The sequence below is a fragment of the Halioglobus sp. D3-4 genome, assembly GCF_055809315.1.
Map to the genome: position 1 here is coordinate 3,460,291 of NZ_CM147907.1, position 115,343 is coordinate 3,575,633.

Consider the following 115,343-nt stretch of genomic DNA (forward strand, 5'->3'; position numbering starts at 1 on the left):
GTCCTGTATATGGACGGTGTCACCCTACTCGATGCCGGCGGGGTCGCGGCACTGAACAGGCTTGTTGAGTACTGCGCAACCGAGAAAAAGAAACTTGTCGTAGCAGATCTACAGTTCCAACCACTGAAAACGCTTGCCCGCGCAGAGGTCGCCCCGATAGCCGGTGTGACAGAGTTTTACTCGACTCTGAATGAGGCCATTCACCAGTTCAACTGAATCAACAAGGGTCGTATGAAATTATCAGAAGCGAAAAAAGTGCAGAATGACGACGGCTTTAATCTGGTGGAAATCAGGAAAAATCCATCGAATATCGATGAGTACATCGCCATACTCTACCGGCACAACGGCAAGTCATTCATGCTCGCCTATGAGAACGATACCGTACTCTCCTCGCCTGATCTGGAGCACATTACATTGATGCTGAAGGATATCGGCCTCAAGAAAGCGAAAATTTACTTCTGATGCGGCCCTGTAGTCACCCCACCCAACAGCGAAATACCCCCAATAAACCTGCTTTTTGTAGGGAAACAAAAATTCACTGACATTGGGCACGTTGTTAAGGATAATGTTTCGTTTACGCTATCCTGGACAAAATAATATGCAGCGCCCCATCTGGCTTTTATCTCTGGACTCGGACACATTTCCCGCCGCCCCCATGACCACGGGCGGCTTGAAAGCGTACTATCAGGAGCTGGGCAAGAATCCGGCACAGGTGGACATCGAGCTGGTGCATTTCGTCAATCACCCGGAGAAGATTCCACAGTGGTTGGAACAGTGGCAAAAAGACGAACTGCCACGCGCCAGAGAGGCCATTGCAGCGGGACTGGAACCGGTCATGGGCTTTTCGGTATACACCTGGAATGCGGCCGAATTTCTGGACCTTATGCGTCAGGTTAAAGCTCTGTGCCCGGAAATACTGATCGTCGCCGGCGGCCCCCACGTACAAAAGGCCCGCGACTACCTGTTCTCGGAAGCCGTCGATATCATCGTGCTGGGTGAAGGTGAGGCCACGTTCACCGATTTCCTGGATGCCGGCAGCCGCGATGCGTGGCATGACGTCGCCGGGCTCGCCTTTGTCGAGGACGGCGAACTGGTCACTACCGCCGAGCGCCCGCGCTTTCGCAACCTGAATGAATTGCCGTCGCCACTGAATGTAATCAGCCTGCTGGACAACGAGGGCGAGCCCTACGATTGCATCGCCTACGAAACCAGCCGTGGCTGCCCCTACAAATGCGCCTTCTGCGAATGGGGTACAGGCGCTATCGGTACCAAAATGCTGTCGTTCTCGGTGGAGCGAATTCGCCACGACTGGAATTACATCGTCGATGCCGGGATCAAAAATATCTGGCTGACTGATTCCAACTTCGGCGCACTGAAGGAGGATGTCGAAAAAGCGAGGGTCCTGTGCGAGATCAAGCAGCGCACCGGCCTGCCCAATACCTTTGCGACCTCCTGGTCGAAGAAACACGGCTCGCGCTCACAGGAAATCGTACTGCTGCTGCATCAGAACAACTTGCTGCCGCACTACCACCTCGCACTGCAGACCCTGACACCATTGGCACTGGAGCTGTGTCACCGCACCAATATGGATGCCAACAAGTACGAACCCATTGCCCGCGAGATGGCCAAGGCCAGGGTCCCCATCGCCTGTGAACTGATCTGGGGGCTGGTCGGCGACAACCTCGCCAGCTTTGAGAAAAACCTCGATCGCCTGTTCGCCGTGTTTCCCACGATCAATATTTTCGGTTACACCCTGCTGCCCGGCACCGAGTTCTACGACAAGCGCGAGGAGTACAGCATCGAAACCCTGCCAGTGGCCGGCTACGGCAAGGCCAAGGGCGAGTACGTTGTCGGCTGTATGAGCTTCCCGATCGAAGAGGGGCTGGAGGGCTATTTCCTGATTACCGCGCACCTGCTAATGAGCCGCGGCTATATGCTGCCGCTGACACTGCGCTATCTCGCGCTGAGCGAAACTGTACCGGTGGCCGGCATGATGCGCGCGATGCTGCAGGCGCTCTGCACTGAATTCAGCAGCGAAATTCCCGGGCTCGATGCCGATGACAAAATGGGCGTGTACGAATTCCGCGAGGAGCTGTTCATCACCTCCTACACCTACCCCGAGCGCACGTACGCCTGCGTGAGACAGGTCGCGATGCAATGGATCGATGATCACATGGGCAATCAGTTGGACGCTGCCGGGTTGAAACATCGCGTGATGCAGTTACTGGAACTCGATCAGGCGTTTGCACCCCACGTAGGTGCGACGCGAGAAGTCGTCGCCCGGTTCGATTTCGATGCGAATGCGGTGATCGATTCACTTGAGAGCATGGAAATTCCCACTGCCGAGCTATTTGCCGACAACCCCACAGAGCTGGGTATTCACATCCCCGGCGGGGTCGGCGATATTATCAAGGATCCCGACGGCGGCGTCTGGATTCACGCAGAGAGAACCAGCAGTAAGGAGGAGCACGCGGCGAAACTTCAACCGGTGACGGTGCAGGCTCTGGCGGTTTCGGCCTGATCGCAGCATACTGATGCGCAACACAGGACCACGGATTCCCACGGAGCAAGCGTTGCCAGCGCGATAATCTCTGCTGGCAGAGCCTCGAAACAGTATGGCGAGTCAATTCAGCGTGGGATTCTGGCGCCTCGCCGATCCCAAAATCAGCATTACCTCGGTTGCCTCAATGGCGATAGGTGCCGCGCTGGCAGCGCGTGACGGCAGCTTCTCATGGTATTGGCTTGTGATGATGGGGCTCGCCATGTTCTGCATGGAGGTTGCCAAGAATGCCTGGGGCGATGTATACGACTATGATTCGGGCACGGATTTGGCCGTCAAGCCCGAGGATCGCACGGATTTCTCCGGCGGCAAGCGCGTACTGGTCGACAATATTCTCACCCGCCGTCAGACCTGGGCCATTGCCCTGCTGTTCGGTGTAGCCGGGCTGGCACTGGGCGCAATAATGGTATTCCTGCGCGAGCCGTCCATTTTCTGGCTGGGTACTGTCGCCCTGGTGCTGGGCTGGTCCTACCATGGGCCACCCCTGCAACTGGCCTATCGCGGTCTGGGCGAGCTGGATGTGGTGCTGTGCTACGGCCCACTAATCGCGATGGCCACCTACGCACTGCTAACGCACAGCTACAACACCGATGTGATCTGGGCATCGCTACCGCTGGGCCTGTTTATCACCGCCTTCCTGTGGGTGAATGAGTTTCCCGACTATGACGCCGACCGGAGTGTCGGCAAGAACAACATGGTGGTGCGTCTTGGCAGGCAACGCGCCAGCCGTGTATTGCCACTGATCTACCTGCTGGCCTTGCTGCTGCTGTTGTGGGCCGTCTGGATCGGTGCCTTGCCCGCACTGGCGCTACTGGGTGCGGCAGGCGCCATTCCCGCTGTCATTGCCGCGCGCTGGACCTGGCAGAATCCGCAGACGTTCTACCGCCAGCAACCCGTGCAACCGCTCGCGCTACTGGCCTTTGTCCTGTTATCCGCAGGCATAACCGCCGGCATCTTGCTGGCGGGCAGTTAACACCATGGCGCCAGAGGCCGGCGGATGCTCGCGCCCGGTGAAACGCGCTATGGATATTGGCGCGGCACTCGTCGGCCTGCTGCTACTCGCGCCGGTCATGCTGGCCATCGCACTGCTGATTGCCTGGCGCAGCGGCAGGCCGGTGCTGTACCGGGAGCCACGTGTCGGCTTACACGGCCGCGTCTTCACGCTGCTGAAGTTTCGAACGCTGTATCCGGGCAGTACCACACTGGGCAGCATTGCACCGGAGGACGACCCGCGCATAACCGCTGTAGGCCTACCGCTACGGCGCTCACGCCTCGATGAACTGCCGCAACTCTACAACGTCCTGATTGGCGACATGAGTCTGGTGGGCCCGAGGCCTATGGTGCAGGCACATGCCGAAGCGCTGGACGATGCCACGCGCGCGGCGGTACTGTCCGTTCGGCCCGGCGTCACAGACCCGGCATCCGTACTGTTCTTCGCCGAGGATGCCGTGCTGGCCGGGCGGCCGAATGCGGAGGAAGAGTACTTTCAATGCCTGCTGCCGGCCAAGGCGAAAGTACAACTGGACTACCTGCAACACTGGCACCTGGTGTTGGATATCCGCATTATCCTGCGCACCGTGTCGCGGGTCTGGTCGCCGCGCGCGCGCGAGGACTCTATGCAGAAGGTGCGGTCGGTTCTGGCGCGCCGAGAATATCCAGCGCCACCGCCTCGGCAACCTTGATGCCGTCGATCGCCGCAGACAGTATGCCGCCGGCATACCCCGCCCCCTCGCCCGCCGGATACAAACCGGGCGTGTTCACACTCTGAAAATCGCCACCGCGACGTATGCAGATGGGCGACGAGCTGCGGGTTTCGATGCCGGTGAGTACCGCATCCGGCATCGCAAAGCCTCTGATCTGCTTGTCGAATGCGGGCAGCGCCTCGCGGATCGCGGCAACCGCATAGTCCGGCAGCGCCGCCGACAAATCAGTCAGGGTGACACCCGGCTTGTAGGAGGGCTCCACGGCACCCAGTGCAGTGGAGGATCTGCCCGCGAGAAAGTCGCCGACCAACTGTGCTGGCGCATTGTAGTTGCCGCCGCCCATACGGAAGGCCAGAGACTCAAGTTCGCGCTGCAGATCGATACCCGCCAGTACATGCCCGGAATAATCCTGTTCAGGGTCGATACCAACGACGATGGCAGAGTTGGCATTGCGCTCGTTACGCGAGTACTGTGACATGCCATTGGTAACCACACGTCCCTGCTCTGAGGTGGCGGCCACCACAGTGCCGCCCGGACACATGCAGAAGCTGTAGACGCTGCGGCCATTCTTGCAGTGGTGCACGAGTTTGTAATCCGCTGCGCCCAGAATCGGGTGCCCCGCGTGCTCACCGAAGCGGGCCCGATCGATTAACGACTGCGGGTGCTCGATACGAAAGCCGATGGAAAAGGGTTTCGGTTCAATGGTCACTCCGGCATCCAGCAACGCCTGGAAGGTATCGCGGGCACTGTGACCGATGGCCAGTACAATGTGCTCGCTCAATATTTCCTCACCGTCAGCCATGGTGACACCACGGACCTGTCCCGTCCCCTTATCATCGCGCAACAGGGATGCCACTTTCTCCCCGAAGCGTATCTCCCCGCCGAGGCGGATAATTTCGGCGCGCAGCTTCTCCACCATCGTCACCAGTTTGAAGGTGCCGATATGCGGCTTACTCACGTAGAGAATTTCTTCTGGCGCGCCGGCTGCAACAAATTCCTCCAACACCTTGCGGCCCAGATGTCGCTTGTCCTTCACCTGGCTGTACAGCTTGCCGTCCGAAAACGTACCCGCTCCGCCCTCGCCGTACTGCACATTGGATTCGGTGTCCAACTGGCGTTTGCGCCACAGCCCCCAGGTATCCGCGGTGCGCTGGCGCACGGCCTGTCCTCGCTCCAGTACCAGTGGTTTGAGCCCCATCTGCGCCAACAGCAGCGCCGCGAGAATACCGCAGGGGCCAAAACCGATCACGACCGGGCGCAACTGCCCGCCGGCGGGGAATTCATCAGTCGCCTGTGCCACATAATGATAGCGTGTATCGGGGCTGGGCTTCACACGCGAACTCTGCTCAAACTGTTGCAACAGGGGTGGCTCCAGACCGGCAGACACCTCAACATCAAGCTGGTATATCAGCAGAATGCGGGATTTGTGTCGCGCGTCGTAACTGCGCTTGAAAACCTGCACTCGTACAATCTCGCACTCATCGATACCCAGGCACTCGGCAACCGCAGCGGGCAGTGCCTCAGGCGGGTGATCCAGAGGCAGTTTGATTTCATTTAGTCGCAGCATAGAGGACGTGGTATCGGGTGCCCGATTCTGGCGGGCAGGCAATAAGAATGCCGTGATTCTCCCGCACATTGCCGGCGCAGGCCAGCAGATTAATGACCTTCTCAGTTTGCGTTGATCAACCGCTACCGCCAAGCCAGTCGTGGGCATGAACTATCTGATAGTTATCACTGCTACCGGGTTCAATACTGGCCAGAATATCGTAGCGTAATCTCAGTTCTGCCACATCCAGATCGCAGAGAGATTCCCTGGCACATTCAATCAGTTCCGATGCCTGCCGCAGAAAGAGTTTCCGAATATCCTGCTCTATCGGCAGCAACAACAGTCGTCCCATAACGGCGCAAAAGTGTAGCGCAGCATTGCGATCTGTCGCCGCGTACACGCGAACCCTGCTCAGGTTATTATTAATGAATAGATCCCGGGAAATGTATTTCGCGACCAGCCGTAACTGGCCCTCGCTGTCATAATGACGCCCTTCCACCGGCGGCTTTGTGGCTACCACGGCCAGCGAACTACCCAACCAATCGAGACAGTTCATCGCCGTAAAGGGGTCATTGACGCCGGATGACAGAGCGCGCGCGGCGATCTCAATCAGTTCCTGTGCCAGAAACATGACATCCTGCGCTGCGGTGCGTTTCATGCCGAACAGGAACGCGCTCTCAAAACGCGTCTCCTCCTCAGCCTCAAGTGAGTCCGTACACAGTACCCAACCAAGACAACTGCCTTTGCTCACATAGTCGCCGGGACGCACATCCAGTACAGCGGTGGTATCCAGCTCTTCTGCCAGCGCCATCAGGGTGGGGTGGTCGACAAACTGTACAAAGCCGTCAAAGCCTGCATGCAGGGCCTGTGAATTGCGCAAGTCGTAATGGACTTTAGAAACCCTCTCGCCTGCGGGTATTTCATGCCCCTGTTCAGCGCGGGAATAAAGGGCATCAAGGTTGTCCAGCAGCTGCCGCCCCACCTCGGCAATCACGTTGGAGGCGTGAATTGATGCCGGGACGTGATGGATAAAATAAATCAGCACACCGATACTTGCGACACCGAACAGCACGCTGCCGGCAACCGCAATCTGCGGTACAAAATCGGCGCTACCCGGGTCCGAGTCGGAGCCGGTCAGAGTCCTCAGCACCATAAGACAGTACAAAAATGTCGCGATGAAGGTGCCCAGTGTCCACTGGTTTCCCCGGTCTGACATAAAGTTTGTCAGGAGTCGTGGGCCGAACTGGGATGCCGCGTAGGCCACTGCCGCAATCGTTATTGAGAAGGTTACGCTGGCCACCGTGATCATGGAACCGGCGATGGTGGAGAGCACCTCCCGCGCAGCTTCGGGCGTGCTCCTGTAAAACCAGTGTGAATCCTTGAATAGCGAGAGCTCAAGCACCCAGCGGTTCTGAGTCAGGAACAGTGCGCACAGCACGGCGCTCAAAGCCATCACAGACGGAATAAACCAGTAACTGCCGCGCAGTTCGTTCCAAACTTGCATCAGTCTGCTGAGCATTCCGGCTGCCTCGGATAAGGTGTTTGACTATCGGAAACTGCGCCGCTGCCCGGAGCAGCGGTCGCGCCAGTGCTAAACCAAAGTAATGCGCCGAGTTGAAATGTGGGAACTGACGCTATTTACTTGTGGGCGATTTTCTTATCGGTAAACAGGTAGTCTTTCAGCTCTTTGTCCATAGTGGGATCTTGTCGCCTGATCCACTCCAACACCATCGCCGCATGTTCTTTCTCTTCATCGCGATTATGCTCAAGTATCGCCTTGAGTTCACTGTCCTTGCAGGCATCGACACGCTGGTTATACCAATCGACCGCCTCTAATTCCTCCATCAGCGATACAATGGCACGATGCATATCACGGGTCTCATCGGTGAGTTCATCGATGGGTTCATGGTAACCTTCACTCGCCATGGTTTTCTCCTTCTATAAGTTCGTTAACTATCTCAATCTGGCAGTAATGCCCAGACGACTACAGTGCCTATCTATTGAGTATATCCCGAGCGATAACCATAAAGCCAACCCTGACAACACGCTCTAGACAACCTGCCCCGCACTGAATCCCGAGCACCAGGCCCACTGAAAATTGTAGCCGCCGAGGTGCCCGCTCACATCCAGAACCTCACCGATGAAATAAAGGCCCTCGCAGGATTTCGCCATCATCGTCTTGGAACTGATCGCCGCGGTATCAACACCGCCCAGTGTCACTTCCGCGGTACGGTAGCCCTCTGTCCCCGCAGGCTTGAGTTGCCAATCACTGAGCCGACCAGCGAGTTCCCGCAGCCGATTGTCGCTGAAGTCTGCCAGCTTACACTCGGTATCACGCGGCCACCACAGTGCCTGTAACTCAGTTACTAGTGCTTTGGGCAGTTCACGCTGCAGTAGTGTGCGCAACAAAATATTGCCCTGCTCGCGCTTGCATTGAAGCAGCCATTGGGCACAGTCCAGCGCGGGTAATAAATTCACCGCCACCGCATCACCCGGATGCCAATAATTGGAGATTTGTAGAATCACCGGGCCGCTGAGCCCGCGGTGGGTGAACAACATATTCTCTGTAAAGGATTGTCCTGCGCAACTCACCTCGGCCTCCAGCGCCACCCCCGAGAGTCGCTCACACAGGGACTTCATAGCATCGCTGAACATGAAAGGCACCAGCCCGGCGCGGCGCTCGGTCAGCGGGAGCGCAAACTGCGCCGCTATCTCATAGCCGAGACCGCTGCCGCCAAGCGTGGGGATGGACAGCGCACCCGTGGCCACAACAAGCGATTCACTGTGAACATGACACAGGGCATTGTCTCCCGCCGCGCTGCGTGCGTAGGCAACGCGAAAGCGGCTGTCGGAATTGCTATCTGCGCTCGGCGACGCTTTATCGGTGGCGACAAAATCAACCTCGCGTACATCACAATGCGTCACAATAGTGACCGCGTGCTTTTCACATTCCTCCAGCAACATCGCCAGGATATCTGCGGCGGAATGCTTGCAGAACAGCTGCCCGTGCTTGCGCTCTTCATACGCGATGCCATAGGTCTCTACCAGCGCAATGAAATCCCACTGCGTGTACCTGCTCAGTGCTGCTTTGCTGAAATGGGGATTGCCGCAGATGAAGTTCTCGGAACTCACAAAGTAGTTGGTGAAGTTGCAGCGACCGCCACCAGACATCAGGATTTTCTTCCCCACCTTGTTGGCCTTTTCTAACACCAGCACACGGCGTCCGCGAGCACCGGCCACCGAGGCGCAGAATAAACCAGCCGCTCCCGCCCCCAAAATAACCACATCGTAATCTGTGCGATTACTGTCCAAACCGGCGACTCCAATCCAGGCGGTAAATATACAAAATTGTGGTAGCCTCAAATGTCATCAGTCATTACAAGCAGGGAACAGCACAATGGATACATGGATCATCGACACCATCGGTATGGCGGGTACGATGCTGGTTGTGCTGGCCTATTTTCTGCTGCAACTGGAGCGTACCGACCCCAAGGGGCTCGCCTACAATATGATCAACCTGGTGGGAGCGATCCTGCTGCTGTTCAGCCTCTGCTTCCATTTCAACCTGGCGAGTTTCGTGATCGAAATATTCTGGATAGCAGCTTCCCTGATTGGCCTGTGGAAGTACCTGCGTCGCCAAAACCCGGCCAATCAATCGGCCAGCTGATAACAAGGCTCGTAATCGTCCGCCTCGGCCACCAGCTTCATCCGCTTCTCCCGCACCAGCACCTTCAACAGCCTGTCCATGGCCGCCAGATAGGTTGGGTCACCTGACAGTTGATACGGTCCGTGCAGTTGGACCTGCTCAATTCCGAATGCTTTTACATTACCGGAAACCAAGCCAGAAAAAACACAACGCAGGTTACTCGCAAGCCGATGCTTGGGCATATCGGCATTCAGTTCCAGTGCCGCCATCGCCTCGTGTGTGGGCACAAAGGGCACTTGCAGATCAGGCGGAATATGTAACTCCCAGTTAAAATAATAGGCTTGTGACGCGCTGCGTCTGAGCGCATGTACACCCTCTGTGGCGGCTCTAACAACACGACCGACTTCATCCGGGGCACCAACGATAACCCGGTAGTGGTTTCTCACTCCTTCACCCAGGCAGTCCACCAAAAAGCGTTCCAGTTCCTGAAAATACGCCTGACAGCACTGCGGCCCGGCCAGTACCAGCGGGATGGCTTCACTATTATCCGGGTGCATCAGCAAGCTCAGCAGGTAAAGTATCTCCTCCACCGTACCGACCCCACCGGGAAACACGATGATCGTGTGGGCGAGCCGCACAAAGGCCTCCAGGCGCTGCTCAATATCGGGCATGATCACCAGTTCATTGACGATGGCATTGGGCGACTCCGAAGCGATTATGCCAGGTTCACTGATGCCGATATAACGGCCGGTCTTGATCTGCTGCTTGGCGTGCCCGACAGCGGCGCCTTTCATCGGCCCCTTCATAGCCCCTATGCCACAGCCGGTGACAATATCCAGCCCGCGCAGCCCCAACTGATAACCCACTTCCTTGGCGTAATCGTATTCCTCGCGGGGAATCGAATGCCCACCCCAGCAAACCACCATTTGCGGCGTCTGGTCGGGGCGAACCACACCGGCGTTGCGCAGAATACGGAATACCATATTGGTGGTCTGCGACGACGTTGGCGGTTGCGTCTGGCGGCCGGTGATCTTGAAATCGGTATACACGATATCGCGCAGCGCTGAAAACAGATGCTCCTGGATACCGCGAATCATCTTGCCGTCGACAAAGGACTGCGGCGGCGCGTTGAACAGCTCCAGCTTGAGTCCCCTTGGCTGCGGAATCAGGCGAATATCAAAATCGGAGTAATCCGCACAAATTTCTGCTGTGCTGTCCTTCTCGCTGTCCGTATTCAGGATAGCCAGCGCGCAGTGGCGGAATAATGCGAACAGATCGCCGCCACTGCGCGTCAAGCCTTCAATTTCTTCCCTGGACAGTAAGTTCAGGGACTTCAGTGGATTAACAATAGCGTGGGGGATTTTTTCCATAAGCGAGTTCAAGGCCCGTGCGCGCATTGGTTTCAAAGGCGAGAGCGCTTCGCAGCAACTCCGGCCAGCGTGACTGTGCTACTCGCAGCCCGGATAGCACCACTTGCAACAGCCGGGGCTGCAAGTGGCAGGCATAGCTGCGTCAGCTGATGCCGACATCAGTTCTCACAGAAGGCACGCATTTTTCTATAGGCTATATCTGTCGCCTGTTGGGTGGTCGCGTTCAACAGTTCGCGCTTGACCTCCTGGCACTCCTGGGATTCCTGCACGTTGGCTGCGTTCATCGAACTGTAAGCGGGGTGGGAAGCCGGCGTGGTACACATCACCGGGGACACCCGGCGGATATTCGCATGCTTGCCCTGCTCCAGTGCGACGCAGTCGCCGAGCCGGATATCCTGATTCTCCGTGATGATATCTACGGTATTATTGTTCACCAGCCGGACGGTGAACTTCTCACCCTTACCCGCAGTCTCCTTTGCCACCAGCGCGCCGAGGCCGGCACCCACCGCTGCACCGCCGACCTGCGAAGCGCCTGAGTGCCCCATGGTTGCCAGCAGTCCGAGCGCACCGCCGATCACAGAGCCGGCACCGTAGTCCGGTGACATCTCGACCTGCTGAATGTTCTCTACCCTACCGTACTGCACGGATATCATCTCATTGCGGGTTGAACCTGTCATCGGGTCGGTGCTTGCACAGCCGGCAAGGGATGCGACCAGCGTGGTGGCCAATATGGAAAGCATGCGAGTTGTCATAGTCTTTGCGTCCTGATCTAAAGGGTTGAACGAGCAGTGAATTCAGACTCCGGCAGTATCGCAAAACTTTACCGCCGGGTCACGCGGGCTGGAACGCGCCGCGTCAACTATGCTGCCTGTAGTGCCAGGAATTTGCTGGTATCCGCAGCGACAGTGATCCGGTGCAGAAGCCGGTCATAGCCGTCATACCCACCATAGGCCCGGTGCAGTACGCTGCGATTGTCCCACAGCACAAACATATCCTTCTCCCAGCAATGGGTGTATTGAAATTCCTCGCGCGTCTGCCACTCATACAGCTCCAGCAGCAGCTCAAAGGCGGCATCGTCGTCCATGCCTTCCACACCCATAATATATCCCAGGCTGCTGAGCAGGGTCTCCCGGCCGCTTTCAGGGTGACGCAGGATAAACGGGTGCTTCTGCACCTGCCGCGCATCCTCGGAAAAATGTATTGCCATACTGCGGCCGGCCTCCCGGTCTTTCTCCCCATACATGCCATCCGGTGCGTAGGCCGCGCCCGCTGAGTGCAGGGCGATGCGACCCTCAATTCTTGCGCGCAGAGCGGCTGGCATTTCCGCCAGCGCCTTTTGCTGGTTAGCAAACCCGGTATCGCCGCCAACCGGCGGTATCACCAGGCTGTACAGGCAGGTGCCTATGGGCGGCTCTTCGAGGAAGCTCCAGTCGGAGTGCCAGTTCTCGGCGAACAGCGGCGCTTTTTCATCCGCTTTACGCGTCAGCGCGACGACATGCTCGCTGCCTTCCATCGGCCGGAAGAAGGGCTCGCTACCAAATGCGCCCAAACCCAACACAATCCGTTCCAGATCAGCAGAGGTCAGTTGCTGGTCCGGAAACGCCAGCACATGGTGTTCCAGCCAGGCGGTTCGCACAGCCAGATGCGTCGCGGCATCCAGTGGCCCAGACAGATCCACCCCTTTGACGGTAGCACCACAGGCCTGGCCTGAGGGAACGACTTCAATCATATAAACCTCCTCTGCGCGCTCGAGCTATCAATGCAAGGCAGGCCTGAGTCTAAGGCGTGTTCGACGCGCCCGCAATCCTCCCGCCTTTTGCGCTCCCTTTCGGTTGCCTGCGTTGTCGTGCAATAATCAGCGCCGCGCTTAATCGATGAACTTATATAAGGAAACAGACAACATGATTGCCTGGACAGAACAACAGCAAATGATCAGGGGTATGGTGCGTGATTTCGTGGAGAAGGAGATCGTACCGAATATCGACGACCTCGAGTACAACGGCGTACCGCCCTACGATGTGTTGCGCAAATTGTTCAAAACCTTTGGCATGGATGAGTTGGCCCGCGCCAACTTCGAGAAACAGATCGCCCGCGAGGAGGCCATCGCCCGCGGTGAGCAGGTTGATGAGCCCAAGAAGAAAGCAGAAGTGACTGACGGACCGGTGTCCGCAGAGGCCCTGGATGCCGCTGCGATGGGCATACTGCCGATTATTGAAATCAGCCGTCACTGCCAGGGCCTGATTACCGCCATGGGCGTGTCTGTAGGACTCACCGCCGGTGCAATCATGTCCAAGGGCAGCCTCGCACAAAAGAAGAAGTATGCCGGCGAGCTGATGACACTGGAAAAGATCGGCGCCTGGGCAATCACTGAACCCAACTCTGGCTCAGATGCCTTCGGCGCTATGAAATCGACCGCCCGGCGCGACGGTGAAGGCGGCTATATCCTCAACGGCAATAAAACCTTCATCACCAACGGGCCGCACGCCGACACGATCGTATTTATCTGTCGCCTGGACGAACCTGGCGTTGATCCTGCCGACAGGAAAATCGTCTCCTTCATCCTCGATTCCGGCATGCCTGGGCTGGAACAGAGTCCGCCCTTCAAGAAAATGGGCATAGGGGCTTCGCCCACGGGCGAGCTTTTCCTCTCTGACGTGAAGGTCGGCCCGGATCGCTTAATGGGGGAATCGGAAGATGGCTACGGTCGCTCCGGCGCGAAATCCACCTTCAGCACCGAGCGCTCCGGCGTTGCCGCAATGGCTCTGGGCCTGGTGGAGCGCTCGCTGGAAATGTCGCTGGAATACGCGAAAACACGGGTGCAGTTCGGTCAGCCAATCGGCAACTACCAGCTGATCCAGCTGAAGCTGGCAAAGATGGAAGTGGCGCGGCTGAATCTGGAAAACATGGTGTTTCGTTTTATCGAAACGAAAGCGGCCGGCAAGGACTTCAGCTTTGCCGAGGGATCTGCGATGAAGCTGTACGCGGCACAGGCCGCGATGGAAGTCACCACGGAGGCAGTGCAGATTTTTGGCGGTGCCGGTTATATGCGCGAGACGCGTGTAGAACAGCTCATGCGCGATGCCAAAATCCTGCAAATTTACGCGGGCACCGATGAAATGCAGATAGTAGCCATTGCCCGTGATCTGATGGGACGAGCATAGACGGAGAGCGGCTTGAACAGAGTGAAACCAGGCGAGATCCGGCCGGCTCTACTCTCCCGCGGCGCGATAGTCGCTGCTGCGATAGTCATGGCGACAAGCGCCCACACCAGTGAACCCACCTTCGACTGCACTGCAGCCGAGGGGCAGGTCCAACAGCTGGTGTGCAGCGACGATAGACTTGCCGCACTGGATCGCCAACTGGCCTCCGCCTATCAGTCGGCGCTGGAAACGCTGCCACCGGATGAGTTAACGCTGACAAAAGCCCGGCAGCGCGGCTGGATAAAGGGCCGCGATGATTGCTGGAAAGCCGATGAGGTATCGGCGTGCGTGGTTGCAGCCTACCAGACGAGAATTGTCGAGCTACAGATTGCAGCAGGCCAGTTTAACCCATCAGTCACAGTCAGCCTTGACTGCGATAACAGCGCTCAAGTGCCCTTTTTTGCTGCGTTTTACAACGACACTTCACCGCCCTCGGTGGTACTCACCAGAGGGACAGACCAGACCATTGCATTTATTGCGCGCAGCGGCTCAGGTTCACGCTACACCAACACTGGTGTTGAGTACTGGGAGCACCAGGGACAGGCAAGCATCGATTGGTTTGGCACTAAACTGGTGTGCCAGGTGGAGAAATAGCGATACTATGCCCGCCAGCCTCGCCATTATGCCTGGGCGTGAGCCACAATCGTTAACCGGGAGTGTCAGGTGACTTACTGTTTAGGAATCAAGGTGGAACAGGGAATTGCGATGGTATCGGATTCCCGCACCAGCGCGGGTGTCGACAACATCAGCACCTACAGCAAGATGTGGAAATTTGGTGTGCCGGGCGAGCGACAGTTCGTGCTGTGCAGCGCAGGCAACCTGGCCACCACCCAGTCCGTCATCGCCACACTGGAGCGGGACGTGAAGGACAAGGTTCCACAAAGCCTGCTGACGGTGCGGGATATGAATGAGGCCTCAGAGTACATCGGGCGGATCAACGTAGAGTGCCAGCAGCAGAACACTGGCGGGGGCGCCATTTTCGAAACGACATTCCTGCTGGGAGGCGAAATCGCCGGTTCGGGCAACGGCCTCTACATGATTTATTCGCAGGGTAATTTCATCGCCAGCTCCGCCCAGGTGCCTTTTTTGCAGATCGGTGAAACCAAGTACGGCAAGCCCATTCTCGACCGGGTTATTCAACCGGACACCCCCATTGAGCGCGCCGCGCTGTGCGGGCTGGTATCCATGGAAGCCACCATCCGCAGCAATCTGGGAGTGGGGCCGCCAGTCGAAATCTATCTGCTCGATGTTGGTACTCTGCAACCGGGCCGCTACCTGATTTTTGGTGAGGACGACAACTACCTGAGTTCGCTGCGCCAGTCCTGGAACAAGCTGATGCAGGATTCATTTGACCAACTAAACCCGCTGGTCTTTCCTTCCTGACCACCGCTTACCGCAGCACGCAGCGATTCAGGCGACCGGCCCGCGCTGTAGAGCGCGGCAATAGCTCAGGCTTTACTCTCTCGGTACAGCGCTTCCGCCCGTTTCTTTAATCCGGCGGCGCAGTCGTTAAACCCCTTCTCGACGATCTTGCCCATTTGCTCGATCATCGGTGCGGCAAACTCTCCGCCAAATTCGTCGATCGTCACATAGCGACAACTACTGTCGTCGATCGGTGTAATACGCTGCAGCCGATCGGCGTGTACCGGATCACCGGGTTTATTCTCCATCGACCAGATAATGGTGTGGATGGGCTCGATTTTGGTGATGTACTCCACCTGCAGCTGCGGGCCGTCGCCCATATCTACCTGCATTTCCAGCGGCGAACCGACCACCGGCTCCCCTTTCATACCGGGGCAGAACGTATTCCACTGGCCGTAGTTATCGAAATCAAGAATGACATCCCAGACGATCTGCGCTGGTGCATTGATGACGATCTCCTCGCTGGAAACGCTGTTCTCTGTAATCATGTTGCTACTCCCGGTTGCCTTTCAATTGCCGTAACTCACGCCACCATTCACGCGCCACGCCTGACCATTCACCCACTCGCCATCATCCGATAGCAGAAACGCTACCGCGCTGGCGATATCCTGCGGTGCTCCGTGTCGAGGGCTGCGCGCACCTTTGAGCATCCAGTCTTTCATCGCCTGATCCATATTCGCATCCAACTGTTCCGTCAGCACGAACCCGGGAGATACCACATTGCAGCGAATGCCCTGTTGCCCCCACTTTGATGCGATGTGACGGCTCAGGGAATTGATTGCTGCCTTGGAGGCGGCATAAGCCGGCCGCTCCGGCTCGCCGGCTATCGCGGCATCCGAGGAAGTCAGCACAATGGCGCCGCTGCTCTGCTCAAGCATCGTCGGCAGCGCAGCGCGCACGAGTTGCACCGTTCCCAGCAGGTTCACCTGCAGCGTGCGCTCCCACACAGCGGCGTCATTGCTGAGAATGTCTCCGTCGATCAGTATGGTTTGCAGATCGGCCACATTGGCGAACAGTCCATCGAGGCGGCCGAAGTGCGCGCGGGCTGATTCAACCAGTGAATTAATGCTGGATTCGCTGGCCTGATCATACTCCCACGCGGTGACATTGCCGCCGGCTGCATTCAACTCTGCAGCGAGCGCTTCTGCCCCGGCAATATTGAAGTCTCCAATGCCGACGGTAGCACCCTCCGCGCTGAGCCGGCGCACGGTCGCCGCGCCAATACCAGTGGCGCCACCACAAACCAGAATGGCCTTACCCTGCAGATTCCTCACAGCTCACTCCCTTGCTCATTTCCTCGGTCCTTATGGTACACAAACGGTAATTTGAGTGGAGCGGACGAATGTGCAAGTATCCATACCGGCCACTGCAAAATACACAAATAACACCGGCTAACCTTTAAATGAGAACGCACTTGCCATGAAAATATTCGCCTTTATCTGGAACAGGATTACCGCAGCAATCAGTACAGCGCTGCTATTGCTGGTGCTAATCGCGCTCTTTTTCGGCTATAAGCTGGCCACCAAAGAGCAACTGGACAACGAGGCACGCATTGACAGCAAGCAGGACTACCTGACGCAACTGGGCGAGCACAAGGTCTCGCGGCAAGACGTTCCGAACATTGTATTCATCCTCTATGACGACATGGGATACGGCGATATTGGTGCCGGCGCGGCGGGTAGCGCGATGATCGCCACACCCCATATTAACCGGCTCGCCAGCGACGGTGTGGTGCTCACCGATTTCCACTCGCCCTCTCCGGTGTGCACACCCTCGCGCGCAGGATATCTCACCGGGCGGCTTGCACCTCGCGCCGGCCTGCCCCATGTGGTATTTCCAACAGGCAGTAGCAAAGCGCTTGTATTCGGCACACTGACACCCAAAGAAGGCAATGTACGCCTGCCCGCCGAGGAGATTACACTGGCCGATCTGCTCAAGGCAGCCGGATACGCCACCGGCATGGTGGGCAAGTGGCATATGGGCGATCGCAGCCCGTCACTGCCCAACGACATGGGTTTCGACAGCTATTACGGCGCGCTGTACAGCAACGATATGGAGCCCTTTGCGCTGTATGCCAACCGCGAGATCGCAATGGAGGCCCCGGTCGACCAGCGCTTTCTGACGGAGCGCTACACTGACGCTGCGACAACGTTTATCGAGCAACATGCGCAGGAGCCTTTCTTCCTCTATTTCGCGCACAATTTTCCCCACGACCCACTGTATGTGCGTGCAGAGCGCAGCGGCCGTTCCCGCGCGGGGCTTTACGGCGATGTGCTGGAAGAAATTGACGACAGTGTCGGCGCCATCGTCGACACACTGGCGCGCACCGGCAATCTGGACAATACGCTGATCATTATCACCTCGGACAATGGGCCGTGGTTTCTCGGCGATGCCGGCGACCAGCGCGGGCGCAAAGGCAATACCTTCGAGGGAGGAATGCGCGTGCCGTTTATCGCGCACTGGCCCGATGCGATCATACCGGGCAGGACCGAACAGGCGATGGCGATGGGTATCGACCTGCTGCCCACCGTGTTGGATATTTTACAGTTGCCAGCTCCGCCAGACCGCGAACTGGATGGCCGCAGCATTCTCAATCTGCTGACCCAGGGCGGCCCTTCTCCCCATGACTACCTGTACTACTACGACGGGGAAGCGCTTTTTGCCGTGCGCGACGAGCGCTTTAAATATCGCGCACCGGCAGGTGTCTTCTACGGCACCGACAATATGCCGGTGGCCGCGGGAATACCGCAAAAAGAATGGCTGTTCGATCTGGAGGGGGACCCGCGCGAGTCCTATGATACCTCGGATAGAAACCCCGACGATCTGACGCGCCTGCGCGCGGCCTTTGATGCCAAGACAAGCGAGATGTCGATAAACAAACGTGGGTGGAAATAATGTCAAAACGAATAATCCAGATAGTGCTGGCTTCACTGCTGATCGCCGGATGTCAAAACACACCAAAGCTCCAGACCGGCGAGAATGCAGAGGTGATCGATGGTCACCTCGTACGCGTCGATAACACCAATGCCAATTTGGTCTATGTAGACCCCGATGCACATTTTCAAAAGTACACGGCGATCATGCTGGCGCCTCTGGGGGTGGACAATGTCGAAATCGTACAGCCTGTAACCAGCTCGCGCCTGCCCGGCTACCGGAACTGGGAACTGACCGACAAAGACAAAGAGCGTCTGCAGAAAGCGTTTCAGCAATCGATGGTGGAACAGCTATCCGGCAAAGATGGCTTCCCGGTGGTAACGGCCATTGGCGACAATGTGTTGCTTATCACGGCCCGGCTTACGCGCATTAAACCCAACGCCGCCAAGGACGACAACCGCTCCCGTCCGGTGGGCCGCAACGTTGTGGTAACAGAAGGTGCGGGGAAATTGAGCGTTGAGGTGACCTTCAGGGATTCCGAAACCAGTGAGGTGCTGGCGCTGGCCAAGGACACCCGCTCGGGTTCCTCGCAGTGGGGCATCAATAACAGCGTGACCAATGCCGCCGAGGTAAAAAGGGTGTTTAACAGCTGGGCGCGACAGATAGCCGCTCAGCTGCAAAACGTGCACAACAGGGCCAACTCAGGGAAAGCAGGCGACTAGCGCGAAGCAAAGGCCTTTTTGCTGTTGTTGTAGATCGTGATGGCGCTATCCACGATCTGGGCGTCGTACGCGCGCAAGCCACTCAACAGCATGTGTTTTTTACCGCGCCCGACAACTTCACCACCGTCCTCAAGGTGAAAAGCCAGTTCGACACTACCGCGCTTACCATTGATTTCGAGCTCGTTGTAATCGCCCTGTAGCAGGGGATTGGCAATATCCAGTCGATCCAGGTCGATGGTCATGCTCTGGTAGATCACCATGGGACGGTCTGGGCTGATCATCACCTGCTGCTCGGCGAGCAGCGGCACCAGAATGTGCGGAAATGTCTGCCCGGAAAACTCGACATAGCTCTGGGTGAGGTTCTGTATCAGGGCCTCGCTGTGCACTGTTTCCCCCGCGCGCTTGACGCGCAGGTACTCGCGACCGTCGGTATCGTTGATATACAACTCCTGTGACGGCTCGGGCAGCACCAGCTCCACACCGGCCGTCACCATGCCGGAGAAAATGAACTCCATATGCTGACTGATGCCGTACTTGGCCAGAATAATGGCAAACAATAAATCCCCGGGAATACAGAAACGCTTGGCATCTGCATTGTGCAGGGGGTTGAAATCGTTCGCCATCTGCTTGGCGAAATTACTGCCCTGTTCACGCGTAAAACTGATACGCCCGCTGGGTTCACTGTAATACTGATCGATGATCATAGTGGGTCAATTTTGCCTTTCGTTGTGGTGATTATCAGTAGAGAAGTGAGCCGCAGCTCGCAGTCTAGCAGGAAAGCTGTGTCTTCACGCACCTTCAATTCAGCCAGCTGCAGGCCCGTAATGGTAGGTGGAGTGCGCTGACACGGCCCGCAACACTTCCGTCAAACACCTGCAGCTGCGGTTGCAGCGGCGTATCGGGCAGCCAGCAAATCGCCAACCGGTAGCCGGGCAGCAAATCCAGCAGCAAGTACTGAGCCAACGTCGAGTCACCCGCGGTCGTCACAGCAATACCTGTGCCGCTGTGCACCGGGCCACTGTGCTGTGCGAACGCAAAGCCCCGGGAGTCCAGACCGAACAGCAATTGTTCCCCCCTGGCTTTCACGGCAGATTCCTTGAGTGTCCACAGGTCGTAGAATTGGTCGCACTGATCTGCCGCGCCGCAACGTGCAAGCACCGCGACCTCTTCTTCCCGGAAAAATCGCCTGGCCAATGTCATCACATCACGCGTTGACACAGCCTGCTCTACATCTACACCGACCGGTACTCCCGCGGTGACCGCACACACCAGCCACTCACCGCTGTGGCTCACATTGAAATCGAGCGCGCGCGGTGCATCCACCAGATACGGTTTACCCTGCTCACCAACACCGAAATGCCAGTCTTCGGGCGCCACCTCGGCATAGTGGGAGAGCACGCGACGTTTAAATGTGTCAGACCCCGCATACCGATCACGCGGGCTGCACCAGACATGGATATCCCGTGCATTAAGGCACGGGGAGCCTGAAAGTGTACTTAACGGGTAGTGTTCAGAAGCGTTGAATGGTCTTGCCAATAATTCTGTCACGCACTTTCCAGAACAGGTTGTCGGGGTTGACCACAATGATAAATACACGCCGCAGCCGTTCCGGTGGACATTCGATGGGCCTGACCGCGTGCCAGCAATGATCACCGCGCTTAATCAAAGCGCTGTAGTTGCCGATAGACTTACACTCGGTAATACCTTTAAAGGCATCCAACGCGGGCGCGGAGTTGTAATCCAGCCGACCGCCGTCATCCAGTATCAGAGTCGCGCCGCCCCAGGCCGGATCCCAATCGTCTTCCGAGTTGAAGTAGAACAGGTGGGAACCGTGTTCACGCCGCGAATCGCAATGCGGTGAGACGTCGGCGCCGCTGGGCGTATAGTGCCAGTGAAAACGGAACTCCACTTTTTTCGCACCCAGCAATCGCTGAATTTCATTGCGATAGGCGTCGGAGCATAGTTCGTCGATAAATTCCTTCCACGGCGCCGGCACCGGCATATCTGGCGTGTACTCCAGCGAGTAGCGATCGTGCGGCGCCTGTCCGGCGCGACGCTCATCACCAAACTTTTCGTCAAACATCTCCAGAGGTGGCATATTAGCCAGCAGATCCTGAAAACCCTCGGGCGTCAACACGCCCTCATCGTTGTAGTACGGAAACGGGCTGGTCGCCTCAAACTCTTCCGTACGCAGATCGCGCAGTTTGTCGATATTCAGGTATTTCATGCAGCCCTCGCTTGTAAATCGGGCGTGCGATCCAGGACCTCAAGAGCATCGTGGCGCACATGATTCTTGCGCATTTCATCGCGCACCAGTTCCTCACTGATATGCCCGACCTTCAGGCACTCCTTCAACAACCCAAAGAATAGATCCTGCTGCGCTCGATCCGGGTGTTCGCGGTAGCGACCCAACAGACCGTAATCGCCAAATACCTTGGCTCGCAGGCGATTGGCCTTTGCCAACAGGGGTTTATCCTTAAACTTATCGGCGGGCGTGTAATCCACGGGCAGACCAGTTTTCCAGGGTTGTGTCTTGCGCTTGGTGTTGTGCAGCAGGCGCGTATTGCTGTCCAGGTGATCGAAATCATTCCAGCAGTCGGGCAGATAGCCGATATTGGCGGGATCTTCATAACCCAGCACCATCCACTCCTTGTAATCCTTTTCGCTGCGGAAAAGTTGATCAAACTCTTTCTCGGCATCCCAGTGACGCAGCCGTGCGCAATCCAGCAACAGTACACTGGTAGCGACCTGGTCGCGCTTACCTTCCTTGGAGGAGCGATGACGCCCCATCACAGCAGCGCCCTTCATATCCATTTCAAGCAATTCGACAATATCACCAACAGCAAAGACATCCGGGTCTGTGACGACAGCGCGCCCCTGCCAATTCATCAACTTGGGCGGCAGAAAACGCAGCGGTGTGAAGGATTGCAAATCATCCATGTGCCAGACCCGACTGGTACCACCGCGCAGAAAGCTTTGCCCTTCTTTAGCTCGCAGGTAGGGGTAATCACGCGTGTGAATAAACTTCACATCAAACTTGTCGGGGTTGGCCGAGTTGCGGCGAAAGGAGTATTCGGACACCAGTGCGCCCAGCCACTGCCGCTCGTTGGTGTGAATGAAAACGCAGTTATCGCTCAACGGAGTTCCCTTACTTTAGGAGAAACCACTAACCAGCTTTTACGTTGGTTTCTGCACTGGTATAGCCAAATACCGGCAGCAGATTTGAATCTATCATCGCATTCAACTCTGCGACTTGATCGTCGTCAAAATAGTCGCGATAGCCGCCCACCTTGGCCTTGCGGACCTTGAAGGTGTTCGGGTCATTGACGTCTTTTGCCTGCACCCGGCTGCCACTGCGCCAGAAATAGTTGTCCTGCTCTTTCTTTCGCAGATTTTCAACTGAGGCAAATTCCGCAGTATCGCGCAGGTAGTCGTCGTTAGGCTCCATACCCAGAAACTCGACAATGCGCGACATTTCCTGCTCCGGCTGCGCTCGCAGATCCTCGTACCGCACCACCAGTAAATTTTTGATCTTCGGCAGTTCCCGCGCCCAGTTGTTCAGAAATTCGATGATGTGCCCAAGGCCCTGATCCTCGCCCTTCACAAAATCATAGACCGAAATATCCGCTTCGTGCGGCGGGTATTTGTTCATGGCCTTTTTTTCCGGGCGCATGCGGTATTTCCACTGGAAAAACTGCGACACAGCCACATCGATGGGATGACGCACCAGCAGCACCGTTTTCTTATCGTAGAAATCCTTTTTGGAATCGACATTGCCCGTGTAACCACGCAGGTAGTTATCGTGGGTAAAGAAAATTTTCGGGATGTTCTTGTCGAGCCGGGTGAAGTTGTCAAAGCCCATCAGAATATTGTCGGGCAATTTGTACATCAGCTGGTAGTAGCGCGATATCATCACCCGCACCCAAGTGCGCCCACTCTTCCCATAAGAGGCGAAAATATACTCACAGTTGTTGTACTTCCAGAACTCCTCTTTCCCACGGCGCCAACGCTGCAGCTGGTGGGCTTTGGCCTCTGGTAAAAATACCGAAATCGCGCGTACCAACCATTTGATTAGTCGCTTGATAATCATATGCATGTAGAATTCCCCTGATCAGGGCAGATATAAGCGGCGAAGGGTATAGGATGCCAAGGCTATTCTCAAGATTGTCTGGTATTTTTAACGGCTTTCGCTCATCCAGCGCAAGCAATTGATTTGCAAGAAGAATACATTGCTCAGGCCACCGAGCGAATCAATCTCAAATGTGTATAATTATTCTTGTTCAGTTGCGCGATAAGAAGCCGGGAACTATTCTGGCCACGGCTGTTCTGACCTGAAATCACCCTGTTTCACCACTATGGTTGCCTCACCATGATCAAGCTATACAAATCTGTCGTAATTTTATTCTCTCTGGCAATGACAAGCCTCACCCACGCAGCTGAAAATGAGCTCCCTAGCCTCCCCAGCTGGCAAGTACTGGAATACGAACAGAAGGCATTCTGGGCCACGGCCAAATCGCGACTGGAGGTTCTGCCGGTGCCCGGAAAGCCAGATTTATGGGAACTCGATGTGCAGAGCTCTGTTGTCGACAATTCGGAAACGCTGGAAGTGAGCTTCGAGGCCGCCACCGGGCGTGTCCTCTCGCGAGCGCGCATCAGCAGTGGCAAAGAACAGCGCATGAAGTCATACCAGTACAATTCAGATCACATCTACCGTGAGCGCCGCAACGCCCCGGCAAACAGCGCCGTGCCGGCAAATGAATGGCCCGTCTCCAATACAAAGTATCTGAACTATCCGGCTTCCAAGGGCGATACCGTCGTCACCAGCCCCTATATGCTGGTGCTGCTGGCCGCACAGTTGCAGGCACAGGGACCAAATCACTCGATGGAAGTCATCGTGAATACGGATCTGAACTTTTATCGCGTAAAACTGACCAGCGGCAACGGTATTACCATAGACGCGGATTACAAAGTCGCCGGACAAGACCCTGTGAGCGGTAAAGTTGAAACTGTCGCGGTAGCGATACAGGCCAGCCCAGAAGGCACACTGACCGACGACGACGATTTCAGCCTGCTGGGCCTGGACGGCGAGATCATCCTGTTGTTCGACCCCGCAACCGGCCTACCACTGCAGATACGCGGTGATGCACCGCGCATCGGCGGCACCGAGATCAAGCTCAAGTCCGTCACAATGAGGGCCGCGCAGTAGTGAATCTACCGGCCTGTCCGGTAGGTTTGATCAGCAATCCCGGGAGCGGCCACAACCGCGACCAGTTCGACCGCATACGTGCACACATAGACGGACAGCCGGGCATCCACCATCGCATTACCCACAGCGCTGCTGATATCGCACCAGCGCTGGCAGAACTGGCCGCGCTGGATATTGGCGTGCTGGCGATCAATGGCGGCGACGGCACGGTGTCAGCTGTGCTTGGCGAGCTTCTGGAGACAAAACTGTTTGACCGCCCTCCGCTGATCGCCCTGCTGCCCGGCGGCACAGCCAATATGAATGCCGGCGATGTCGGCGTGCGCGGTTCACTGCGCAAGGCGGTAAACCGTTTCTGCCAGTGGTGTGAAGGCGCACGCGAAACTACCGGCAAACTGGAACAGCGTGCGCTGATGCGCGTAGTGACGGACGACAGCGAGCAACCCCGATACTGCATGTTCCTCGGTGGTGGTGCCGTGATTCACGGCACCGAATACGCGCACCGGGAAATCCACTCGCGCGGCCTGCGCGACGATTTCAGCCTCATCCTCGGCACCGTGCGCACCGTGTGGGGCGTGTTGCGGGACGACCCGGCGTTCAATCGCCACGTCGACATCACCCTAACCCTGGATGATGGGGAGCCGACGCAGTACGACACCCTTATTCTTGCAGTGAGCACGCTGCAACGCCTGTCCTTCGGCATGCGGCCGTTCTGGAGCCAGCAGCCGGGCATGATCCGCCTGACGCTTATGGAGCAGGGCTGCACGCGCTTTGCCCGCACGTTTTTCTCAATCATTCGCGGCCACCCCAACCGCAATGCCGTGCCACAAAGCGGCTACCGCAGCCACAATGCCGACCAGCTTCATCTGGCGATGACAGGTAAAATCAACCTCGACGGCGAACTGGTAGAGGTTGGCAAATCTGCACAGATCAGCGCCAGCGTACCACTGGAGTTCCTGCGCCTGTGAACGTCTACCCACCTGTCACCGGCCCCAATGCCGACAGCGACCCGACGCTGGCGGCGCTGCTGGAACAGCTGCAGGCGCGTTTTCACAACGCTGTGTGCGCCACGCTGGTATACGGCTCCTGCCTGCGCAGCGGTGATATCTACGACGGCCTGCTGGATCTCTACCTGATCTGCGACAACTATCGCGCCGCCTACCGGCGCACGCTACCGGCCGCGGCCAACTGGCTGCTACCACCCAATGTGTTCTACGCCGAGCAGCGGGCCGTAGGGGATGCGCCCGCCGACCGGATACTGCGCAGCAAAGTGACGGTGATCTCCCTGCGCGACTTCCAGCGGGGCTGCTCAATAGCGTGGTTTGAATCGTATATCTGGGGCCGTTTTGCTCAGCCGACGCTCATCCTGTACGCCCGCGATGCGCAGATGCGAACGCAGATTGAAACAGCGTTGACCACAGCTGCCCACACGCTGTTGCGCAATGCCCTGCCGGCACTGCCATCCGAGGGCAGCCTCACCTCGCTGTGGGAGCAGGCACTTGGGCTTAGCTATGCCACAGAGCTGCGCACGGAGCGCAGCGGGCGGGCACAGGAGCTGGCGCAATCCTCGCGTGAGTTCTACGCCGCCCTCACACAGCACAACGCAAGCAGCCTGGGCAATGGCTTTTCGCTACACCAACAGGCGGGGGAATGGTGCTATAGCAACCGGCCCGGCCACTTCCGCCGGCGCCGGACCCAGCTGGCATGGGCTGTACGACGCAGCCAGGGCAAGCTGCTCTCCATCATGCGGCTGGTCAAGGGACTGTTTACCTTTGATGGCGGGCTCGACTACATCGCCTGGAAACTGGAGCGCCATTCCGGCGAGGAAATCCGCATCCCCGACAAGGTCAGGCGCGCCCCGCTCATCCACATGTGGTCCTTCTTCTGGGGCTTATATCGGCGCGGTATCTTCAAGTAAACCGGCCCATACCACGTACTATTCACGCTGAAAGCACACCCCGGAAAATGGAAAAATGCGCCATTTTCCTTTATAGTCCCCGCCCAATCTAGCCATCTTTTGACAGCCCCGGCAACCCCATGAAAGCCTGCGTATTTATCCAGACAAACCACAAACAAATCACCGGTGCCATCGTTGCCGAGCACGCGCTGCGCCGCTATTCCACCAATAATGACAAGTTTGACGTGCAGATCATGGATACCCGTGACTACCCGTTCTTTGCTGCCCGGGAAGGCCAGGAATACCTGCGCGATGGCGTCAAGCGCACCTGGATGAACGACGATTTGCAGTCCTTCACCCCGACCCGCTTCATGCCGCCCAAACTGATGGGCTACGAGGGCCGGGCCGTAGTCATCGATCCCGATATTTTTGCCGTAACCGACATATGGGAGCTGCTCAGCCGCGACATGCACGGCAAAGCCATCATGTGCCGCATGCGCTCCGGGCCCAAGGGGCTGATCGACAAGTGCATGGCCAGCAGCGTAATGCTGCTCGACTGCGCCAAGCTGCCGCACTGGGATGCGCAGAAGAAATTTGAAGCCATGTTTGATTTCACCCAAGACTATCAACCGTGGATATGCCTGAAAGAAGAAGATCGCGACACACTGGACTTCTTTGAAGCCGAGTGGAACGACTTCGACAAATTCACCCTGCAGACCAAAATGCTGCACACCACCCGGCGCAAGACCCAGCCCTGGAAAACCGGGCTGCCTACAGACTGGCGTCCGGCGGAGCGTTTTCGCCTGTTCCCGCCGGCGGCGTGGGTGATGCGCGCGCGGCGCAAGCTATTTGGCGAGTATGCGTTTCTGGGCAATTACAAGCAGCACCCCGACCACAACCAGGAAGTATTTTTCTTCGGCCTGCTAAAGGAATGTGTGGAACAGGGGAAAATCAGCGAGGACTTTTTGCGCAACGAAATGGCGCAGAACCACGTGCGTCACGATGCGCTGGAAATCCTCGCAAAAACACCGGACCTGCCGCCGGCGCCCCTGCACCCCCTTACGGCGATTTCACAAGCTGCTTGATCGCCTCTGCAGCGCGCTGCAGGTCAGCGTGCGCGACCGACCCTCGCCCCCTGACGGCTGCCCGCTCCTGCAACGCCTGCGCCGCCGCGCCTATAGTCTGGGGCAACAGCCACCGCGCGCGGCCTGAATCCACCAAAGCATCCTGGATCTTGCCGATATCACGCCGCATTCGCTGTGGGCCAAAGCGCATAGCCAATCGGTGCGTGAGCGGCTTGTAGCGGTAATTGTGCGACAGGCACCACCAATGTCCTGCGTCGCCTACATCAAAAATATACAGCGGCTTACCGGTATCCACCGCTTCGCCCAGCATGGACATGGACTCGCCGGTGACGATGAAGGCATCCGCCAGCGCCAGCAGCCCCTGATAGGGGTTCTCGCCCGACGCGTGCCAGCGATGACAGAGACACGGCGCCTGCAACTGTGCCTGCATGGCATCGCCGGCAGCGCGCGGTGTGCGCGGGCTATCGGTGGCCAGCACCGCCCCCCCTGAGGCCGACGCCAGTGACTGGGCAAGCTGACCCAGGCGCGCGCCCTTCTCTGCAGTCATCACAAAGCGACCGCTGTCGCCTCCCATCAATACCGCCACCCAGGGTCGCGGCAAGTGTTCAAACTGCGGCCGAAATTGCTCCGCTCGATTAAAGTCCTCCGCGGTGAAGCGATGCAGGGGCAGACTGTTGTGCACGACATTGGCGTGTTCGGGCAGGAAGTATTGCGGTGTGGTAACGATCAAATCCCAGACGGACAGCGGCGCCCACGGGCGGCCGATATGCACCAGCCTGGACCTGCCGCCTGACTGCTGTTGAATCCACCGCGCCACCGGTTCATTGCGGCGGCCCGCGCTGATAACGATATCCGGCCAAGGCGCAGTGAGCTCGCTCGATTGAGCGCGATCTATACCGGCCAGCGTAGCGCGCCCGCCGATATGCACCATCAGCTCCCAGGGGCGGGCGTTGATAAGTTTTTCCTGATAGCCCCAGCCGAGTTCCTCGGCCAGCGCCCGTACCTGGGTGTTGTCTCCGGCTTTTTTGCCGAGCAGACACCAGACTGTGATAGATCCCTCGCCCACGCGGCGTCCTCGTCAGGTTTATCGCGGTAAACGGCGCGCGGCCGGGGAGCATCGCTCCAAAAATTGCCAAAGCCAGTCGTTTATGGAACAGCGCGCTGGCGGTAAACTATCCTACAGATTCCTCGCGAGAAGAAACAGTTTGAAACCCACCGTATTCATACACACCAACCACAAACAGATGCTGGGCGCACTGGTAAGTCGTTACTCACTGCGCAAGCGCTCCGCACACGCCGACAAGTTCGATGTGAAATTCGTGGAGGTGAAAGACTACCCCTGCATGTTGGAGCGCGAAGGACAGCTGTACCGCCGTGACGGCGAGATGCGGCCCTGGCTCAACGACGATCTGCAGTCGTTTACACCGCTGCGCTTCACTCCCCCGCAGTTGATGGGGTATGAGGGCCGCGCCGTGATCATGGACCCGGATATTTTCGCCATCGGCGATATCTGGGAGCTGTTACAGCGCGATATGGCCGGTGCCGCCATTGTGTGCCGACCGAAAACGGGCCGCAAGGGCCGTCAGGGCGCCTTCGCCAGCAGCGTGATGCTGCTGGATTGCGCGCAGCTCACGCACTGGCAGTTCGAGCGAGACTTCACCGAGATGTTCGAGCCGGTGAAACGCGATTATATGGATTGGATTTCGCTGAAACTGGAACGGCCGGGCAGCATCGCCGCGCTGGAGAACCAGTGGAATGATTTCGATCACCTGGACGAAAACACCAAGCTGCTGCACAATACCAAACGCAAGACCCAGCCTTGGAAGACGGGCCTGAAGATCGACTACCGCCCGGCCGATACTTTTCAGCTATTCCCTCCGCGCCACTGGCTGCGACGCGGTCGCCGTGCCCTGTTTGGTGACTACAAGTTCGCCGGCACCTATGACGCCCACCCCGACCCCAGACAGGAAACCTTTTTCTTCAATCTGGTGCGCGAGGCACTGGCAGATGGGGAGCTCTCCGAGTCGCTGTTGCAGGATGAAATTTCGCAGGGGCATTTGCGCCCCGATGCGATGCAACTGGTCGGCGCTTGAGCGGTTTGACGGCAGTGTAGCTCCCCCAACACGGCTGAAACTCGATTATCACCCCGTCGACATCGTGGCGCACCCGCCCCGGACTACAACCTTCCTTTGACACATATATTAGATTTATCTAATATATTTCTGGCCATTGCCATAAACCAGAGCTCGGGATGTCTATGGATATTGAACGCATGCGCAGCAACGTGCAGGAAGCATCGGCACTGCTCAAATCGCTGTCCAACCCCAATCGATTGCTGGTGCTGTGCGCATTAGTTACCCGAGAACACACGGCCGGTGAGCTCGAAGAGCTAACCGGACTAAGCCAGTCCGCGATTTCACAACACCTGGCGCGTCTCCGAGATGAACAAATCGTCGCGACGCGGCGCGATGGGCAACGCATTTTCTACTCGCTCACCAGCACCCATGTGACGGCAGTGATTGAAACACTGCACGGGATCTATTGTGTCGAACATTGAGGAAGGTCGCTACGGCCGCGCTATGAGCAAGGCTATTGACGGCGTTGTGCACTACGCGTTGGGTGGCGGGCTGCCGAAAGTGATTTTCCTGCTCGCGCTGGCCGCGGGCGCCCTGGCGCTGCTGTATACCCCCCGAGAGGAGGAGCCCCAGATTGTTGTACCGATGGTCGATGTACTGGTGGACACACCGGGGCTCAGCGCTCGCCAGGTCGAGCGACAAGTGACCATCCCGCTGGAAAAACTGCTGTCGCAAATCCCCGGTGTCGAGCATGTCTATTCCACATCGGCCACTGGCCGCGCCAGCGTCACGCTGGCCTTTTATGTCGGCGAAGATCGCGAGGATTCGCTACTCAACACCTACAACAAGCTCTACGCCAACCAGGACCGCGTGCCCCCGGTTGTCAGTCGCTGGCTGGTGCGGCCGGTGGAGGTGGATGATGTGCCCATCGTGATGCTAGGACTATGGAGCAGCAACGCCGAGCGGTACAGCGACTACGACCTGCGACGCATCGCCGATGAAGTCTCCACAGTGTTGCAGGGCATACCTGAGGCGGGAGAGGTCAATGTAGTAGGCGGGCGGCCGCGCACCATCAAGATACTGATCAATCCCGAGAGCATGGGGGCGCGGAAAACCACGACGGCAGATATCGTATCAGCGCTGGCAGTATCAAACGTGCGCCGCGCCGCGGGCCATTGGACCTTGGGCAATGACTCCATCGAACTGCAAGTGGGTGACTTTGTGGAGGACAGCCAGGCACTGGAGACACTGGTGGTGAATGTCATCGACTCGGTACCAGTGTATCTGCGCGATGTGGCGCGCATTGAGGACGGGCCAGCAGAAAGCGATAGCTATACCTGGATTGACTTCGCCACAGCCCACCCCGTTGCGCAAGCAGACACTGGCACCCCAGCCCTCGGGGCCTCCCACCCGATGGTCGCCATATCGGTCGCCAAGCAGCGCGGCGCCAATGCGGTCACGGTCGCACAGGCGGTGCATCGCGAAATGGCTCGCCTGCAGGACACCCTGCTACCGACGGATGTCCAGGTCGAGGTGTTACGCGACTACGGCCAGACGGCCAATGAAAAAGTGAACGACCTCACCGCCAGTCTCGCATTCGCCATCGTCACTGTGGTGATGTTTATCGGTGTATTCCTGGGCTGGCGCGCCGCCATTGTGGTCGGGCTGGCGGTGCCAATTTGCTATGGCATCACGCTGGGCCTGGACTATGCAATGGGGTATACGATCAATCGCGTAACGCTGTTTGCACTGATCCTGTCACTGGGCCTGCTGGTCGACGATCCCATCACCGGCGTCGACAACATATCCCGCTTCATGGGCAGGACATCGATGCCGCTGCGTGAGCGCGTGGTAGCTGCCATCGCAGAGATTCGGGTCCCCTTAATGCTGTCCACCGTTACCATTGTTGTCGCCTTTCTGCCACTGGCATTCATTACCGGCATGATGGGGCCCTACATGGCGCCGATGGCGTTCAATGTGCCGGTCAGTGTGATAGCCAGCACGCTGGTGGCCTTTCTGGTCACGCCGTGGCTGGCTAGCCGGTTGCTGAGGACAACCCCAGGTTCAACCGGAGAAGACGTTGCCGCGCCGCGGGGCGGTTTCTACCGGCGCGCAATGACACCCGTGATCCGCCATCGCGGCCGCGCCAAGATCCTGCTGTGGGTGGTACTGGCCCTGTTTATTGCGACAACCGTGCTGCCATTGCTGCGCGCGGTCCCCCTGAAGTTACTGCCATTCGACAACAAGAACGAAGTGCAGGTGCTGATCGATATGCCCGAAAGTGCCAGCCTTGAACAGACGGCGGCCGTCACGCGAGAGGTTGCGAGCCAGATTCACAGGCTGCCTGAGGTTATGGCCATTGCGGCGTTTGTCGGCATCGCATCGCCAATTGATTTCAATGGCCTGGTGCGCCGCTATTATCTGCGCGAGGGTGCGCACATGGGCGAGTTACGACTCACGCTGGCTGACAAGTCACGCCGCGCACAACAGTCGCACGCTATTGTGCTGCGCCTGCGCGAATTGCTCGCACCGATCAATCACGAGGGTGTAAAAATCAAGGTGGTAGAAGTACCGCCGGGGCCGCCCGTGCTCAGCACTCTGGTCGCGGAAATCTACGGCGACACGCTGACACCCTACAGTACACAACAGGACGCAGCTGCCGCTCTGATGGATCGCTTGTCGCGCGAGGCCCATGTGATGGAACTCGATTCGAGTATTGCAGACGAGCAGGTACGTTTGCGTTTTGTCACCGACAAACAAAAAGCCGCGCTGTCCGGCGTTGCCACGGACGACATCGCCAGCACACTCGCCATGGCCAACGCGGGCTACACCGCCGGCTACCTGCAACTTGAACGAGAGGCCAGGCCACTGCCGCTGGAGCTGCGATTGGATCCGCACCTGCGCGTTTCACAGCAAAATTTTGAAAGCCTGCTGGTGAAAGGCCGCCCGGGTATCACCAAGGCCAGCACCGAGCAGGGTCTGGACATCGCACCGCAATCTCTGGTGCCACTGGGTGAACTGGGCCACTTCCAACAGAGTACCGCCGACCAGGCCATACACCACAAGGATCTGCGCCCGGTGGTCTATGTCATGGCGGAACTCAATGGTCGCACGCCGGCTGAAGTGATTGCCGATTTGAGCGCCGATGAGGGCGCGCCAACGCGCGACGGTGCGCTCTGGCAGTCGCGCACCTATTTCAATAGCGGCGCAGGGGACAGCTGGGAACTGCCGGCCGATACCTACGTAGAGTGGGGCGGCGAGGGTGAATGGCGCATCACAGTGGATGTATTCCGCGACATGGGCCTGGGCTATCTGTTCGCACTACTGGCAATCTTCGTCCTGTTGAAATTGCAGACGCAATCCACTGCGCTGGCGCTGATCATCATGTCCTCCATACCGCTGACTATCATCGGCATCATGCCCGGCTTCTGGCTGATGAACCAGTTCGGTGAGCGGGTCGTCGGCGGCGCGCCCGACCTGGTGCTCTTCACCGCAACCGCTATGATAGGAATGATTGCGCTGGCCGGTATTGTGGTGCGCAACTCCCTGATTCTGGTCGAATTTATCAGCCAGGCCAGAGCGCGCGGCGACACGGTGCAGGAAGCCTTGCTGCAGGCCGGCGCCGTGCGCATGCGGCCGGTACTACTCACTGCGGGTACCACCGTGTTGGGCAACCTGATCATAACGCTGGACCCGGTATTCAGTGGACTGGCACTGGCGATCATCTTTGGCATCATCGCTTCCACTTTGCTGACCCTGATCGTGGTGCCCGCAGTCTACCTGTTGGTTTTTGACGAGGACGTGACAGCATGAACAAGACTTCCCGTAAACTGCTGCTAGCCGCGACCGCTCTACTGGCACTGGCCCTGCTGGTGGCCGCCATGGCAGGTGTGTTCACCGACAAAATCAACCCCGGACTGGCGCAGGCCAATACCGTCGACACCAGCGAGGCGGTTACGACCGCGATACAGCAAGTACCGTTCACCGAGTTGGTGCCCGCCTCTATTGAGGCCAGGGAGACGACCATCATCTCCTCCCGCCTGCTCGCGCGCATCACTGGCATATCGGTGCGCGCCGGCGATGTGGTGGAGCCCGGTCAGTTACTGATAGAACTGGAGAAGGGCGACCTGCTGGCGCGTGCACAACAGGCCAGGGAACAGATACTGGCGGTACAGGCAAGACTGACCCAGGCCACACAAAACCTGCAGCGGGCCGAGGAATTGCACAAGCGCGGCCTGATCGCCAATGCCGACCGCGATGCGGCACACGCCAATGCGGCCGCACTTGAGGCCGATCTAGGTGCCGCGCAGCAGGCGCTGCAGGAAGCGGAGACTGCTGTCAGCTTCACCGATATACGTTCACCCATCGCCGGGCGTATCGTCGACCGGTTTGCCGAGCCGGGTGACACCGCCTCACCCGGCCAGAAATTACTGGCCCTGTATAATCCGTTTTCGCTACAGGTCGAGGCCTGGGTCCGAGAGCAACTGGCGCTGGCACTAAAGCCCGGCGCCGAATTGCAGGTGGAAGTGCCCTCAGTACAGCGCACCTTCACTGCACGCATTGAAGAGATAGTGCCAGCGGCCGACCCCGGATCGCGCAGCTTCCTGGTCCGGGCGATATTGCCCTCAGACCAAACACTACTGCCGGGCATGTATGCGCGGCTGCAGGTATTCGCCGGGTATCGTCCGCAACTGCTGGTGGCGGCTGACCGTGTGGCCAGTGTCGGACAGCTGGATGTGGTGTGGATAGCAAACGACGGCGTCATCGAGCGGCGCTTTGTCCAACTCGGACAGCCCGGCCCGGACGGCATGGTAGAAGTCATCAGCGGCCTGGCGCCGGGCGATCTGCTAATGCCCCGGCAGAACCAGACCTTAAGACCATGACGTACTGACTCACCCACAAACGCGCAGTCGCAAGGAGAACCCCCCATATGCGAGCAATGGTACTCAACGAAATCGGACAGCCATTGGCGCTGACCGAACTGCCGCAGCCGACGGCGGGCGAAGGACAGTTACTGATTCGCGTACTGGCCTGCGGAATCTGCCGCACCGATTTACATGTCGTCGATGGAGACCTGACCGAGCCGCGCTTGCCGCTGGTCCCCGGTCATCAGATCGTGGGGATCGTGGCAGCGCTGGGTGACAATGCCGGCAACTTTTCAGTCGGTCAAAGGGTCGGAGTGCCGTGGTTGGGCGGCAGTTGTGGCCATTGCGAGTTTTGCGCCAGCGCCCGAGAAAATCTGTGTGATGACGCCGTATATACCGGCTATCAGGTCGATGGAGGCTTTGCCGAGTACACGCTGGCCGATAGCCGCTACTGTTTTCCTGTACCGGAAGGTTTCAGCGCCTTGCAGGCAGCGCCACTTTTGTGCGCAGGGCTGATAGGATATCGCTCATGGCGCCCGGTCGCCGCTGCTTCGCGCCTTGGTTTCTATGGCTTTGGTGCGGCGGCGCACATACTCATTCAGTTGGCGCGCTATCACCAACAAGCGGTCTACGCGTTCACCCGACCGGGCGACCAGCTCGCGCAGGAGTTTGCCCTGCAGCTGGGCGCTCATTGGGCGGGCGATTCCGATCAAAGTCCCCCGGAATTACTCGATGGCGCTATTATTTTTGCCCCGGATGGTGACTGTGTTCTGCAGGCGCTGCGCGCGATCAAAAAGGGCGGCAAGGTGGTTTGCGCCGGCATCCATATGAGCGATATCCCCCCTATTCCCTATAGCGACCTCTGGGGTGAGCGCAGCATTGCGTCAATCGCCAATTTGACCCGCGCCGACGGCGAGGAATTCCTGCCGCTGGCCGCAAAGATTCCAATAGAGACGGAGGTCCACGCCTACCCTCTGGAGCAGGCAAACGCGGCACTCGATGATTTGCGCAACGGTCGACTCACCGGTGCTGCGGTATTATCGATTTCTGCAGGTACGGAGCGGCCCAGCTAAGCTGAAGCGAAGTGACATTCGTCAACGCGGCATCTGGCAAATCGCGGCCTTTAACCTGATCATAGATCGGCGCGGCTATCCCTCGGACGGGATAGGCTATGAATCGGCCTGTGTCTGAAAACTGTGGCCACCCGGTTATGCTATCTGAAACCAGGGAAATGTCGCCGCTAGCCAGATTGAGACGGTAAAGGCTGTCACGATTGTCACTTGAGTAAACTGCCCGGCCCCGACTGCTGCGAAATGCATCCCAACTTTTCTGTTCACTATTGTAGTCAGCGAAGCATTACGGGACCGGCAAAGAGCCCGGAGGAGTCCATGTGTCGTCACCTCCGCCTCCACCGCCGCCACAAGCTAGGTAAACCTTGAAGTACGAAAACAAGCCCAAAAGGGAGGCGGCATACTCGCGCAGGTGGGCGCCTCACTGCGGTGGCATCTCTGGCCGCGTACTGCAGACAAAACGCTATTGTCCCCCTGTATTAGTGACAGAGCACTTGCTAAAGTGGAGCTGAAGTAAGCAGATACTCATAACAGGGCGCCACCAGCAGGTGGTGCTGGCCCAAAAGTTTGCTAACACGGAAAGAGCATCAAGCTCGACGGGGACAATTGAATTGCGTCGATCCATTGCGAAGATACTGTTTTTGGTAATCACGCTGGCCGTAGTCGCCGCTGTACTGCACTACGGTATGCAATCACGTATTCCGAAGGTCCCTGTAGTCGCGGTCGAGCGTGGGCCTGTGGAGCGGGTGTTGTCGATTGTGGGCCGCGTGATGCCAAAGCGGGAGGTCAGTGTGCGCGCTGAGCAGCCCGGACAGGTTATCGAGTTGCTGAAGGATGAAAACGAGCATGTCACCGCGGGCGAGGTGATCGCCAGGGTGGCCGCAGAGGAAGAAATTGCGACACTCAGCGCCAGCCGCGCCGAGGCGATTGCAGTGGAGGCGGAGCTGGCGCGGGCAAACAATCAGCTGACGCGCACACAGGAACTGGTTCAGAAGGGCTTTGTGTCCACTCAGAATGTCGATGACTTACTGGCGGAAGTTGACGCGTTGAAAGCGCGGCTCGATGCCGCTCGGGCGGCGGAGCGGCAGGTTGCGGTTCGCGCCGAGAAATTTGTCATTCGCTCACCCATCGACGGGCTGGTACTGGCAAGGCCTGTCGATGTCGGGCAAGTCGTATCCACCGAAACAGGTTTATTCGATATTGGGTCTGTCGAGCTCGAGGTTGAGGCAGAGGCCGATGAATACTACGCCGATGCGTTGCAGCTCGGTCAAGCTGCCCGCATCAACCCGGCTGGATCGGCCGATATTTTTGACGCTGTAGTGTCAGAAATTTCCCCTCGTGTTGACCCCACGACAGGAGGCCGGATAGTCCGGTTGGAGACTGCTGCCACCGCTGACAGTTTGCTGCCGGGGAGGACGATCAATACCACGATTGTCGTGGAGCGCCTCGACGATGCTGTTTCTGTGCCACGCAGCGCGGTGCGACTATTGGGGGGTGGGCATCAGGCGCTGGTGGTGGAGAACAACCGAATTCGCGTAGTACCGATTGAGATTTTCGATTGGCCCGGACCTCGTGTAGTTGTCACAGCGGGCCTGCAAGGCACTGAAACGGTTGTGGCCAGAGCCACCTCGCTGGCAGAGGGTGATGAAGTTAACCCCCTGAATAGCGCGCAATTCACGGCTCCCTGACGCCATGTTCCAGTGGCAGGTTGCATGGCGCTATTTGACTTCCAATGTGCTGCAAACGGCATTGCTGATTGCTGGGGTCGCGCTGGGCGTCATCGCGTTCGTGTTCATCACGGCCTTGATTAATGGCCTCGCTGAGGCATTGACCGAGGAAACTACCGGCAGCATTGCACACATCACAGTAGAGCCTGAATTACAGAAGGCGCCTGTGCTTACCGCGCCGGACAGCTATGCAGCAACTCCGGTATCGACGGCCCAACGGCGCCAGATACGAGACTGGCAAAGCCTCGTCCGTATGATTGAACAGATCCCCGGTGTTATCGCCGCCCGCCCGGAAATCAATGGCAATGGCTTTCTGGTTCGCGGCGAAGCGGTGGCACCTGTCGTGGTCATTGGTATTGAGCCGGAAAAACTCTCTGTCGTCGCCCCGATCGCGCGCAACCTTGTGCACGGCGATGCCGACTTATCTGCGGGCAGTGTACTGATTGGCACCAACCTGGCACACGATCTCGGCCTCAATATCGGCCAGCCGGTGATTCTGCGTACGGATCGCGACCGCGAGCGGCTGGTGACTGTACGCGGTATTTTTGAAATCGGCATTGCCAGTGTGGATGAGCGAATTGCGTATCTCAACCTGCGTTCAGCACGCCCACTGTTTGACCTGCCTGATGGTGTCAGCCAGTTATCTGTCAAACTGATGGATCCAAACCAGGCCCCCTTGATCGCCGAAGCACTGGAGGCTCAGACCTCTCTGCGAGCTCGCTCCTGGCAGGAGGAGAACCGGAATCTACAGGAGGCACTGGCGGCGCAGGGCAGCACCGGGTCGTTGATTCAACTGTTTGCGATGATTTCCATCGTCATTGTCGTGGCCAGTGCGCTGTTACTGTCTACCTATCGACGGCGCAGTGAAATCGGCATCATGCGCTCATTCGGAATTTCCCGGCGCTTCGTAGCCAGTGTATTTATTTTGCAAGGTTTGCTGGTCGGGCTGGTGGGTGGGCTGGTCGGCGCACTTGCAGGCTACGGGCTCTGCCTCTGGTTGTTTTCGATCAAGCAGGCCGATGGTAGCCCCATGTTACCGATCGCCCCGGAACAGGGCGGTTACCTGCTGGTGATCATGCTGACGGCATTGGGTGCTGTGCTAGCCGCCGCCCTCCCTGCTCGCGCAGCGGCCAATGTTGATCCACTGGAGGCCATTCAGCAATGACTGTGATTCTGGAGGTTGAGGAAATCACCAAAACCTTCCGCTCCCGGGATGTTGAAACGCCGGTACTCAAAGGTATCAGTTTTCAACTGCAGGCCGGAGAACTGGTTGCACTGCTGGGGCCTTCAGGATCGGGAAAGAGCACCTTACTCTCAATTGTGGGGCTTTTACTGAGTGCTACTGCGGGTCGTATGTCATTGCTAAATCAGGACGTCACGCACCTGAAAGAGGACCGGCGATCCCAGTTTCGCAACCGCCACCTCGGGTTCGTTTTCCAGGCGCATCACTTGCTACCCGATTTCACTGCACGTGAAAACGTTGCCTTCCCAGCAGCCGCACCGAAGAACCATCTAACACCCGCCATGCGCCAGCGTGCGGGAGACCTGCTGGAGCGGGTAGGCCTCGCCGACCGCGTCGACTTCCTGTCGACCCAGCTTTCAGGTGGGCAGAAGCAGCGCGTTGCGATTGCCAGAGCGCTGATGAATAAACCGGATCTGGTGCTGGCTGACGAGCCAACAGGGAATCTCGATAGGGAAACCGGCTTTCAGGTGATGGAGCAAATGAAAATCATTAATCGGGAAGAGCGGACGACATTTCTTATATCCACACACGATCCGGAAATCGCCAACCGTTGTGACCACCGTATACAAGTGCTGGATGGGAGAATCGATTGTATTGATTAGCGTAGCTGGGGGCAGTGAGAGTCGTTGGGGCAGCGTGGAATCAGCTTGTACACGACCCTTTATTAAGCGTTCGCGACGCTCTTACTCTGACCCCAAAGATTCGTATCGCGTTATCCAGCTGCCACACTCACGAACTATTTGTAGTTAAACAGCGGATCCAGGGTTTCGGCTAATCGCGCGTCAATTGCCGCAACTTCCTCATCGGTGAAGTAATCGCGGTAGCCGCCGACTTTTGCGCGGCGCACCTTGAAGCTGTTGGGGTTGTCCTTATCGCGCGGCATCATGCGGCCACCGGCAAGACGGAACTGCTGCGAGCTTTCCATCTTCTTCATGTTTTCGTAGGAGGAGTAATCAACCGCCGCGTTAACGTGAGCATCTGTGGCATCCACGTTCATAAAGTCCAGCAGAGCGCGCAACTCTTCGCGTGGTCTGGCGCGCAAGTCCTCGTAGCGCAGCAGGTGGAAGTGCTCCATGTTGCTCACTTCCTGTGCCCACAGGTTCAGGTAGTCGGTCACCGCGCGCAGGCTACCGCCATTGTCGCCCATCACAAAATCGAACAGGCTGATATCGCTGCCACGGGGCGGGTAATTGTTGATGGCGACCTTGGTCGGCTTGATGCGGAACTTCCACTGGAAAAACTGCGATACCGCCACATCGCGTGGGTCACGGGCCAGCAGGATTACACGCTTGTTGTAGAACGGCGCCTTGCTGTGCGGGTCGCCGGTGTAATCCTTGATGTAGTTGTCATGCGTAAAGAATGTCTTGGGAACAGACTTGTTCAGGTTGTGAAAATTGTCGAAGCCCAGCACGGCATTCTCCGGCAAGCCATACTTCACTCGAAACAAATGAGAGATCATCACACGCAGCCAGGTGCGCCCGCTTTTTCCGAAAGAAACAAACACAATATCAGCGCGCTGCAACTTGTCGAACTGCTCCACACCGCGCAGTTTGCGCTCGGCGATGAGAATATCCGCCTCGGGTTGCCCGCGCATTTTCCAATGCAGGATGCGACGCGACAGCTTTTTTCGACCTGTCTGCCACAACTGCCGAACATTCTGGATGGCCAGTTTCATGCCTGTTGTCCACCATAACCAAAAATCGGGTCCAGTTCAGCGACCATGTGCTCCAGCTGCGCGCACTGCTCGTCAGTGAAGTAATCGCGGTAGCCGCCCACTTTGGCCTTTCGCACCTTGAAGGACTGGGGGTTGTCTTTGTCACCAGGCTTGACGCGCGCGCCACTGCCTTTGAAGAATTTATCCTGCTCCATTTTCTTCATGTTGTCGTAGGCTGCAAAATCCACGGCCTCCTGCACTTGCTCGACGGTAACCGCCGTGCCGGTAAAAGCCAGGATTTCTGCCAGCACAGCGCCAGGGTCCTTGCGCATGTCCTCATACCGCACTACCAACACGTCACGCAGTTCCGGGATAGCCTGTGCCCAACCGTTGAAATACTCGACGATGCGCGGCAGGCCGGCATCCTTGTCCAACACAAAATCCCAGACATCGATGTCAGCGCCATGCGGCGGATAATCGTTAATGAACTTTTTGTTCGGGCGCATCCGAAACTGCCACTGGAAAAACTGCGACACCGCGACATCACGCGGGTCACGCACCAGCAGTACAATCCGTTTACCCTGAAAGTGCTGTTTGGATTGCGCATTGCCGGTGTAGTCACGCAGATAGTTATTGTGGGTAAAAAAGACTGCCGGCAGCTGTGGATCACGGTGCTTGAGGTTGTCGAAATCCAGCAGCTCGCTGGCATCGAGATTTCCCTTGAGCTGATAGGCTCGCGACAACATCACCCGTAGCCAGGTCCGGCCCGACTTGCCCCAACTCATCAGCACCCAGTCGCTGCGCTGCAGTTTCTTGAACTCCTCGCGCCCGCGCAGCCAGCGCTCTATCGCCTTGCGGCGCGCAGCCGGCAACCAGAAGCAGAGAGCCATAATAATGTGGCGTAACACGACGCGTGCCTTATCGGCCATCTGCGGGATTATCCTCGGTAACTGGTTCAAAAGGCGGCAAATTCTACCGTAAAACGGCTTTTCCCGCACTAAGCGGGCAAGTGTTGATTTACCGCACTATTAACATCCTGTGTTGCCGCGGCGCCTTGCCGGGGCAACAATCAGCATACTAAAATGCGCCTATGGCACTCATTGATATCGATGCGCTACGCGCGACCCCGCTGAAAACCGACCCCTACGACTACCTCGTGGTGCCGGAGTTTCTCAACGCCGGTGCGCTTAAGGCGGTTAATCGCGACTACCCTGCCATCGACACCGCCGCCAATCACGCGCTGGAAAACCTCACCTATGGCGCGGCTTTCGAAGCGCTCATGGAGGAACTCCAGGGGCAGGAGCTGGCCACTGTGCTAGGTGAGAAATTTGACATGGAGCTGGCCTCCCTGCCCACCACGGTGACAGTGCGCAAATTTTGCGAGCGCACTGATGGCAATATTCATACCGACCACAAAAGCAAGGTCATCACCGTGCTGGTCTATTTCAATGAACAGTGGGATCACCCCGACGGTCAGCTGCGCCTGCTACGCTCCAAGAACGATATCGAGGACTACGCAACCCAAGTGCCACCGCTTGGCGGCTCCATGATTGCCTTTCGACGCACCGACCACTCCTGGCACGGCCACACCCGCTTTGTCGGTGAGCGCCGCATGGTGCAGATCAACTACCTGGATCAGAGCCCACTGGCGGTGGCGGCACAGCGTATCAGCCGCTTCGGCACCCACTTCATGAAGAACGTACTGGGAATGCGCTAGGTAGCGCTCTCACATCGGGCATACACCTGCAAAAAAACGTGTAGTGATCGCCGGCTTTGGCGATACAGGCCTGCTAGTGGCCATCCATCTCGGCAACGACTTCGACATCGTGGGTATCAGCCCCAAACCCGTTCTGGTGAGTGGGCAGGAGTTGGGCATGAGGCTGACGCAGCCGCAGCAGTGGAAGCGGGATTACCTCATGCCTTTTTCACGCTACAGAAAACTGGATGGGGTCCGCACACTGCAGGGGTTGATCACCTCGATCGATACCCGAAATACCACTGTGACCGTGCTCTCGCAGGACGGCGAGTCATCTGTCGAACCCTATGATGCGCTGTTAATTTCATCCGGCGTGACCAATGGCTTCTGGCGCAATAGCACGCTGGAGGATATCGACACTATCAACCGGTCTATCGACAGTACCTCACAGGAGTTGTTGCAAGCGCACACCATTGCGGTCGTTGGCGGTGGTGCCACCGGCGTTAGTGTTGCCGCCAATCTGGCCGCGAGTCACCCGCAAAAATCCGTGCATTTCTTCTTCAGTGAAGCGCAACCCCTGCCCGGGTATCACCCCAAGGTTCGACGTCGCGTAGAGCGACACCTCAAGAGCGCAGGCGTTGACCTGCATCCCGGGCACCGCGCGGCAATCCCGGATGACTTCCAGTGCGACCGATTTACCACCGGGCCTGTAGAGTGGGGAGGCGGTCAGGCGCCCTTCAATGCCGACCTCACGCTGTGGGCAGTCGGGAAGATGGTACCCAATAACGGTTTTATTCCCGCAAACATGCTGAACGCCGACGGCTTTGTAAAGACGGATGAATGCCTTCGCGTTCCGGGCTATGAGAATGTCTTTGCCGTCGGGGACATAGCGGCCTCCGACCCCCATCGCAGTTCTGCCCGTAACTGGGGCTACCGCCTGCTCGGCCACAATATGCGCGCTCATCTTGAAGGCCGCGACAGCGATATGAAACGCTACGATCCACCGCGTTATCGTTGGGGTTCAGTATATGGCGTACAGCGAGACGGCCTGCGCGTATTCCAGCCCGACGGCAGCAGTTTTCGGTTTCCCAAGTGGACTGTTCGCTCCCTGTTATTTCCACTGGCGGTGCGCAGAATTATTTACAAAGGTGTTCGCAAAGACTGAGACCGCAACGTCAAGTACTCACGTTGTAGTCGGCGAGCAGCAGCGACAATGCACTTCTTGCTCAGGGGGCTGGGATATTCGCCGCAGCGCATTGTCGCTACCGCCCGCCTGGTTCCTGAGGAGTCGCGATTTGTCTGCGCTGCTCACACTGCGCCTGATCCAGTCCATTCGGGGAACCGGTCTGAGGGCGAATATCTCAGCCCTCTGAGCTCTCAGGCTGGTTACCCGGAGGGACGGCTCGAAGAGACAGTCTGAAATAACGACCTGCAATCATTACCTTCTTTTCGTGCACAGTAAATTTACCCGCAGCACCTTATTCTCAGCACAGGCGCGAGCTATCGTTACCGTCTTCACAATAAGCGGGTAAGGAGAGACTGTGAATAATCCAGCGGAAGCAGCCGGTATCGGCGCGCAATACAGTATGGGATCCCCACGTGCGCTGCAATTGCTGCAGGCGGCCAAAGATCTGCAACCGGTGCTGCTAGAGCGGGCAGCGCAGTGCAAGGCACAGCGTAAAGTACCCGCTGAGACCATTGCCGATTTCCATGCGGCAGGTTTTTTCAAGATCCTGCAGTCAGAGCAGTACGGCGGTTATCAGATGGACCCACAGGTGTTTTACGCCGTGGGGCTGGAACTGGCCAAGGCCTGCATGTCCAGTGCATGGGTGCTGGGCGTGGTGGCTGTTCACAACTGGCAGATGAATTTGTTTGATTCGCAGGCATCGATTGACGTATGGGGCGATGATCCGACCGTACTGGTGTCTTCCTCCTACGCACCCATGGGCATGGTCACGCCTGTAGATGGCGGCTTTATGCTCAGCGGCCGATGGAGTTTCTCAAGTGGATGCGAGCACTGCCAGTGGGTGTTTCTCGGCGCGGTCATCCCCACCGAGGAAGCGCCCTGGGATATGGAGAACTACAGCACTTTTCTACTGCCACGCGGCGACTACTCGATAGAGCAGAACTGGGACGTTGTCGGGCTGCAGGGAACCGGCAGCCACGATATCGTTGTGGACAATGTATTTGTCCCCGAACATCACGTACACCGGATGCGCGAAGATCGTGGCGGAGAAAAACATCGCAACAAGGCACCGCTGTATCGCCTGCCCTTTATGCAAGTGTTCTCCAGAGCCGTGTGCAATGCCTCACTGGGCGCCGTCGAGGGCGTACTGGAAAACTATATCGAGGTCGCCAAAACACGCATAGCCGGGCCGGTGCCGATGAAAGATGACCCCAGCGCCAAAAAGGTTGCCGCCGATGCTAAAGCCGAAATCGAATACATGAAATTGATGATGTTCACGAGCTTTGACAGACTGATGGACGCCGCGCGTTCCGATACCGAAGTACCCCTGGTGGACCGCGCAGTGTTTCGTTACGAGACGGCAAAGGTCGCCGATCAGTGTCTGGCCCTGTCCTCGCGCATGCTTAAGGCCGCTGGTTCCGGCGGTATACGAAACAGCAGCGCAATGCTGGCTCAGCACCAGGACATTTTCGCCAGCCAGGCGCATATCGCCAATATCAGTGAACCGTTCTCGATCAATCTCGGCGGCATGCTGTTCGGCCAGCCCAGCACTGACTCAAGCCTCTAAACCAGGCTCTTCACTTTTTCATAATTGAGGAATTCACTATGGCTCTGAATGGGGTTCTACCCGAGGAACATTACGCCGAATGCGCCAACGGCTATCGCATGCACTATATCGATGTAGGCACCGGCCCTACCGTTGTTTTCCTGCACGGCTCGGGGCCCGGAGCCAGCGGCCACAGCAATTTCAAGGACAACTACCCGTGGTTGGCGGAGCAGGGCTATCGCTGCATTGTGCCCGACCTTGTCGGCTTTGGTTTCTCCGACAAACCGGATGATGTCGACCACCCGCTGTCATTCTTTGTCGAGTGCGTCAAACAAACGCTCGATGTCATCGGAGTTGAGCGCTGCTGTGTTGTGGGCAACTCACTCGGCGGTGCAGTTGCCATGGGCCTCGCGCTGGAACATCCAGCGCTGGTCGACAAACTGGTATTGATGGCACCGGGCGGCATGAGCCAGCAGGAGGAATACCTGCAAATGCCCGGCATGCAGAAAATGTTCGAGGTGTACGGCTCCGGCGAGCCTATTTCACACGCAGTGATGAAAGACCTGTTTGCGTTTGGCCTGACACACGATCCGAAACACGCCACCGATGCGCTGGTGGAGGAGCGATCACAGATCATGTCGCTGATGAACGGCCATGTGATGTGGACGATGGCCATTCCGTATCTGGCCGAGCGTCTGCCAGAGCTGTCGTGCCCGGTACTGGCCTTCTGGGGCACCAATGACCGTATGATGCCGGACAGCGGCATTCTGGCACTGGCCAAAAACTGTGCGCGGATGAAACTGATCATCCAGTCCGAATGCGGCCACTGGGTCATGGTGGAGCACCCCGACATGTTCAATAAGGAAGTGCTGGCTTTTCTGGGCAGCGACTGACACTGGAGAATATCTATGAATATACGCAGTCTGGGCTATGCGGTGATCGAGTCGACCGATCCGCAAAAATGGCTGGAATTCGGCACCGAGGTACTGGGCCTGATGGTCGCGCCGGCGATGCCAGACGATGGCGTCATCTACTTCAAAATGGACGAACGTCCCTTCCGGCTGGCGATCGTGCCCGGCGACAGTGATCGCTTGCAGCTGTGCGGGTTGGAGTTGCTGGATGAGGCGAACTTCAATGCGGCGAAAGAAGGACTGATCGGGGCCGGTGTGGAGATCACAGCAGGCACAGCCGCAGAGGCCCAGCAGCGGCGCGTACGCGAGCTGATTCGCTTTGATGACCCTGCAGGCAATACGCTGGAACTCTATCACGGCGCCGATCTGGACTATGCCAAGTTCATCTCACCACTGGGTATTGCTGAGTTCGAAACCGGGTTCAACGGCGATGCAGGGTTCGGTCACGCTGTGCTGCCGGCGCCAAACCTGGCAGAAACGCATAATTTCTACACGCAGGTGCTCGGCTTCGGCGATTCAGACTATATGCATTTCAAATTCTCTGACGACCCGAACGACCCGGGTCTCGGCCTGAATTTTATGCATGTCGAAAACCCGCGCCATCACTCTATCGCGCTGTTTGGTGGCGAACACCCGTCTGCCTGTATCCACCTGATGCTGGAAGTAAAAAGTGTCGACGAAGTGGGTTATTGTCTCGATCGGGTGCTACAACGCGAGATTCCGGTAACATCAACGCTGGGCCGTCACACCAATGATCGTATGTTGTCGTTCTATATGCGCACGCCCGGCGGCTTTGAGCTGGAATTCGGTTGCGAGGGTTTGAAAATGGACTGGGCGAACTACACACCGACAAAAACCACACTACCGAGTATCTGGGGACACAAATTCTCACTGTAAAACCAGCGGGGGCGTTCGTATGGCGCACACAGGTGATGCGGTTTTAAAATACGGGAATTGGGCGTTGGTAACAGGCAGTACCGCCGGTATCGGTCGCGAGTTTGCCCGCCAACTCGCCACCGCCGGTTTTAATCTTGCGCTGCTGGCGCGAGGTGCGGACCAATTGCAGGCCCAGTGCCAGGAGCTGGCGTCGGAATGGGATGTTGATACCCGGGCGATTCCCTGTGATCTGAGCGCCGACGACTACCTGTCCACCATTACTGCCACAACGGATGACCTGCCCATCGCGTTCTTCGTCAACAATGCCGGAGCCGAAAGCTACCACGGCAGGTTCCTAGACAGAAACTCACAGGAACTGGAAGCGTGTTTACGACTCAATACGCTCGTACAGCTGAGGTTGATTCACCACTTTGCGCAGTGTATGAGAACGGCGGGGCGCGGCGCGATTATTCAGGTCAGCTCTATCGCCGGGCATATGCCACTACCGTTTATGGCGGAATATTCAGCCAGCAAGGCCTACCAGCTGACGCTGGGTGAAGCACTGCACTACGAGTTGAAGGATCACGGCATCGATTTTCTCACCCTATCACCGGGCGCCACCAAATCCCGGCGCATCAGCTACGGCATGGAGCCTGAGCCTGTTGTACGCATAGCGCTGGCTGCGCTGGGCCGGCAGCCGAGTGTGATTCCCGGCTGGCGCAACAGCCTGAGCGCATTTCGGCACCGCTATCTGAAGTCCAGGCGCAGCGCTGTCCGCAGCATGGGCGACTTCCAGCGCGCCTACCTGAAATAACGCAAAACATTAGCCACCGGTTGGAAACGCTCTTATCACGATTTCGGGGTTTTTCCGCCATCGGGCCAAGTGTAGATTGACCGAATCATACAAGACCTATACCACGAGGAATGCCCGATGTCCGACCCGACCCAAGAGCCAGCCACCAGCCCGGGAGAAATCAGCCAGTGGCCAATGCTCAAAATTGTCTATCGCACAGACCCCGACAAAATCGCTGCACTGCTGCCGCCGGGCATCGAGAACAGCGACACCTCTAACGTCACACTGACCATCTACAATCTGCCGGTGAGCGGAGAGCCCGAGTACGGCATCCTGATCACCGCCGACGCCAGCTACCAGGGAACAGCCGGTGAATATGCGCTGGGCTACGGCATTGATCAGGAGTCCGCGATTTTCATCAGCCAGTTCACCAACGGGCAACCGAAATTTCCCTGCCACACCGATTATTTTCGCCTGCAGAACAAGGTCACCGCACGCTGCGCGCACCAGCACTACACTTTCGTCACCTTCGAGGGCGAGGTGGGCGAGGAAGACCCTCTGCCCGGTGGACTGGAGCGCAATGAATGGTGGGTGAAGGTGTCCCGTCAGGTCGGCGGCGGCAAAGGCTATGACTTCCCCCCCCACGTGGTACACGTGCAGGGCAAATACGGGCCGGGCCACAGGATAGCGCTGAACGGCAAGCTTACGCTGCTCGACAGCCCCTGGGACCCCATTGCCACGCAGTTGCCGATGCTGGAACAGCTCTCTGCACATTTGTGGTGGCCGGAGTACCTGAGCCGGGAAATCACACTTGCCGGGGCGCTGGATCCAGAAGGATTCTGGCCTTACGTGGACGTTATTTCAGGCAGCCGCTGGCTCGGTAAGAACGGCGGGCCGATTCAGGCTTAACATAAACAGTAAGTGACACCGCGCCGTGTCACCAGGAGCATCATTCATGGATCGTTATCTCATTGTGTCAACAGACGGCCACGCCGGCCTGCCGATGGAGGGCTATCGCGATTACCTCGACAGCAAATACCACAAAGCTTTCGATGAAGAGTTACCGATACAAAGACGCAAGACCCGTAAGGCCGAGGAGAGCTTTCTGATCTCCGAATTCAACGATAAATGGCGCGACGGCATCACCGACGGACTGAACGGCGCCTGGGATGGCGCAGTGCGCAACCGCGTAATCGATGCCGATGGCGTTGCCGCCGAAGTGCTGTTCCCCGACGGCATCACCGAGATGAATGCGCCGCCGTTCGGCGCCGGGCTGGCGCTGAAACCCTGGGGCGTAGAACCGGAACTGCAGTGGGCCGGTGCCAGGGCGCACAACCGCTGGATGGCAGAGTTCTGCAAAGAGGAACCACTGCGCCGCATCGGCCTGGCAATCATATTAATGCTGTACGATGTGGACGAGGCACTGGCCGAAGTCAAATGGGCCCATGCCAATGGCCTGAAGGGCATCCTGATTCCCGCACTGATGGGTGACAAGGATGCCTACAATCACCCCAAATACTACCCGATCTGGGCGTTCTGTGAAGAGCATGAAATGGTAGTTCACACACATTCTGGCCCATCACCAGACTATGATTTCTCACTACCTGGCGCCGTCGGAATCTATCTGACAGAGTTCGCCTGGTGGACCAGCCGTCCGCTGTGGCACCTGATATTCGGCGGCGTGTTCGAGCTTTTTCCAAAGCTGAAGTTCGTGATTACCGAAGTGAGCGAGTTCTGGATTCCCCATATGCTGGAGATGATGGACGTGCGCGCATCGGTCAAGCACACCTCGGGCAAACTGGGCGATTTTCGCAGCAACCTGACAATGACACCGAGCGAGTACTTCAGGCGCAACTGCTGGGTTGGCGCCTCGGCCCTGTTCGATGAGGGCTCTACCGCCGTGCGCCACGACATCGGTATCCAGAACATCATGTGGGGTACGGATTACCCACACCCCGAGGGCTCGTGGCCGAAGACGAAAGAGAAACTGCTCGATGTGATGCGCGGCATACCCGAACAGGAACTGTCGTTGATACTCGGCAAGAACGCACTGGAATGCTATAACCTCGATATTAAAGACCTGCAACCGATCGCAGAGCGCATCGGACCATTGAAGTCAGATTTCGCCTAGGCAACTGACTTCACAACAAAATAAGGGAGGCCAGTTTTGTCGAACCGAATTGAATTGCCCATGCCATTTGGCTGGTTCTGTATCGGCTACAGCGATGAACTTGCGGTGGGAGAAGTCCGCAACATCCACTACTTCGGACGCGACATGGTGTTGTTTCGCACCGAGTCAGGCAAGGTAGGGCTGTCAGACCCCGCCTGCCCGCACCTGGGCGCACACCTGGGTCACGGCGGCACGGTACAGGGCGAATCCATCCGCTGCCCCTTTCATCACTGGCAATACGATACCCAGGGGGTGATTACCGATGTTCCCTACGCGAAGCAAATTCCACCGAAGGTCGCCGGCAAGCCCTGCCTGAAGACCTACCCCACCTGCGAAAAAAATGCGGTGATTTGGGCCTGGTACCACCCCGAGGATGCACCGCCCGATCACGAGGTGGTTGAACTGGAAGAGGGCAGCAACCCCGATTGGGTGGAGCAGATTCGCTTCCTGTGGACGTTCGATTCCTGTCCGCAGGAGATTGCAGAAAATGGCGTGGACGTGGCGCATTTCAAATACGTTCACCAGATGGAAGCCGTGCCACAGGGCGACACTAGCTACGAGGGGCATATCCGCCGCAGCAAGGTCAGTGGCCCGCGCAAGGTGATTAACGAGCAAGGCGAGGAAGTGGTGGTCCAATCGACCATCAACGTGGTGCAAAACGGCGCCGGACAGAAATGGGTGCGCTCCTCCGGGCTGGTGGACTACGTGCTCCATACGCTGGTCACACCGGTCAACGCAAAGACAGTTGAAGTGCGGTTTGCCTATACCCATCCACGCTACCCGAAGGGTTCGTTCCAGGAAGAGGCAATCAAGACCACTATCGCCTACACCAACGGCCAGACCGGCGTCGAGGGCGATATCCCGATCTGGCACAACAAATTCCATTTGCGCAACCCGATACTGTGTGACGGGGACGGCCCGGTAATGCGTTTTCGCAAGTACTTTTCGCAGTTTTATGTCAACGGGCCCTACCCTGACGACGACGATATATCGACAACACTGGAGGCGGTTTCTTGAGCACAGAGCAGATGGTGGAAGACAAATTTCGCGGCAAGACCGCAGTCGTTACCGGCGGTGCCTCAGGCGTGGGTCGCTGTATGTGCGAACTGTTCGCGCGCACAGGCATGAATGTGATCATGGCCGATATCGAGCATGACGCGCTGGAGGCTGCGGGCTCGGCATTGAAAGAACAGGGGTTGAGCGTCGATTGGATACAGGCGGATGTCACTAGCCCCGAGTCCATGCAGAACCTTGAACGTAAAAGTCGCGAGGCCTTTGGCAATATCCATGTGCTGTGCAACAACGCAGGCGTGGGCATCAAAGAGGCACAGCGCCGTATCTGGACGCTCACTCCAAAGGATTGGGAGTGGGGATTCAGCGTCAACGTGATGGGCGTGGCAAATGGTATCCGTGCATTTGTGCCCGGGATGCTGGAACACGGCGAACCCGGCCATGTGGTGAACACCTCTTCGACCAATGGCGGCCTCTACTCAATGCCCACCACCCCGATCTATTCCTCCAGCAAAGCCGCTGTGACCAGTATGAGTGAAGTTCTCAACGGCCAGTTCCAGATGGACGGCGCTGCACTGCAGGCCCATGTACTGTTCCCCGGCCCGCATTTGGTCAACACCAATATACTTTCCTCCATGCGCAATCGCCCCGAGCAGTTGCGCGACAATGATGAACCTGTCGCCTACACCAGCATGGCGGATCTCGCCAAAGCCAGTGGCATCAAGAATATGAAACTGACAGAACCCGAGGAAGTGGCAGAAACCTGTCTCGCAGGCATGCGCGATGGACAGTTCTGGATCCTGCCACCGAGCAAGAGCAACGATCAGCAGGTAAGTCGTCGCACCGAGAGTATCCTGAGCCGACAGAACCCTGCACTGGGAGCCTGACCGCTATGACATCACGACTTGGACAATTCTGCATCAGTGTGACCGACCTTGCGCGCTCGGAGGATTTCTACACCCGTATCCTGCAGCTCGAAGTACAACAACGCATCGAGATACCCGAAGCGAAGGAGATCGTGCTGGGCGCAGAGGGCTCTGATGGCAAGCTCCAACTGGCGCAAAAAACGGCGCAACAGGGCCCTATCGACCACGGCGACGAAGCGCTGTGGAAGTTCTATCTGTATACCGACGATATAGAGACGGTGTACCAGGCTGCGGCCGACTACTGCTGTGTCTGCGAAACACCGCCGACGAAGCTGGCCAAATGGCCGGTGACCATTGCAATGATTCTGGACCCGGACGGGTATCGAATAGAAATTATCCAGCGCGACTGACGCGGCGGGGCTCTCCCAATTCGCGTCAGGAGTCCATATCCCAGTCAAAATCCGTGGCGAAGTATTCCACCATGAAATCCATAAAGAACCGCACCTTGGTAGAGAGGTGTTTGCTGTGCGGATAGACGGCCCAGGTGTCGCGGTGATAACTACTCCACGGCTGGTGCACCTTGACCAGTTTGCCGGCTTCCACCGCTGCCTGCACATAAAAATCCGGTAGCTGCGCGATACCGATCCCAGATAGAGCCGCCGCTTTGATGGTGGCGCCGTCCTCACTAAGCCAGTTACCGGAGACTTTCACTTTCGTGGTGACGCCCTCCTCTGTGTTCAGCATCCAGCAGCGCTCCGGCCCTGTCAGGCAGTTATGATCCTCCAGATCCTCTACTGTCTGCGGTTGCTTGTTGGCTTTCCAGTACTCCGGCGCTGCGCACAGGCACAGGGTATGGCCACCGATAGAGCGTGCAATCAGTGAGGAATCATCCAGCCTGCCGTAGCGGATCGTCAGGTCATAACCCTCGGCCACCAGATCAACATCGCGAAAGCTGGAGTGCACTTCCACCGAAAGTTCTGGGTGTGAGCGCGAAAAAGCGGCGACCGCCCGCGCCATGTGCTGCACACCAAAGCGGCTGTTCAGTGCCAATCTGAGTGTGCCCTGCGGTTTCTGCTGCATATCGGCGACGGCAGACTCCGCATACTCGAACTGCTCTGCCATGGGCAAGCATTCCCGGTAGAATATCTCGCCGACTTCGGTGAGCGTCAATTTACGGGTGGTACGCTGCAGCAGGCGCGCCTTCAGGCGATCCTCCAACTGGCTGATCTGCTTGCTGACATACGACTTGGACATTCCCAGGCGCTCGGCGGCACCGGTAAAGCTACCGGTGTCAACCACATGCATGAACTCGTCGATTCCGTCCCAGCGACTCATTGAACTACTCACTCCTGCGTTTTTCCTGTGCCAGAGCGTAGCTGATGAGAGGCGAAAGTAAAAGCTGCGCTGTCGGGTGATAGTGGCCTGGTTCCCCTGCGCGAGTGCGCCCGATACTTGCTGACGTATGTCTGACCAGATACTCAAACCCTTGTGGCTGGCACTGGCCAGACGCGATAGTTCAGCGCGTATTAGTTACTGTACTTGATGCTTGCGTAGTAGGTGCGCGGAGCCGTGTAGGCTGCAGTGGTTGTACCGAATGCATCTACGCCGAAGCCACCGTTGATTTCCCTTTTGTCGCTGAGGTTACGGCCGAATACGCCGAGTTCCCACTTGCCATCGGAGGTGATGTAGGTGATACCGGCGTTGTAGGTGGTGAAGCCATCGGTGTTGAGCCGGTCGAAGCAGGTACAGTCGTAGTCGTTGCTGTAGTAGATTTCACCTTTGTAGTAGGCGTCACCGCGCAGGCGGACGGTACTGCCATCACTGAGATCCCAGTTGTAAATGGCGGCAATGCTTGCTGTCCAGTCGGGTACGTTCTGAAACTCGCGATCACTCAGGTCTTCTAGTTCACCGGTTGACGGGTTAAACGATTCGAAGCTGTTGTACTCGGCGTTCAACCATGATGCGCCACCGGTTATTGTCAGGTTCTCCATGGGCAACGCGGTAAACTCTACCTCTACACCGCTGATCGTGGAATCGGCGGCATTGGCTACGACCAATGCGAGCGCATCGCTGGCACTGGTGGAGGAGGGCCGGTTAACCAGGAATTGCTGATCCTTGTAGTCGTCGTAGAACGCTGAGGCATTAAGTTGGAGGCGCCGTTCAAGTAACTGGGTTTTCAGGCCTATCTCATAACTGGTGAGTGTTTCGGGGTCCGCCACCGAAATTTGATCTGTTGAAGTGGGGCGGCCATTGTAGATACCGCTGCGAAATCCCGTTGAAATACTGGCATAGGCCATGATGTCTTCGCTGAAGTCGTGATCGATACCGATTTTCGGTGAGAACTCACTCCAGTCATCCTTACAGCTGAAACTGGCGCCATTGCCATCCGGCGTCACATCACTGCACGAGGAGGGACCGGTTGGCCCAGGCAGCGTAATCGGTGTCTGGCTGGCCCGTTTGATAGTGAACATATCCAGTTTCTTCTCATCGTAGGTATAGCGCGCCGCGAGGTTGATTCGCGTCGTGTCTGTCCAGTGCCAGGTCGTATAGAAAAAGGCCGCGTAACTGGTAGTATCCTGCTTTGTGTCGTAGCTCAGGGTGAAATCCAGCGGCACGACACCGATGGCCTCATACAGACCGCCGGCGACTGTCACGTGAGCCTGTGACTTGCCATCTTCGCGGAAGTAGTAGGCGCCGACCAGCCAATCAAACTTTGTACCAGAGGCGTTGCTGAGCACGAACTCCTGGCTGAACTGGTTGGTGTTCAGGTCATTGCCCACTTCAAAGTAGACATTGGGCGCGTTGTCCGCATCGCGGTAGTTGTGTGAGTCCATGTCCCGGTAGCCGGTAGTGGACTTCAGCATAAGTTCGTCCCAGTCGAATGTATTTATCCAACTCACACCCCACATATCGTTTTTTTCGCGATCCAGTTCGTTGAGTGCGTCACTGCGGTCGATGTCATCTACATTGGGCGTACAGCAGATACCATCGACCTGCCCGACGGTGGCGTTGTAGGCCGCGGCAATGGTTGCATCGGGATTGAAATCTGTCAGCACCTGCGGGTAGACATTCTGGTTGATGTGCGTGTAGTCGAACGCCACATGCGAGTTCCAGGTATCGGTAAAGTTGGCATTCAGGTGAGTACGCACTGCCCAGTTATCGTTGTTGCCGGCATCGTCGTTCTGATTGCGATGCTGCCAACCCGACGAGTTCTTGGTGAGCACGGCCACGCTCGCTGCAATCTCGTCTGTAATCGGAGCTTCGGCATAGCCGGAGAACGACACATAATCGTGATCACCGCCGGTCAACTGGCCCATATAGCTGGTCTCTCCGGAGGGCACTTTTGTTGTCACGGAGATCGCACCGCCTATCGTGTTCTTCCCATACAGCGTTCCCTGCGGTCCGCGCAATACGTCGATGCTGGCGATATCCGACAGCTCAAAGTTGGAGCCGACGGTTCGCGCCAGATAAATACCGTCGAGGTACAGGCCAACGCCTGGATCCGTCGTCAGGCTGTTGTCGAACTGCCCGATACCGCGTTGGAATGCTTGCAACGAACTGCTGCTACCGTTATTGGATGAAGAGAACGACAGGTTGGGCGAAACCTGTTCGATATCCTTGACGGTAAAAAACTTGGACTCATCGATCACCGAGCCCGAAATGGCGGTAATTGCAATTGGCGTGCCTTGAACATTTTCATCGCGCTTACGTGCGGAAACGATAACCTCTTCCAGAACCATTCCTGATGTTTGTGCATATGCCACCGGGCTCAACGGCGTCAGGGGCATTGAGAGTAAGGCGAGTGTTGCTACGTAAGGCGTGTGTGCGCGCATGTATACCTCCACAGGGGAATTCTAATAATTATCGTTTCACTTATTCTATTCGGGCCGTATTGCCATTCCCGCGCCGGACAGAAACCGGTGGGAAGGAACACGTGCTCCCACAGCAAGGCTCAACGGTGACTGCAGTGCCAGAACACCATCAAGCCTTCATCTAACTTTAATCAAACTCAACATCGGCAAATACCGGGTTAATGCCATCCGCAACTGCAGCCGAAGTGCGTTTGTAATAGTTCGAAAATGGATGTGTGAATATCCAGAATTTACGTTCTCTTATCGCTTTGAACACCCGCTCGGCACAGTCATCCGGCGTGATAAAATCGGGTTGCTCCTGCATCATCTTGACGTTGGCTTCACTCTCTTCGCTGCCGGGCTCGATCCCCAACAAACTATCGCTGATGGGTGTTGATACAGGGCCCGGGCACAACAGCGATACGTCAATGTGCGGAGCGGTGGCGGCGAGGTCATACGCCAGTGACTCGGTCACGCCACGCACCGCCATTTTGCACGCGGTGTACTGCGCCATACCGGGTGCTGCTACCAGAGAACCGACAGAACCCGTGTTTACGATTTGTGCGGGAATCCCGGCGTCGATCATACCGGGCACAAACGCGTTCACACCGTTCACCACACCCATGACGTTGATCGACAGTATTTTTTGCCACTCTTCGGCTGAGTGCTCCCAGGTTTGGCCCACGCGCAGAATTCCAGCGTTATTAAACAGCACTGATACAGGTCCGAGTTCCGCGACACAGCGGCCAGCGAATGCCTTCATTGCTGCCATATCCGAGACATCGACCGATTCAGACAACACCTTGGCACCGCGCTGCTCAAGTTCCTCAGTCAACGAAGACAGCCCCTCAAGGTAAAGATCAACAATCGCTACGTTCATGCCCTGCGCAACGCATTGCCTGGCCAGCGCCTTGCCTATCCCACTTGCAGCACCGGTGATAACCGCCACCTTGCCCTTGAAGTCTTCCATTGCATCTACCTTGTTGTTGTGTAATTAAATACCAATAGCTCAAATGCAAAATGCACTGTAGCGCTGTCTGTGACACGTGATAAGACACGCCTCGGAAACTGATTGTATCCAAATGGACGATAAACACCCCTCTGCAAACAATCGTGTTCGAACGGACACAAAGCGATCGATCAGCCCCTTGGCTGGCCAGGAGACACTCCCTTCTCGGATAGGCCACTGCTCCCGGCGGGCACCCTCGGGAATGCCGCTGCTTTCGGCGAGCAACTCCGGCACTGTCCCGCTTACTCAGAGGGCTGAGATATTCGCCACGAAACAGTGCCGGAGTTACTCGCCTGACTTCGTGCGTATGTTGTGTGCAGAAGCCTCGTTCGTTGAGACCGCACTGGCCTAGTCCCGCAGGGGAGCGGGCCTGAAGAGCGAATATCTTAGCCTTCTGAGCGATCAGGCCTGCTCGCCTGTGGGACGGGTCGAGGCACATCTTCGTTTATTGGGGCGGCGGCCGGGTACCAGATGGCTGAGCTGATAGCACGCTCCTGCAGCGTTGTTGGCTCCGGGGCCTCTATATCGAGGCGCATAGCATCGTAAGTGGACCAGCGCGGCGTCGGGATTTCGATGGCGCGGGCATAGTAGAACGCCTCCTGCGCCGAATCGAACTCGGGGTCCTGCCAGAAGGCGCTCAGCTGCGTTGCGCCTATGGCGTTGGTATAGGTGGCTTTCGCTACATCCACGGTATTACCCACGGGGGGAACTTTACCGTCAGCGCCTTTTTTGCGACCGTCGGAAAGCGCCACATCAAAGATCTTCTCGTGTGTAACGCCATCGGCGTCAACCCAACCCTTGATGACCTGCAATCGATCGAGATTGGCTCCCTGTGGATCCTTGGCCGCCCACAGTGCAAACGTCGGCGCCGATGCGTCTTTGCCCTCGACGCTGAGTGTCCCGCCCATGGGCACACCGCTCGCATAGGCCTGCTCCAGCAAATCCACGCTGTCCATCATGTCGGCACTGTAGTCAAAGCCGCCAAAAAAGCGCAGGCTGATTCGCGGTCCGGACGTGGCAAAGGTTTCCTTGCGCACCAGAGCGTCGAAGATGGACTCCCGGGTATTTTCCTGGGCCCAAACTCCAGCAAGACCGGCTGCACCCCATTTGCGTGAACGCTGCATCGACTCCGGCAGCATGATTGACTCTCCCAGCCGCAGGCCCGCGGTACCGTCCATCAACGGCAGCTTGCCAGTGAAGTTGTCTTCTTCCACCGGCGTGCTGGCGTTATGGCTGTCGCTGCTGCCAATAACGCCAAAGCGATAGGGGTTGAATCCCTCTGAGTGAGACAGCTCAATACCTGTGCGCATCGCGTCGCGCGAGTAGCTGCCGCGCGGTTCGCTGAAGCTCCCTGTAGGGCTGAGCATCGCGTTCATAATTTCAAAATTGGCAAACTCGTCCTCAGGTGACAGCAACGGATGTGTGTCCGAGGTGCCCTTTATCTGCATGATTTCGCTGACCGGTTCATTACGCATACGCTGCTCGGCGTATTCGGCCGTCAACGGACTGCCGTCGTATTTCGTGCGGGCATACATCATGCCATTGGATACATTGCCGTTGTGCGGGATCGCCAACACGGATTTCCCCTCGGCGCGCTGTTTGTCCAGCTCGTCCCACAGGTCTTCCGGGTTCTCCGAGTCCAACGAGGTATAGGGAAACTTGGGCACGTTATCGTCGCGGTAGATAACATTACGGTGCAGGTTCTGCTCGTCCGGCATCGAGGACCACTCGTACCCCACCAGCGCGGTGAATACACCGGGTTCATAGTGCGCATTGGCGGTATCGACCATCACCTTCCAGGCATTGAGTGTAATCTCACGGGTCGCAGGGTCGTCACCGTAGCTGTCAAAGCCCTTGACGTTACTGGCGATCTTGCCCAACACAAACGTCATAGACAACGGGCTGTCATTGAGCAGCCGCTCGCGCAGGCTGCGCTCCTCGAAGGGCAAGACTATGCTGTCATCGGCGCGCGCGGCACCCATATATTCCGAGTGATCGGTCACTGCCGCAAAATCCAGCGGTCGGTCGATTTGGATGGCATAACCGGCCCCATGCTCGATGGTGCCACCGCGACTGAATGTATAGGCATCATCGGGTGTCGCTTTCACGCCCATGCTGTAAGCATCGGTCGAGTAACTGGTATGAATATGCAAATCGCCCCAGAGTAACTGTCGGTTTGGGTTGAACGCGACAGCCGGTTTCGGCGGTGGCGGCGCGGCGGTTGCAGCGTCGTAGGCGGGATAGAGGGTGGGATCCTCCACCGGTCCACAGGCGGCCAGCAATATAGCACCCAGTGCACCAAAAAATATTCTCAGAGTGACGTTCATAGATTCTTATCTCTTTAGCGTTTTTCGACGAGAACGGCGGTAAATATACACGGCCAGTAGCAACACCAGGAACAGCCCGACATAGGGCAGGTACTTCGGCATCAGGGAAAAGACAATCGTGTTGATCATCACCTGGTTCGCCACGGAGTAGTTTTCCGGCATCGGCAAAACACCGTTCTCTCTGACATAGACATCGTACTCTGCCAGCATTCCCTGATACAGATCTGGCATGTGTTCGCGCAGATCAACTGTCTCACCGGGGTCTTCAACAATGTTGTACAGACGCCACTGCCGATCACCGGCTGGCGGCTGATTCCGCACCAGTTTGTAGTCGCCACGATACAGCGCGGAATTGCCTGAGAACTCGTAGCCGAGTGACTCATCACGGCTATATGGCGGTGATGCTCCGCCTGTCAACGTGGGCACCAGACTACGGCCAGTCATCGTTTGCGCCCCCGGCATATTATTCGGCATCGCCACCCCGGCAATTTCCAGCAGCGTAGGCGCAAGGTCCGTGATATAGGTGAATTCCCGATTAACCGTTCCCTGCGCAATCGCTGGCAGGCCCGCGACAACCAGCGGTACACGCACGCCGCCCTCACCGGACGAGAATTTCGTTCCATCAAGCGGCGTATTTGATACCACCCCCCAGCGACTGCCCGCCGCAACCCAGCTGCCCTTCTCGCCCAGCGTCTCCAGCTCGCGGTGGTAGTTACTCTCCAACCAGCGCCGCCCATAGGCATTCTCATAGGGCTCAGTGGCGGTTGCGCCGTTGTCGGAGAACAGCACAAAAACCGTGTTCTGATACTGCCCGCTGTCGCGCAGATAGGTAATCAGGCGGCCGATCTCATAATCCATGGCAGTAGCCATGCCCGCGTAGGCCTGCATGCGACGCGCCTCAAAGTACTGCTGCTGCGTAGTCAACTCGTCCCACTCCTGCTGCGTTGGCCCCGCAGCGGCTGTGAACGGCATTTCGAACAAGCCCAGCTCGCGCATTTTTGCGAGCCGTGCTTCGCGCACAGCTGCCCAACCCTCGGTGTAGCGCCCCCGGTAGGCATCGATAAATTCAGCCGGGGCCTGCAGCGGCAGGTGATTGGCCTGAAACGCCAGATAAGCAAAGAAGGGCTTATCCTCTGCGCGAGTCTGCTCCAGAAACGCGATGGTCCAATCGACGAAGTAGCGCGAGGAATAGAAATCATCCGGTAAAGACGCCATTCGACTGCCATTCTCAAACCAGCGCGCCTCGGGATACATCGGCAGATAGGGGCGCATCTCAAAATTGTCCGAGCCGCTGTCGGCCTGAATGACCGAGCTGTCAAATCCTCTGGCGGGCGGCAGGTTGTTCTCATTGATACCGAGGTGCCACTTTCCCGCCACAACCGTACGGTACCCGACAGACTGCATCGCGCTGGCGATAGTCTGCACAGCCTCATTCAGAACTCCGTCGTAGCCGGGTTCACCGCGGTGCGACAGCGGCATCAGCTCGCGCATACTGCCGACGCCAGCGCGGTGGTTATCCACACCTGTCAGCAACATAGCGCGGGTGGGCGCGCAACTGGAGGCGGCATGAAAATTTGAGAAACGCACGCCGGCCTGTGCCAGTGCGTCGATGCTGGGCGTTTCTATCTCACCACCGAAGGCTCCAAAGTCCGAGTAACCGATGTCATCGGCCACGATCAAAACGATATTGGGATGCTCGCCAGCCACAGCGATGGGCAACCACAGCAGACACGCCAGCAGTATCGCCGCGCGGTGCTGGGCAGGGGAAATGACGACACCACTTCTGATAACCAACGACAAGGCCTCGCAGTATTTTGCGCATTATTCTGGTGACATACACTACACGCGCAGGGGGAAGAAAAAAGCGGCAATTGTATTTAGAGTGTTTCCAAACAAGCGCTAATCATACCAAATGGTTAGAAGTCCGCCGCCGCGCTGGCCTAGTCCCGCAGGGGAGTAGGCCTGAAGAGCGAATATCTTAGCCTTCTGAGCGATCAGGCCTGCTCGCCTGTGGGACGGTTCGAGGGCACAGCCCAAGCAGTGTAGCTGCTTCGGACGAGCAACCTCGGGAATGCCGCTGCGCCCGGCGAGCAACTCCGCCACTGTCCCGCTTGCTCAGAGGGCTGAGATATTCACCACGGAACAGTACCGGAGTTACTCGCCTGACATCGCGCGTGTATTGCGTGGAGAAGCCTCGTTCTATGAGGTCGCACTGGCCTAGTCCCGCAGGGGAGCAGGCCTGAAGAGCGAATATCTTAGCCTTCTGAGCGATCAGGCCTGCTCGCCTGTGGGACGGTTCGAGGGCACAGCCCAAGCAGTGTAGCTGCTTCGGACGAGCAACCTCGGGAATGCCGCTGCGCCCGGCGAGCAACTCCGCCACTGTCCCGCTTGCTCAGAGGGCTAAGATATTCGCCACGGAACAGTACCGGAGTTACTCGCCTGACACCGCGCGTGTGTTGCGTGGAGACGCCTCGTTCGTTGAGACCGCACTGGCCTAGTCCCGCAGGGGAGCGGGCCTGAAGAGCGAATATCTTAGCCTTCTGAGCGATCAGGCCTGCTCGCCTGTGGGACGGGTCGAAGGCACTGTCCAAGCAGTGGCGCCGCTTCCAGAGAGCGATTGCGGTTAGAAAAGCGCTTTGATGCGTTCTACGACCACGCTGACATCGTCCGGCAATTCGGCAACGGGTTGCTCGAAGGGTTGGCCGGACCAGACGGCCATGCCCTTGTCGACGAGGAGGCGGTGGAACGCGCGGAAGTCTCGCGTCGCGCACAGTATTTTGAACACATCGATGTAGTAGACACCGCGCGCAATGCGGTGACGCCAGTGATCCCACTGTGATTCCTGCCGGGGGTTGAACAACCAGTGTGCCAGTGAGCGGCGGCACTGGTCGACACTGCCCAGCCAGCCTCCAGGTAGTGGGAAGATCGCCAGCGGTTTGTGCAGGTAGATCACCTCCACCATCATCGAGACACTGTCGGCGGTGACTATGAAGCCGTCAGCGCTACCAAGTAATGCGCGGTAGGGATTATCGCTGGCCTCGGCGGTCCACTCATAGAAGATCGCTTCCGGAGGCAGATCCCGGCGTAACACCTCGACGACTTCGGGTGTGGTGCGCCGACTGGTAGTGACGTAGGGCGTCCCGCCGAGCTCGTCGACAATCCAGCGGGCGGTCGACACCAGGTCATCTGCGACCTGGCGATTCATGGTGAACGGGTTGGTCTCACCGCCTATGAGCATTGCTATCAGTGGTTTGGCAAGTGGCGCAAATCGCGCTTGCCAAGCCTGCGCTTCGCAGGCTACGTCCTCAGCGGCAACACGCATCAACGGCAGGGTTGTCGGCACAAAATTATGCATCGGCGGCATCTGGTTTTCGGCGCTGGCGATGACCAGGGAGAAATCGAGCATGTAACCAGAGGGTTTGCCTACCAGCACAATCTTGGTCCTGTTGCCCGACTGCTGGCGAATCCAGAGCGCCACCATTGACGGGCGGCGGCCCACAGTGAGAATCAGGTCTGGCCAGGGCGCTTCCAGCGGGTCGCTGCGGCTGTGATCGAGATGATCCAGAGAAGGTCTGTAGCGCGGTTTCCCCAACACAAATTCTGGCCGCATGTGCACGTACTTGTGTTCTACTGGCCAGGGCAGGGCATCGACGATGGTTTCTACCTGGCCGTTATCGCCTCGCTTGTCACTGAGGATGACCCAGGTACGAGGTGTCACACTCAGGCGTCCGTGTTGCCCTGGCAGTAACCCAGTTCGGGCAGGATATTCTCGCGCACCAGCGCCTCAAGCTCCGCTACCTGCTCGGCGTTGAAATCGTCGCGATAACCGCCCACCTTGCCACGGCGTACTTTGAACGTACTGGGATCGTTGGCATTGACCAGCTTCATGCCACCCTGACTGAAGGTGCCGCTGGTTTCCAGCTTTTGCAAATTGTCGAAAGACCCCCACTCCACCGCCGCACGAATCTCCTCCTCGCTGAAGTTCTCACCCATCAACTGGGTAATCTTGAGCAGCGTGGGTACGGGCTCTGCACGCAAATCCTCGTAGCGCGCCAGCATACCGTGTTCCAGTTCGGCCACGTTGCGCGCCCAGGTATTCTGGAACTCAATAAGACTGGGCAGGCCGATATCGGAGTGCCGCACGAAATCCCACATCTGCACTGTGCGTCGGTCGATGGGATGCGCTATAAAGTGATTGATCAACTCCTGCTTGGCGCGCGATTGACGCTTGGTGAACTGGTGAAACCAGGACACGGCAATATCAATCGGGTTGCGTGCCAGAAACAGCACTGGCTTGTGTCGCAGCGGGTTGTCCGGCGCGCCGCACGCCAACAACTTGCCAACCTCACCCTCGTAGCTGTAATAGCCATTGGTCGCCGCGAGGCGGGGAATTTCCGGAATTTTCCGCGCAAATTCGTCAGTGTTGATCAGCTTGGATTCCGGCAGGTTAAAACGCATCTGATACAGGCGCGATAGCATCACCTTGAGCCAGGTATTGCCACTTTTTGGATGACCGATAATGAGGAAGTTCGCACGGTGTGCCTTCGCCAGCTCCAGGCGTGCCAGATGCTTCCGGCGCAGCGCGACACGCATATTCGCCGGCAGCGGTTGCGTCGGAATGAGAATCAGCGCTTTTTTGACGCCATCACTCAAATTTAACATGTATACAATTACTCACGGCTGGGATACGGCTAGGTACGCGAAGCGTGCAATTATGCGCGATGCGGGTCAAAATGACCAGACGACTGGCGCTTCATGTACAATGGCGGCCCGTCTTTAAAGGAACAGTACCGCTTGATCATCGACCGCCACATCTCCTATGAAATCCTTCGCCCCTTCTGCACCGGGCTGGGACTTCTGGTGCTGGTTTTCATCGGTTTTTCTGCCGCGAACCAGCTATCACTCGCCGCCGAAGGCAAACTGGACATGCTGACAGCATTCAAGCTTGTCGGCCTCAACACGCTCATCACGCTGGAAATCCTGCTGCCATCTGCGTTCTTTTTTTCCGTGTTGTCGGCGATAGGCCGTCTGTATCGGGATTCCGAAATGCGTGCGTTCTACGCCGCCGGGATAAGCCGCGCCCGCATACTTGCAGCGGTGTTTAAACTGGCTTTGCTGGTGGCAATATTCACCGGCCTGCTATCCGTGCTGGGCAGGCCCTGGGCGTTTCGTACCAGCTATGCGCTGGAATCACAGGCGGCTGCGCAGTTTGATCTGAAGCAGATGTCCGCCAATGAATTCGTCACGATGGGAGGCAGCGACTACACGTTCATCGCAGGTGATGTCGATATTGAGAGCGGCCTCCATCAAGACGTTTTCCTCCAGAAGGATTACAACAGTGAGGGCCGTACAGAGGTGATTGTCGCCGAATCTGCGGCAATGCCGACCCTCAACCCCAACCAGGCCTCGCAAGCCACGTTCTACAACGGCTACAACTATCTGTTGGACAGGCGCAGGCAGCGCGATGTGACCCTCAAGTTCAATCGCCTGATCGTGCACCTGCCAAATGAGGAGGCCGAAGAAAAGTATCGTCGCAAGGCGGAAACCACACTCAACCTGTCGAAGTCCACCGATCCAAAAGACGTGGCCGAGTACCAGTGGCGTATCACCACTCCATTGGCGACCATTCTGCTGGCGCTGATCGCCGTGCCGCTGGCCCGTTCCGCTCCGCGCGAGTCGCGCTTTCGCAACTTCAGCATCGCACTGCTGTCGTATATTGCGCTGTTCGCGATGGTGAGCGTGCTGCGTACGCTGATTGAGCAGGAAAAGCTCGGCGCGATACCGGGCCTGTGGACAGCCTATGTGTTACAAGGCGTGTTGCTGGTGCTACTGGTCACACAACCGAGGTTGAAACGTCGATGATTCTGCAACGCTACATTGGCATCAGCGTGGCGAAGGGCTGGTTGCTGGTATTTCTTGTCCTGGGTGCAGTCTTCGGGTTGATCGGGTTTACCCAAGAGCTCGATCACACGGAGCGCAATTACAACGCGCTCGAGGTCGCACGTTACACCCTGATGATACTTCCTAATCAACTGGTCAGCCTGGCACCGGTGATAGCCCTGCTAGGCAGCATCGTAGCGTTGGCCAACCTCGATCGATACAACGAGCTGACGATTATCAGTTGTACTGGCTTTCCACCCAGCAAGCTGCTCATTGCGCTGGTTCTGCCCACCGCTGTGCTGATGACCGGCTTGTGGCTGTGTATGGAATACGTGACGCCACAGCTACAGCAATCGGCAGAACAGGAACGCAAACTGCTGCGACACGGAAACGAGGGATGGATACCCGGCGGTGGCGCCTGGTCGACTGATGGACGACGTTACATCCATCTGGGCAAGATGTCACAGGACAACGTACCGGGCAATATCAAACTCTTCGAATTCAACGAAACCGGTGAATTGGAGCGCGCTCTTTGGGCGGAAACCGCGATCGTCAGTCAGGACAGGCGTTGGGTATTCCAGAAGGTAAAAGAAAAAGTACTGGTCGATAGTGTTTTTCGCACGCGGTCGCATCCGGAACTGGAAATTGCAAACCTGTGGGCCCGTGATGAACTGCCCACGCTGTCGCTGGAAGGCGAACACATGAATCTCTCAGTACTGTACAGCTACAGTCAGTATCTGGCCCATAATGGACAGCCAACAGGTAAGTATCTGAATGCTTTCTGGCAGCGGCTGCTCATGCCGTTCACGGTTCTGGCGATGGTGATACTGGCGATGTCGATCAGTGCGGGCACCACAGCAGGCCGGGATCGCAGCTTTGGCATCAAGATCGGCATCGGCGCCGTGCTGGGCATCTTGTTCTATCTTGGCACACAGATAATCTTCTCGCTGGGGCAGTTACTGCAGTGGAACATAACGCTGGTAGCACTCCTGCCCACGCTGGTCATCCTCTCTTGCGCACTGGTACTTTTGCGCCGCATGCGCTGGTGAATTATCGTGAGCCGTAACACACAGGCGACAAACCCACACTTGCGCCCTCAAGGAGGCACTCTGCAATGGGGCTGATGCTCGCTTTTTTTCGCGCCTATCGCTGGCAAACTGTGCTGATGATGCTGGCCCTGCTGCTGTCCGGTATTGCCGAAGGCGTGGGGGTATCGGCGCTGCTGCCGCTGCTAAATATCGCGCTGGGGCCGGAGGCCAGCAGTGAGATACCTGGTGGGTCTATCGAGGGTCAAAGTGAGTTCGAAGAGACCATTCTCAGCGTACTGACGTTCTTTGGCATCACCCCAACGCTGGGCAGTATGCTACTCATCCTTCTCGGTGGAGTAGCGTTTAAATCTGCGTTCCTGCTGCTCGCCCAGCGGCAAGTGGGTTACACCGCCGCGCAGGTCAGCACGGACCTGCGCCTGCGCTTGCTACGCGCCATTTTGCGCAGCAAATGGGAGTACTTCCTGCACCAGCCTGTGGGCCGACTGACCAATGCCATGGCCTCGGAGGCACAACGTGCCGCCACCGCCTTTATCAACGGCACGACTGCCCTGACCTACCTCATTCCCGGGGTGATTTATGCCGGCGTTGCCTTTGCACTGTCCTGGCGCGCCTCTCTGGTGGCCATCGTGGCCGGGACAGTGGTGATCGGACTATCCCATTTTCTGGTCAATATCACTCGCAAAGCGGGCTTGAAGCAAACCCGGCTAATGAAATCGCTGATGGCGAACCTCACCGACACACTGCAATCGGTCAAGCCGCTGAAGGCGATGTCACGCGAATATCTCGCCGATCAGGTACTGGCGCACGATACCAATCTGCTGAACAAATCCCAGCGTAAGCAGGTGCTCAGCGCCGCACTGCTCAACTCTGGGCAGGAGCTTATGTTCACTGCGTTCATCTGTCTGGGCATCTATGTTGCGATGGAAAAATTCGACATGGCGCTGACAACCGTTATGGTGTTGGTCGTCGCGCTGGGGCGCGCGTTCTCCTACTTCGGCAAAGTACAAAAGCAGTACCAGAAACTGGCCGAGGGCGAGAGCGCCTACTGGTCACTGACCGACTCTATCAATGCTGCTGAAACGGCCCAGGAGGGGCTGAAAGGTGGCGCCATGCCGACATTCGACCGCAGTCTCACGCTGGAAAATGTGCATTTTGCCTACGACAAACAGCCCGTGTTTCAGGGGCTGTCACTGCAGATAGAAGCCGGCTCGCTGACGACACTGGTCGGCCCCTCAGGGTCGGGCAAAACCACCATCATCGACCTGACTATCGGCCTGTTGCGGCCACAGAGCGGCGAAGTGCGACTGGACGGTGTCTCATTGCAGGACATCGACATCAGCCAGTGGCGAAAAATGATCGGCTATGTGCCCCAGGACACCATTCTGCTGCACGACACCATTGTCCACAATGTCACACTGGGAGAGCCCGACCTGACAGGAGCTGATGTGGAGCGCGCGCTGCGCGCCGCCGGTGCCTGGGATTTTGTCAACAAGCTGCCAGACGGGCTGGATACCATTGTCGGCGAGCGCGGCGGCAAACTCTCGGGCGGCCAGCGACAGCGCATCGTTATCGCGCGGGCACTGATCAACCAGCCCCGGCTGCTGATTCTCGACGAGGCCACCAGTGCACTGGACAGGGATACCGAGGAGGCCGTCAGGCAGGCGCTGGATGCGCTGAAAGGCCGACTGACAATCCTGGCCATTTCACACAACCAGGCCATGGTGTCAGGTGCAGACACTGTCTACCGGATGTCCGGCGGCAGCGCGCAGCGCTCCGATGCTGACAGTCAGTCAGGCCTCGCCAAGTAGTTCCCGCACTGCGACTACCGCGCGGTGCATATCCGTTTTCGCCGGCACCATCGCCGTCACCAGCACATCCTCGACCCAAGAGGCACAACCCGCCTCACGCAGGCGGCGGTGTACCAGTGTGATATCCCGGCTCAATGGGCGCCAGAACCAGCGCATCAACAATGCATAGAGAGAACCGCCGAGGCGGAAATCCCGCGCAGACTCGTCATTGGGGTCGCGCATCCCACCCAGATCAAACATCGTGACAGGCTTGCCCGTGGCGCAGGCTTCCGACAACATCGCAATGCTGTCTCCTGTCACGATCAGGCGATCGGCCCACGCCAGCATGCCGAGGTAGGGATTGTGCTCGCTCCCCTCCTGCCAGCGATAAAAATAGTTGGGCGCGGTAACCGCGCCCTGCAGGGCATCGACCGCCGTGGGGCGGGTGCGCGAACTGGTAGAGATCATCAGTGAACCGCCCTTGGCCCGCGCCAGTTGCGATGCCTCCCTACCAAGTCGCGCGGCGGCCTTCTCCCCCAGCGTAAACGGGCCGCTGTCGCCGCCGACCATCACCGCAAAGCGCGGCCGCGGCAAGTCGGCAAATGTGGACTCCCACTGCGCGCGGGCTTGCGCCAGACGTTCCTCAGTCACGTTGTGCAGGGTCAGCATGTTGTTGAGCACACGGGGGTGGGCGGGCACCCGATACTGCGGAGTCGTTATCACCAGATCAAAAGTATCCAGAGGCGCCCAGGGGCGCCCCACATGCACATAGCGCGTATGGCCATTCGATTGCTCGCGAATCCACCGGCACACGGGTTCATTGCGCACACCGCAGCTGATAACGAGGTCCGGCCACGGCGCCTGCAGCGCGGCGGCAGACTCTGTGGTGATACCGCGCAGGGTCGACTGCCCGAGCACATGGGGCAAAAAAACATGCTTGCGATAGCGCAAAACCTTGGTCTCACAGGGCCAGCCGAGCACCTCGACGAGGGCGCGCACTTGTCCGCGCTCGCCTGCACGATAGGCGTCGATCAACCAAATTACTGGCATTAGCATACTTCCGTGGGTATAGTTCAAGCCTTCGAAATCTAGCGACTTACCTTGACCGACGCAAGGGCGGCTTTAACATGACCGACTATCAGGAATACCTTGACTTCCTCTATAGCGCCCTGGCATTCCAGAACAAAAAGCAGTTGGTGTTGTCTGAAGATACCGCGCTGGTGGCCGATATGGGGCTCAGTTCTCTGGAGGTAATGGAATTCATAGAGAAAATCGAGGATCACTTCGATATTTCCATTCCCCTGAATATTCTCCCGGACGTGAACACGATTGGCGATCTGGCGAGGAAGGTTCGCGAACTCAACCTCTGAGCCACCCCCGCACGCCATTCCGCACGTCACTCTACACGTTAAGAGGGAGCTAACTTCATGCTATTTGATAAATTCCAGACTATGGCCAATTTCCAGGCCGAACTTGCCGAGCGTGGTGTCAAGCCGTTCGGCGCGGTCACGGAAAAAATTCTCTCGGCGACCGAAGGCGTAGTCGAGGGACGCAACGTTATTCTGGCGGGCACCAACAACTACCTGGGGCTGTCATTTGACCCGCGCTGTATCGAGGCCGCTCGGGAAGCTGCCGCTAACTGGGGGACGGGCACCACAGGCTCCCGCCTTGCCAACGGCTCTTTCACAGAGCACCAGGCGCTGGAGACAGAAATCGCCGAGTTCTACGGTGTGAACCACGCCATCGTCTTCTCCACCGGATACGCGGCTACCATGGGCATGTGCTCCACGCTCGCTGGCCCCGGAGACACCATCCTGCTGGATGCCGACAGCCACGCCAGTATCTACGCTGGAGTGAAACTCAGCGGCGCCGACATCATCCGTTTTAAGCACAACAACCCAGAGGATCTGGCAAAGCGACTGCGCCGTCTGGGTGACCGCGCCGGGCAGGCCCTGATTATTGCCGAAGGCATTTACTCGATGCTGGGCGATGTCGCGCCCCTGCAGGAAATCGCTGCGGTGAAACGCGAGTACGGCGGCTACCTGTTTCTGGACGAAGCACACTCCATGGGCGCACTCGGTGCGACGGGACGCGGCGCCGCCCAGGCCGCAGGCGTAGAGGATGATGTCGATTTCTTCGCGGGGACGTTCAGCAAGAGCCTGGGTGCGATCGGCGGTTTCTGCGTCAGCCGCCACGCCGAACTCGAAGCCATACGCTTCTGTATCAACGCCTATATTTTTACCGCCTCGTCCGCGCCCTCGATCATTGCCTCCACGCGCGCTGCGCTGCGCATTATCAAGGAAGAACCGCAGTTACGAGAGAGGTTGTGGGATAACGCCAACCGCCTGTATGACGGACTCAAAGCCCTGGGCTTGCCGGTCGGCCCCACGGCCAGCCCTGTGGTAGCAGTGGAAATGGAAGATCGCTCGGCGACCATTGATTGCTGGAAAGCGCTGATGGCATCCGGAGTTTACGTCAACCTCGTCATTCCGCCGGCCTCCCCCTCCACCAACTTCCTGCTGCGCAACAGTGTTAGCGCCGCCCATACCAGCGAGCAGATAGACACGATTATCGCCGCCTACGGCGACCTCATCGCCACTGGCCTCATTACTCCAGACAGCAAGGCCTCCTGATGGACAAAATAATCATCACCGGCGATGGCCCATTGCACGGTGAGGTGCGCGTGGCGGGTGCCAAGAACGCCGCTCTGCCCATCATTGCAGCAGCCCTTTTGAGCGCCGAACCGCTGCACATTGCTAACGTGCCCGCAGTGCGCGACATCGGCACCGTGCTGCAACTGATGGAGCTCATCGGCGCGGCTTTCGAGCGCAACGGCACCGATCTGGTCATCGATACCAGCAAGGTACATTCGGTGCATGCACCCTATGAACTGGTCAAAACCATACGCGCCTCCATTTTGCTGCTGGGGCCGCTGTTGGCGCGTTTCGGCGAGGCCGATGTCTCACTTCCGGGAGGCTGTGCGATCGGCTCACGGCCGGTCAATGAACACATCGCGGGGCTGGAGGCACTCGGCGCCGAGATCCGTATCGAGGCCGGTTATATCAAGGCCAAGGCGAACCGACTGCACGGCGCACACTTCGCATTCGACGTCCCCTCGGTAACCGCCACCGAAAACCTGATGATGGCCGCCGCACTCGCGGACGGTGTGACCACCATGGAAAACTGCGCACTGGAGCCGGAAATCGGCGATCTGGCACAGCTTCTCACCGCAATGGGCGCCAAAATCACTGGGGCAGGCACCGGCACCATAGTGATCGAAGGCGTTCCCGAATTACACGGCACCACCCACAGCGTGCCGCCGGATCGCATCGAAACCGGCACTTTCCTCGCCGCCGCCGCCGCGACGCGCGGCAACATCCGAGTGCTCGATACCAATCCGGATTTTCTGCACCACGTGCTGGGCAAGCTGGAACAGGCGGGCTGCAAACTGGAGCAGGGGCCGGACTGGATTCACCTCGATACCCAGGGCAAACGCTGCAAGGCCGTCAATATACATACCGCGCCCTACCCGGCTTTCCCCACGGACATGCAGGCCCAGTTCATGGCGCTGAACGCGCTCGCGGAAGGCTCTGCCACAGTGGTGGAGAATATTTTTGAAAACCGCTTTATGCACGTCGCTGAACTGCAGCGCATGGGAGCCGACATCGAACTGCAGGGTCATACCGCTATCGTGCATGGCAGAGAGCGCCTGCAAGGCGCGCCCGTGATGGCCACAGATCTGCGCGCCTCCGCCTCGTTGATCATCGCCGCCCTGTGCGCCGAGGGCGATACCACGATTGACCGGGTCTACCACCTCGATCGCGGCTACGCCAATATCGACACCAAGCTGGCCGAGCTGGGCGCGATCATCAAGCGCGTCTAACACCCGGCCGGCGAAGAGGAGCTTTCCATGGTGCAGCAATTCGCCCAGCTCTCAGACCCCCACCTCAGCTCGCTGGAATACGTGCGCGCGCGCGACCTGCTGAACAAACGCGCGCTGGGCTACCTGTCCTGGCGACGCAAACGCCGCTTCGAACACCGCCCAGAAGTGCTGGCGGCCCTGCAGCGCGACCTGCAGGGCGAGGCGCTCGACCAATTACTGGTAACCGGCGACCTCACCCACATCGGCCTGCCGGAAGAATTCCGACAGGGCGCAGACTGGCTGCACGCACTCGGCGACCCCGCCAATGTCGCACTGGTGCCGGGCAACCACGACGCCTGCGTCGCAGCAGCGTGGCAGGACACATTCGCCCAGTGGCAGGACTACATGACATCGGACAGCGATACCACCGCCCCGACAGCACCCCCAACATTCCCCACCCTGCGCGTACGTAAAGACATCGCCTTCATAGGCCTGTCCACCGGCTGCCCCAAACCACCGCTGATGGCCACCGGCACGCTGGGCGAGGCACAGCTGGACAAACTGCCGGCGCTATTACAGGACGCCGCCGATCAGAACCTGTTCCGCGTCGTCTACCTCCACCACTGCCCGGTCGTCGGCGCGGAGAAGTGGCGCAAACGCCTCACCGACGCACCACAAATCCAGGCACTACTAGCCGAACACGGTGCCGAGTTGGTATTGCACGGACACGGCCACCGCGCGCATTTCAACGAAATTCACGGCCGTCAGGGCACCATCCCGGTGATCGCCGTTCCCTCGGCCTCGGCGTTGGGGCTGCACGGTGCGGATGTTGCGCAATACAACCGGTATCGGGTGGAGCGCAATCGTGCTGGGTGGGAGTTGAACATTGAGTCGCGCTGTTATCAGCCTGATTCGGATGCGTTCGTTGCGGGGGATGTTAGGACGCTGCAGTTGGATCGCTGATCGTTCTGGTTGTTGATGTTGGGGGCTTTGGATCGGAGAGTGTCGCCGGCTTTGGGGGCTTTGGGTCGGAGAGTGTCGCCGGTCTCAGGAAGCGTTATGCCATTTCAGTCGCTCCCGGGGTGCCGGACCAACGGAATTCGCTTTGTGAAATGGCATAACCCTTCCTGATACCTCTATCTCTCGGTGTAGCACTGCCCTGATCGACTTCACACCCTTGCTGGTGATGTGCTGCTCCTATGTGGGCAGATCTATTGGGAATTAAATTGCGTACGATTTAGACGAGCGACTCAATTCGAGGAACAGCTTCTAATCTGGGCGATTTCGATAGTCCAACACATCCAGCGCTCAAATGTCGCATAAATCAGCAGCGCATTCCGACCGTTTTTTACCCGAATTACGCGCGATAGTGGAGGACGGCTTGGATCGGGGAACCGCTTTTCACAAAGCGAATTCCGTTGGTCCGGCACCCCGGGAGCGACTGAAAAGCGGTTCCGCGAGCCAAGTCGACCCAAACCTAACCCCAAAGTCCAAAATCTCTACCTAGGGTTCGAAGCATAAAAACGCTAGGCGTCCTCAGCAGCAGCCTTCTCCAGCGCACCTTTGACCAGCATGAGATCGGCGATGGAATCGACGTCTATCGCGGCATTGGCATAGGGCAGGATCACCGCGCGCATGCGCAGCCCCAGCCGCTTGCTGAGTTTGGTGAGGGCTTCTTCGAGAGAGAGCAGGCCCAGCCGGTAGCGGATGACGGCCCACCAGCCGAGGAGGCCGATAACGACCAGCGGCTTTTTGCGTTCCTGTTCGATGCGACGCCAGAACTTCGCGGCGCGGCGGCCTTCAGGTGTGATGAAGGCGAAGAGATTGCAGCCGCAAAAATCCCCGTCGCTGAAATGCAATACCGTTTTGCGGATGCCGGGGTAGGCCTCGGCCACCAGTGCATAGGGTGCGAGGCCCACGGTGACATCGACATCATCGGCGAGGCTCTGGCGGCCGAATGCATCGACGATCTCGGGGGTCAGCAGCGGGTGGTCCGCTGTCGTCAGGAGCACGGCCTCGGAGGGGTCGAGTGTCTGCATAGTCTGGTAGGCGCTGGTGCTGGGGCTGACGCCTGGCTCACTCCAGCTGATCTCGCCGTCGTCGATCCACTGCTGCAGGGCGTTGTCGGTGGCGACCTCGCTGGCCTCGGGGCCGGCCAGGCAGATCTTCTTCACGACCTTGGCTACGCGCAGGGAATTGAGCACTCGACGCACCATGGGTGTGCCGTCCAGATCAATCATGGCCTTGCTGCCGGCCTTGGTATGATTGATAAGTGAATCCGCCTTGGTGCGATCACCCGCCAGTACTATGGCCGTTATTTGGTGCGTTTCGGGGTCCAGGTGCATTGCTATAGTTCTTTCTGGTAGACGCGGTAGCGTTTATACGCGACGCCGCCTATGGTTTCAATGATATTGCGCATGCCGTCGTTATCCTCAAGTATCCAGCCCATTTCTACATCCCGTACACCGCGCGCGTGCAGTGCTTTACGCACGGCGTCAATTACCATAAACGCCAGCGTTGGCCCCAGCCGTGAATGCTGGAAGCCCTGCCTGACCCCCATCAGCGGCACTCTGGCCGATTGCGGATGACGCACTTTGAGGCGCCACAGGAGTTTGGCCCAACCAAATGGCAACAGCCGGCCATTGAGGTCGCGCGCGGCCTCATTCAGATTGGGCAGCGCCACAATGAAGGCAACCGGTTCACCGTCGTATTCGGCAATCTGGATATACTCATCGGGCATCAGTTTGCTCAACGTGGACACGGTTTCCGTCCAGTCCGCTGCCGCCAGTGGCACGAAACCCCAGTTATTCTGCCAGGCATCATTGAAAATCTCGCGCATGATATCAGCGTCTTCGCGCAGGTGGCTGCGCCGCAGCGGGCGCACTACCACGCGCTCGGATACGCGCTGCGCGAGGCGTTCCATCACCCTCGGGGCTTCAAAATCAGGCCGCACCTGATAGGCCAGCAGGTCTTTTGCCCCGGCATAGCCATGCGCTTCAATCGCGGGCCCGTAATACGGCCGCGCGTGCCCCATGAGCACATACGGCGGTGTGGAGAAGCCGTCGACCAGCAAGCCGACCTCTTCATTTACATGCAGGTTGAACGGGCCGCGCACCTGTTTCATCCCCTCGCTGCGCAGCCAGTCTTCGGCGGCGGCGAACAGTGCGGCGAATACGGCCGGGTCGTCCTCCGCTTCCAGCATACCGAAATAGCCGGCATCGTCACCGTGCTGCTGCAGGTGCATCTCATCAACCTGTGCGGTGATACGCCCCACAGGCTGACCACCCCGGTAGGCGACCCAGGCTCGCCAGCGGGCGTGGTCAAAGAAATGATTCTTGGGGGACATCTGCTCGCGCTTCATAAAACCCAGCGGCGCAATCCAGACCGGGTCTGAGGCATAAATCCGCTCTGGCAGGGCCAGAAACTGATGCATGCCAGCGCCCTCAGTCACGACTTTCACCGAGACCGGGGTTTTGTTATCGGTATTAGCAGTCATTCCTCTGCGCTGTGTCCACAAAAAGGGCCGCAAGTATACCGTTGATTTGACCCCCTGAGAAATCGGCACCACTGCGCAGCATGCTCGGGGCAATGGAGACTCGTTCCCTTCGGTGTATACTAGCCGCTTGCTCGCCACAGCCAATGACGCCGTTTAACGTACATCCGGAGTTTCCGGAGTCTGGATACCTGTGGTATGCGACGATGCCCCGAGCGACATCAAGTAGGGATCCGACGTACAACATCGCTGTCGAGAACGCCCGACAAACCAGAGATTGCAGGAATGACCGACAACTCAGCTACAGGAGCACGCGCCGCCAAAATAGCGGTCATGCTGCCCTCTCTGAAGGGCGGCGGCGCAGAGCGCTCCATGCTGAACCTGATCAGGGGGTTCCTGGCACAGGGACGGACAGTTGATCTGGTACTGTGTCAGGCAAAAGGTGCCTATCTCAAAGAGGTGCCGGAAGGCGTCAACCTGATAGAACTGCAGGCCGTGAACGGCCTGCGCGCGCGCTGGATCGCGCTGACCGGCAATGTCCGGCACTTATTTGCCCTGCTGAGGCCGGTCCTGCTGGCCAAAAAAGTCGTCCCGGAAATCGCCCGCATTCCTTCGTTGCAACACTATCTAGTCACGCACAACCCGGATGTGGTGTTGTCGGCGATCACCTACGCCAACCTCGCCGCTATCTGGGCGAAACAGTTTTCCGCCTCCAAAGTGCCGGTTGTGGTCAGTGAGCGCATTGCGCTGCATACCTATTGCACCGATCCGGTCAATTATCGCAAGCGGAAGTGGCGCTACCTGCCACAACTGGTAAAACGAACCTACCCCGGCGCAGATTTGATTGTGGCGGTATCACAGGCTGCAGCCGATGAACTGGTCACCCAGATCGGTGTGAACCGGGAGTTGGTAACGACCATCCACAACCCGGTTGTCGACGAAAGCCTGCATGCTCAAGCCCGACAGCCGCTGGATCACCCGTGGTTCACCCAGGGCGAGTTACCGGTCATCCTGGCTGCAGGCAGGCTCACTGAACAGAAAGATTTTGCGACCTTGTTGCACGCATTCGCGCTGGTACGTGCACAACAGCCAGTGCGGCTGGTGATTCTCGGAGAGGGGCGATTGCGCCCGGAATTGCAGACTCTGGCAACCGAGCTCGGCGTACAGGCCGACCTGGATATGCCCGGATTTGTCGGCAACCCATTTCAGTTTATGGCCCGCGCGTCCGTTCTCGTGCTTTCTTCCCTCTACGAAGGCTTACCAGGCGTTCTCATTCAGGCGCTGGCCTGTGGCTGCCCGGTTATCAGTACCGATTGCCCTGGAGGTTCAAGGGAAATTCTGGCGGACGGAGAATATGGCGCGCTGGTTGACGTAGGCGATGCGAATGCAATGGCCGATGCCATTATGGCATCGCTGGACAACCCAAAGGACAAAGCGGTATTGCAGCAAAGGGCACAGGACTTCTCCGTTGACCGTGCTGTCGATACCTACCTCGAATTGCTAGACGCCGTTGTCACACGCGCAGAAGGTCGGGAATAACAGGCGGATACGCAATGTGTGGAATTACCGGGTTTATACAGTACAGTGGCGGCTCTGTAGAGGATCTCTCGCAGCGCTGCCAGACCATGGCCGACACTATCAGGCATCGCGGCCCCGATGCGGACGGCGTCTGGGTCGACCCCACTTACCCGCTGGCACTGGGTCACCGCCGCCTCTCCATTATCGATCTGACTGAGGCGGGAGCCCAGCCCATGGTATCGGCGTCCGGCCGATACGTGCTGTCCTTCAACGGCGAGGTGTACAACTTCGACAGGCTGCGACAGGAAGCAGGGGTATCTACCTATCCGTTTCAAGGCCACAGTGACACAGAGGTGATTTTGGCTGCCGTGCAGCAACTCGGCGCTGAAAAAGCCATCGGTATGCTGGAGGGCATGTTCGCTATTGCGCTGTGGGACAGGGAAGAGCGCTGCCTGTGGCTGGCGCGCGATCGCGTGGGTAAGAAGCCGCTTTACTACGGCTGGTGTGGCAACAGCCTGTTGTTTGGTTCAGAGCTTAAAGCACTGCGCCAACACCCTGATTTTGAGCGTGACCTGGACCGCGACGCACTGGGGCAGTACCTGCAGTACGGCTGGGTTTCACAGCCGCGCTCCATCTACAAACATGTGCGCAAGCTGCCACCGGGCAGCCTGCTGAAAATACCCCGTGACTGCAAACCGTGGAGCCCCTCCCCCACGCCGTTCTGGAGTGCAGCCGAGATAGCCGAGACGGGTGAGCGCAACCGCTTCACCGGCAGCTACGAGGACGCCATCAAACAACTCGACACGGTGCTGCAACAGGCTGTGGGAGACCGCATGGTCGCCGACGTGGAACTGGGTGCGTTGCTTTCAGGCGGCATCGATTCCTCCATGATCGTCTCCCTGATGCAGCAACAAGCCGACCGCCCGGTAAAGACATTCAGCATCGGCTTCTGGGAGGAAAAATACAACGAGGCCGAGTACGCATCTGCGGTCGCCAGCCATCTCAACACCGAGCATCACGAGATCTATGTCACGCCCGACCAGGCGCTGGACGTGGTGGCGCAGCTGCCGCATATCTACGACGAACCCTTTGCCGACTCTTCGCAGATTCCCACCTATCTGGTGTGCAAACTGGCCCGCGAGCAACTGAAGGTGGTGCTCACCGGCGACGGTGGAGATGAACAGATGGCCGGCTACAAGCGCTACCGCGAATGCCTGGATCGCTGGCGCAGCGTGCAACGCATACCCGCTGGTGCCAGAGGCTGTGTGGAGCCAGTTGTCAGCGCGCTGGGGCGCGGTAGCTGGCGCTATGCAAAACAGTACGCCGACGACGGCAGGACTGTGCCGCGCTGGACACGCAAGCTGGGCAAAGTGAGCCAGCGATCATGCAACTGGTCAGCCAACTCGCCACAGGAAATCCTGGCCAACAAATTCAATAAGTGTCTGGCGGTGGATCAGTTTGTGGCGGACGCCGTCTCCCCTGCAACGCCGCTGACTGATTCGTCCTACTGGCCGGATGTGCAGGACCCCCTGCTGGCCATGCTCCACTATGATTACACCGGCTACCTACCAGACGATATTCTGGTAAAGGTCGATCGCGCCAGCATGGCCGTGGGGCTGGAGGCGCGAGCGCCACTACTCGACCACCGGGTTCTGGAGCTCGCCTGGTCACTGCCGAACGAGTATCTGTTTGACGGGAAAACGGGTAAACGCGTACTGCGGGACCTGCTCGTGCAGTATGTTCCCCGCGAGCTGATAGATCGCCCCAAGCGCGGCTTCAGTGTGCCCATCAAGGAGTGGCTGGTAGGCCCTTTGCGAGACTGGGCCGAGGACCTCGTATCGGAACAGACCCTGCGCGAGCAGGGGATTTTCGATGTCACGTGTGTCCGCAATGCCTGGCAACAGCATCTGTACGGCTGGGCCAACCACTCAGAATTGATGTGGGCGATACTGATGTTCCAGGCTTGGTGGCGAGAGCAGTGAGGCGGGTACCCATTTGGGTGCCTCCCGCGTCAATAATTGGTGTTTATACACACCATTAAGCAGGTGGATATCGCAGGCCGCGGGGGCTCCTTGACAAACATTTCAATTCGCCCACGTTTAGTCGCAAGCTGCAGCAACCTTAGCGATAAATTTTATATTTATAAATATATCAATGACTTACAACATTAAGTGCATGTTGAAAAGTTAACTACAGGGCATCTGCCAAGAGCTATTCTGCAGGCACAATTCAGCTTTCAGAAAGCACTTAGCCGCCGAATCCATAGCCTTTCTTTGAAATAGTTCACGCCGGCCCTTGGTATTATTTCCTATAAGCCCCAAAGCCCAAAATGCTAGGATTACGCCTCATCAGATAACCCAATTTTCAGGGTCTGAGCAAAGGGTCTCCCCATGTGCAAGTACTTGTGCGAATGACTGACAAGCCACTACAGACCAGCAGGGGGAATTATTGAATTGCACGTCACACCTCTGATTTAAAGAGGTACAGCAGCACCTGCTCTTTGAAAATTGGTACACCGGCGGAACGTTCGTCGAAAACGAGGAATCTACATTGCAAAACGCTAACGTAAATACCACGCCAACCCAACACGGACTACCTTTTCGGCCAGCCGACTTTGCCACTCTGACCGAAGCACTCGATTATGCTGCCCAAGGAGAAACGGGCTCCAATTTTTACACCGGCCGCGGGGCCATTTACGCTAGCGTTTCCTATGCTGAGCTGCGCTCAGAAGCACTGACGCTGGCGCGCAAATTGCTGGGACTCGGCCTTGAGAAAGGTGACCGCGTTGCGCTGGTGGCTGAAACCAACCCGGACTTTATTCGCTTCTTCTACGCCTGTCAGTACGCCGGCCTGATCCCGGTTGCACTGCCCGCCTCCGTCAAGGTCGGTGCACATTGCGCCTATGTCGCACAGCTGCATCTGCTGCTGGAAGCCAGCGACGCCGCCATCGGTGTAGCCTCCGAGGGCTACCTGCCCTTCCTGCAGGAAGCCAGCGAAGGCATGGATATCCGCATGGTGGAAACACCTGAAGCATTTTACGAACTCACGGTATCAGAGCGGGAACTGCCGACCATCGAGCCGGACGATATCTCCTATATCCAATACACCTCGGGCAGCACAAGATTCCCACGGGGTGTCGTGATCAAGCACCACACCGCAATGGCGAATCTGCAAGGCATCATCGCGCACGGCCTGGAGATGACGTCCGATGACCGCATGATGTCCTGGCTGCCGTTTTACCACGATATGGGTCTGGTTGGCTTCGTACTGGTGCCGATGGCAGCACAGGTCTCTATCGATTATCTGGATACACGCGAGTTCGCCATGCGTCCCAGACAGTGGCTAACACTGATGACGAAAACCCGTGCGACCATCTCCTTCGCACCCTCTTTCGGCTACGACCTCTGCGCGCGCCGTGTCAGACCCAATGACATCGAATCCTACGACCTCAGCAACTGGCGTGTCGCCGGTATCGGCGCAGAGATGATTCGTCCCCAGACACTGGAATACTTCGCCGAGATGATGGGCCCGGCCGGTTTTGATCGCCGCGCATTCCTGGCCTGTTACGGCATGGCTGAATGCACACTGGGCATCAGCTTTTCACCGCTATGGACAGGCTTTACCACCCACTATATCGACAGCGACCACCTCTCCGACCATCACGAGGCGGTATTGCTGGACGAGAACGACACACAGGGCCGTGGCCGGCATTTCGTCAACTGCGGCATCCCGATGCCCAACTTCGAAGTCGAAATCCGCGACGATGACCGCGTACTGGGCGACTGGCAAAGTGGCGTCATCTATCTGCGTGGCCCCAGCGTGATGTCTGGTTATTTCAACCTACCCGAAGAAACCAGCCACGCTCTGAGCGAAGATGGCTGGCTGAATACCGGAGACATCGGCTATCTGGTGGACGGTGTGCTGACCATAACTGGGCGCAAAAAAGACCTCATTATTATTCACGGTCGCAACATCTGGCCGCAGGATCTGGAGCACGTCGCTGAGACGCAGGCTGAGGTTCGTGCCGGCGACGCAGTGGCATTCTCCGCGCCGAATAGTGAGGGAGAAGAACTGTGTGTACTGATGGTGCAGTGTCGTGAAACAGACCCTGTGAAACGCAGCAACCTGGTCCGTCGCCTGACAGCTTTGGTACGCATGGAAATGAGCCTGGACTGCTACGTCGAGCTAGTGCCCATTCACTCGCTGCCGCGCACATCCTCCGGCAAATTGTCTCGCGCCAAGGCGCGCCTCGACTTTATCAACAACAACGACCTGGATATGCTCGATGCTGCGGCAGAAGAAGTGCGCCTGAGGGTGGCTTCAGCCTGATTGCCGACGGCAGCCTTATCGCCGTTACCGGCGCTACCGGTTTTATCGGTTCGACGCTGTGCCAGCGCCTGCTGGAGCGTGGCTATCGAGTACGTGCACTCGTTCGAAACCCACTGAAAGCGACACACCTCGCCGATCTCGGCGTCTCCCTCGTGGAGGGAGATCTCGCCAACAACGCCGCGCTGCAAAAGCTCCTTCTGGACTGTGATGCCGTGGTCCACGGCGCGGGTGCAGTGCGCGGCAACTCACAGGCAGATTTCGATCGCGTAAACGTTGCTGGCACAGCGGCAGTTCTGGAGGCTATCCAGGCTCAGCCCCGGCCGCTGCGATTACTGCTACTCTCCTCGATTGTCGCGCGCGAACCGCAGTTATCCTGGTACTCGCACAGCAAGTGGGAGGGCGAGCAACTGCTGGCACAGTACGCCGATATCGACAGAACGGTCATACGCCCCCCTGCCGTGTACGGTCCGGGCGACAAAGAGATGCTGCCGGTTTTTCGCTTGATGCAGCGCGGCATTGCGGTAGTGCCGGGCTCGCCCGAGGTGCGCATATCCTTGATCCATGTATCAGACCTGGTGGAGGCCATCATTGCCTGCCTACAGAGTGAGGCGGTGAGCGGGCTGACCCTGAGTTTGAGCGATGGCAAGGAAAACGGCTACGACTGGCACGAAATGGCCGCGATTGCAGCTGAATACTGGTCGCGCCGCATTCGACTTTTTCGGGTGCCGAGCTGGCTGCTGGACACCGTCGCGGCAGTGAACTGCAAACTGGCGGGTATCACAGGTGCCGCGCCCATGCTGACACCACCAAAATTGCGCGAACTGCGCCACGATGACTGGGTAGCAGACAACCGTGCTATTACCGAAGCCACTGGCTGGACACCGAAAATTGGCCTGCGCGAAGGACTGCAACAGCTCAAATTACCAGCACTATGACCACGAATAACGCGACGATAGTACGATATAATCGCGCTTCAACTTTTAACCCCGAAATTCAGGCGGAATTTACCGGTGGCAGAATTCATTGTCGGCAATCCACTGCGCAAATGGGCACGCAACCATCGCTTGCTCCGCGAGGCGCTGTGGCGACTGGATTTTATGCTGGTGTGGCTGATTACTAAACTGGCGCGGATACTGCCAATCGATACCGCTTCGCGGTTCGGTGAAAAGCTTGGCAGCTGGATTGGGCCGCGCCTGGCCGACAAAACCACCATTTATCGCAACAATCTGGCGATCGCATTTCCCGAACTCAATGACAGCGAACTCGATGCGCTGGTCGTGCGCGCGTGGGGCAGCTCTGGGCGGGTAATGGCCGAGTATCCGCATCTGGCGACAATCCTCGCTGAAGATCAGCGCCTGCAAATCGATATTCGCGAGCCGATTGAGACATACCAGAACCCCGCCATTCCATGCGTGATAGTGACAGCACACCAGAGCAACTGGGAAGTAGTGTGTTCCGCGATGGCCAAGCTGAACATCCCCAACGCCAGCCTGTACTCGCCACCGACGAACCCACTGCTGGACCGCATGTTGCTTGATTCCCGCCGCGCCTTGAACTGCGAGCTATTGCCGGCAGAAAACAGCGCCCGCCTGTTAATGCGCGCCCTGAAACAGGGGCGCACGGTAGCCATGGTGATGGACAGACGGGTCGACGAGGGCAAACCTGTGTCATTTTTTGGTCACGACAAATCCTCGACCATCATGCCAGCCAAGCTCGCGCTGAAGTTTAACTGTGCGCTGGTACCTGTGCAGGTTGAGCGCTTGCAGGACGCGCACTATCGCGTCACCTTTCACGCGCCCATTGTGCCCCGCGACACCAGTGCAGATGAAACGACCCAGGCCATCGATATGATCCAGCAGGTGCATAATCAATTCGAACAATGGATTCGGCAGCAACCGCAAGACTGGTTCTGCTCGAAGCGCCTGTGGTCCAAAGACAAATTTGCCAAAAACGAGGGAGGCGGCCATGACGCCGACACCAATTCCTATGCAGCCTGAAAACCAACATCAATCAATACGCCTGTTTGAAAACGATTTACTCGAACGTTTATCCCACGTTCACCCCATCACGCCGCTGTTGATGTGGGGGCCTATCGCTGGCTGGCTGATCTGGCGCAGCTTCGCGGTGTACCAGCTCCCATTGCTGCCTGTGCTGGCTATAGGTGTAGCGGGTATAGCGACGTGGTCTCTCACCGAGTATTGCCTACACCGCTATCTCTTTCACTTTCCCGCCACCAGCAAGCTGGGTAAATGGCTGGTGTTCCTGTTTCACGGTAACCACCATGACGACCCGAAGGACAAGACACGGCTGGTCATGCCGCCAGCGGGTGCGATCCCCATTATGCTGGTGCTCTACCTGCTGTTCGGTCTGTTTATTCCACAGCCCTGGATTCAGCCGTTTTGTGCGTTTTTTATTATCGGCTACCTGATCTACGACTATATCCACTACTCTACCCATCACTTTCCGATGCGGAACAAAGTGGCAAAGTTCCTCAAGCACTACCACCTGAAACACCACTATTCGGGAGAGGGCGGTCGCTACGGCGTCAGCTCACCCGTTTGGGATCGCATTTTCGGCTCAGACCCGGACAAGAGCTGAGTCAACCGGAGTGCCCGAGTTTTATCTGATACCCAAGCGCCTCGCACGCAAGGCGCCGATTCTGGCCACTATTGCCCAGCGGGTAGAGGCGGCTGGTTTTCGCACAATCTTCTGGCTGATGGGCAAGCTCAGCATCGAGAGTGCAATGCGCCTGTCCGCTTTTGCGTTTGGATTGGTCGGTTCGGTGTCGGACAAGGCGGCCAAAGCGCGTGACAATCTGGCCATCGCCTTTCCTGACCAGCCACCTGAATGGCGCGAGAAAACCACGAAAGACATATTCCGCCATCTGGGCTACTCCGCCGCAGAGTTACTCAAGCTGGAAGATATCTGGGACGAACGCGAGGAACGCATCGAGTTTGTACTGGAGCCGGAAGCCCTCAAGCACATGTTGAGCAAGCGGCCGACGGTATTCCTGACTGCACATGTAGGCGCCTGGCAGGTCGCCGCTCTGGTGACACGGCAATATGGGTTCACCATCAATACGATCTATGCACCGGAATCCAACCCGATCATACAAAAGCTGATGCTCGGTTTGCGCCGCTCCTTCGGTGAGAAGCTGATCCCCTCCGACGCGGGACCGCGTCCGCTGTTGAAAGCGTTGCACGCGGGCGAGAGCATTATTATGGCGATGGATACCCGCCCCGATACCGGCAAGCTGCTGCCCTTTTTCGGCGTCGACGCACTCACCAATACCAGTGCCGTCGGTCTGGCACTGCGCACAGGTGCAGCTGTGGTCGTGTCGCGCTGCGAGCGCCTGCCCGGGGGGCGCTACCGAGTCACAGTATATGACCCGCTCGTCAGCCCCACTCCCGATGCGCCGGTCAAGGAGCAGGCTGTCGCCGTAACTGAAATGGTACACCGCCATTTCGAAGACTGGATCAGGGAATACCCAGAGCAGTGGGTCTGCCTGAAACGTCGCTGGCCAAAAGCTCACAAGCTGTAGCGCATATGCAAACGGAACATCGCATCACTGAGCCCACTCACAGCTCACTAGCAGTCTGTATCTGCACATTTATGCGCCCGGAAGGTTTGCAACGCCTGTTGACGGGCCTCGAACGGCAGACATTTTCTATCTCGCCGCAGCCCGATGTGCAACTTATCGTGGTCGACAATTCGCCCAACCGCTCGGCGGCGATCACCTGCGAGGCGCATCAGTCGCGCTGGTCACTGCACTATCTACACGAGTCCAAGCCCGGCATTTCCTATGCCCGCAATACCGCGCTGACTGCGGTACCTCCGGACACAGATTTTATCGCAATGATCGACGATGATGAGGTACCCGCACCCGACTGGCTGGACCAGTTGCTGCACGCTCAGGCCCGCAGTGAGGCCGATGTGGTCGTCGGGCTCGCCAGGCCGGTGTTTCCACCGCAAACACCTGAATGGGTCGCAGCGAACGGTATTTTTGTGAAGCCTGAGAACTGGCAGAGCCTACAAGAGCTGGATCCGGACCCGCCGGCAGCGACCTGCAATGTGCTGGTACGGGCCGAGTTACTGGGCCCGAACGGTGTAACTTTTGATCCGGCTCTGGCACTCAGCGGCGGCGAAGACAAGCTGTTGTTCCAATCCTTGAAACTCAGTGGTTACAAATTCGCCTGGGCAGCCGCCGCTCGCGTCGAGGAATGGATTCCGGTCGAACGCGCCACGCTTGCTTACATGTGGCGAGAGTCCTACCGACGCGGCACCGTAAAGTACTTCGTCAAACGGCGCCTGAAATCCCGCTCCATCCCCGGCGCCGTGCGCATCGCGCTGCGGTTGGTGGTAAGGTCAACAGGGTTGATCATCTGGTCCGTGTTGCGCATGTTGTTCAGTCTCGGCCAGAAGAGTCGCGCCTGGGTGCCTTACGCCCTGAACGTGGCTGACAGCCTGGGCACCATTGCCGGAGTGCTACATATCCCCAACCGCCACTATCGTCCCAAGGATGCTGCGTGCTGAACCTTTCTTTTCCAGATCGCGATCGACGATGGAGCCTGTCGAATATCGTCTTCGCGACATACATTATTTTTCTGGCGGGTTTTTACTTTGTTCCCAACGCGGTGGACAACTACAAGTTCTATATTGCAGCCGTGTTCCTTCCCGGACTCTTTCTGCTACGACAAACCTTCCAGCGAAGCCTGCACAGCCCTATCTGGCTAAGCCTTCTGGCCTTTGTCGGATACAGTCTGCTGAGCTCGCTGTGGAGCGAGGAGTTTTCACCTGCAGCGCTGTGGCGCGATGTTCGTTACTGTGCCTATGTCCTCGTCTTCATGTTGCTGACACTGCATTGGTTTGAACGCAACCGAGCACTGCCCGATGCGATCATGGATGTGGTTGCGCTGGTTGTCATTCTGGCGGCAGTGGTTTCTGTACTTCTCTTTGAGGATCTGGCGCTGTTGCCGGTGCTGACAGACATCCGCATGGTGGGGCTTGGCATCACGGACAATCCTAACCCAAGTGCCTTCATATACGGCTTCTTTGGTGTGATCGCCCTGGATTACGCGCGGCGCAACTGGGGGGAGAAACTGGCTTGGGTGTACGCGGCGGGCCTGGCGGTAATCGTCCTGTTCGTGGTGTTAACCCAGAGCAATACCGGCCTGCTGGCGCTGGCTTCGTCTTGCGCGCTGTTGTTTCTGCTCGACCGACGCAGGGCCCCACCGGCGCTGATAGCCGGGCTGTCTATCGGTCTGGCCGCAGGTATCTACCTGTTCTGGTCGCTGGGTCTGTTGAACGCGGCAACCGATCTCGGGTTTCTGAATCGCTTTCCCATTTGGGAACGCATTATTGAGAGATGGCAGGAAGCGCCCCTTTTCGGGTACGGCTACCAACCCACGATTGTTCTACTGCCGGACGGTAAACCGAGCATTCTCAACTATGCGCACAGCAGCTTCCTCGCCGCTCTGCGCGATGGCGGGATCGTCGGCTTGATATTGCTGCTGATGGTTTATGGTTTTGCGCTGCGCGCCGGTCTAAAGATGGCATTCACCGTGCGCCGTGCGCGTTATCTGAGTCTTTTTGCCTTTGGCGCGATCTGTGCGCTCGTCGACACAGATCAGGTGATTACCCGGCCCAGAGAGTTGTGGATCATTCTGTGGTTGCCATTGGCCTGCCTGGTGGCATACGAGTTGGGCTTGACGGGTAAGGATTCGTCCGGCTCAGTGGGCAGGCGGGAGGGGCCTTCTCCGAACAGTATCCGGTGATACCCTTCCAGCGCCCTCTCTACCGAGAATTCACGTCCCCGCTGACGCAACATCTGGGTATCCGGTTCCTCCTCCAGACTGGCCAGAATACCCTCGGCGAGGCGCGTCACATCATCGACCGGCACCAACGTACCGTAGCGCCCCTCTTCCAGAATCTCGGCCGGACCGCTCGGGCAATCGGTACTAACAACCGGGCAGCCCTGCAACAGGGCTTCAACCAGCACATTGCCAAAACCTTCAAAGCTTGAGGACAGTACAAACATCCGCGCTGCTCTTATATACGCGTGGGGATCACTCTGATAACCCGGCAGTGTGACGTCATCTCCAACTCCCAATTCCGCCGCCAGTTTCAGCAACTCCTGGCGGTGGGCCATCTGTTCTGCCGATGACTTATCACCACCGAGAATCACCAGCCGCACCTCGGCTTGCTGACGCACGACAGCGAACGCCCTGATCAGCAACGGAAAGTTTTTCTGTTCTACCAGACGCCCCATACCCAGGATGACCGGCGGTGCATCCGGCTGAAACCAGGGGTGAGTGAAAACCCCGGCGGAGTCACCAGCGGGCTCTGGCTCGGCCACAGGATTGTAAACGACGTGCACGCGCTCCGGATCCAGACCGAGGAGTTGAATGGCGTCATCGGCCACACCGCGCGAAGCCGCAATGACACCCTGTGCTTGCGAAAAGCAATAGCGGAACATCGGTACCATACTGTACGCTTGGCCCTTACCACTCTTGCGGCTCAATTCGCTGCGGATAGACAGTGCAATCTGCACACCCACAAACACCCGCGTCGGTATGTTAAGACCCGACATCGCCAGCACAGTACTGATACTCGATTTACCCAGCGCGGAAAAAATCACGGCGGGTGTTGCCCTTTGCAGGTAATCGGCAATATCGCGAATATAGCGGAAGCTGCGCGGGATTTTACGCGCTGAACCCAACCAGAAAAAAATTCCATGCAGCCCCTGCCAACCAGCTCGATGCACCGCTGTGCAAAGACCGGCCAGTTTCCCTACAGGCTCAAGCACGATCAGGTTCACGCCGGGAGGAACACTGCCGCATAGCTCTCCCTGAAATTCGCATACCAGCAGGTCGACATCATAGCCAAGCGCTGAGAATCCGGAGGCCATAGCCAACACTACCCGTTCGGCTCCGCCCCCATTGAGATTGTCCAACAGGAATGCGACACGTCGCGCACTGCCCTGGTGCGAAGTCGCCGAATGCGACCCGGATTGTGCTGTCTCAAGCGACATATTACGAATTTCCGTATAGAGATCCACTGCGCATGGGATACCCTCTGAATACGCACGGATTTGCGTGGCCATTATATGTCAGCTGGACCAACTGTCCAGCGCGCCACCTGCAGCCCCGCAGTAGATACGGGTGCAGACCGAGTCGGAGTGTTGCAAAAGCCAGCATTCAGATAGAATGCGCGAACTTCCAAACACATCTACGCAATATCACAGGAGAACGCCACATCTCGCCCAATCCACACAAGCCGACGAGGCTCTGGCTGACGTCACCGCATTTTTACCCCACATATGGCGGCGCCCAGAACCGCTACCGCAGCTATATTCCCGGCCTGCTTGAACGCAACCTGGATGTGAATGTGATGACGGGGACGCCGCAGATTCGCGAGCGCAGTGAATCCGATTCCGACAAGAGCTGGTATAACGCGACTCCCGGTACTTGGCTGCCGAAAATCACGCTGGATGGCGCACCGCTCGAGCGCATCCGCTTGCCCGACAGCAAAAGCCGCGCGCGAACCAAAATTTACTACGATGCGCTGCTGGAGGTGTGCCAGCGTCCGGCACAGGGCCCGGTCGTCGCCCAGCTGCTGACCAATATGCGCCCGCAGGCGTTGCCCTGGCTGCAGCAATTGAAACAAAGCGGCGTAGCCACCGTGTATTCGGTTTCCCAGTTCCCCACCTGGCAGCGTAAGCCGATCAAGCGGATACTGCGACGAAGAGGTTATCAGCGGGTGTACAACGCCTTTGACTCCCTGGTCACCAACAGTGAAGCGATCAAAGAGTTTCTGCGCAGTATAGACGTCACCACGCGTATCGAGTACATCCCCAATGGGGTGAACCTGCAGCGCTTCCACCCGGCGCGAACCGAAACTGAGGTTCAGGCAGCCGCAGCGCTGCGCGAGCAATTCGGTATTCCTGCCGATCATAAAGTTATCGTGGCGGTGGGTGCCGTGATGCCGCGCAAGGGTTCCGATCTGGTGCTGCAGGCCTGGCGCCGTATTCTGTCGCAGCTGCCGGACACGCATGTGATGTTTGTCGGGCCGCGTGCCGATACCCACGACCCCAAACTGCAGCAGTTCGGCGCGGAGATAGAATCGCTGGTGGCCGATTCCGGTGCTGCAAACCAGGTACACTTCACCGGTATTGTGGACGATGTCGACAATTATTTGCGCGCTGCCGACGTCTCTATCCTCGCCTCCAGTCGCGAGGGCACACCGAACTCCGTGCTGGAATCGATGGCAACCGGTCTGCCGTGCCTGGTCACACCCTTCCTCGGTATTTCCGACGGCATCGGGCAGGCCGGTGAGCACTATCAACTGGTGGATCGCGAGCCAGAGGCCATTGCCGCCGCGCTTATCGGGATGCTCAAAAGCAGTAAGATTCGCAGCTATTACGGTGAGAGGGGCAAGCGCTATGTGGAGGAAAACGTGGACCAGCAACACAGCCTGGACCGCTATGCTGCACTGTATGAGGAACTCGCCGCAGCAGCGCAGCGGCGCTAGCGCAGCGCGGCACCCGGCGACGCCCCATCAGTACATCAGGCGCTCTTTATCTGTCACCAACGGTGACCCTGTAAACAGCCGTCGGGTTTTTTTCACGAGCATTCGAAGGGGCCGGTGTTCTTCGAACACCACAATGAACACTTTGCGGTAGTAATTTTCCGGGCAGTTGATACGCCGTACGCCGTGCCAGGAATTGCCGCGGCGCCCGAACAGAATGCTGCGATTGTCTCTGGTCTGCGCCGGGTACTCGGCATCAAAATCCTCAAATGCCGGGGCCGTGTCTGAGGAGAATCGCCCGTGGTCATCGAGAATCACGGTCTCCCCGCCCCAATTCCAGTTCCAATCGTCCTCAGTATTCAGGTAAAAAATCTGCGAACCGATTTTGCCTTTTGAATCGCAGTGCGGGCCTACCTCACCGCCGTTTGGAGTGTAGTGCCAGTGGAACCGAAAACGCACATCGGAGACACCCAGCAGCCGGCAGATAAAGGCGCGGTAGGTGTCACTGCACAACTCCTCGACAAAATCGCGCCACGCCGGCGCCAGCTCCATACCGCGCTCGTAATCGAGAATGTAGCGATCGTGGCTGGCCTGGCCATGCTTACGCTGCTTGCCAAAAAACGCTCTGAACCGCGTCAACTCCGGCTGGCTTCGTAGTAATTCAGGATAGTGTTCGGAATTGATGAACCCCTGCGGATTCACCCATGGGAAGGGCTTTGTCGCCTGGAACTCTCCAGAATCAATGGCATTCAGCACAGCGCTGTTCAGATAGGATTGACTCGCCATCGCTTTAGTACTTTGTAAAGCGATGATTATACGATTGCGGTGAAATCAGGGACAGCGGCAATTTTGTGCAGGATTGCGGCTCCCCCGGGGTCGACCGGTCAGGACGCTCCGACCGCCACGGGCTCCTTCAGCAGGCCCGCCGGTTTCAAGCGGGCATTGGCGCAGCGTAGGGCGGCACCGCCGATCCGCGCGGTGCGCAGATCACCAAACGGTGAGCCCAGACCGCTGTTGACGATCAGCGCCACCGACAAGCCCCGCTTGGGGTCGGCCCAGGCACCAGAGCCGCCAAAGCCAAAGTGGCCGAAGGCGTCGCGCGGAAAACCGTGCGTGGTGGCGACACCGTGATAGCCCAACCGCCAGCGCATATCGAAGGGAATGACCGAGAGCCTGCCGGTCGGTTTCTGCAGCGTGGTGGCGCGCGCCATACTCTGCTGTGACAGCAGGCGCACCCCATCCAACTCCCCGTCATTCGCCAGCAGTGCGTAAAGTTTTGCCAGCGAACGCGCAGTGAACAGGCCATTGGCCGCCGGAATCGCCACACGCAGCGACTCCGGAGAGCCAAAATCAAAATCGCTCACACCGTGTGGCGCGAGGGCATCGAAGATGCTCGACAGATCGGAATCGAACCCTGCCCGCCGCAACAGGCCGCTGAGCCGGCTTGCGCTGATTTCAATTTTGCTGCCCAGCGAAGTCTGCGCCAGCTTGCGGGTTGCATCGGGGAAGATCAGCTGCGCCGCGCGCGGTATCTCCCGCGCTGGCGTGCCAATGAAGAGGCCATCCAGCTTCAGCGGCCGGGCGATCTCCTTCTGCACCAGATCCGAGAACTTCTTACCCGTAACGCGCTGAATAATCTCTCCGACCAGAAAACCGAAGGTCAAGCCATGATAGCCGGTGCGAGCGCCCGGCGGATGCGCCGGTTCGGCCTGCTCGATCGCGCGGATCATATACTTCCAGTCCAGCATCCGATCCACGTGATCAATCATCTGGCGGATATGGTACAAGCCGGATTGATGCGCCAACACGTGCCGCACGGTGATGTCTTCTTTGCCGGCCTGTCCGAACTCCGGCCAGTACTGCGAGACCCTGGCATCGTAATCGATAAGCCCGCGATCTGCGTAGATGTGCAACAGCGTCGCGGCCACGCCCTTGGTGGTCGAAAAACTCGGTGCCATAGTATCGCGGCTCCACAGTGTGCCTTCATCATCGCTGCTTCCACCCCATAGATCCACCACGCACTCACCTCGGTGGTAGACGCTCACCGCCGCCCCGCCGCGATAATTGCGCAACAGAGTGCGCAGCGTGGCTTCTACCGGCGCAAAATCCGGGTGGATGCGGCCGTCGAGATGCACTTTTTTCGGACGTAGTAAGTGTAGTGTCATGGCGGGCCCCGTCTGGTTCATATTGTTATGGCGACGACAATTGGCATTGTCTCGGCCAAAACATACCACAATTGGCCGCCGGGGCGAAAACAGGCCGCCACAGCGCAAACAGGCCGCGCTAGTTCAGCACGCGGTAACCTCGACCACGAAGGCAGTTTTTCACTACCTGGACCTTCGTCTCAGCGCCTTGGCCGGCACCCTTGGCACCACCGCCAACAGCACCGATTCCGGCCCCCTTGGCCGCGCCTTCGCCGCCGCCGGTAATCGCGCCGACCAAGCCACCCACCACCGCACCAGTGGCGGCGCCCACAGCCGCTTTCCCGCCAGCATTCACCGACTCGGAATAGCTCTTGCACTCGGCCAGATCCCGCTGGTAAGCCGCCATATTCACGCCTTTCTGATCGATGATGATCTCGTCCGTCGTGGTACAAGCGGCCAATGTGAACAAAGCCAAAAGAGCTGTCGCTGCATATTTCATGGTCTGGTGCTCCGCTGAGGAATCGCAGCCTCAAGGCTAACATGTCGGGCGGTGAAAATCGCAATAACCTATTTTCTGCATGGATATAACACAACACCGGAACCGACTTATTGCGACTCACCGCAGCACCGCCGCCACGGGGTAAGGACTTGACGGGGGAGGAGACATGGGTCAGCCTGCAACCAACAAATATCTGCCTATTTACACTCTATCCGGGGACCAATAACAATGAAGCAACTTACCGGGCTTGACGCCTCTTTCCTCTATCTGGAAACCGCCAACGCCCCGATGCATATTTCGGGTCTGTCCATTTATGACCAATCCACAGCACCCGGCGGCAAGGTGCGGTTCAAGGAGATCATTGAAAACACCAACAACCGCCTGATGGGCCTGCCTGTGATGACCCAAAAGCTGGTGAATGTGCCGATGAATCTGGACCACCCCTACTGGATAACCGACGGCGCCTACGACCCCGAGTTCCATATCCGGCATATTGCGCTGCCTAAACCCGGCGACTGGCGCCAGCTCTGCATCGTGATTTCACGCATACACGCGCGCATGCTGGACCGCGCTAGGCCGCTTTGGGAGTTGTACATTATCGAAGGCCTCGACAATGTAGAGGGCGTGCCCAAGGGCAGTTTCGCTATGTTCTCCAAGACCCACCATGCAGCGATAGACGGCACCTCTGGCATGGAGTTGACGGCGGCAACCCACGACCTGTCACCTGATTACAAGCGCGCGCACAAAGCCGCCACGGTGAAAGTCGACAGTGAGCCTTCTTCGATCGAAATGGTCATCCGCTCGCAGCTCAATACTATCCGCAAGCCCTTCCACTTCGTCAGCGTGGCCAGAAACACCGTGCCGGGGCTGGCCAAAGTGGTAGCTGGCCTCTCCAAGGGCCAGCTGAGCCGCATCAAGAATATTCCGCGCACCCGCTTTAACGGGTCGGTGTCGCCGCACCGTGTATTCGATGCCATCAACGTACCTCTGGATGACGTAAAAGCCATCAAGAACTCGATACCGGGCGCCACGGTGAACGATGCCGCCATCACGATTGTCGGCGGCGCTTTACGCAAATACCTGGAGGCACACAATGAACTGCCCGAGGAATCACTGGCGGCCATGGCACCGGTGAATGTGCGCTCGGACAAGGACAAGACCGGCGGCAATATTGTCTCCACGATGACCGTTCAGGTACGCAGTGATATAGCCGACCCGCTGGAACGCCTGCAAGCCGTGCACGAGAGCAGCAGCAAGGCGAAGGAGCTGACCAACGCCATCGGCGCCAAGACCATGACCGACTACTCCCAGTTCATCCCCGCCACCCTGACAGCACAGGCGGCTCGGCTGGCCAGCCGCTGGGGCCTGATGAACCGCATGAGCCCGCAGTTCAACTGTGTAATCACCAACGTGCCCGGCCCCCCCATTCCTCTGTACAACACTGGCGCCAAAATGGTGGCCAATTACGGCACCGGCCCGGTGCAGGATGGGCTGGGTTTATTCCACGTGATCAGCAGCTACTGCGGCCAGTTTGTCATCAGCGCCACCAGTTGCCGGGTGATGATGCCGGACCCCGGATTCTACAGGGAGTGCCTGCAAGCGAGCTTTGATGAGCTACTGGCTGCAGCTAAAGCAAAATCGGCGCCGGCCCAGCCCGCCAGAAAGAAAAAACGCGCACCTGCCAAAAAGAGCAGTGCGCGCAAGGCCAGGAGCGCCGCATGACCCTGCAGCCACCCAACCTACTGCTGGCGCTTAGCGACGGACCCAGAGCACTGGCGGATGTTGCCGTGCTCCATATGGCTGCCCCGCTGTTGTGTCGCCTGAAACCCACTCAACGCCAGCAAAGTGTGATGGTGATTCCGGGCTTTATGGGCGACGACTTGGGCAATGGCCCGCTTATCCGCTTCCTGCGCCGTCTGGGATACACCGCATCCGGTTGGGGGCAGGGGCATAACCTTGGGGTACAGAGCTTCGATGAGGACAAGTTGCGCGAGACAATGGACCCATTGATAGAGGCCGGCAACGGTAAAGTCGCCTTGATTGGCCACTCACTGGGCGGTATTTATGCTAGAGAAATGGCACGGGGAGATCCGGACAGCATCGCTCAGGTGATTACCCTCGGCAGCCCATTCGGCCGGGGCAGGGAGAATGCCTCGCACGCAAACCGCCTGTACCAGCGTTTAAACCCACAACCCGATGCACGCCGCACCGACGACAGCCTGGCTATCCCACCACCTGTGCCAACCACAGCCATCTACACCAAGGCCGACGGCGTGGTGAACTGGCGCACGTCCATACAAACGGGCAACCACCCGCACGTCCACAATGTTGAAGTACTGGGCAGCCATATCGGCCTGAACCTCAACGCAGCCGTGTGGTATTGGGTGGCAAAGAAACTGTCTGAACAGATCCATTGATAGCACTTGCAGTTTGCGGCTGCTTAGCAACCACGCTACGCAATTGCATGGTGGCCCTGTAGTCGTAAGATGTACCAAACGACCAACAACAGGAGAACCCCATGAACTACAACACACTGCGCTACGAAGTCGCTGACAATATTCTGACGCTGATCATTAACCGTCCGGACCATCTCAATGCGTTCACCGTGGAGATGGCCGGCGAGCTGATCGATGCCTTCAACCGCGCCAGCGATGACGACGCGGTACGCGCGGTAGTAGTAACGGGAGAGGGGCGCGCCTTCTGCGCCGGCATGGATCTCTCAGTTGGCGGCAACGTGTTCGGCCTGAACGAATCACTGAACCCGACAATGGACGACATGGAGAACCGACTTGATGACCCCGAAATTATCGATGGTGTGCGCGACACCGGTGGCCGCGTAACGCTGGCAATTTACGACTGTAGCAAACCCGTGATAGCCGCCATCAACGGCGCCGCCGTGGGCATTGGTGCCACCATGACCTGCGCAATGGATATCCGGCTGGCCTCCGAACATGCCCGTATCGGCTTTGTATTCAACAAAATAGGTATTACACCCGAAGCCTGTTCCAGCTGGTTCCTGCCGCGTATTGTCGGAATATCGCAGGCACTGGAATGGGTGTATAGCGCGGAGATATTGAAGGCGGAACAGGCTTTAGCGGGGCGCTTCGTCAGCGCAGTGGTTCCCGCTGATCAACTGCTGGAAGAGGCCTATAAAATCGCTAGGCGCATCGCCCAACACAGCCCGGTCGCCATCGCCATGACGCGGCAGATGATGTACCGCTGCTCGGCAATGGAGCACCCCATAGAGGCACACAAGGTAGATTCACTGGCGATCTATTACGCCAGCCGCAATAGCGGCAAGGAAGGCGTGCAATCGTTTTTAGAGAAGCGCGCACCGGTGTTTGAAGACAGGACCTCTAACGATATGCCCGAGTTTTACCCCTGGTGGAAGTGAAGTAAACCGTTTCCCCAACCTACCAAAAGCGAGCGCTGTGCCAGTCTGAGTAGTCCAAGGGACTGGAGAACTGACATGGAAGTCATTCGAACCATAAAGCCCGGCATGCCGGGCAGCCGGCAGTTTCAGAAACATTGGGGCGGCAACCTCGTAGCCGTTCGCTACAGAAGCTGCTGAAGCTGCTGAAGCAAACTTTACACCACAATAGAAATCATCGTCGACGAACGCGAGCAATCCCATCCCGACATCTCACTGAATGCCGTGCACTCCTACAAACAGCGACAGCTCGTCGCCCTGCCCATCGCATTTGAGGAAAGTGTATTGCGAGCAACCGCGAAACGCAGCGGCGCAAAGTGGAGCGTTCAAAGGAAGGTATGGGTGATGTCCCACCGTACTGCAGTTGCCCTGGGCGTACACAACAGGATAGCTGAGGGGCTGGCAGAGAAATGTGTCGATGTGGAGATATTTGGTGATTAATGTACAGATACGGACATGGCTAGTAGTCATCTGTGGCTACATATGCCTACACATGTCTGGATGTGGACATAATGGCTACATTTGGCTACAACATATACTAACTGTTAACTAATAGTGAGGCAGAAGAGCAATTATACAAAGGAGGATTATGATGTTTAGTCATGTGACTATTGGATCAAAAGACCCCAATGAAGCAGCAAAATTCTATGATGCGGTGTTAGGGATTTTGAAAATACCTGTTCTATTTCATGTCGAAGGAGCGGTAGCATATGGTGATGCCGTTGGGCCAAAAACATTTATTTTGAAGCCTTTTGACGGTGGTTCCCCCTCTCCAGGAAATGGAGGGCATATAGCTTATTCGGCAAATAGTCGTGCACAAGTAGACGCATTTTATGCTGCGGCATTAGAGATGGGAGGCACTGATGAAGGTGGACCTGGTTTACGGCAACACTATCATCCTAATTATTATGCAGCTTACGTTCGTGACCCTGAAGGGAATAAGATTCAAGCAGTTTGCCATAGTAAAAATGGTTAAAAACAGATTAGTTAACAAACAAAGGTACAATCGCCCGCAAAGAGCGCGTGCTGGACTCGCTAATGCTCGCCTGTGCTTTGGGCGTTATGGGTCCAACCTACCCATGAAAAGTAGACACTTATGAAGAAGCTACTACCACCAATAATGTTTTTGATATTTTTGATAGGAATGCCCATTGTATATTGGACGCTGGGTTCACCACACGTATTGTATTTCCCATACAATTTGATTGGCGCTGTATTTTTGTCAGTAGGGCTTGGGGTATCAATTTATCACAGCCGATTATTCAAGAAGGAAAAAGCGAATATCATGACTTTGGGAGTACCCACGAAGATCGTAATGTCTGGATTATTTAAGTATTCTAGAAATCCTATGTACCTTGGTTTCGTTTTAGCACTTTTGGGTGCCGCTTTTCTTTATCAAACCGCACTCTCTTCATTCCTCCTAGTGGCAACTTTTTGGCTTGTTACTGATCGCTGGTATATAAGATATGAGGAAAAAGAGATGCTTAAAAAATTTGGAGACGAATACAGACAATACTGTACGCAAACTCCGCGGTGGCTCGGCCTAGCCTAACAAGGCAATTATGCGAAAACCATTTGCTATGCCGCACATTGCGCATGGCCTTCGGCCATTATTGCACAAGGCGCCGCTCCACAAGCGGTTCCGCTTATCGCGGCGTTAATTGAGAAATTTTCGGTAATGAGAAAAAATATAGAAATTCATGGTTCTCTAAAGTCTGCAAACTTTAGAAAAGTGGTAGCAGTTGCACGGGAATTGGAAATCGAATATTCACACGTAAGCAATGATGTATACAAAGGAGAAGGTCAGATAGAGAGTTATTGGGCTATCAACAAGCTTGGGCAAATCCCCACTCTAGTAACCGAAAATGACATCATTACCGAATCGAACGCAATTATCATTTATCTCTCAAAATATTCTAGTACGAAAGAACTGTATGCTTCAAACCCTTCTAGGCAGGCTGCCATAAATCAATGGTTGTTTTGGGAAAGTAGTCAGTGGCAACCTGTATTGAGTAAGGTAATGGGTGCACATGTTGGTCATAAGTTATTGCCGTCATTGCTTCCAGCTCCTACATCACCGACTGATTGGGAGTCCCCCGATTGCATGAAACAGATGTCTTACTTAGAAAGTAGCCTCACAAATAGTTGGCTTACGGGGGCTAATATTTCGCTGGCGGATTTTTCCGTTGCGGCAATGACAACCTATTTTAAAGTATGCGAATTTCCTTTTCATGCTTACCCAAATATACACCGTTGGTACGCTTCTATGAATGACCTGCAATCATGGAGGTCTACCGAAACTCAAATTTGGAGTGGCTGAAATGAAAAATAGCAAGGCAATCAATCTGACCACAATAACGCTGGTGCGTTTTGTACATTACGCTGCGCTCCGACGTCAGCCTATTGCGACGTTATGTCCATCAACTATTGCGCTACTTTGGAGTAAGGACAGACATAATGAGATTATTTAAATTATTGGTCGGATTGATATTTACATATTCAATTCAGGCAGAAGCTGCGTTGATATCTTCCGTTCAAGTCGATTCGACTAGCTTCCTAGATGTAACATGGTTGTGGGACGGAAATTTTCTATCTGATGACAAACCTATTCTAAATAATTGGGATGGATCGATCTCCCTCACAATTCCTAGCCCGCTCAGCCCAGACGCTCTGTTCCTTGGTCACTTCTTCTTTCTTCACAAGTCTGACCCATTCCGTTTTTTTCGGAGGGCCAGTTTTGATTCCGGAAAATGAGGATAGTATTGGCTTACTTTTAGACTCCAGTTTTACCGTTGGTGGAGTCAGCTATCATTTTTTATTTGATCGTGCAGTGAGCCCACTGGAATCCAGAATTCGCGCCACCGCTAGTCGAGTACCATCTCCAAGTCCTTTTACCCTGCTATCTTTAGGTGTAGTTGCTCTTGGGTATATACATAGTAGGAATACACGTAACAAGCCACAGTGATCCCAAATCAACCCTGCAGACAAAATGGTTACGCCATCTGCTGCCAACCTTTCCGATCATGCACCATTGCGTTCAGTATGACCATCATCTTCCGCATACATGCGGTGAGCGCGTCCTTCCTGTGCTTTCCTCGGCCAGCGAGTTTGTTGTAGAACGCTTTCATCACCGGGTTATGTTGGATGGCGCGCAATCGCCATATACAGCATTGTTTTGATTGGTGCGCAACCACCCCGTATACGCCGTTTACCTCTCATGGTTCCACTATCGCGATTGGCTGGGCGCAGGATAGAACTAAGACGACTGACCTGATCGTAGAGGCCTTCGATATGGCAGTGGCGAAGCGGGAGGTCAAGCCAGGCCAGATCCTGCACTCGTATCGAGGTGTTCAGTACCGCTCTAGCGAATACCAGGGGCTATTGCTGGTAGAGGGAATCCGGCCTAGTATGAGCCGAAAAGGGAACTACTGGGATAATGCTGCGATAGAATCCTTCTTCGCCAGAATGAAGGTAGAATCGATTTACGCAGAACCTCCAGGCAACAAGGAAGAAGCTCATGCTCAGGTGTTCGAATACATTGAGTTGTTCTACAACAACATACGACGCCATTCAGCGAATGGCTACCGCAGCGCCAATCAGTACGAGCAGGAATACTATGCAGAGTGAGCGTAGAAAACTGTCTACTTCTGGTGGGTAGGACCACTTTACGAGATAGATCGTAGGAATGATTGACCCGAATGTATCAACGGATGTTGAACTGGTATTGGTAAAGGATTCATTTGTTCCAGGCTATGTCAGGCTCGCTGACGACGACTATGAATACTTAGCTAAATGGCTAGAGTGGCCTCGATTTTGTAGAACCGAAGAGGATTTCAATACCTTCGTAGCTGACTCTATTAGTGCATACAATTCTGGCGATTCTATGAACTGCGCTATTCTTTATAAAGGCGCTGTTGCTGGCACTGCTGGATTCAACAAGATTGATAAGAAATTGAGAAGGATAGAAATTGGTTACTGGTTGGGAAGTAGCTTTCAGAAAAAAGGCATAGTAACAAAAGTGTGCCAGCACTTAATCAATTATGCTTTTACAATTCCCGAAATAGACAAAGTTCAAATCTCAGTAGCCGCCGAGAACTTTCCTAGCCGAGCGGTATGCGAAAGGCTTGGAATGAGTTTAGAGGGTATCATTAGCAATGAAGAGAGAATCGGAGACAGGGTTCTGAGTCATGCTATATATGCGCTGCATAGAGTATAAACATAGCAAGGCAAAGTAGTGCGCGTCAAAACCTTCGTTCCTTCGTCGCTACTGCTTTGCCGTCGCAGCTGTGGGTGTTACGTGCCCAAAGGAGCTTCCACTGTTTAAGCTAGGCAAACTCTTCAAGGACTATATGGAACTCGGGTATGTGCAACCTCTGACGTTAACCCAGTTCCAGGAGAAATGGCAGAATCCCGATCATGCTGGTCCTGTGGAGTGGTGGTATCTTGGTACAGGTAAGTACTATCACTATCTCGCAGAGCGTTGGGGACAGGATCACCGAGTGGCATGGAAAATCGATAAGGAAGATTCAATGCTCTCTAGCGTAAACCACTTTAGTCCGAAAGGCGGGGCTGACCGGTTGGTAGGCATATTGCTAACCGAGGAGATTGTTGGTGGCATGTAAAGCACGTAACAGGAAGCCGCTGTTCGCTCCTACGCGGCGGGACGTCAAGATCGCTGCGCGGTCTCTGCTCCGCAAGGGTAAGCGTTAACTGTATGAATATACGGCGCGCTGAGTTCCGGGATACCAATGAGATTTCAGACCTCATGACTCAGCTAGGTTATGGCGCTACTAGTAACCTTATTGACAAAAAGCTCACAGAATTTTCGAGAAGCCCCATTGATGCTGTCTTTGTTGCGGAAATTAATGGGATCATAGTCGGGTGCATTTCTTGTCATATTACAAGCCTCTTCCACCAAGAAGGCAGCGCCGGAAGAATAACCAGTCTCGTTATCGACGAAGAGAAACGGGGTATGGGAGCCGGCAAGCTTCTCGTTAGCGAAGCTGAGGCTTTCTTTCATCTCCACGGTTGCGTAAAGTCAGAAGTCACTAGTGGAAATCATCGGTCCGAAGCGCACGCATTCTATAAGTCCTGTGGGTATAAACAAGATGAACGCAGGTTTCTCAAGTTATACAGTTAATAATTACTGGCTGTGCGCCCCTTCGGGACCGTCCGCAGGAGTCGCTGCGCCGTTTCCGCGCCGCAGCGTTAGGCGGCACAAGAGAGATCACACATGAAGTCCTTAGTAACGACATTAATTATTGGATTAGCCCTTGGTTCTTCCGGCACAGCTAGAGGCGAAGTTCAATCTCTGTCTTCGGCTGAGGGCCGGGACTACCGGCAACTATCAATGGCCACGATTCTGGTCGATCCATCACGACATGAGGGAAAACGGCTAACTGTATTTGGCTATCTTCATGAGGCTGATGGCCACATGGTCATCCTCTTTTTGACGCAAGATCATGCAATCTACGCAGATTACAACTCTGCAATTGTGATAGGACAACCCAAGAGCAGTATTTCGGAGCATTGCGCAGGGCAATATGTTGAAGTTACAGGCACATTTGAGAAAATGAATAGCATATCTGTGACGGCTGGGCAGATGCATATATTTCCTAAGCCCGAATTCATCAGGTCAGTTCGAGCAGGTGGCAAGAAAAATTTATGTTGGCCCCAATTTACCCACTAATTGGCGTATGCCGCCTATCAAGTCAAACCACTCGGATTGAAAGCCGTTGCTTCGCTCTGGTTTTCCGTCCCCTGCTGGCCGCGTTTTAGGGCCTAGCACCTGATGACTATCCTAATTCGTAGGGCGAACTTAGAAGACATTGAAAGTGTGCTTCCTCTGGTGAAGAAGTTCGTAACCAGTTTCGAGATCGTTGAATCGCAGTTCCGCCAATCCTACTCAAAAATTCTGAAGAGTCCTGATGCAATAGCCTTCGTGGCTGAGGATGAGGGAACTCTAGTTGGCTATTGTCTGGGGTTCTGTCACGATACCTTCTACGCAAATGGCTGTGTCGCTTGGCTTGAGGAGATAATGGTGTCTTCATCATGTCGCAGGCAACGTATAGGCGAAAACCTGATGGTCTCTTTTGAGGAGTGGGCAAAATCAAAAGGTGCTGTTTTGTCAGCCCTCGCAACCCGTCGGGCAGCACCTTTCTATAATGCAATAGAGTATGAGGACTCAGCCTCGTATTTCAGGAAGCTCCTTTGAAATCCGGCCCTATAAACTAGCGCCACCAGTGTGGCCCTACCGGGGCCAGACGCCAGAAAACCGCTGCGCGGATTCGCCGCCGCTGCGGTAATCGTTAAGCATCTTGATCCTAGGATACTCACCATGAAAATGAATTACTTTGTATTTGGAACAAATGATATGAAAAAGGCGGTGATCTTTTATGATCAACTGTTTGATGGGTGTGGTTTGAATAAAATTCACGGAGAGGGGCGCATGACGCTATGGGGTAACGAGGATTTTATGTTCGCCGTAGCAGAGCCGTTCGATGAAAACCCTGCATCAAATGGAAACGGTACTATGCTTGGCCTCCATGTTGATTCATCTGAAGAGGTTGATCGATTGTACAAAAAATCTATCGATTTAGGCGGGGTGAGTGAAGGTGAGCCTAGAGTACGTTCTAGCATGCATTCGGCCTATGTACGAGATTTAGACCGAAACAAAATATGCTTCTATACAAGCAGTGCTTAGCACGCTGGCGACAAACACTGTGACGGCTAAACCCACCTGAGCGTGACAGCCTAAACGCGCCTTCACTCGGGAGATGACGAGATGTCTGATCACAAAGTTTTCTCTATGCCATTCTCGACAATATATTCTCTCTATGTTCAGAAGGCAGAGAGAAAAAGCCGAACCGAAGAGGAAGTCATCCACATTATTTGTTGGCTCACTGGTTACGATTCTGACGCTCTGGCGAATCAGGTTGATGGCGAGAATGACCTAGCCACATTCTTTGCCGAGGCACCGACAATTAACCCCAACGTATTTCTCATAAAAGGGGTTGTCTGTAGTATTCGCGTAGAAGATGTCGAGGATCCGTAAGCTTCCCCGTCAAGTAGACAGTTCATAAATAGAGTTTCCAGCGGATTGTTGTCTTGCTTCAAGCGGTGTCATATCACCCAGGGCATCGTGAGGCCGCTTCTCGTTGTATTCGATCATCCACCAGTACGTCGCCTCTCGGACATGATCGAGCGATGTGAACAGATACTGGTCCAGCACTTCCTCACGATAGGTCCGATTGAATCGCTCAATGTAAGCGTTCTGGTTCGGCTTTCCTGGCTGTATATACTGAATCGCCATCCCTGCTTCCTTGGCCCATGCGGTGAAGACTTCCCCTAAGAACTCAGGGCCATTATTCGTCCTCAAAACCTGGGGTAAGCCATGCTCTCTTTGAAGCTGCTCAAACACGCGGACAAGGCGCGCGGACGTGATCGAGGTATCAATCTCAATATGAAGCGCTTCACGGTTGAAATCGTCGGTCACGTTGAACGTGCGGTATCGCTTATCCGAATGCAGTGAGTCTGACATAAAATCTGCTGACCAAACCGTATCGGGCAGCTCTGGCACATATAGCTCTACCCGCTGTCGTTTGGGTAAGCGCTTCTTGGCACGTCGTTGTAAGTTCAGATGCATCAGTTTGTATACCCGGTACGTACGCTTGTGATTCCAGGGGTGGCCCTGCCGCCGCAACTGCTTGTGGCACTTCCAGAAGCCGCGACTCGGACGCCCCTCCACCAACCTGGCCAATGCTGCGATGAACTCAGCATCCCGCACCGTCCAGTGTTCAGGAACCTTGTAGTAAGCTGATCTGGAAAGCCCTACACACCGGCAAGATTGGGCGATCGACAGTTTCTGTTCATCGACCAGATAGTCAGCTGCCGCGCGCTTGTCCGCCGGTGTTACAGCTTTTTTGTGATCAACTCCTTCATCGCAGCGTTTTCCAGGGCCAGGTCTGCGTACATTCGCTTTAGCTTGGCATTCTCTGCCTCGACTTCCTTAACCCGTTTTAGTTCGGAGGCCTCCATGCCGCCGTACTTTGATTTCCACGAGTAGTAGGTTGGTGACGAGATGCCATGCTTACGGCAGACATCTTTTACCAGCATTCCGGCATCAGCTTCCTTCAGGATCTGGACGATCTGACTCTCGGTAAACCTTGATTTCTTCATGTGAACCTCCTAGCTATAAAATGCCAGAAAGCTCTACTTTTGTCCTGTCTTCGTGTTGGGGAAGCTTACGGATCCACTGCTGCGCAAGATTCGATACCTCGACAAACTGATTGATGAGCTTGCCAGGGGAAAATCTATGGAAAAGATTTTGCGGTCATGACCTGGCGTAAGAATGAACGTGCCACAAGTCGATCAAATTTTCTCCTGTGGCGTCGAACGCTGCAAAGCTGCGCCGATAATTGAGGAATTATGGCCAATCACTATGCATATTGAAGTATACGATAAAGAAGTAAGTTTAGAACTGATGGATTTATTGCTAACAGCTGACCCTGACAAAAATGCAATTACTTCTTATCTGTCGAATGCAGAAATAGTAGTCTGCAGGGATAACGATCGCTTTGTAAGTGTTGCTGTGCTGGTTGAATCAGCAGGAGTCTTTGAGTTAAAGAATATCGCGGTATTAGAACAGTATCAAGGCCAAGGCATTGCCAAATCAATGATTCGAAAAGTAAAACAACTGGCAAAAAAATCGGGCGCCAGGACACTTGAGGTGGGGACAGGCAACTCAAGCCTTTCTCAACTCGCCCTCTATCAAAAGTGCGGATTTAGAATGCACAGCATTGAAAGAGGCTTCTTTGATTCTTATCCAGAACCAATATTTGAGAATGGCATTCGTTGTATCGACATGGTACGGCTTCGTGCTGATTTGTAACAAGCACAGGCAGCGCGATCCCATAAGAGCCGACACGCTTGCCGAAGGCGAGAACTAACGGAATATAGGTAGGGTCCCTACACAACTGTACGAAGCGTAAACTCTGCGCGTCTCCCCGATTTCCTGACCCAGATCAAGCTCCTAATAAATAGACGGTAATACACCCTGTATTAGAATGCGGATTCTAGAATAATCAGGTCATATAACTGTGAATGAGAAGCTTATTGTAAACAGGAGATAGCAGATGGAATTCGCCAACTTTTTTGTTGTATATGACCCCACCAGTCAGGAGCAGCCTGCACTGGAGCGCGCGGCATTCATTGCCAGTGAAACAGGCGTTAACGTCCATGTTTTTGCCTGCATTTACAAAGACATCCCAAAGACCACGGAGAAGCCTGGCATTGTTCGGTCCATGATCGACGACCAGAAAGCCAGTTTGCAGAAGGAAGCGGCCCCATTGATGGCCAAGGGGCTGAACGTAACAATCGAGGTCGATTGGGATAGGGATTGGTGCGAAGCAATCGTCCGTGCATCCATCAAAAACGGTGCGGACATTGTGCTCAAGTCTTCAACACCGCATACACCCGGTCAGCGGATTATCAACCGCACTTCTGATTGGACCTTGATCCGCGAATGCGCCTGCCCGGTCATGCTGGTGAAAGGTGATGCTGTGCCGGAAAACCCGACGGTGCTGGCCGCTATGGGAGTAAGTGGCGGTAAAGGCACCTACAAACAGCTAAACCAACACATCGTCGAGTTCAGCCGGCGTGTGATGGATAACAACATCGCGGATGTCCACTTTATCAGTGCCCATAGAGACCTTGCATCGGCACCTGATAGAAATGCACTCGTACGAAACTATGGACTTGATCAAAGCAAGGTACACATTCGTATGGGTGAGCCCGATGAAGTAATCGTCGAACAGGCGCGGGAAATGAACGCCAGCCTGGTGGTGATCGGCAACTCCGCGCGCTCGGGCATGTCCGCACTGGTGAATGGAAACACTGTGGAGCGCGTGGTAGATAAGCTCAACTGCGACGTGTTGTCCATGCCCTGATCACACGATAAGTACCTTACAGAAAGGGCTTCACTGATCCCTTTCCGCCGACTGCTCAACAAGGCATTATTGGTCCTCAGAATAATCAGATAATTGCAGAGGCGAAGGCGAGATATGAAATGGGTACTAGCAGTTTGTGTTTTAGCGGTCGCCGCGACGTTCCTGATTGACACTGACTGGGAGGTCAGGCATGAGATTGTCATTGCGGCCGACACCGCTACCGTTTGGTCATTGTTGGCTGATATAGAGCGCTACCCGGAATGGAACCGCTATTCACCTAACGTGACAGGTCGCGTTGCAGTGGGTGAGGTCGTCTGGGTAGAAGCGCACCTGGAGAATGAGGTGCAGCGGGTCAAAAATACTGTACTCTCTGTAAAGCCTGAACAGGAATTATGCTGGCAGTCGGCTGGTTGGTACGGTTATCTGGCGCGCGGTACCCGCTGTCGCCTGTTATCCGAAACAACTAACGGTGATACGCTACTGGTCCATCACGAGGTTATGAGCGGCCCGCTGGCGTGGTTGATCGAATGGCTTTATCGCAAGCGGATAGAAAAAGGCATTAAACTGGTTGATGACTCGGTCGCCGCACGGGCGGAAGCTTTATCTGCTGGCGAACCCTGAATAGATCAAACTGACGTATGGGCAGGATGCGTGCGTGGTGCCAGATTATATGAGTAGATTCAAACTAATAATATTCGATTGCGACGGCGTTCTGGTAGACAGCGAAAGGCTTGCAAATAAAGTGTTTGCTGAGATCCTTAATGAAGAATGCGGATTCTCCTTGACCCTGGATGATATGTTTCAGACATTCGTCGGCCATTCTTCCAGCCAATGTATGCGTATCATTGAGAGAATGCTCGGAAAAACACCTCCGCCTCATTTGGAGGAACGCTATAACGTAGAGATAAACAAGGCGCTATCAACATCAGTCTCCGCAGTTGCTGGCGTGGAAAAAGCGTTGAACACATTATCGGTACCTTTTTGCGTCGCATCGAGCGGGTCACATGAGAAGATGCGTACCACCTTGGGCAAATCTCAATTACTACACTATTTTGAGGACAAGCTTTACAGCTGCTCAGATGTCGATCGTGGCAAGCCGTTTCCCGATGTGTATCTCCATGCTGCAGCAGGCATGGGAGTTTCAGATCCGTCGGCATGTCTGGTTATCGAGGATAGTCCACTGGGGGTACAGGGCGGTGTATCTGCTGGAATGTCAGTGTTCGGATACACTGAATTGATGAGTCGGGAAAAACTCTGTAAGGCCGGGGCTCATCACACGTTCAACGATATGAGAAATCTGGCGAGCGAGATCGCTCGATTCGAACAAATGGCTATATAAGCAACTGGGCAATCAAACGCCGCGAGTGTTAGTCTTGGTGACAAAGAAAATACCACGACAGACTATGGAAGTGACGAAAACCTTAACTCGATAGAAGGAGCGGCTACCATGATCACTCTCGCTGATTTAACCACCTTGCTCGGGTGGACAAGCATTATCAATATCGGCTTTTTTACTTTTGCCGCGCTCATATTGGTTTTCATGCGCGGCACTATATCTTCTCTGCACAGCAAGATGTTTGGGATCCCCGAAAGCGAACTGGCGTCGCTCTACTTCAGGTATCTCGCCAACTACAAAATTCTACTGTTTGTGTTTTCATTGGCACCCTATATCGCCCTCAAATTAATGGGCCAGTAAAAATGTTACGGATAACGAAAACCCGATGGGAATTTGGTGCGAAGCCTAAACTCGTTGACAAGCTTATTGTTCTTTTCATTCTCGGTGCAGTGTTTATCGCCCACTGGAAACTGGCATCAAAATTTGGCGACTGAAGCTAGATAGTCCAAACTATCAGTAGCAGTGGCATCATCTTCTTCAGGCCCCAATCGAGCTCACCACTACCTTGTTCCGGCCCGCTTCTTTCGCGCTGTATAGAGCCCTGTCCGCCAACGCGACAAGGTCCTCTGGTTTGAGTGGTTCAGAGGGAACCGTCTCCGCGACACCACAGCTAAAGGTTAGCCTGTCACTTGCGGGTGACGCCCGGTGTGGAATATTCAGGTCGTATATGGCTTCTCTTACCCGTTCGGCAATCTTCGAGGCACCCTCCAGATTGGTGTCGGGCAACACAATGGCGAACTCTTCACCACCGTAACGCGCCACGGTATCCACCTCCCGGTGCAGAGCATCACTGATACACAGGGCTACCTTGCGCAGCGCATCGTCACCTTCCAGATGACCGTAAGAGTCGTTGTAGAGTTTGAAGTAATCTATGTCGAGCAAAATCAGGGCCAGGTGCGAGGACCGTCGGGCGTGACCGATCCACTCCCTGCCCAACAGTTCATCAAAAGCGCGTCTGTTGGCAATGCCGGTCAAACCGTCAACGCTTACCAGCTTCTCAAGTTGCCTGTTGGCTGCCTCCAGCTCCCGGGTGCGCTGCTCCACCTTGGACTCCAATGTATGTGCATACCCTTCCAGCTTTTGCGATAACGCTTCAACCTGCGAAAACGAATTGGCAAAGCGCTGCGATAGTGAATACGACTGGATGAGAATAAAGCAAAGCATACCCGCTCCAGCAAGAAACACCGGTGTTTTGATCACATCCATCGACATCAACACATCGTGAAAGATGGCGACGGCCAACACCACAAACCCGAACAGGAATGGCCCTGCAATCTCGCGCCCCTGTATCAGATTATGTGTGAATGTATACACACCAAAGCACACACTGCTGAGAAGGTAAATTTGAAACAGGGGCAGGTACTCCGAGAACACCGAAACGGGCGTTGCAACAACGAAAGCGCTGGCGGCCACACCTAGGATGACACAAAGCGGAACAGCCCATCTGGGGCGGTAGTCGGGAATTAGATTGGCGATAAACCCGGCAAACGCCGGCACTCCCAATAGAAACGACAGGTACTCGATCCGCACCAGCATTGAATACGTAATGGATGGCATAAGCTGGAGGATGTAGCGCTCATCCGTCACCATGATTCGCAAAAATACCGCCAGACAAAAGAGGGAGAAATACAGTGGTGACAGGTCCTCGCGGCGTTGCAGATACAGGCCAAAATGGTACAGCGCGATAAAGCCAATACTGCCTGCAAGGAATATTGCGTAGCCCAACGTACGTTCATGCGCATTCTGTATCGCGGATACTTCACCCAGCGTAATCACATCCCATAATCCGCCGCTGCGGTAGTGATAGTTCGACACATGGATAACGATATTGAGCTCTTCTGCACCCTCGGTATGCAGCAGCAGGACACTGCGCGAGTAAGCCGGCTCGGAGCTCTGCGCGTTGGTGCCCACCTCGCCACCGGAATGCAACAGCGCGCCATTCACGTACAGCCTGAACGCTTCGCCAATATCAATTACCTTCAACGCGAGGTGCTGCGTGTTCGGCGGCAGCAATACCCGCAGCTGATAGCTGGCATAACCGTGATTTGGCACCTCCCGTGAACCGCTGAGCGGGTGACTATTCCAGGCACCGGGTACAAGCATCATCTCCGCGCCGGGCTGACCACTGCGCTCCGGCGAGATAAACTCTTCCCAGTAGAACCGCCAATACCCGTCCAGGCGGACCACACCGTCCCGCTCAAAAACCCAGTGGCGAAGGTCTATCTGACCGTCGGCGGCCTCCGGCATTGCTGCGGCAAGCGATTGCGAGCTGATACCGAGGGCCAGATACAGCGCAAGCAGGAGAGCACCAAGCATCCGAATGTGAAGGGGCATTGCAGTCAACGATAACCCCCGCCCTGCTCTATCAAACGAACAGCCTGCACACCCCATCCCTGCACCCGAGCCGCCTCCGCGCGCAAACGCTCCGGTGAGCCCAGCAATTGACGGTTGAAGCCAATGCGTTTGAACCAGTAGTGCAAACCCAGCAGATCAGTGAACCCCATGCCACCGTGCACTTCTGTGGCGGTGCGGGCAACGGTGGTAGCCACTTCGCAGAGGTGTGCCTTGGTATGGCAGGCCAGCAGTATCCGCTCACCCGGGACGGTGTCGTAGGCGTGCGCGGCATACCATAGCAGTGCACGGCAGGGCTCGAGCTCTGCAGCCATCTCAGCGCACATGTGTTTTACCGCCTGAAAGGAGCCGATAAGGCGGTTAAACTGCTGGCGCTCGCCGGCGTAGGACACAGCCTTATCCAGCATGCTTTGGGCGGCGCCCAGCGTATCTGCTGCCAGAGCGACGCGGCCAGCCGCTGTCAGGGGTGCCAGTGCGTCACCTTCCTCCGGAAGCAGTAACTCTGCCGCGACGTCGCGCAGGTTGATTTCCCACAAGCTGCGCGTGTCATCGATACTGCGAAGTGCTATCCATTCGAGCCCCGGCGCATCGCGGTGTACAAGGTAGAGATCACCCTCGCGGCAGCTGCAGATGAGCAATTCGGCATCGGCCGCACCCAGCGCGAACATCAGACGCCCGTTGAGCTTGTCGTTCACCGCAGTGACACCGGCATTCTCGCGGCTGCCAGAGGCCTTGGTGAGGGCTACCGCCACCTGCAGTGATCCCTCTACCAGAGGTGGCAGCCATTTATTCTTCTGTGCATCAGAACCCGCCAGCGTCAGCGCGAGAGGCGCCAAAATGGCGCTGGCGGTGAAACTCACCGGCACAGCAAACTCGCCCAGTAATTCCTGTACCAATATCGCATCCAGCAGCGGCAGGCCCAAACCACCATAGGCCTGCGGCACCAATAGTCCGGTCAGGCCCATTTCTGCCAGGCCCTGCCACAGTCGTGCGTCGTGCGCGGGCCCTGCGGCCACCGCCGCGCGCAGCTGCTCCAGCCCCGCCGCTTGTTGCAAGTAGCGACGCAGGCTCTCCTGCATCGAGCGCTGTTGTTCACTCAATCCGAAATCCATCAGCGCGCGCCCTCGCTAACAGGTGCTTTCGCAAGCCTGGGTTCGCGCGGCATACCCAACCCGCGTTCGGCAATAATATTTTTCTGAATCTGCGCCGTACCACCGCCGATGATCAGGCCCAGGTCGAACATGTACTTGCGCTGCCACGCGCCTTCAGCGCGTAGATATGGGCTGTTGTGATAGAGCAGGCCCAGCTCACCGAGTGCGTCGATCGCCAGAGCCGCCAGCTGGTGGTTCAGTTCACAGCCCTGCAACTTCACAATCAGCCGCGCCATTGCTGGCACCTCGCCGCGCAGTTCACCACTGAGCAGGCGCATACCGTTGTACTGCATCGCCAGCACTTTCGCCTGCAGGCGCACCAGACGGTCGCGCAGCAGCGGGTTGTCCATAAGGCTGAGGCCATCGACGGTTTCCTCGCGCATCAGTGTCACCAACTCACTGAAGCGACGACCGGCCTCATTGGGGTCGCCCAACATACCGCGCTCGAACTTCAGGGTAGTGTTGGCCACCTGCCAACCCTCACCGCGCTTGCCCACAATGCTGCTTCTGGGTACCCGCACATCGGTAAAGAACACCTCGTTGAACTCGGCATTACCTGTCATCGTCTTCAGGGGGCGAACCTCGATACCCGGTGTACTCATCGGAAACAGCAGGTAGCTGATTCCCCGATGCTTCGGCGCATCGGGCTCGGTGCGCACCAGCGCGAACATCATATCCGCGTCGTGCGCAGTGCTTGTCCAGATTTTCTGGCCGTTAATCAGAAAGTCGTCACCATCGTCTACAGCAGAGGTGCGCAGGCTGGCGAGGTCGGAACCGGCGCCGGGCTCCGAATACCCCTGGCACCACAACATTTCACCACGCAGCGTCGGCGCCACATAGCGCGCTTTCTGTTCTGGCGTGCCCAGCTCCAGCAGTGTGGGGACCAGCATCGATATGCCCTGCCCCGCCAGACCGCCAGGCGCACCGGCCCGCGCGAACTCCTCTGCGATGATATGGGATTTGAGCACATCTGCTTCGCCACCATAGCCGCCGTACTCTCGCGGAATACTGCGCGCCGTATAGCCGCGTTCAATAAGCTGCGCCTGCCAGCGCATGGCCTCGGGTGATGCGCGACCCATGGTTCTCGACGGCGGCCACTGCGCCTTTGTCTGCTGCAGAAAATCCCGTACTTCCCCTCGGAACTTTTCATGCTCTGGACTGTACGCGAGATCCATATCTCGTCTCCTTCGAGCTCCTGCACGAGTGCACAGAATGGACGCAGATTCTCCCATTCCTGGCGCGATGCAGATCGTCAAGCAGATTAAAATCGTGGTGGTGGCAAAGCCGTGACAGCAATGTCAGGCTGGCACACAACCGGGCGCAGAAGATAGCACATTATGGCCTCAACCCGGTGCCCAATGTGTAACAACTGCGAACTCTGTCCTCCGGGAAGTCCAAACGACACGAAACTGCACAATTGTGGGGCGTAGTCTGTGCATACTGCGAGCCGGACTTAGCACAATTTGAATCAGGCCATGGCCGCTCAGAGTAGGAGACTAAGCGGTTAGACACAGGGCCTATCGAGTGGCAATTTCAACATGATCGGCCTCCAAACGCGTCGTTCGTTTGAACTGGGCCAAATCCACATGCTAGTCTGCGCGTCTATTGGAGAAGAGCATGCGTCCGCAGTTAGCCTTTGCGTTTATTTTTATCACGGTACTGCTGGACTCCATCGGGTTCGGCATCATCATGCCGGTTGTCCCGCAACTCATCATGGACATTTCCAGCGACACGCTGACTCACGCCGCGCGCACCAGCGGCTTCCTGATGTTCGCGTTCGCCGGCATGCAGTTTATCTCCTCGCCACTGCTGGGCAATCTCTCGGATCGCTTCGGGCGCCGCCCCGTCCTGCTGTATTCGCTGCTGGCGATGGGGCTGAACTACCTGCTGATGGGGTGGGCACCCACATTGTTCTGGCTGTTCGTCGGGCGCATTATCGGCGGAATTTCCGCCTCCACCTACGGTATCGCCAATGCCTACGTCGCCGATACCTTTCCAGCGGAGAAACGCGCCCAGTACTTCGCGCTGCTGGGTGCGGCGTTTGGCACCGGTTTTATCGTCGGCCCCGCCGTCGGCGGCTTCCTCGGGGAGTTCGGCCCCCGCACACCTTTTTACGCGGCGGCAGCACTCGCCTTCATCAATGTCATATACGGCTTTTTTGTCCTGCCCGAATCCCATAAGAAGGAGAATCGCCGGGCGTTTGATCTGTCCCGCGCCAACCCAATGGGCGCATTGCGGCAGCTCATGCAGTATCCGGGTGTACTTGCACTCGTGCTGGTGTACTTCTGCTACCTGCTGGGGCACTTTTCACTGCCGAGTATCTGGGCATTTTTCACCATCGAGAAGTTCGACTGGTCACCGCGAGAGATCGGCTTCTCATTGAGCGCCGTCGGTGTAGCAATGATCTTCGTGCAGGCCTATCTCATCCGCAAGGTATTGCCTGTGCTCGGCCCCAAGAAAACCGCCGTTGTCGGGTTTATTGCAACGGCGCTGAGTTTTTTCGGCTACGCATTTGTACCCTATGGCTGGATGATGTATCCGCTCATCGCCATCGGCGCCCTGCAGGGCTTTGTTGTGCCATCCCTGCAAGGCATTATGTCTGCGCGTATCCCGGCTGACGGACAGGGCGAACTGCAGGGCGCGCTGGGAAGTATGAGTGGACTGGTGGCGATTCTCAGCCCACCGTTTATGACACAGCTGTTTGCCTACTTCAGTACCGATAGCGCGGTCGTGTACTTTCCTGGCGCGCCGTTCTTCGCCTCAGCAGTGTTGACACTACTGGCGATGGTGCTGCTGTTGCGCACCGCTTCCAGCCGCACTACCTGACCTCGCAGTACCGCATTGTGATCTGGCGCGAACTCCCACACGGATGGCGTCCTATCCCATGTGCCGCAGCCGGTGATCCAGTACTATACTGCGTCCTACGCGCACAGACAGGAATCAGGCTATGGCAGACAAGGTATTGCGCATCGGTGGCGCCAGCGGGTTTTGGGGTGACGCCGCCCGGGCCACACCACAGCTGTTGAATTCTCCCGATCTGGATTACATCGTCTACGATTACCTCGCCGAAATCACCATGTCCATCATGGCCAGAGCAAGGGCGAAAGACGAAAGCCGGGGCTACGCTGCCGACTTTGTCAGCGCGGCCATGAAACCGAACCTGGCGTTGATCGCCGAGCGCGGCATCAAAGTGATTTCCAACGCCGGTGGCGTGAATCCCGAAGCCTGCGTGGCGGCCCTGCGAGCGGAGATTGCCAAAGCGGGTCTGTCGCTGAAGGTTGCCTGTGTAACCGGTGACGATCTGCTCGCACGCAAAGACACCTTCCACGCCTCGGGTGTCACAGAAATGTTTACCGGCTCGGCGTTTCCGCCGGCGGAGAAAGTCCTCAGCATCAATGCCTATCTGGGTGCGTTCCCAATCGCCCGCGCACTGGAATTGGGTGCCGACATTGTGGTGACAGGGCGCTGCGTCGACAGCGCAGTAACACTCGGCGCCTGCATCCACGCGTTCGGCTGGGGCCGGGACGATCTCGACCAACTGGCGATGGGCTCTTTGGCAGGGCATATTCTCGAGTGCGGCCCGCAGGCAACAGGCGGCAACTTCACCGACTGGGAACAGGTGCCTGACATCGCAAACATGGGTTATCCCATCGCCGAGATATCTGCCGATGGCAGCTTCCTGTGCACCAAGCCTGCCGATACCGGTGGCCTGGTGAGCACCGGCACCGTCAGCGAGCAGATGCTGTATGAAATTGGCGATCCGCAGGCCTACATGCTGCCCGACGTGGTATGCGATTTTTCCACCGCGAAGATTGAACAGGTCGGCGAAAACCTCGTGCGGGTAACCGGCGCCACTGGCAGGCCAGCGCCCGATACCTACAAGGTCTGCGCAACCTATGCCGATGAGTTTCGCGGCGGTACCTATATGACCTTCTACGGTATCGATGCCGACCGGAAAGCGAGAGCGCTGGGAGAGGCGGTGTTTGAAGCCGCACGGGCGGTATTCACCGCGTTCGGCCTGCCCGATTTCAGCGAGACCAGCATCGAGCTGCTGGGTACGGAAAGCCAGTACGGTGCATTCAGCGAAATCAGCAGCAGCCGTGAAGTGGCGATGAAAATCGCCGCCAAGCACCCGGATGCAATGGGTATCGGCATCCTACTCAAGGAAGCTGTCGGCCTTGGACTGGCCACTCCGCCGGGTTTATCGGGCTTTGCCGGCAGCAGGCCCAGCCCGTCACCGGTCGTGCGGCTATTCTCCTGTACCGTAGCCAAGGAACAGGTACAGGTGCGGATAACACTGGATGACGAAACGGTCACCTGCGATGAAGCCCATGGTGAATCGCTGGATACCGCTGTCATCGCACGTCCGGTGATACCGACGGCCGAGCAGTCCCCGAACATGACAGAAGTGCCTCTGATTGCACTGGCCTGGGGGCGCAGCGGCGACAAAGGCAACAAGGCGAATATAGGGGTTATCGCGCGCAAGCCTGAGTACCTACCTTATATTGTTGCGGCAGTCACAGAAGCCGCTGTCAGCGAGCGCTTTGCCCACTTTCTGGCCGATACCTCACTAGGTAGTGTGGAGCGCTTTATCCTGCCCGGTGCACACGCGATCAATTTCCTGTTGCACGATGTACTCGGCGGCGGTGGCGTTGCCAGCATACGCAACGACCCCCAGGGCAAGGGCTATGCGCAACTTTTGCTTTCATGCCCGATTCCGATACCGGAGACACTTGCGGCGACAATAACGGAGACCGTGCAATGACGGTGTTTAACTCAAAGATCAATATCAACTCCGAGGGCTTTGCCAAAAACCGGCGGGAGATGCTGGAACTCGTCGACCAGCTGCAGGCGCTGAACGCCCGCGGTGCAATGATCTCGGAAAAACGCAAACCGCGATTTGAGGCGCGAGGACAACTGACGCCGCGCGAACGCCTTGCGCGCCTGCTGGACCCGGGTATGCCGTTCCTGACGGTGGCCAATCTGGCTGGCTACCTGGTGGACAACCCCGACCCGGAAAAATCGATTCCCGGCTCCACCATTATCTCCGGTATCGGCTTTATCAGCGGTGTGCGTTGCATGGTGGTCGTGGACGACAGCGGCATTATGGCCGGTACGCTCACTACCGCAGGCGGTTACCGTGTACGCCGCTGCGAAGAGATCGCACTGGAACAGAAACTACCCTTTGTCCATCTGGTGGAAAGCGCCGGCGGCGACCTCATCAACTACACCGTTGAACAGTTCTCCGAGGGCGGCATGTTGTTTGGCAATCTCGCCAAACTGAGCAAGGCGGGGATTCCGGTGATCTCCATACTGCACGGCTCCTCCACGGCGGGCGGCGCGTATATGCCGGGCCTCAGTGATTATGTGATAGCCGTTAAGAACAACGGCCGCGCATTTCTGGCCGGACCACCACTGCTCAAGGCCGCTACCGGCGAGATCGCCACTGAGGAAGAGCTTGGCGGTGCGGAAATGCACGCGTCCGTCTCCGGCCTGGCGGAATACCTGGCCGAGAACGATGGGCAGGCGGTGCAGATGTGCCGTGAACTGATGCATCGGCTGCAATGGAACAAGGATTGCGCCACACCCCAGCGACGCAGTTTTCGCGAACCGCTGTACGACGCGGATGAACTGGCGGGCATTATCCCATGCGATTACCGCAACCCCTACGATATGCGCGAGCTGGTTGCGCGCGTGGTGGACGGCTCGGACTTCATGGATTTCAAACCGCGTTACGGCGCCTCCACCGTCTGCCTGCAGGCCGACATTTTTGGTCTGCCCTGCGGCATTCTCGGCAACAACGGCCCAATCGACCCGGAAGGTGCCACCAAGGCAACACAGTTTCTGCAGCTGTGCGATCAAGCCAATATTCCCGT

At 56.9% G+C, this 115,343-nt stretch carries 107 protein-coding genes and 1 pseudogene (2 of these 108 only partly in view); 73 read left to right on the forward strand and 35 right to left on the reverse strand.

Annotated elements, in window-relative coordinates:
• From dauA to AC0L6S_RS15035, 5 genes are all read left to right on the forward strand, one after another.
• Positions 1-216, forward strand: partial view of a C4-dicarboxylic acid transporter DauA gene (dauA, locus tag AC0L6S_RS15015; protein ID WP_473424913.1) — the final stretch only. It extends 1,506 nt beyond the left edge of the window; 216 of the gene's 1,722 nt are visible here — the last part of the coding sequence; the start codon falls outside the window, past its left edge; it ends in the stop codon at positions 214-216.
• A gap of 15 nt (positions 217-231) precedes the next feature.
• Positions 232-462: a hypothetical protein gene (locus AC0L6S_RS15020; protein ID WP_473424914.1), complete on the forward strand. Its 231-nt coding sequence runs from the start codon at positions 232-234 to the stop codon at positions 460-462.
• A 136-nt stretch (positions 463-598) separates the two neighbouring features.
• Positions 599-2,521 (forward strand): B12-binding domain-containing radical SAM protein, encoded by a 1,923-nt coding sequence (locus AC0L6S_RS15025; protein WP_473424916.1) that lies wholly within the window; start codon positions 599-601, stop codon positions 2,519-2,521.
• A 94-nt stretch (positions 2,522-2,615) separates the two neighbouring features.
• Complete coding sequence (locus AC0L6S_RS15030; protein WP_473424917.1) at positions 2,616-3,533, forward strand: UbiA family prenyltransferase; 918 nt, start codon at positions 2,616-2,618, stop codon at positions 3,531-3,533.
• Positions 3,534-3,537: 4 nt separating this feature from the next.
• A complete protein-coding gene (locus AC0L6S_RS15035; protein WP_473424918.1) occupies positions 3,538-4,242 on the forward strand; it encodes a sugar transferase in 705 nt (234 codons plus the stop codon).
• On the opposite strand, the gene AC0L6S_RS15040 is transcribed toward AC0L6S_RS15035, so the two are convergent.
• The 4 genes from AC0L6S_RS15040 to AC0L6S_RS15055 form a co-directional block, all read right to left on the reverse strand.
• Entirely contained in the window at positions 4,175-5,830 is a 1,656-nt protein-coding gene (locus AC0L6S_RS15040) for an NAD(P)/FAD-dependent oxidoreductase (RefSeq protein WP_473424919.1), read from the reverse strand. The two genes, AC0L6S_RS15035 and AC0L6S_RS15040, sit on opposite strands and share 68 nt — an antisense overlap.
• Before the next feature lie 115 nt (positions 5,831-5,945).
• A complete protein-coding gene (locus AC0L6S_RS15045) occupies positions 5,946-7,328 on the reverse strand; it encodes a DUF2254 domain-containing protein (RefSeq protein ID WP_473424921.1) in 1,383 nt (460 codons plus the stop codon).
• A gap of 119 nt (positions 7,329-7,447) precedes the next feature.
• The gene (locus AC0L6S_RS15050) at positions 7,448-7,735 is read right to left on the reverse strand and encodes an encapsulin-associated ferritin-like protein (RefSeq protein ID WP_473424923.1); all 288 of its coding nucleotides are present in this window, start codon (positions 7,733-7,735) and stop codon (positions 7,448-7,450) included.
• 123 nt (positions 7,736-7,858) lie between these two features.
• Positions 7,859-9,121 carry a BaiN/RdsA family NAD(P)/FAD-dependent oxidoreductase gene (locus tag AC0L6S_RS15055; RefSeq protein WP_473424924.1) on the reverse strand — a complete coding sequence of 421 codons (1,263 nt, stop codon included), beginning with the start codon at positions 9,119-9,121 and terminating at the stop codon, positions 7,859-7,861.
• 85 nt (positions 9,122-9,206) lie between these two features.
• On the opposite strand from AC0L6S_RS15055, the gene AC0L6S_RS15060 reads away from it, so the two are divergent.
• Positions 9,207-9,476 carry a CBU_0592 family membrane protein gene (locus tag AC0L6S_RS15060; protein ID WP_473424926.1) on the forward strand — a complete coding sequence of 90 codons (270 nt, stop codon included), beginning with the start codon at positions 9,207-9,209 and terminating at the stop codon, positions 9,474-9,476.
• On the opposite strand, the gene ppnN is transcribed toward AC0L6S_RS15060, so the two are convergent.
• The 3 genes from ppnN to AC0L6S_RS15075 all read right to left on the reverse strand — a co-directional run bounded on the left by ppnN (position 9,461) and on the right by AC0L6S_RS15075 (position 12,554).
• Complete coding sequence (ppnN, locus tag AC0L6S_RS15065) at positions 9,461-10,825, reverse strand: nucleotide 5'-monophosphate nucleosidase PpnN (RefSeq protein WP_473424927.1); 1,365 nt, start codon at positions 10,823-10,825, stop codon at positions 9,461-9,463. The genes AC0L6S_RS15060 and ppnN overlap by 16 nt on opposite strands.
• A gap of 158 nt (positions 10,826-10,983) precedes the next feature.
• Positions 10,984-11,577: a hypothetical protein gene (locus AC0L6S_RS15070; RefSeq protein ID WP_473424928.1), complete on the reverse strand. Its 594-nt coding sequence runs from the start codon at positions 11,575-11,577 to the stop codon at positions 10,984-10,986.
• Between the two features lie 107 nt (positions 11,578-11,684).
• On the reverse strand, positions 11,685-12,554 hold the full coding sequence (locus AC0L6S_RS15075) for a TauD/TfdA dioxygenase family protein (RefSeq protein WP_473424930.1): 870 nt from the start codon (positions 12,552-12,554) through the stop codon (positions 11,685-11,687).
• A 172-nt stretch (positions 12,555-12,726) separates the two neighbouring features.
• Between AC0L6S_RS15075 and AC0L6S_RS15080 the strand changes: the two genes are divergently transcribed.
• The 3 genes from AC0L6S_RS15080 (at position 12,727) to AC0L6S_RS15090 (ending at position 15,408) form a co-directional block, all read left to right on the forward strand.
• Positions 12,727-13,986, forward strand: coding sequence for an acyl-CoA dehydrogenase family protein (locus AC0L6S_RS15080; protein WP_473424931.1), 1,260 nt, complete (start codon positions 12,727-12,729; stop codon positions 13,984-13,986).
• 21 nt (positions 13,987-14,007) lie between these two features.
• Complete coding sequence (locus AC0L6S_RS15085) at positions 14,008-14,619, forward strand: MliC family protein (protein ID WP_473428613.1); 612 nt, start codon at positions 14,008-14,010, stop codon at positions 14,617-14,619.
• Between the two features lie 69 nt (positions 14,620-14,688).
• Positions 14,689-15,408, forward strand: coding sequence for an Ntn hydrolase family protein (locus AC0L6S_RS15090; protein WP_473424932.1), 720 nt, complete (start codon positions 14,689-14,691; stop codon positions 15,406-15,408).
• Between the two features lie 65 nt (positions 15,409-15,473).
• On the opposite strand, the gene AC0L6S_RS15095 is transcribed toward AC0L6S_RS15090, so the two are convergent.
• Both AC0L6S_RS15095 and AC0L6S_RS15100 read right to left on the reverse strand, forming a co-directional pair.
• Entirely contained in the window at positions 15,474-15,935 is a 462-nt protein-coding gene (locus AC0L6S_RS15095) for an SRPBCC domain-containing protein (protein WP_473424934.1), read from the reverse strand.
• Positions 15,936-15,956: 21 nt separating this feature from the next.
• On the reverse strand, positions 15,957-16,721 hold the full coding sequence (locus tag AC0L6S_RS15100) for an SDR family NAD(P)-dependent oxidoreductase (RefSeq protein WP_473424935.1): 765 nt from the start codon (positions 16,719-16,721) through the stop codon (positions 15,957-15,959).
• A gap of 145 nt (positions 16,722-16,866) precedes the next feature.
• Here AC0L6S_RS15100 and AC0L6S_RS15105 point away from each other — a divergent pair, with 145 nt between their 5' ends.
• Together AC0L6S_RS15105 and AC0L6S_RS15110 are read left to right on the forward strand one after the other, a co-directional pair.
• On the forward strand, positions 16,867-18,342 hold the full coding sequence (locus tag AC0L6S_RS15105; protein ID WP_473424936.1) for a sulfatase family protein: 1,476 nt from the start codon (positions 16,867-16,869) through the stop codon (positions 18,340-18,342).
• Positions 18,342-19,043 (forward strand): DUF3313 domain-containing protein, encoded by a 702-nt coding sequence (locus tag AC0L6S_RS15110; protein WP_473424937.1) that lies wholly within the window; start codon positions 18,342-18,344, stop codon positions 19,041-19,043. Before AC0L6S_RS15105 ends, AC0L6S_RS15110 begins: the two co-directional genes overlap by 1 nt.
• Here the strand turns inward: AC0L6S_RS15110 and AC0L6S_RS15115 are convergent.
• The 5 genes from AC0L6S_RS15115 to AC0L6S_RS15135 all read right to left on the reverse strand — a co-directional run bounded on the left by AC0L6S_RS15115 (position 19,040) and on the right by AC0L6S_RS15135 (position 23,139).
• Positions 19,040-19,747, reverse strand: a complete 708-nt coding sequence (locus AC0L6S_RS15115) for a DUF3581 family protein (protein WP_473424938.1) — start codon at positions 19,745-19,747, stop codon at positions 19,040-19,042. The genes AC0L6S_RS15110 and AC0L6S_RS15115 overlap by 4 nt on opposite strands.
• 94 nt (positions 19,748-19,841) lie before the next feature.
• Positions 19,842-20,591 carry a 4'-phosphopantetheinyl transferase family protein gene (locus tag AC0L6S_RS15120; protein WP_473424939.1) on the reverse strand — a complete coding sequence of 250 codons (750 nt, stop codon included), beginning with the start codon at positions 20,589-20,591 and terminating at the stop codon, positions 19,842-19,844.
• Entirely contained in the window at positions 20,554-21,270 is a 717-nt protein-coding gene (locus AC0L6S_RS15125) for a hypothetical protein (protein ID WP_473424940.1), read from the reverse strand. Before AC0L6S_RS15125 ends, AC0L6S_RS15120 begins: the two co-directional genes overlap by 38 nt.
• Positions 21,267-22,181: a hypothetical protein gene (locus AC0L6S_RS15130; protein ID WP_473424941.1), complete on the reverse strand. Its 915-nt coding sequence runs from the start codon at positions 22,179-22,181 to the stop codon at positions 21,267-21,269. Before AC0L6S_RS15130 ends, AC0L6S_RS15125 begins: the two co-directional genes overlap by 4 nt.
• A 28-nt stretch (positions 22,182-22,209) precedes the next feature.
• Positions 22,210-23,139: a sulfotransferase domain-containing protein gene (locus tag AC0L6S_RS15135; protein ID WP_473424942.1), complete on the reverse strand. Its 930-nt coding sequence runs from the start codon at positions 23,137-23,139 to the stop codon at positions 22,210-22,212.
• 273 nt (positions 23,140-23,412) lie between these two features.
• Here AC0L6S_RS15135 and AC0L6S_RS15140 point away from each other — a divergent pair, with 273 nt between their 5' ends.
• The 4 genes from AC0L6S_RS15140 to AC0L6S_RS15155 all read left to right on the forward strand — a co-directional run bounded on the left by AC0L6S_RS15140 (position 23,413) and on the right by AC0L6S_RS15155 (position 27,228).
• Positions 23,413-24,249: a hypothetical protein gene (locus tag AC0L6S_RS15140; RefSeq protein WP_473424943.1), complete on the forward strand. Its 837-nt coding sequence runs from the start codon at positions 23,413-23,415 to the stop codon at positions 24,247-24,249.
• Positions 24,249-25,214 (forward strand): diacylglycerol/lipid kinase family protein, encoded by a 966-nt coding sequence (locus AC0L6S_RS15145; RefSeq protein WP_473424944.1) that lies wholly within the window; start codon positions 24,249-24,251, stop codon positions 25,212-25,214. The genes AC0L6S_RS15140 and AC0L6S_RS15145 overlap by 1 nt, the downstream gene beginning before the upstream one ends.
• Positions 25,211-26,164, forward strand: a complete 954-nt coding sequence (locus AC0L6S_RS15150) for a hypothetical protein (protein WP_473424945.1) — start codon at positions 25,211-25,213, stop codon at positions 26,162-26,164. The genes AC0L6S_RS15145 and AC0L6S_RS15150 overlap by 4 nt, the downstream gene beginning before the upstream one ends.
• A gap of 119 nt (positions 26,165-26,283) precedes the next feature.
• A complete protein-coding gene (locus tag AC0L6S_RS15155) occupies positions 26,284-27,228 on the forward strand; it encodes a hypothetical protein (RefSeq protein WP_159171890.1) in 945 nt (314 codons plus the stop codon).
• Here the strand turns inward: AC0L6S_RS15155 and AC0L6S_RS15160 are convergent.
• Positions 27,203-28,294 (reverse strand): mitochondrial fission ELM1 family protein, encoded by a 1,092-nt coding sequence (locus tag AC0L6S_RS15160; RefSeq protein ID WP_473424946.1) that lies wholly within the window; start codon positions 28,292-28,294, stop codon positions 27,203-27,205. The two genes, AC0L6S_RS15155 and AC0L6S_RS15160, sit on opposite strands and share 26 nt — an antisense overlap.
• Before the next feature lie 139 nt (positions 28,295-28,433).
• Between AC0L6S_RS15160 and AC0L6S_RS15165 the strand changes: the two genes are divergently transcribed.
• The 8 genes from AC0L6S_RS15165 to AC0L6S_RS15200 all read left to right on the forward strand — a co-directional run bounded on the left by AC0L6S_RS15165 (position 28,434) and on the right by AC0L6S_RS15200 (position 38,810).
• Positions 28,434-29,321: a glycosyltransferase family protein gene (locus AC0L6S_RS15165; RefSeq protein WP_473424947.1), complete on the forward strand. Its 888-nt coding sequence runs from the start codon at positions 28,434-28,436 to the stop codon at positions 29,319-29,321.
• A gap of 164 nt (positions 29,322-29,485) precedes the next feature.
• Complete coding sequence (locus AC0L6S_RS15170) at positions 29,486-29,785, forward strand: ArsR/SmtB family transcription factor (protein ID WP_473424948.1); 300 nt, start codon at positions 29,486-29,488, stop codon at positions 29,783-29,785.
• Positions 29,772-33,116, forward strand: coding sequence for an efflux RND transporter permease subunit (locus tag AC0L6S_RS15175; RefSeq protein ID WP_473424949.1), 3,345 nt, complete (start codon positions 29,772-29,774; stop codon positions 33,114-33,116). The genes AC0L6S_RS15170 and AC0L6S_RS15175 overlap by 14 nt, the downstream gene beginning before the upstream one ends.
• Positions 33,113-34,186, forward strand: coding sequence for an efflux RND transporter periplasmic adaptor subunit (locus tag AC0L6S_RS15180; RefSeq protein ID WP_473424950.1), 1,074 nt, complete (start codon positions 33,113-33,115; stop codon positions 34,184-34,186). The genes AC0L6S_RS15175 and AC0L6S_RS15180 overlap by 4 nt, the downstream gene beginning before the upstream one ends.
• Positions 34,187-34,233: 47 nt before the next feature.
• A complete protein-coding gene (locus AC0L6S_RS15185) occupies positions 34,234-35,241 on the forward strand; it encodes a zinc-dependent alcohol dehydrogenase family protein (RefSeq protein ID WP_473424951.1) in 1,008 nt (335 codons plus the stop codon).
• A gap of 608 nt (positions 35,242-35,849) precedes the next feature.
• Complete coding sequence (locus AC0L6S_RS15190) at positions 35,850-36,926, forward strand: efflux RND transporter periplasmic adaptor subunit (RefSeq protein WP_473424952.1); 1,077 nt, start codon at positions 35,850-35,852, stop codon at positions 36,924-36,926.
• A 4-nt stretch (positions 36,927-36,930) separates the two neighbouring features.
• Positions 36,931-38,130, forward strand: coding sequence for an ABC transporter permease (locus AC0L6S_RS15195; RefSeq protein ID WP_473424953.1), 1,200 nt, complete (start codon positions 36,931-36,933; stop codon positions 38,128-38,130).
• Positions 38,127-38,810, forward strand: coding sequence for an ABC transporter ATP-binding protein (locus AC0L6S_RS15200; protein WP_473424954.1), 684 nt, complete (start codon positions 38,127-38,129; stop codon positions 38,808-38,810). Before AC0L6S_RS15195 ends, AC0L6S_RS15200 begins: the two co-directional genes overlap by 4 nt.
• Positions 38,811-38,944: 134 nt before the next feature.
• Here AC0L6S_RS15200 and AC0L6S_RS15205 read toward each other — a convergent pair whose 3' ends face one another.
• Entirely contained in the window at positions 38,945-39,883 is a 939-nt protein-coding gene (locus AC0L6S_RS15205) for a sulfotransferase domain-containing protein (protein ID WP_473424955.1), read from the reverse strand.
• Complete coding sequence (locus AC0L6S_RS15210; protein WP_473424956.1) at positions 39,880-40,791, reverse strand: sulfotransferase domain-containing protein; 912 nt, start codon at positions 40,789-40,791, stop codon at positions 39,880-39,882. Before AC0L6S_RS15210 ends, AC0L6S_RS15205 begins: the two co-directional genes overlap by 4 nt.
• A gap of 161 nt (positions 40,792-40,952) precedes the next feature.
• On the opposite strand from AC0L6S_RS15210, the gene AC0L6S_RS15215 reads away from it, so the two are divergent.
• The 11 genes from AC0L6S_RS15215 (at position 40,953) to AC0L6S_RS15265 (ending at position 51,327) form a co-directional block, all read left to right on the forward strand.
• On the forward strand, positions 40,953-41,579 hold the full coding sequence (locus AC0L6S_RS15215; protein WP_473424957.1) for a 2OG-Fe(II) oxygenase family protein: 627 nt from the start codon (positions 40,953-40,955) through the stop codon (positions 41,577-41,579).
• Between the two features lie 43 nt (positions 41,580-41,622).
• Positions 41,623-42,723, forward strand: coding sequence for an FAD-dependent oxidoreductase (locus AC0L6S_RS15220; protein ID WP_473424958.1), 1,101 nt, complete (start codon positions 41,623-41,625; stop codon positions 42,721-42,723).
• Positions 42,724-43,099: 376 nt separating this feature from the next.
• Positions 43,100-44,311, forward strand: a complete 1,212-nt coding sequence (locus tag AC0L6S_RS15225; protein ID WP_473424959.1) for an acyl-CoA dehydrogenase family protein — start codon at positions 43,100-43,102, stop codon at positions 44,309-44,311.
• Positions 44,312-44,349: 38 nt separating this feature from the next.
• Positions 44,350-45,183: an alpha/beta fold hydrolase gene (locus tag AC0L6S_RS15230; protein ID WP_473424960.1), complete on the forward strand. Its 834-nt coding sequence runs from the start codon at positions 44,350-44,352 to the stop codon at positions 45,181-45,183.
• 15 nt (positions 45,184-45,198) lie between these two features.
• Positions 45,199-46,098 carry a VOC family protein gene (locus tag AC0L6S_RS15235; protein ID WP_473424961.1) on the forward strand — a complete coding sequence of 300 codons (900 nt, stop codon included), beginning with the start codon at positions 45,199-45,201 and terminating at the stop codon, positions 46,096-46,098.
• Between the two features lie 19 nt (positions 46,099-46,117).
• Complete coding sequence (locus AC0L6S_RS15240) at positions 46,118-46,891, forward strand: SDR family NAD(P)-dependent oxidoreductase (protein ID WP_473424962.1); 774 nt, start codon at positions 46,118-46,120, stop codon at positions 46,889-46,891.
• A 117-nt stretch (positions 46,892-47,008) separates the two neighbouring features.
• A complete protein-coding gene (locus AC0L6S_RS15245; RefSeq protein ID WP_473424963.1) occupies positions 47,009-47,779 on the forward strand; it encodes an acetoacetate decarboxylase family protein in 771 nt (256 codons plus the stop codon).
• A 46-nt stretch (positions 47,780-47,825) separates the two neighbouring features.
• On the forward strand, positions 47,826-49,001 hold the full coding sequence (locus AC0L6S_RS15250) for an amidohydrolase family protein (RefSeq protein WP_473424964.1): 1,176 nt from the start codon (positions 47,826-47,828) through the stop codon (positions 48,999-49,001).
• Positions 49,002-49,037: 36 nt separating this feature from the next.
• Positions 49,038-50,057, forward strand: coding sequence for an aromatic ring-hydroxylating oxygenase subunit alpha (locus tag AC0L6S_RS15255; RefSeq protein WP_473424965.1), 1,020 nt, complete (start codon positions 49,038-49,040; stop codon positions 50,055-50,057).
• Complete coding sequence (locus AC0L6S_RS15260; RefSeq protein WP_473424966.1) at positions 50,054-50,938, forward strand: SDR family NAD(P)-dependent oxidoreductase; 885 nt, start codon at positions 50,054-50,056, stop codon at positions 50,936-50,938. The genes AC0L6S_RS15255 and AC0L6S_RS15260 overlap by 4 nt, the downstream gene beginning before the upstream one ends.
• Positions 50,939-50,943: 5 nt before the next feature.
• On the forward strand, positions 50,944-51,327 hold the full coding sequence (locus AC0L6S_RS15265; RefSeq protein WP_473424967.1) for a VOC family protein: 384 nt from the start codon (positions 50,944-50,946) through the stop codon (positions 51,325-51,327).
• A 25-nt stretch (positions 51,328-51,352) separates the two neighbouring features.
• Here AC0L6S_RS15265 and AC0L6S_RS15270 read toward each other — a convergent pair whose 3' ends face one another.
• The 7 genes from AC0L6S_RS15270 to AC0L6S_RS15300 form a co-directional block, all read right to left on the reverse strand.
• Positions 51,353-52,252, reverse strand: a complete 900-nt coding sequence (locus AC0L6S_RS15270) for a LysR family transcriptional regulator (RefSeq protein WP_473424968.1) — start codon at positions 52,250-52,252, stop codon at positions 51,353-51,355.
• 191 nt (positions 52,253-52,443) lie between these two features.
• Positions 52,444-54,750 carry a TonB-dependent receptor gene (locus AC0L6S_RS15275; RefSeq protein ID WP_473424969.1) on the reverse strand — a complete coding sequence of 769 codons (2,307 nt, stop codon included), beginning with the start codon at positions 54,748-54,750 and terminating at the stop codon, positions 52,444-52,446.
• A 166-nt stretch (positions 54,751-54,916) separates the two neighbouring features.
• On the reverse strand, positions 54,917-55,738 hold the full coding sequence (locus tag AC0L6S_RS15280; RefSeq protein WP_473424970.1) for an SDR family NAD(P)-dependent oxidoreductase: 822 nt from the start codon (positions 55,736-55,738) through the stop codon (positions 54,917-54,919).
• Positions 55,739-56,163: 425 nt separating this feature from the next.
• Positions 56,164-58,104, reverse strand: a complete 1,941-nt coding sequence (locus tag AC0L6S_RS15285) for a DUF3604 domain-containing protein (RefSeq protein ID WP_473424971.1) — start codon at positions 58,102-58,104, stop codon at positions 56,164-56,166.
• A gap of 6 nt (positions 58,105-58,110) precedes the next feature.
• Complete coding sequence (locus AC0L6S_RS15290; protein ID WP_473424972.1) at positions 58,111-59,898, reverse strand: arylsulfatase; 1,788 nt, start codon at positions 59,896-59,898, stop codon at positions 58,111-58,113.
• A gap of 829 nt (positions 59,899-60,727) precedes the next feature.
• Complete coding sequence (locus AC0L6S_RS15295) at positions 60,728-61,822, reverse strand: mitochondrial fission ELM1 family protein (protein ID WP_473424973.1); 1,095 nt, start codon at positions 61,820-61,822, stop codon at positions 60,728-60,730.
• A gap of 2 nt (positions 61,823-61,824) precedes the next feature.
• A complete protein-coding gene (locus AC0L6S_RS15300; RefSeq protein ID WP_473424974.1) occupies positions 61,825-62,766 on the reverse strand; it encodes a sulfotransferase domain-containing protein in 942 nt (313 codons plus the stop codon).
• 132 nt (positions 62,767-62,898) lie between these two features.
• On the opposite strand from AC0L6S_RS15300, the gene lptF reads away from it, so the two are divergent.
• The 3 genes from lptF to AC0L6S_RS15315 all read left to right on the forward strand — a co-directional run bounded on the left by lptF (position 62,899) and on the right by AC0L6S_RS15315 (position 66,841).
• Positions 62,899-63,966 carry an LPS export ABC transporter permease LptF gene (gene lptF, locus AC0L6S_RS15305; RefSeq protein WP_473424975.1) on the forward strand — a complete coding sequence of 356 codons (1,068 nt, stop codon included), beginning with the start codon at positions 62,899-62,901 and terminating at the stop codon, positions 63,964-63,966.
• The gene (lptG, locus tag AC0L6S_RS15310; RefSeq protein WP_473424976.1) at positions 63,963-65,033 is read left to right on the forward strand and encodes an LPS export ABC transporter permease LptG; all 1,071 of its coding nucleotides are present in this window, start codon (positions 63,963-63,965) and stop codon (positions 65,031-65,033) included. The genes lptF and lptG overlap by 4 nt, the downstream gene beginning before the upstream one ends.
• Positions 65,034-65,098: 65 nt before the next feature.
• Positions 65,099-66,841: an ABC transporter ATP-binding protein gene (locus tag AC0L6S_RS15315; protein ID WP_473424977.1), complete on the forward strand. Its 1,743-nt coding sequence runs from the start codon at positions 65,099-65,101 to the stop codon at positions 66,839-66,841.
• On the opposite strand, the gene AC0L6S_RS15320 is transcribed toward AC0L6S_RS15315, so the two are convergent.
• Positions 66,824-67,870, reverse strand: coding sequence for a mitochondrial fission ELM1 family protein (locus AC0L6S_RS15320; RefSeq protein ID WP_473424978.1), 1,047 nt, complete (start codon positions 67,868-67,870; stop codon positions 66,824-66,826). The genes AC0L6S_RS15315 and AC0L6S_RS15320 overlap by 18 nt on opposite strands.
• A 77-nt stretch (positions 67,871-67,947) precedes the next feature.
• Between AC0L6S_RS15320 and AC0L6S_RS15325 the strand changes: the two genes are divergently transcribed.
• Genes AC0L6S_RS15325 through AC0L6S_RS15340 form a run of 4 tightly spaced genes read left to right on the forward strand, consistent with a single transcriptional unit; the run spans position 67,948 to position 71,645 of the window.
• Positions 67,948-68,190: an acyl carrier protein gene (locus tag AC0L6S_RS15325; protein WP_473424979.1), complete on the forward strand. Its 243-nt coding sequence runs from the start codon at positions 67,948-67,950 to the stop codon at positions 68,188-68,190.
• A gap of 57 nt (positions 68,191-68,247) precedes the next feature.
• Positions 68,248-69,453 carry a serine palmitoyltransferase gene (gene spt / locus AC0L6S_RS15330; protein WP_473424980.1) on the forward strand — a complete coding sequence of 402 codons (1,206 nt, stop codon included), beginning with the start codon at positions 68,248-68,250 and terminating at the stop codon, positions 69,451-69,453.
• Positions 69,453-70,703 carry a UDP-N-acetylglucosamine 1-carboxyvinyltransferase gene (murA, locus tag AC0L6S_RS15335; protein WP_473424981.1) on the forward strand — a complete coding sequence of 417 codons (1,251 nt, stop codon included), beginning with the start codon at positions 69,453-69,455 and terminating at the stop codon, positions 70,701-70,703. Before spt ends, murA begins: the two co-directional genes overlap by 1 nt.
• A 27-nt stretch (positions 70,704-70,730) precedes the next feature.
• Complete coding sequence (locus AC0L6S_RS15340; RefSeq protein WP_473424982.1) at positions 70,731-71,645, forward strand: metallophosphoesterase family protein; 915 nt, start codon at positions 70,731-70,733, stop codon at positions 71,643-71,645.
• A 563-nt stretch (positions 71,646-72,208) separates the two neighbouring features.
• On the opposite strand, the gene AC0L6S_RS15345 is transcribed toward AC0L6S_RS15340, so the two are convergent.
• Together AC0L6S_RS15345 and AC0L6S_RS15350 are read right to left on the reverse strand one after the other, a co-directional pair.
• On the reverse strand, positions 72,209-73,027 hold the full coding sequence (locus tag AC0L6S_RS15345; RefSeq protein ID WP_473424983.1) for a nucleotidyltransferase family protein: 819 nt from the start codon (positions 73,025-73,027) through the stop codon (positions 72,209-72,211).
• 2 nt (positions 73,028-73,029) lie between these two features.
• Complete coding sequence (locus AC0L6S_RS15350) at positions 73,030-74,178, reverse strand: GNAT family N-acetyltransferase (RefSeq protein WP_473424984.1); 1,149 nt, start codon at positions 74,176-74,178, stop codon at positions 73,030-73,032.
• A 282-nt stretch (positions 74,179-74,460) separates the two neighbouring features.
• Between AC0L6S_RS15350 and AC0L6S_RS15355 the strand changes: the two genes are divergently transcribed.
• The 9 genes and pseudogenes from AC0L6S_RS15355 to AC0L6S_RS15395 all read left to right on the forward strand — a co-directional run.
• Positions 74,461-75,714, forward strand: coding sequence for a glycosyltransferase (locus AC0L6S_RS15355; protein WP_473424985.1), 1,254 nt, complete (start codon positions 74,461-74,463; stop codon positions 75,712-75,714).
• A gap of 14 nt (positions 75,715-75,728) precedes the next feature.
• Positions 75,729-77,675 carry an asparagine synthase (glutamine-hydrolyzing) gene (gene asnB, locus AC0L6S_RS15360; RefSeq protein ID WP_473424986.1) on the forward strand — a complete coding sequence of 649 codons (1,947 nt, stop codon included), beginning with the start codon at positions 75,729-75,731 and terminating at the stop codon, positions 77,673-77,675.
• A 568-nt stretch (positions 77,676-78,243) separates the two neighbouring features.
• The gene (locus tag AC0L6S_RS15365) at positions 78,244-80,022 is read left to right on the forward strand and encodes a fatty acyl-AMP ligase (protein ID WP_473424987.1); all 1,779 of its coding nucleotides are present in this window, start codon (positions 78,244-78,246) and stop codon (positions 80,020-80,022) included.
• 17 nt (positions 80,023-80,039) lie between these two features.
• A complete protein-coding gene (locus AC0L6S_RS15370) occupies positions 80,040-80,957 on the forward strand; it encodes an NAD-dependent epimerase/dehydratase family protein (RefSeq protein WP_473428615.1) in 918 nt (305 codons plus the stop codon).
• 75 nt (positions 80,958-81,032) lie between these two features.
• On the forward strand, positions 81,033-82,019 hold the full coding sequence (locus AC0L6S_RS15375; protein ID WP_473424988.1) for a lysophospholipid acyltransferase family protein: 987 nt from the start codon (positions 81,033-81,035) through the stop codon (positions 82,017-82,019).
• The gene (locus AC0L6S_RS15380; RefSeq protein ID WP_473424989.1) at positions 81,988-82,620 is read left to right on the forward strand and encodes a sterol desaturase family protein; all 633 of its coding nucleotides are present in this window, start codon (positions 81,988-81,990) and stop codon (positions 82,618-82,620) included. Before AC0L6S_RS15375 ends, AC0L6S_RS15380 begins: the two co-directional genes overlap by 32 nt.
• A gap of 10 nt (positions 82,621-82,630) precedes the next feature.
• Positions 82,631-83,563 carry a lysophospholipid acyltransferase family protein gene (locus tag AC0L6S_RS15385; RefSeq protein WP_473424990.1) on the forward strand — a complete coding sequence of 311 codons (933 nt, stop codon included), beginning with the start codon at positions 82,631-82,633 and terminating at the stop codon, positions 83,561-83,563.
• Positions 83,564-83,568: 5 nt separating this feature from the next.
• Positions 83,569-84,555 carry a glycosyltransferase family 2 protein gene (locus AC0L6S_RS15390; protein WP_473424991.1) on the forward strand — a complete coding sequence of 329 codons (987 nt, stop codon included), beginning with the start codon at positions 83,569-83,571 and terminating at the stop codon, positions 84,553-84,555.
• 461 nt (positions 84,556-85,016) lie between these two features.
• Positions 85,017-85,523 (forward strand): annotated as a pseudogene (locus AC0L6S_RS15395) (O-antigen ligase family protein); the annotation flags it as partial.
• A gap of 125 nt (positions 85,524-85,648) precedes the next feature.
• Here AC0L6S_RS15395 and AC0L6S_RS15400 read toward each other — a convergent pair.
• Positions 85,649-87,052: a glycosyltransferase gene (locus AC0L6S_RS15400; protein ID WP_473424992.1), complete on the reverse strand. Its 1,404-nt coding sequence runs from the start codon at positions 87,050-87,052 to the stop codon at positions 85,649-85,651.
• Positions 87,053-87,084: 32 nt separating this feature from the next.
• Between AC0L6S_RS15400 and AC0L6S_RS15405 the strand changes: the two genes are divergently transcribed.
• Positions 87,085-88,551, forward strand: coding sequence for a glycosyltransferase family 4 protein (locus AC0L6S_RS15405; protein ID WP_473424993.1), 1,467 nt, complete (start codon positions 87,085-87,087; stop codon positions 88,549-88,551).
• Positions 88,552-88,578: 27 nt separating this feature from the next.
• Here the strand turns inward: AC0L6S_RS15405 and AC0L6S_RS15410 are convergent, their stop codons facing one another.
• From AC0L6S_RS15410 to AC0L6S_RS15420, 3 genes are all read right to left on the reverse strand, one after another.
• On the reverse strand, positions 88,579-89,334 hold the full coding sequence (locus tag AC0L6S_RS15410) for a 2OG-Fe(II) oxygenase (protein ID WP_473424994.1): 756 nt from the start codon (positions 89,332-89,334) through the stop codon (positions 88,579-88,581).
• A 98-nt stretch (positions 89,335-89,432) separates the two neighbouring features.
• Entirely contained in the window at positions 89,433-90,713 is a 1,281-nt protein-coding gene (locus AC0L6S_RS15415; RefSeq protein WP_473424995.1) for a serine hydrolase domain-containing protein, read from the reverse strand.
• A gap of 118 nt (positions 90,714-90,831) precedes the next feature.
• Complete coding sequence (locus tag AC0L6S_RS15420) at positions 90,832-91,191, reverse strand: glycine zipper family protein (RefSeq protein ID WP_473424996.1); 360 nt, start codon at positions 91,189-91,191, stop codon at positions 90,832-90,834.
• A 228-nt stretch (positions 91,192-91,419) separates the two neighbouring features.
• Between AC0L6S_RS15420 and AC0L6S_RS15425 the strand changes: the two genes are divergently transcribed.
• The 13 genes from AC0L6S_RS15425 to AC0L6S_RS15485 all read left to right on the forward strand — a co-directional run bounded on the left by AC0L6S_RS15425 (position 91,420) and on the right by AC0L6S_RS15485 (position 101,675).
• Entirely contained in the window at positions 91,420-92,913 is a 1,494-nt protein-coding gene (locus AC0L6S_RS15425; protein ID WP_473424997.1) for a WS/DGAT/MGAT family O-acyltransferase, read from the forward strand.
• Complete coding sequence (locus tag AC0L6S_RS15430) at positions 92,910-93,608, forward strand: esterase/lipase family protein (protein WP_473424998.1); 699 nt, start codon at positions 92,910-92,912, stop codon at positions 93,606-93,608. Before AC0L6S_RS15425 ends, AC0L6S_RS15430 begins: the two co-directional genes overlap by 4 nt.
• Positions 93,609-93,709: 101 nt before the next feature.
• A complete protein-coding gene (locus tag AC0L6S_RS15435; protein WP_473424999.1) occupies positions 93,710-94,585 on the forward strand; it encodes a crotonase/enoyl-CoA hydratase family protein in 876 nt (291 codons plus the stop codon).
• Between the two features lie 625 nt (positions 94,586-95,210).
• Positions 95,211-95,597, forward strand: a complete 387-nt coding sequence (locus AC0L6S_RS15440; protein ID WP_473425000.1) for a VOC family protein — start codon at positions 95,211-95,213, stop codon at positions 95,595-95,597.
• A gap of 120 nt (positions 95,598-95,717) precedes the next feature.
• Positions 95,718-96,173 (forward strand): methyltransferase family protein, encoded by a 456-nt coding sequence (locus AC0L6S_RS15445; protein ID WP_473425001.1) that lies wholly within the window; start codon positions 95,718-95,720, stop codon positions 96,171-96,173.
• 126 nt (positions 96,174-96,299) lie between these two features.
• The gene (locus AC0L6S_RS15450; RefSeq protein ID WP_473425002.1) at positions 96,300-96,941 is read left to right on the forward strand and encodes a glutathione S-transferase family protein; all 642 of its coding nucleotides are present in this window, start codon (positions 96,300-96,302) and stop codon (positions 96,939-96,941) included.
• A gap of 824 nt (positions 96,942-97,765) precedes the next feature.
• Positions 97,766-98,248, forward strand: coding sequence for an integrase core domain-containing protein (locus tag AC0L6S_RS15455; RefSeq protein WP_473425003.1), 483 nt, complete (start codon positions 97,766-97,768; stop codon positions 98,246-98,248).
• Between the two features lie 58 nt (positions 98,249-98,306).
• A complete protein-coding gene (locus tag AC0L6S_RS15460) occupies positions 98,307-98,837 on the forward strand; it encodes a GNAT family N-acetyltransferase (RefSeq protein WP_473425004.1) in 531 nt (176 codons plus the stop codon).
• A gap of 549 nt (positions 98,838-99,386) precedes the next feature.
• Positions 99,387-99,761, forward strand: coding sequence for a GNAT family N-acetyltransferase (locus AC0L6S_RS15465; RefSeq protein ID WP_473428618.1), 375 nt, complete (start codon positions 99,387-99,389; stop codon positions 99,759-99,761).
• A gap of 93 nt (positions 99,762-99,854) precedes the next feature.
• Entirely contained in the window at positions 99,855-100,310 is a 456-nt protein-coding gene (locus AC0L6S_RS15470) for a hypothetical protein (protein ID WP_473425005.1), read from the forward strand.
• Positions 100,311-100,412: 102 nt separating this feature from the next.
• The gene (locus AC0L6S_RS15475; protein WP_473425006.1) at positions 100,413-100,835 is read left to right on the forward strand and encodes a GNAT family N-acetyltransferase; all 423 of its coding nucleotides are present in this window, start codon (positions 100,413-100,415) and stop codon (positions 100,833-100,835) included.
• A 123-nt stretch (positions 100,836-100,958) separates the two neighbouring features.
• Entirely contained in the window at positions 100,959-101,324 is a 366-nt protein-coding gene (locus AC0L6S_RS15480) for a VOC family protein (protein WP_473425007.1), read from the forward strand.
• Between the two features lie 81 nt (positions 101,325-101,405).
• Positions 101,406-101,675 carry a DUF2200 family protein gene (locus AC0L6S_RS15485; RefSeq protein WP_473425008.1) on the forward strand — a complete coding sequence of 90 codons (270 nt, stop codon included), beginning with the start codon at positions 101,406-101,408 and terminating at the stop codon, positions 101,673-101,675.
• A gap of 9 nt (positions 101,676-101,684) precedes the next feature.
• On the opposite strand, the gene AC0L6S_RS15490 is transcribed toward AC0L6S_RS15485, so the two are convergent.
• Positions 101,685-102,799, reverse strand: a protein-coding gene (locus AC0L6S_RS15490) for an IS3 family transposase (RefSeq protein ID WP_473425009.1) whose coding sequence is annotated in 2 segments (ribosomal slippage) — positions 101,685-102,547 and positions 102,547-102,799 — 1,116 coding nt in all. Because the reading frame shifts where the segments join, the coding sequence is not laid out codon by codon here.
• Between the two features lie 52 nt (positions 102,800-102,851).
• On the opposite strand from AC0L6S_RS15490, the gene AC0L6S_RS15495 reads away from it, so the two are divergent.
• The 6 genes from AC0L6S_RS15495 (at position 102,852) to AC0L6S_RS15520 (ending at position 106,264) form a co-directional block, all read left to right on the forward strand.
• Entirely contained in the window at positions 102,852-102,959 is a 108-nt protein-coding gene (locus AC0L6S_RS15495) for a DUF2200 family protein (RefSeq protein ID WP_473425010.1), read from the forward strand.
• Positions 102,960-102,971: 12 nt separating this feature from the next.
• Positions 102,972-103,511 carry a GNAT family N-acetyltransferase gene (locus AC0L6S_RS15500; protein WP_473425011.1) on the forward strand — a complete coding sequence of 180 codons (540 nt, stop codon included), beginning with the start codon at positions 102,972-102,974 and terminating at the stop codon, positions 103,509-103,511.
• Positions 103,512-103,755: 244 nt separating this feature from the next.
• The gene (locus AC0L6S_RS15505) at positions 103,756-104,568 is read left to right on the forward strand and encodes a universal stress protein (protein ID WP_473425012.1); all 813 of its coding nucleotides are present in this window, start codon (positions 103,756-103,758) and stop codon (positions 104,566-104,568) included.
• A 114-nt stretch (positions 104,569-104,682) separates the two neighbouring features.
• Positions 104,683-105,189 (forward strand): SRPBCC family protein, encoded by a 507-nt coding sequence (locus AC0L6S_RS15510; RefSeq protein WP_473425013.1) that lies wholly within the window; start codon positions 104,683-104,685, stop codon positions 105,187-105,189.
• A gap of 49 nt (positions 105,190-105,238) precedes the next feature.
• On the forward strand, positions 105,239-105,907 hold the full coding sequence (locus AC0L6S_RS15515) for an HAD family hydrolase (RefSeq protein ID WP_473425014.1): 669 nt from the start codon (positions 105,239-105,241) through the stop codon (positions 105,905-105,907).
• Between the two features lie 108 nt (positions 105,908-106,015).
• Positions 106,016-106,264 (forward strand): DUF6868 family protein, encoded by a 249-nt coding sequence (locus AC0L6S_RS15520; RefSeq protein ID WP_473425015.1) that lies wholly within the window; start codon positions 106,016-106,018, stop codon positions 106,262-106,264.
• A gap of 177 nt (positions 106,265-106,441) precedes the next feature.
• On the opposite strand, the gene AC0L6S_RS15525 is transcribed toward AC0L6S_RS15520, so the two are convergent.
• Genes AC0L6S_RS15525 through AC0L6S_RS15535 form a run of 3 tightly spaced genes read right to left on the reverse strand, consistent with a single transcriptional unit; the run spans position 106,442 to position 110,642 of the window.
• Entirely contained in the window at positions 106,442-108,298 is a 1,857-nt protein-coding gene (locus tag AC0L6S_RS15525; RefSeq protein ID WP_473425016.1) for a GGDEF domain-containing protein, read from the reverse strand.
• Positions 108,299-108,303: 5 nt separating this feature from the next.
• Positions 108,304-109,428 (reverse strand): acyl-CoA dehydrogenase family protein, encoded by a 1,125-nt coding sequence (locus tag AC0L6S_RS15530; RefSeq protein WP_473425017.1) that lies wholly within the window; start codon positions 109,426-109,428, stop codon positions 108,304-108,306.
• Positions 109,428-110,642 carry an acyl-CoA dehydrogenase family protein gene (locus AC0L6S_RS15535; protein ID WP_473425018.1) on the reverse strand — a complete coding sequence of 405 codons (1,215 nt, stop codon included), beginning with the start codon at positions 110,640-110,642 and terminating at the stop codon, positions 109,428-109,430. Before AC0L6S_RS15535 ends, AC0L6S_RS15530 begins: the two co-directional genes overlap by 1 nt.
• 442 nt (positions 110,643-111,084) lie before the next feature.
• Here AC0L6S_RS15535 and AC0L6S_RS15540 point away from each other — a divergent pair, with 442 nt between their 5' ends.
• From AC0L6S_RS15540 to AC0L6S_RS15550, 3 genes are all read left to right on the forward strand, one after another.
• On the forward strand, positions 111,085-112,293 hold the full coding sequence (locus AC0L6S_RS15540) for a TCR/Tet family MFS transporter (RefSeq protein ID WP_473425019.1): 1,209 nt from the start codon (positions 111,085-111,087) through the stop codon (positions 112,291-112,293).
• Positions 112,294-112,414: 121 nt separating this feature from the next.
• Positions 112,415-114,232: an acyclic terpene utilization AtuA family protein gene (locus AC0L6S_RS15545; protein ID WP_473425020.1), complete on the forward strand. Its 1,818-nt coding sequence runs from the start codon at positions 112,415-112,417 to the stop codon at positions 114,230-114,232.
• Positions 114,229-115,343, forward strand: the 5' portion of a protein-coding gene (locus tag AC0L6S_RS15550) for an acyl-CoA carboxylase subunit beta (protein WP_473425021.1). The gene runs 508 nt beyond the window's last position; the window shows 1,115 of its 1,623 coding nt (coding positions 1-1,115); the start codon lies at positions 114,229-114,231; its stop codon lies beyond the right edge, outside the window. Before AC0L6S_RS15545 ends, AC0L6S_RS15550 begins: the two co-directional genes overlap by 4 nt.

What these genes read in the sequence shown, in the direction of transcription:
- AC0L6S_RS15235 (WP_473424961.1), top strand. Translation starts at nt 45,199, where the DNA reads ATGAATATACGCAGTCTGGGCTATGCGGTGATCGAGTCGACCGATCCG.
- AC0L6S_RS15465 (WP_473428618.1), top strand. Translation starts at nt 99,387, where the DNA reads ATGACTCAGCTAGGTTATGGCGCTACTAGTAACCTTATTGACAAAAAG.
- AC0L6S_RS15540 (WP_473425019.1), top strand. Translation starts at nt 111,085, where the DNA reads ATGCGTCCGCAGTTAGCCTTTGCGTTTATTTTTATCACGGTACTGCTG.
- AC0L6S_RS15470 (WP_473425005.1), top strand. Translation starts at nt 99,855, where the DNA reads ATGAAGTCCTTAGTAACGACATTAATTATTGGATTAGCCCTTGGTTCT.
- AC0L6S_RS15405 (WP_473424993.1), top strand. Translation starts at nt 87,085, where the DNA reads ATGGGATACCCTCTGAATACGCACGGATTTGCGTGGCCATTATATGTC.
- AC0L6S_RS15340 (WP_473424982.1), top strand. Translation starts at nt 70,731, where the DNA reads ATGGTGCAGCAATTCGCCCAGCTCTCAGACCCCCACCTCAGCTCGCTG.
- AC0L6S_RS15440 (WP_473425000.1), top strand. Translation starts at nt 95,211, where the DNA reads ATGATGTTTAGTCATGTGACTATTGGATCAAAAGACCCCAATGAAGCA.
- AC0L6S_RS15410 (WP_473424994.1), bottom strand. Translation starts at nt 89,334, where the DNA reads ATGGCGAGTCAATCCTATCTGAACAGCGCTGTGCTGAATGCCATTGAT.
- AC0L6S_RS15215 (WP_473424957.1), top strand. Translation starts at nt 40,953, where the DNA reads ATGGCACTCATTGATATCGATGCGCTACGCGCGACCCCGCTGAAAACC.
- AC0L6S_RS15460 (WP_473425004.1), top strand. Translation starts at nt 98,307, where the DNA reads ATGATTGACCCGAATGTATCAACGGATGTTGAACTGGTATTGGTAAAG.
- AC0L6S_RS15350 (WP_473424984.1), bottom strand. Translation starts at nt 74,178, where the DNA reads ATGACTGCTAATACCGATAACAAAACCCCGGTCTCGGTGAAAGTCGTG.
- AC0L6S_RS15425 (WP_473424997.1), top strand. Translation starts at nt 91,420, where the DNA reads ATGAAGCAACTTACCGGGCTTGACGCCTCTTTCCTCTATCTGGAAACC.
- AC0L6S_RS15475 (WP_473425006.1), top strand. Translation starts at nt 100,413, where the DNA reads ATGACTATCCTAATTCGTAGGGCGAACTTAGAAGACATTGAAAGTGTG.
- AC0L6S_RS15320 (WP_473424978.1), bottom strand. Translation starts at nt 67,870, where the DNA reads ATGCCAGTAATTTGGTTGATCGACGCCTATCGTGCAGGCGAGCGCGGA.
- AC0L6S_RS15265 (WP_473424967.1), top strand. Translation starts at nt 50,944, where the DNA reads ATGACATCACGACTTGGACAATTCTGCATCAGTGTGACCGACCTTGCG.
- AC0L6S_RS15315 (WP_473424977.1), top strand. Translation starts at nt 65,099, where the DNA reads ATGGGGCTGATGCTCGCTTTTTTTCGCGCCTATCGCTGGCAAACTGTG.
- AC0L6S_RS15270 (WP_473424968.1), bottom strand. Translation starts at nt 52,252, where the DNA reads ATGAGTCGCTGGGACGGAATCGACGAGTTCATGCATGTGGTTGACACC.
- AC0L6S_RS15415 (WP_473424995.1), bottom strand. Translation starts at nt 90,713, where the DNA reads ATGACACTACACTTACTACGTCCGAAAAAAGTGCATCTCGACGGCCGC.
- AC0L6S_RS15060 (WP_473424926.1), top strand. Translation starts at nt 9,207, where the DNA reads ATGGATACATGGATCATCGACACCATCGGTATGGCGGGTACGATGCTG.
- AC0L6S_RS15420 (WP_473424996.1), bottom strand. Translation starts at nt 91,191, where the DNA reads ATGAAATATGCAGCGACAGCTCTTTTGGCTTTGTTCACATTGGCCGCT.
- AC0L6S_RS15210 (WP_473424956.1), bottom strand. Translation starts at nt 40,791, where the DNA reads ATGGCCGATAAGGCACGCGTCGTGTTACGCCACATTATTATGGCTCTC.
- AC0L6S_RS15205 (WP_473424955.1), bottom strand. Translation starts at nt 39,883, where the DNA reads ATGAAACTGGCCATCCAGAATGTTCGGCAGTTGTGGCAGACAGGTCGA.
- AC0L6S_RS15070 (WP_473424928.1), bottom strand. Translation starts at nt 11,577, where the DNA reads ATGACAACTCGCATGCTTTCCATATTGGCCACCACGCTGGTCGCATCC.
- AC0L6S_RS15435 (WP_473424999.1), top strand. Translation starts at nt 93,710, where the DNA reads ATGAACTACAACACACTGCGCTACGAAGTCGCTGACAATATTCTGACG.
- AC0L6S_RS15050 (WP_473424923.1), bottom strand. Translation starts at nt 7,735, where the DNA reads ATGGCGAGTGAAGGTTACCATGAACCCATCGATGAACTCACCGATGAG.
- AC0L6S_RS15195 (WP_473424953.1), top strand. Translation starts at nt 36,931, where the DNA reads ATGTTCCAGTGGCAGGTTGCATGGCGCTATTTGACTTCCAATGTGCTG.
- AC0L6S_RS15230 (WP_473424960.1), top strand. Translation starts at nt 44,350, where the DNA reads ATGGCTCTGAATGGGGTTCTACCCGAGGAACATTACGCCGAATGCGCC.
- lptG (WP_473424976.1), top strand. Translation starts at nt 63,963, where the DNA reads ATGATTCTGCAACGCTACATTGGCATCAGCGTGGCGAAGGGCTGGTTG.
- AC0L6S_RS15390 (WP_473424991.1), top strand. Translation starts at nt 83,569, where the DNA reads ATGCAAACGGAACATCGCATCACTGAGCCCACTCACAGCTCACTAGCA.
- AC0L6S_RS15275 (WP_473424969.1), bottom strand. Translation starts at nt 54,750, where the DNA reads ATGCGCGCACACACGCCTTACGTAGCAACACTCGCCTTACTCTCAATG.
- AC0L6S_RS15030 (WP_473424917.1), top strand. Translation starts at nt 2,616, where the DNA reads ATGGCGAGTCAATTCAGCGTGGGATTCTGGCGCCTCGCCGATCCCAAA.
- AC0L6S_RS15040 (WP_473424919.1), bottom strand. Translation starts at nt 5,830, where the DNA reads ATGCTGCGACTAAATGAAATCAAACTGCCTCTGGATCACCCGCCTGAG.
- AC0L6S_RS15300 (WP_473424974.1), bottom strand. Translation starts at nt 62,766, where the DNA reads ATGTTAAATTTGAGTGATGGCGTCAAAAAAGCGCTGATTCTCATTCCG.
- AC0L6S_RS15105 (WP_473424936.1), top strand. Translation starts at nt 16,867, where the DNA reads ATGAAAATATTCGCCTTTATCTGGAACAGGATTACCGCAGCAATCAGT.
- AC0L6S_RS15080 (WP_473424931.1), top strand. Translation starts at nt 12,727, where the DNA reads ATGATTGCCTGGACAGAACAACAGCAAATGATCAGGGGTATGGTGCGT.
- AC0L6S_RS15240 (WP_473424962.1), top strand. Translation starts at nt 46,118, where the DNA reads ATGGCGCACACAGGTGATGCGGTTTTAAAATACGGGAATTGGGCGTTG.
- AC0L6S_RS15035 (WP_473424918.1), top strand. Translation starts at nt 3,538, where the DNA reads ATGGCGCCAGAGGCCGGCGGATGCTCGCGCCCGGTGAAACGCGCTATG.
- AC0L6S_RS15045 (WP_473424921.1), bottom strand. Translation starts at nt 7,328, where the DNA reads ATGCTCAGCAGACTGATGCAAGTTTGGAACGAACTGCGCGGCAGTTAC.
- AC0L6S_RS15155 (WP_159171890.1), top strand. Translation starts at nt 26,284, where the DNA reads ATGAAAGCCTGCGTATTTATCCAGACAAACCACAAACAAATCACCGGT.
- AC0L6S_RS15095 (WP_473424934.1), bottom strand. Translation starts at nt 15,935, where the DNA reads ATGATTACAGAGAACAGCGTTTCCAGCGAGGAGATCGTCATCAATGCA.
- AC0L6S_RS15535 (WP_473425018.1), bottom strand. Translation starts at nt 110,642, where the DNA reads ATGGATCTCGCGTACAGTCCAGAGCATGAAAAGTTCCGAGGGGAAGTA.
- asnB (WP_473424986.1), top strand. Translation starts at nt 75,729, where the DNA reads ATGTGTGGAATTACCGGGTTTATACAGTACAGTGGCGGCTCTGTAGAG.
- ppnN (WP_473424927.1), bottom strand. Translation starts at nt 10,825, where the DNA reads ATGGAAAAAATCCCCCACGCTATTGTTAATCCACTGAAGTCCCTGAAC.
- AC0L6S_RS15285 (WP_473424971.1), bottom strand. Translation starts at nt 58,104, where the DNA reads ATGAACGTCACTCTGAGAATATTTTTTGGTGCACTGGGTGCTATATTG.
- AC0L6S_RS15125 (WP_473424940.1), bottom strand. Translation starts at nt 21,270, where the DNA reads ATGAAATACCTGAATATCGACAAACTGCGCGATCTGCGTACGGAAGAG.
- AC0L6S_RS15485 (WP_473425008.1), top strand. Translation starts at nt 101,406, where the DNA reads ATGTCTGATCACAAAGTTTTCTCTATGCCATTCTCGACAATATATTCT.
- AC0L6S_RS15185 (WP_473424951.1), top strand. Translation starts at nt 34,234, where the DNA reads ATGCGAGCAATGGTACTCAACGAAATCGGACAGCCATTGGCGCTGACC.
- AC0L6S_RS15135 (WP_473424942.1), bottom strand. Translation starts at nt 23,139, where the DNA reads ATGCATATGATTATCAAGCGACTAATCAAATGGTTGGTACGCGCGATT.
- AC0L6S_RS15500 (WP_473425011.1), top strand. Translation starts at nt 102,972, where the DNA reads ATGAACGTGCCACAAGTCGATCAAATTTTCTCCTGTGGCGTCGAACGC.
- AC0L6S_RS15115 (WP_473424938.1), bottom strand. Translation starts at nt 19,747, where the DNA reads ATGATCATCGATCAGTATTACAGTGAACCCAGCGGGCGTATCAGTTTT.
- AC0L6S_RS15245 (WP_473424963.1), top strand. Translation starts at nt 47,009, where the DNA reads ATGTCCGACCCGACCCAAGAGCCAGCCACCAGCCCGGGAGAAATCAGC.
- AC0L6S_RS15515 (WP_473425014.1), top strand. Translation starts at nt 105,239, where the DNA reads ATGAGTAGATTCAAACTAATAATATTCGATTGCGACGGCGTTCTGGTA.
- AC0L6S_RS15455 (WP_473425003.1), top strand. Translation starts at nt 97,766, where the DNA reads ATGGCGCGCAATCGCCATATACAGCATTGTTTTGATTGGTGCGCAACC.
- AC0L6S_RS15075 (WP_473424930.1), bottom strand. Translation starts at nt 12,554, where the DNA reads ATGATTGAAGTCGTTCCCTCAGGCCAGGCCTGTGGTGCTACCGTCAAA.
- spt (WP_473424980.1), top strand. Translation starts at nt 68,248, where the DNA reads ATGCTATTTGATAAATTCCAGACTATGGCCAATTTCCAGGCCGAACTT.
- AC0L6S_RS15400 (WP_473424992.1), bottom strand. Translation starts at nt 87,052, where the DNA reads ATGTCGCTTGAGACAGCACAATCCGGGTCGCATTCGGCGACTTCGCAC.
- AC0L6S_RS15325 (WP_473424979.1), top strand. Translation starts at nt 67,948, where the DNA reads ATGACCGACTATCAGGAATACCTTGACTTCCTCTATAGCGCCCTGGCA.
- AC0L6S_RS15355 (WP_473424985.1), top strand. Translation starts at nt 74,461, where the DNA reads ATGACCGACAACTCAGCTACAGGAGCACGCGCCGCCAAAATAGCGGTC.
- AC0L6S_RS15445 (WP_473425001.1), top strand. Translation starts at nt 95,718, where the DNA reads ATGAAGAAGCTACTACCACCAATAATGTTTTTGATATTTTTGATAGGA.
- AC0L6S_RS15510 (WP_473425013.1), top strand. Translation starts at nt 104,683, where the DNA reads ATGAAATGGGTACTAGCAGTTTGTGTTTTAGCGGTCGCCGCGACGTTC.
- AC0L6S_RS15250 (WP_473424964.1), top strand. Translation starts at nt 47,826, where the DNA reads ATGGATCGTTATCTCATTGTGTCAACAGACGGCCACGCCGGCCTGCCG.
- AC0L6S_RS15170 (WP_473424948.1), top strand. Translation starts at nt 29,486, where the DNA reads ATGGATATTGAACGCATGCGCAGCAACGTGCAGGAAGCATCGGCACTG.
- AC0L6S_RS15545 (WP_473425020.1), top strand. Translation starts at nt 112,415, where the DNA reads ATGGCAGACAAGGTATTGCGCATCGGTGGCGCCAGCGGGTTTTGGGGT.
- AC0L6S_RS15450 (WP_473425002.1), top strand. Translation starts at nt 96,300, where the DNA reads ATGAGAAAAAATATAGAAATTCATGGTTCTCTAAAGTCTGCAAACTTT.
- AC0L6S_RS15180 (WP_473424950.1), top strand. Translation starts at nt 33,113, where the DNA reads ATGAACAAGACTTCCCGTAAACTGCTGCTAGCCGCGACCGCTCTACTG.
- AC0L6S_RS15505 (WP_473425012.1), top strand. Translation starts at nt 103,756, where the DNA reads ATGGAATTCGCCAACTTTTTTGTTGTATATGACCCCACCAGTCAGGAG.
- AC0L6S_RS15140 (WP_473424943.1), top strand. Translation starts at nt 23,413, where the DNA reads ATGATCAAGCTATACAAATCTGTCGTAATTTTATTCTCTCTGGCAATG.
- AC0L6S_RS15110 (WP_473424937.1), top strand. Translation starts at nt 18,342, where the DNA reads ATGTCAAAACGAATAATCCAGATAGTGCTGGCTTCACTGCTGATCGCC.
- AC0L6S_RS15520 (WP_473425015.1), top strand. Translation starts at nt 106,016, where the DNA reads ATGATCACTCTCGCTGATTTAACCACCTTGCTCGGGTGGACAAGCATT.
- AC0L6S_RS15530 (WP_473425017.1), bottom strand. Translation starts at nt 109,428, where the DNA reads ATGGATTTCGGATTGAGTGAACAACAGCGCTCGATGCAGGAGAGCCTG.
- AC0L6S_RS15280 (WP_473424970.1), bottom strand. Translation starts at nt 55,738, where the DNA reads ATGGAAGACTTCAAGGGCAAGGTGGCGGTTATCACCGGTGCTGCAAGT.
- murA (WP_473424981.1), top strand. Translation starts at nt 69,453, where the DNA reads ATGGACAAAATAATCATCACCGGCGATGGCCCATTGCACGGTGAGGTG.
- AC0L6S_RS15345 (WP_473424983.1), bottom strand. Translation starts at nt 73,027, where the DNA reads ATGCACCTGGACCCCGAAACGCACCAAATAACGGCCATAGTACTGGCG.
- AC0L6S_RS15525 (WP_473425016.1), bottom strand. Translation starts at nt 108,298, where the DNA reads ATGCCCCTTCACATTCGGATGCTTGGTGCTCTCCTGCTTGCGCTGTAT.
- AC0L6S_RS15025 (WP_473424916.1), top strand. Translation starts at nt 599, where the DNA reads ATGCAGCGCCCCATCTGGCTTTTATCTCTGGACTCGGACACATTTCCC.
- AC0L6S_RS15380 (WP_473424989.1), top strand. Translation starts at nt 81,988, where the DNA reads ATGACGCCGACACCAATTCCTATGCAGCCTGAAAACCAACATCAATCA.
- AC0L6S_RS15430 (WP_473424998.1), top strand. Translation starts at nt 92,910, where the DNA reads ATGACCCTGCAGCCACCCAACCTACTGCTGGCGCTTAGCGACGGACCC.
- AC0L6S_RS15020 (WP_473424914.1), top strand. Translation starts at nt 232, where the DNA reads ATGAAATTATCAGAAGCGAAAAAAGTGCAGAATGACGACGGCTTTAAT.
- AC0L6S_RS15200 (WP_473424954.1), top strand. Translation starts at nt 38,127, where the DNA reads ATGACTGTGATTCTGGAGGTTGAGGAAATCACCAAAACCTTCCGCTCC.
- AC0L6S_RS15480 (WP_473425007.1), top strand. Translation starts at nt 100,959, where the DNA reads ATGAAAATGAATTACTTTGTATTTGGAACAAATGATATGAAAAAGGCG.